We start from the raw sequence: 95,461 nt of genomic DNA on the forward strand, positions 1-95,461 counted from the left end.
AAACTGATGGCGATAGAACGCCATCTGTACGATAACTTCCACCTGTAATTTTCTGACGACCACATGGGGGCTGACAGTGCATTTTGCCCCCGTACGGGTTTCCCCTCTTTTGCCTCGCGCTCCACGCCACAAACAGCCACCCTTTTTATCGCTTATTCACCCGTTTGATTTCGCTTAAATCGCCTAAAGTGGCAGCATCATGAACCTTTTCTGCCTGCGCGCTGGCGCGGAGCAAAACACATAAAGGCTATTCAGGCGTGGCAAAATCATTTTTACGCAGTGGCAGTCTCAATGACATCCTTGCGCTGGGCGAAAACGGGCTACCGGTTTACGCATCAGCCCTGCAATTACGCGAAACCTTACGTCTGCGTAAACAACCGGTGATTGCCGATTGTCTGGCGATCCCGCAGCTTAATGAGGCCGGTGACCGCCTCGACTGGTATTCCCCCCGAGAAGGCAAAGTCGTTTCCTGGGCCGCTGCCACAGATGCCGCGCGCGCATCGGCTTTGCGCCAGCTCGAGAACTGTCTCGACACCGTGTCGCAAATCAGCAAAGCGGCAAAATCTTCTGAGAAACCCGCCACTCAGTTTTTTGGCTCGTTACTGGAAAAAGCCTTCCGTTTTCCGGATCAAAACCATGTGTATCTGGTCGGAGGGCAGCCTGTACTGACCTTCTGGGGCTTCCTGAGTCTCGACAGCGTCAGTAATCCTGATCCTTTCGCAGCGCTGCGCAATACGCTGACCGCCGATGAACCCCTGCCAGCGCTGTCGCTGGTAGCAGAAAAAATCAAAGCGCCGGAACCGGTCATTGAAAAGCCGGAACCTGTGCGGGTAATTAAAACCATTGAAGCCCGTGCGGCTGAACAGGAAGTTACGGCGCCGGAACCGGTTGCGACCCCGCGCCGTAAAAAATCTCCGCTGATCTGGGCACTGCCGGTCGCGGCGCTGGTCGTCGCCGGTTCTGCCGCAGGCTGGTTATATTCCCGTACGCCTGCGCCAAAAGTTGAAACCGCGAAGACCGAAGCGCCGAAACCTGCTGCGACAACGGAACCGGCGGTGATTGCCCCGCCACTGGTGGCTGAAGAAGTGAAATCCCCCGAAGTGAAAACGCCGGAACCGACACCGTTACCGGTCGCACCGGCCGCTGTGGTGGTGCCTTCTCCGGAGCCCGTCGCGGAAGTGGAAAAAACACCGGTCGCTGCTGTACCGGCTGTGCCTGTCAGCAAAAATGCCTTAGTGATGCCACCTGATGCGGTAAAAATCGGCTCGACCAAATTTCTCAACGGTAACTGGAATGTGGTGGTGGATATCAAAGATCCGGTTACCGGTAAACCGCCGGTGCTGCGTTATCAGTTTAAACAGGGTCAGGGTACGGTAAAAATTACCTACGGCGCGGGCGTGACCTGTCGCACGGTGGCAAATGCCGGTCTGATGCAATCAGGAAATCTGGTGATTAACAGCCGTTACCGGGCGAAATGCAGCGACGGCTCCCGTTATCAGATGCCGGAAATCAGTTGTACTCAGGGCGCGACTGGCGCTGCCGTGTGTCAGGGTCGTTATACCGGCGACACGGTTTACCCAATGACCATTAAGCGTGAAGGTAAATAACAGCATGCTGGCAACCCTTACAGATTTTAAACAAAAGATTACCCTGATCCGCGACAGCGGCATCCAGTTCCTCGACTTCGCGCTGAAGCCGGTGTGGGATGACGGACTGCCTGCCAAATTTGTGCGCAAGAGCGCCAACGGCCCGTTATTGCGCCTCGACTATAATCCGCAAAATGGTCGTCACTTTTTACCGGGAGTGGATGGCGGTGCGCCGGAAGTGGTGCGTCCTGAATTCAGTTTCCCGCTGGAACAGTCGCTGAAACTGCTCGATCAGATCTGGCTGCCGTTGCCGTTCCTGCGCTTTAATCCGCCGCGCACCTTTATGGCCGGTCCCGACAACTGGGCGCGGGTGCAAATCCGTGAACTGGATACCCCGGAAGCGGATGGCAGCACGCACCGCGTCGTGATTGCCTTTGATACCCGCGTAGTGGAAGGCGATGACGAACAAACCCAGCTCGCACCGACACCGGATGACGTCAAAAATGGCATCAGCTTTGCGCTGGCATGGCATAACGAAGAACTGCCCGATTTCCTCGATCAGACCTGGGTTGACGGCTGGTTACGTGAAGTATTCACCGAGCAGTCCGCTATCCGCGAGGAACGTGAAGCGCGCAATATTAAAGTCGCCCTGCGTGAATTCGAATATCAGGCACATTATCTGAATCTGCTGGAAATGCTCGGCAGCCAGCTCGGTATCCCTGAACTGAAAATTAATGGCGCGACGTTGCAGGAACCGGCGATTAACGTCGATCTGATTCTGGATGTGGGTAACTCGCACACCTGCGGCATTCTGGTGGAAGACCATGCAGGCGAAACCGATGGCCTGAAGCAAACCTGCGAACTGCAACTGCGCGACCTCTCTCAGCCGCATTTTCTCTATAACGAACTGTTCGAGAGCCGGGTGGAGTTCGCCCAGGCTCGCTTTGGTAAACCGAATTTCTCTGTCGAAAGCGGCCGTGATGACGCCTTTATCTGGCCGTCAATTTTACGCGCCGGTCGGGAAGCCAGTCGTCTGGCTCTGTTGCGCGAAGGAACGGAAGGATCGACCGGGATTTCCAGCCCGCGCCGTTATTTGTGGGATGAAGACAGTTATACGCCGGGCTGGCGTTTCAGCCAGGGCGGTCACGGTGCGATTACCGAACCGGTCGCTGCAGCCATGCCGCTGACGTTTCTGATCAATGATGACGGTCAGCCGCTGTCTGATCTGCCTGCGGAAGATCGCCTGCCGGTGTTCTCCGCCCATTACAGCCGCAGCTCGGTGATGACGCTGATGCTGTCGGAATTGCTGGCGCAGGCGCTGATGCAAATCAACAGCCCGGCGCAGCGCACCCGTATGCTGCGATCTTCCGCACCGCGCCAGTTACGCAATATTATTCTGACCCTGCCCTCGGCGATGCCGAAACCGGAGCGTGAAATTTTCCGCCGCCGTATGCAGGAAGCCATCGGGCTGGTGTGGAAATCCATGGGCTGGCATCCCTCTGACGACGCGTTTAAAAACCAGAACGACAAAGCCAAAAGCAGCGTGCCGGTGCCGGATGTGCAGATGGAATGGGACGAAGCAACCTGCGGCCAAATGGTGTATCTCTACAACGAAACGCAGGTGAATTTTGGCGGTCATACCGGCGAGTTTTTTGCCAGCATGGCGCGTCCTGACCGCGAACTGGCCGACGATGAACCGGTGGGCAAAACCCTCCGTATCGCCTCGATTGACATCGGCGGCGGGACGACCGATCTGGCCATCACGCAATACTGGCTCGATGACGGAATGGGGAATAATGTCAAAATCACCCCGCGTTTGCTGTTCCGCGAAGGCTTTAAAGTGGCGGGCGACGATATTCTGCTGGATGTCATTCAGCTCTATATTTTACCTGCGTTACATGCGGCGCTGAAGAAAGCCGGACTGGCTAACCCGGACAGCCTGATGACGCGCCTGTTTGGTAGCGAGGGTCGCATGGACGGGCATGCCACCTTGCGTCAGCAAAGTACGCTGCAAATTTTTATCCCGCTGGCGCGGTCAGTGCTGGAAGTTTACGAACGCTTTGATCCGCTGGATACCCACGCAGAAATCGATGCGCCATTCGGTGAATTGCTGGAACAGACACCAACGCTGAAAGTGCTGGATTATCTGCATACCGAAATCCAGCGCGTTCTGCCTGCCGGTTCGGCGGTATTTGATCTTCTTCAGGTACCGCTGGTACTGAAACTCAGCAAGCTGCACAGTGAGTTTTTATCCAACCGCATGAGCATTACGCAGAACCTGCGTTCGCTGTGTGAAGTGGTGTCGTTGCATGACTGCGATGTGTTGCTGCTGACCGGTCGCCCTTCGCGTTTCCCCGGCATTCAGGCGTTGTTCCGCCATCTGCAACCGCTGCCGATCAACCGTATGCTGTCACTCGATGGTTATCACACCAGCGGCTGGTATCCGTTTAACAAACTCGGGCGCATCGACAACCCGAAATCCACAGCAGCCGTCGGCGCAATGCTGTGTCTGCTGGCGCTGGATTTACGTCTGCCGGGCTTCTATTTCAAAGCCGGTGATTTCCAGCCGTATTCGACCGTGCGCTATCTCGGTATGCTCGACGGCAATCAGGTGCTGACTGAAGATAACGTTTGTTACGGTGATATCGATCTTGATGCCCATGATTACAAACTCGATAGTGCGGCCAGTTTCCGCATTCGCGGTGCCATTTGTCTGGGCTTCCGCCAGCTGGAAAATGACCGCTGGCCAGCCTCGCCGCTGTATACCCTGTCCATCGCGGAACCTGAACTGGCGCGTAAAGTGGCGGGTGACAGCGTGCTGCGGGTGAAGCTGGCGGTGAAAAAAGGGGAAGATCATCCGACGCCGGAATTTTTTGATATTGCCAGCGCGGTGCTGGATAACGGCACCAAAGTGCCTCCTCATCACCTGCGCCTGCGGCTAAATACACTGGGCGAGAGCCATTACTGGATCGACAGTGGGAGCGTATTCGTCTCATGACAACAAGCACGACAGAAACAAATGCCGGTCTGACCACCAATGTTTTGCAGCGTCAGTTTGCGGCGGTATCTGACACCATCGGCGAGGCGCTGGGCTGGGTCGACGCCACACGCGCTGAAGCTCCGCGTCTTGATCTGGAAGCCGACCGGCTGAATTTGCAGTTAACACGCTGTCGCGAGAAAGCACAGCGCCTGGCACAGGCCTGTGAACTGCCGCCAGCACTGGGTTTTTACGGGCATTCTCAGGCCGGGAAATCGTACCTGATTTGTTCGCTGGCGGCCGGTAATTACGGGCGGCTGGAGACTCGCCTCGGGGGAGTCACGCTCGATTATCTGACCCAGATTAATCCCGGTAATCGTGTGGCGCGTTTCGCCACCCGTTTTACCCGTCAGGCAGACGTCAGGGATCGCGCATTTCCGGTACGTGTGCTGCTGCTCAATGAAGCCGATCTTGCCCGCATCGTTATCCGCGCTTTCCAGCCGGACAGTCATTACCCCGTGGCGGACACACAGCAAATCACCGAGCACCTCAGCAAACTGATGATGCACCGTCAGCCGGAGCCGGTAGACGGCTTTACCAGCGAACAGATTATGGGATTATGGGATTCCATGATTCGCCTCGATCCCCGCCGTTTCCGCCATCTGAATGCACATTACTGGCCAGTGGCGGTGAAGCTCGCGCCTTATCTGAACATCGACGATCGCGCACGTCTGTTCTCTCTGTTATGGGGCAACGACCCTGCGCTGACTGCGGCGTATCGCCACTATGCCCACACGCTGCAACACCTCAGCGGTGCAGAAAGCCTGCTGGCACCGTTGAGCATTCTGGTTGATGACGCCATGCAACCGGCAGACGGTATTTTCAGTCAGTCGCCCGGCTGGGATATTCAGATCCCGGTTTGCCCGCAATGGGGAGATGAAAGCGGGCCATCTGTGACGTTGTCACTGGCTGAGCTGACCATGCTTGCCTCTGAAGTGCAAATACCCCTGCTTTCCCCACCACGCGAAGTCCTGTTCGAACAGATCGATTTACTGGATCTGCCGGGTTATGGCGCGCTGACTGATGAAAGCGGTGAGGATGAACATTCCGATCTGTTCCGCGCAAAAATTTCTTATCTGCCGGAGCGTTATACCGACCGGCATGAAATGAACATGCTGATGGTTTGCACGGCGGCTGACGTGCGTGATGACGTGGTTGCCGTGGGCCGCACGCTGGAATACTGGGTCAAAGAAATGCACGGCGAAAACACGCAGGTGCGTGACCGCCGCAAACCGGGACTGGTGTGGGTATTCACGCCGTTCGATCGCCGCGTGAGCGGATCGGCACATTTCGACGAGGCCGTTCAGCGTCATGTGGGCAATCCGGGTGATGCCTGGGGCGCGCTGCTGGCGATGGATGATCGCGGTCTGCAACGTATGGCAGATTATCTGGCGGCTGAAATTCGTCCGGAAATCAGGCTGAACCGTCTGAGCGAAATACGTGACGAGCTGCGCCGTGAACTGGCGGATAACCTGCTCGGACGCTGGTATCAGGCGGGCGACAAAGCCGATCCGGCACAAAAGCAACGTACGGTGCAGACCGTCATTAAAGCGCTGCAAACCCGCACGGGTGTTCACGGCGAGCTGCTGGAAAAACTGCTGCCGGGCCGCGACGAACTGCACCGTATTTATCACGAACATGCCGGTAAGCAGGCCGAAACGGGCGAGCAGGATGAATCTGGCGTGGAAAGTTTTGGTATTGGTATTGATATCGATTTATTCGCTGAGCAGCAGGACGTGCAGGTCTGGCAGGAAAAACCGGACGACGGCACGGCGTTTGCGCGCCAGGTACAGCGTTACTGGATTAACCATCTGCGCAGCCTGCCGGAAAACGAACCGCTGATCGCCCTGCTTGGCGTGGCTAAGCCAACAGTCGAGTTGCTGATGGAAGAGTTGATCACCGCCAGTTTCCGTCTGAACATGGGCGATGCGCTGGTACGTTCACTCAGTGGTACGTTATCTGCGGGGACGCGTGAACATGAGCATCATGCGGATCGTCAGGTTTCACGTGCCCTGACGGTGCTCGGTGATTTTGTTGCCTGGCTGGGCTTTGAGAAGCAAGCGGAAGCCGGACGCCCGGAAAGCCGTATCAATAAGGGCAATAAGATTTTCGCCAAGCCGAAGAAAAACATTGCAAGCTGGAAGTCATCCCGGCGCCTGACAAAACTTTCGGCCACGCCGACCAATTCCACGGCGTTTTACATTTACGACTGGCTGGTCGGTTTGCAGGAAAGCATCATGCGCAACGCCGGTTACGCGGCGGGCGGGGAAATCCCTGCGCAGCGGCGGGAAAGTCTGGAGCGATTACTCAATACACTGAAAGCCAACAACTAATATCAAAAACCGGAACCGCACAATGCTGTTCCGGTTTTTTTTTACAGTGAGTGTCTGCGCGTTGCTGACGTCAAACAGAGACATAACCGCAGCATGAGTCACACAAACCCGGCGTAATCCGTCTATACCTAGTGGGGTAAGAAAATATCATTCACCGCTTTGTGCCCCGCACAGAGCAGAAACGGAGTCCATTATGACTGATATCACTAAGTTGTTAGGCAAAGAAGCCGATTCACTTCTTCAGCATCAATGTTCCACCATCACCTCAGACCAGCTATACCTGCCGGGCGCCGATTTTGTTGACCGTGTGATGATCGACAATAACCGTTCGCCGCGCGTACTGGCTGCGATGCAAAACTTGTATAACACCGGACGGTTAGCCGGTACCGGTTATCTGTCGATTCTGCCGGTCGATCAGGGTGTTGAACACTCTGCGGGCGCCTCGTTTGCCGCGAACCCGTTGTATTTCGATCCTAAAAATATTGTTGAACTGGCGATCGAGGCAGGCTGTAACTGCGTAGCGTCAACTTACGGCGTACTGGCTTCCGTTTCACGCCGCTACGCCCATAAAATTCCGTTCCTGGTCAAACTCAATCACAACGAAACCCTGAGTTATCCGACACAATATGACCAGACACTGTATGCCAGTGTGGAACAGGCGTTTAATCTCGGTGCGCAGGCTGTGGGCGCGACCATTTATTTTGGCTCAGAAGAGTCACGTCGCCAGATAGAAGAAATTTCAGCCGCTTTCGAGCGGGCGCATGAACTGGGCATGGTGACCGTGTTGTGGGCATATTTGCGTAATCCGGCGTTTGTGAAAGACGGCAAAGATTACCATTCCAGCGCCGACTTAACCGGCCAGGCAAACCACCTTGCAGCGACCATCGGCGCAGACATTGTGAAACAGAAAATGGCAGAAAATAATGGTGGCTACAAAGCGGTTAAATTCGGTTATACCGATGAACGCGTCTATTCTAAACTGACGACCGATCACCCGATTGATCTGGTGCGTTATCAGCTGGCGAACTGTTACATGGGGCGGGCCGGATTGATTAATTCCGGCGGTGCCGCAGGTGAAAATGATATTCAGGAATCCGTGCGTACAGCGGTCATCAATAAACGCGCTGGCGGGATGGGACTGATTCTGGGGCGTAAAGCCTTCAAGAAATCAATGAAAGAAGGCGTGGGCTTGATTAATGCCGTTCAGGATGTGTATCTGGATACGAAAGTGACGATTGCCTGATCCTGATTTTGTCTGATAAAAATGGCCGGAAGATTGCCCTTCCGGCCATGTTTACTTGTTTCGATTATTTGCTCAGTTGCTGAACTAACAATTCTGCCGCTTCTGCGGAAGAACCCGGATTCTGCCCGGTGATCAGCAGACCATCCTGCACTACGTAAGAACCCCAGTCAGCGCCTTTCGAATACACACCACCCAGTGCTTTCAGTTCATCTTCCACCAGGAAAGGCACTACGTCGGTCAGCTCAACCGCCGCTTCTTCGCTGTTGGTGAAACCGGTGACTTTTTTGCCCTGTACCAGCGGATTGCCCTGTGCATCTTTCACATGACGCAGCACGCCAGGCGCATGACACACCAGCGCAACGTGTTTACCCGCTGCATGGAATGACTGGATCAGCTCAATGGAGGTTGTATCTTCCGCCAGATCCCACAACGGGCCATGACCGCCCGGATAAAAGACTGCATCAAAATCAGCCTGAGAAATGCTGTCCAGACGCACGGTGGAGGCCAGTTGTGCCCTCGCCTGTTCATCGGCTTCAAAGCGGTGGGTTTGCTGCGTCTGGAAATCCGGTTCGTTACTTTTCGGATCCAGCGGTGGCTGGCCGCCAGCCGGAGATGCCAGCACAATTTCTGCGCCTGCATCTTTAAAAGCGTAATACGGTGCTGCCAGCTCTTCCAGCCAGAAACCCGTTTTACGGCCCGTGTTGCCCAGTTTGTCGTGCGAAGTCAGAACCATCAGAATTTTCATGTTGTTTATCCAGGTTGTTGATGCTGTTGAAATGTTTGTATAGTAGACCAGTCGTCTTGTAATCACTTTCAAAAAAACACCTCAACGTGAGGTGTCATTTGTTACGCATCAGCTTACTGCGGCTGATGGATAATCTGTTGTGTCATCGTCATGGCGGCGTCAAAAGGTTGCGTATTACGCAAAATTTTCACCATCACACTTGACCCGAGCCACAACTGATACAGCCCTTGTGCGGCAATCAGCGGCTCATCATTGACGGACATTGATCCTTCTTTAATTCCCGCTTCAATCGCCCGGGCAATGCGGCTGATAATGCCGGAAGTGCCATCATTCAGCGCCTGACGCATCGGTTCAGAAAGATCCGCCACTTCGGCGCCCAGTTTCACGGCGAGGCATTTACCCTGACAGTCGTAAAATGACTGACTCTCCTGCCATTGCTGCCAGTAATTCATCAGACGCTGCGCCATCGTCAGCCCCGGCTGGGCCAGGGTAACATCCATCGCAGACAGGTAATCCTGAAAATAGCTTTTCAGCAGTTCCTCACCAAATGCATCTTTCGACGTGAAGTAGTAATAAAACGACCCCTTCGGTACGGACGCGGTGGTCAGAATTTCATTCAGGCCCACTGCCGAGAAACCTTTCTTCGCCATGAGGGACTGCCCCACAGCAAGAATGTGTTTACGGTGGTCAGTTTTGCCTGTGTCAGATGCTTTTATCGTGTTCATGGGCTGACAATACATTGAATTAGACCAGTCGTCTAGTGGTTAAGAAAAAAATTGATGTCCACTGTTCCTCAGTGCCGGTAAATGTCGGTTTTTCGTCAGGAATTAAATCCGGCAATCTACAAAATCTCCTCAACTTTCTGTAAATTTGGCCGATGAAAGTTCTTTCGGTTATATACAGTTTACGCTTCTGGGGTGATACGGATGTTGATAGGAATAGATTTAGGCACTTCAAACTGCGCAGTTGCCATCTGGCAAGACGGTCAGTCCGTTCTGGTTCCTAACGTCTATGGAAAAAATCTGACACCCTCAGTGATCGGTCTCGATGATAACGGTCATGTCCTGGTCGGCGCGCCTGCACAGGCGCGGTTATTTACCCACCCTGACCTCACCCTTTCCAGTTTTAAACGTTTCATGGGCACGGAACATCAGTTCCGGCTTGGACATCAAAACTTTCGTGCGGAAGAGCTCTCCGCCCTTCTGCTGCGCAGCCTGAAAGCGGATGTTGAGCAACATTGTGGCGGTGAGGTGAAACGCGCCATTATCACCGTTCCTGCTTATTTTAATGATATTCAGCGCAAGGCCGTGAAGGCTGCCGGTGAGCTGGCGGGACTGCATGTTGAACGTCTGCTCAATGAACCGACGGCGGCGTCACTGGCCTACGGGCTGGTGAATCAGCAGGAGCAGAAATTCCTGGTGTTCGATCTGGGGGGCGGCACGTTTGACGTTTCAATCATCGATATGTTCGAAGGCGTGATTGAAGTGCGGGCCAGCAGCGGCGACGTGTTCCTCGGTGGCGATGATTTTACCCGCAGTCTTGCCGGCTGGATGCTGGCGCAGTATCCGGAGCTGGATAAAGACGATAACGCCCTTTTCGGTCAGTTGATTACGCTGGCGGAAAAAGCGAAATGCCAGCTGACCACGCAAGACAGCACGCCACTCAGATACCAGTGGAATGACAGGTCGCTGAACTGGACGCTGACCACTGAAATTCTGGCGCAATGCTGTGAAAGTACGCTGGAGCGGATGAAAAAACCGGTGATTCAGGCGCTGCGCGATGCCAGGTTCTCCGCCGATGAAGTGGATCATGTGGTGCTGGTGGGCGGTGCAACGCGAATGCCACTGGTGCGTCAGGCGGTGGCCCGTCTGTTCGGGCGCTTCCCACGCAGTGAGTTACAACCGGACGAAGCCGTGGCGCTCGGTGCCGGTATTCAGGCCGGACTGGTCTTGCAGGATCAGGCGCTCGATGACATCGTGCTGACCGATGTGATGCCGTTTACGCTCGGCATCGGAATTTCCCGCCCTAAAGGCGACGGCTACGAAGACGGTCATTTTCTGCCGCTGATTGAGCGAAACAGCTTTGTACCGGTGAGTCGCGTAGAAACGATTGTCACGATCTCCGATCAGCAAAAGTACCTGAATCTGTCCATTTATCAGGGTGAAGCACGGCGGGTCGCCGACAACATTCTGCTCGGATCGCTGGCCGTTGATGTGCCTCCCCGCCCGGCAGGTGAAATGAGCGCCGACGTGCGTTTCACTTACACGCTCGACGGCATTCTGGAAGTGGAATGTAAAATCACCAGCACCGGACAGGTGGAAAAACTGGTGATTGAGAAAGCGCCGGGCAGCCTGACACCTGCGCAAATTACCGCAAGTCTGCTGAAACTGGAAAACATCAAACAGCATCCCCGTGAGCAACTGGTAAACCGCCAGCTGGTGGCAGAAGCCAATGCGTATTATGAACAAAGCCTTGGCGACCAGCGGCAGTTTATCGCCGATCAGCTGTATCGCTTTGAACATGTGCTCGACACGCAGGATGCCCGGCAGATTGCGGCAGCGCGTAAGGAATTTGAGGCGCTGCTGGTGCATCTGCGCAGTGAGTGGGAATAGCCCGATGGCGATCTGGTCAGTTTTGGGGATCGAAGCCACGCAGGACATCAGCGCGATCAAGCGGGCCTATGCGCGGCAGCTCAAAAACACGCGACCCGATCAGGATCCCGAAGCGTATCAGCGCCTGCGGGAAGCGTTTGAATCAGCCCGGCGCGGCGATTATGTGTGGAATACCAGTGACTCTGTCACTTATTCATCTCCCCTTGTGCCGATGACTGATGACGCATTAGTCCGCCGGACGCAGGTCCACCATCTGGTATCCGATACCGTCAGCCTGCTGCTTGAAAATGAACAGGCTGGCGTGGCGTTGCTGAAAGTTTGTCTGTCAGAAGAATTGCTGCAAAATCTTCAGTTGCGCGAAATGTTTAGTCAGCAGCTGGCGTGGGATCTGGCGGAGCGTGAAGGACTGACCCGTCCGGTGCTGGTGAACGTTGCCGCGCTGATGGGATGGGAAATTGACCATTATCAGCCTGTCGGGATTTCGCTTTGTCAGCTTGATGCATTGCATCAGCAAATTGAAAATACTGCCGGAAGTCGTTGCCGGGATGATTCCGGTACACGATGGGGTGAAGACTGATGTTTCTTTTGAATTCAGGATTAATGACGTGGGCGATGGAATGAGCAGCCAGGGAATTTGGTCAGTTTTAGGCATTGAGCCTACTCAGGATCTCAGCGTGATTAAACGGGCTTATGCCCGACAACTGAAAAATACCCGTCCGGACCAGGACCCTGAAGGGTATCAACGTCTGCGTGAAGCCTTTGATGCGGCGAAAAATCAGGGGAATGACGCGACAATCAGTGACGTTGTCACAATACATGAGCCATCTGCTGAGGTTGTCCCACAGACCTTTTTGCAAAAACCTGCTCCGTTTAACCCCGTCAATGAGATCAGGCAGGAAACCTATCGTGATACTGCGCTACGGCGAAAAATCATTTCACAGGCAACTGAAATTACTGATGAAATGATGGACGATGAAACTGCCGGCCTTAAGCGTCTGGATGTTTTTCTCAAGAGCAATGTGCTGCCAAACCTTGAACTGCATGAATTGTTCAGTCAGGAACTGGCAGCGCAATTAAGTGATCGTGAAGGGTTATATTCCGCACTTCTGATCAAGGTCTCCGACATTATGGGCTGGGATGTCGACCATTATCAGCCCGGTGGCATCTCACCTTACAGGCTGGCGGCCCTGCAACGTCAGGTTGAGATGACTGGTGCGAAACGTTACTGGTCGGTGATGGTACGTGCATATCAGGATTCAACACTGAATCGGTTGCGCTTGCGGTTACTCACGGTTGAAGGTACCACCGTGCCCTGGTGGGCAAAGCTGGTGCCCGATTTTATGACATCACTGAGCAATAAACTCAGAGAGATCAGAATGTATCATCCTGCGTTATTACCCTATTTAAATTCTGTGCTGCTGAAAACCCTGTCTGAAACCCGGGTAGCGCTAAGTTGGGGAACTGTTTTCCTGAACGGCTTCTGGCTTTTGCTGATCATGCTGGCGACGCGTGAACATCCAGAGCCGTGGCGCTCGCGTATCTTACTCATCGCGATTATCGGGTTGTATATTCACGGTTACCGTTACCTGGAGCGAAAGTTGCGTTATCGCCCGCGTATGTTGTGCGCGACAGAATGTGTGTTGTCGGTGCTCTCGACCGCGATTATGGTGAAAATAATGCTGGGCTTCTTCACGATGTTTAAGCCTGACGCAGGAAATATGGTTATGGCATTCACCAATTATGGTGTACTCAGTGCCAGCAGTTTTTGCGTGCTCTGGATGATGGCACCAAAACACTGGAAATGGTACGGCGTGCCGTTAAACGCGATTATCATACTGGCGATGCTGCCGTGGCAGTTGATGAGAAAAAGTGCCGGAATCGTCAGAGCTGTAGCGTTTATCGCATTACTGGGGGGGTATTCCCTGCTGATTGCTTTCGGCTTCCGTTAAGGTTGCGGGTGGTTAATCCACCCGCTGTTGTTTTACTCTGCCAGAGTCCAGACACTGACGCTTCCGGCAGCGCAGTAAAATTGCGCGCTGCCTTGCTCGTCGGTTGTAATGATATCCTCGCGGTTTTCCAGCACGTCACGCCATTTTTTACCGGCGAAATTGTCGCCCAGATCAATCGTTTTCTCACCTGCTTCGCCGTTGGACATCACCACCACGCAGCCCGGGTGTTCCGCGGTGCCGCTGCGTGAAAACGCAATGCAGTTCGGGTGATCGAAATAATCGGTTTGTGCCCCCCATGCGTAGCGCTGACGGGCTCTGATCAGCGCTTCCAGTGGCACAATCGCAGGCAGTTCAATCGTGTAATTGTTACCGTCGTCCCCTTCATCCTCGTAACTTGCGCCGAACAAATCCGGATAAAATACGATCGGCACGCCCTGTTCCCGCAACAGGATTAACGCGTAGGCCAGCGGTTTGAACCACGGCTCAACCGGTGCTTCAAGAGACTGTAACGGCTGCGTGTCGTGATTGGCCACCAGGGTCACGGCATGCTCCGCATCGGCGGCAACCAGGGTGTTATCAAAAATGGTGGTCAGGTCAAAATCCGCTCCCTGCTTCGAAGCATGGTGGAAATTCAGCTGCAACGGCGCATCGAACAGCATGGTTTTGCCCTCCACCTGATGGATGTAATTTTGCAGCGTCTGGACATCGAATGACCAGTATTCCGCGACCAGATACATCGGCTGTTCGGCTTCCGCCTGAATATGGTCAATCCATTCTTTATAGAACCAGGCCGGAATATGTTTCACTGCATCAAGACGGAAACCGGTACAGTTCGTTTGTTCCATGATCCAGCGGCCCCAGTATTTGAGTTCCTCGCTGACCGCGTTATTGCGAAAATCGACGTTGGCTCCCATCAGATAATCGTAATTGCCAAACTCATCGTCCACCTGATCGTTCCAGCCGCCGCCGGTGTAGTCGTTAACGATTTTGAAAATGCCCTGTTCATCCGGGTTTTCAATATGGTCGACACCGCTGAAGCAGTGAAAATCCCAGATAAATTTCGAATACCGGCCCTCGCGGGCGGCAAAAATGAAACGTGTCCACGCTTCCGCTTCAATGATGTCATCACTGATTTCTTCACGGTTATCAATGTTAACGCGGTTAACCTGCACGCGTTCTTTCTCATCCGCCCCCATTTTATGATTGAGCACCACGTCAAGAATGACACCCAGCTTATGCTGTTTCAGCGCGCCGATGGCCGCAAGTAATCCCTCTTTGTCGCCATATTTGGTGGCACGGGAGCCTTTCTGTTGAAACTCGCCCAGATCAAACAAATCATAAGTGTCATAGCCAACCGAATATCCCCCGGATTCGCCTTTATAGGCGGGCGGGAGCCAGGCAGCGGTAATGCCAATCTCAGCCAGCCAGGCCGCTTTTTCGGCCACCTCCGGCCAGAGCTTCCCCCCATCCGGGTAATACCAGTGAAAGAACTGAAACAACGTAGGATTCTGCATACAGACTTTCCATTCAGATGACCAGGAAATGAAGTATGGAGCAGGAACGAAAAAAATGCGGTAAAAGGCAAAAAAAAGCCGGTCAGCTAAGTGACCGGCTATGGGCATGTTGGAAAACGGAATCAGTTGATATCAGGATGCTGAGCAATCAGATTTTTTCTTTTTGCTTCAAGTTCAACAATCTGCGCATCAATATCTTCAATTTTCTGTTCGATGTTATCGTGATGTTCCTGGAGGATTTCACGCGCTTCCGCACGGTCTGAGGCCGCCGGTGTGGCGCCTTTCAGCGGACGGTTGGCGGTTTCTTTCATAAAGATACCGGTCACCAGACCAATCATCGCCACCACCATCAGGTAATACGCGGGCATGTACAGGTTATTGGTTGTTTCTACCAGCCACGCCGCGATCGTGGGCGTCAGACCCGCAATCAGCACTGAAATGTTGAAAGCAATCGCCAGCGCGCTGTAACGGATATGCGTCGGGAACATTGCCGGTAACGTTGACGCCATCACACCGATGAAGCAGTTCAGCAATACCGCGAGGATCAGCAGACCTAAGAAAATCAGACCTATCACATCACTGTTAATCAGAATGAAGCACGGGATAGCCAGAATGAACAGGCCGATACTGCCGATGATCACGAAAGGCTTACGGCCAAAGCGGTCGCTCAGCATCCCCATGAATGGCTGTACAAACAGCATACCGACCATGATGGCGATGATGATCAGCACACCGTGATCTTCAGAGTAATGCAGGCTGTGGGACAGATAGCTCGGCATGTAGGTCAGCAGCATGTAGTAGGTGACGTTTGTGGCAATCACCATGCCGACACAGATAATCAGAGGCCGCCATTGCTTGGTCAGGATTTCACGGAACGAGACTCTTGGCGGTTCAGCGATGTCTTTGCGTGCATCACTGTCGATTTTATCCACGTGCTGCTGGAATGTCGGGGTTTCTTCCAGCGCATGACGCAGATAAATACCGATCAGGCCCAGCGGCGCAGCGATGAAGAACGGAATACGCCAGCCCCATTCGAGGAAGTTCGCCTCACCCACAATGCTGGAAATCAATACCACGACGCCCGCACCGAGAATAAAACCGGCGATGGAACCGAAATCCAGCCAGCTACCGAGGAAGCCGCGTTTCCTGTCAGGAGAATATTCCGCAACGAAAATCGCTGCACCGGTATATTCGCCACCCACCGAGAAACCCTGCGCTAATTTTGCCAGTAACAGCAAAATGGGCGCCCAGATACCGATGGAGTTATAACCGGGTATCAGCCCGATACAGAAGGTGCTGACGGACATGATGATGATGGTGACGGAAAGGACTTTCTGGCGGCCAAATTTGTCGCCAAGCGCGCCGAAGAACAGGCCGCCCAGAGGCCTGACAAGGAACGGTACGGAAAAGGTTGCCAGGGCGGCAATCATTTGAATACCCGGGTCTGCACCCGGGAAAAACACCTGCCCTAAAGCAAAGGCCACAAATCCATACACACCGAAATCAAACCACTCCATCGCATTGCCCAGTGCTGCGGCGGTAATGGCTTTTTTCAGTTTGGTGTCGTCAATGATAGTAATGTCATTGATTTGCATAGGTTTCACACGTTTTTTTCTTAATCTCATCTTTTACATCCCTTTTCTAAAATACTCCACCGTGTAAGCGTGAGATATTTTGTTCGTACTCTTTAATCATCCAGAGTATCAATAGCATTTGAGTAAGCTATATCATTATAGGATGGTTTTACGCTGTGGCAAAAGCCAACCGTTTTGTGATCAGCTTTGCACTTTTGTTTTCACCCGACGCCGTTTTATCTCACTAAGTGGTAATGTGTTTTCAAATTAATGAAACTGCATTTTAATTAATGAAAGGGAAGCCAGAACACCGGCTGATTTCAAACTACTTGTGGGGTGAATCATGGCAAAAGGTTCTCAGATTCAATTTAATTTCCATACCGTTCAGGACCCTCAGACCGGTGCGCGGGTAACCCGTTTAACGCCGCCCGATGTGTTGTGTCATCGCAATTATTTCTATCAGAAATGCTTTACCCGTGATGGCAATAAACTGTTGTTTGCCGGTGAGTTTGACGGCAACCGCAACTATTACCTGCTGGATTTGAAAACACAGAAAGCGGTGCAACTGACGGAAGGCAAAGGCGATAATACTTTTGGCGGTTTCCTCTCTCCGGACGATCAGTATCTTTACTACGTCAAAAATGAACGTAGCCTGCAGCGCGTAAAACTGGCTGATTTTAGTGAGCACACCGTGTATCAGGTGCCGGAAGAATGGGTTGGCTACGGCACCTGGGTGGCCAACAGCGAATGCACCCGTCTGGTGGGTATCGAGATCAGTCGTGAGGACTGGACGCCCCTGTCAGACTGGAAAATCTTCCAGGCGTTTTATCACAGCAATCCGCACTGCCGTCTGTTGCGCGTCGATTTACTCAGCGGGAAATCCCGTGTGATCCACGAGAAAAACGAATGGCTCGGACACCCGATTTATCGCCCGTTTGATGACAACACTGTCGCTTTCTGCCACGAAGGCCCTCACGATCTGGTTGATGCACGCATGTGGCTGGTGAATGAAGACGGCAGCAATGTGCGTAAAGTGAAAGAGCATGCGCCAGGCGAAAGCTGCACACATGAATTCTGGGTACCGGACGGTTCTGCGCTGATGTATGTGTCTTATCTGAAAGGCCAGCATGACCGCCACATCCGCCGTTTCGATCCGCAAACTGGTGAAGATGTCTGTCTGATGACTATGCCGGCCTGTTCGCATCTGATGAGCAACGAGAATGGCACGCTGCTGGTCGGTGACGGTTCCGGTACGCCGGTAGATGTGAAAGACACTGCCAGCCATACGATTGAAAACGATCCGTGGTTGTATATTTTCGATGCCAAAACCCGTCAGCATGCTCCTCTGGCCGCGCATAACAGTTCATGGCAAGTGCTTGATGGCGACCGGCAGGTGACGCATCCGCACCCATCTTTCTCGCCCGATGACCGTCACGTGCTTTTCACCACCGATTACGAAGGCTTACCGGCGCTGTATCTGGCGGAAATCCCGGATGCCCTCCTCAGTTCATTACGCAAGGACTAACCGATGTTTACGTTTAAAAAAGATATTCCCTTACAGGATCTGGGTGACGGTGTGAGCCGTCGCGTTCTGGCGCATGACGGCACCATGATGGCCGTTGAAGTGTATTTTGAAGAAGGCGCCATTGGACCGATGCATAACCACGTGCATGAACAACTGACATATGTGTTGTCCGGTCGCTTTAAATTCACGATCGGTGAAGAAACCCGTGAAGTAAGCGCAGGCGATACGCTGTATAAAAAACCGTACATCATGCACGGCTGCGTCTGTCTGGAAAAAGGTGTGTTGCTCGACACGTTCACGCCGCAACGACAAGATTTTTTATAATTCTTTCTGATCATAAAAAAACCGGTGCCATGAGCACCGGTTTTTTTGACACCACAGAAAACAAAATCTTATGCGAGGATTTCACGCACAAAGGTTTCGATCTCTTTGTTCTGGCAGTTTTCAAAGAAACATTTCTGGAAACGTTCGCCGGTGACAGCGGTTTTTACCAGTTCAGGATCGATAGCACGCAGCGTATCCAGATAGTTTTCTTTTACCACTGCGGCTTTCACCTGATTCAGAATACCGGCGTTGCGCACCTGAGGTTCTTTGCGGTCAGCCGGATAGCCTTCTCCTTTCACACCGGTAAAGGCCTTTTCAAAGATGAAACGCACGTTCAGCTCAGCGCCCCAGCCGAAGCCTTTAGCGAATGGCAGTGATAAGGCGTTGCCGTTGTTGATTTGCGCGAACAGGAAGGCATCCGCCGGATCAATACAATAACCGCAGTTAACGCCCGGGTGAATATTCAGAGACATCAGTGCGCCCTGACCGGTGCCGCAGCCTGCAACGACAAAATCCACAGCTTTAGAATTGAGCAGAATACTGGCCATGATGCCCAGATGGATGTATGTCAGGTGGTGATCCTGTTCGTCAGACATGCCCACGTTGTAGACCGGATACTCTTTTTCCGATGCCACGGCGTTGAGTTCTTTCAGGATGATCGCGTTTTTAGCGGCCTGACTGTTTTCCATCATCAATGCAATTTTCATGAGATTTCCTCTTTGGGCAGCGGTGTGACCCGCTGCTGTCGGTGAATATTTGTCAATAATTAGCGTGATTAACGCGCCAGCCAGCCGCCGTCAACGGCAATCGTGTAGCCATTGATATAGTCGGAAGCCGGTGAAGACAGGAACACAACCGGCCCCATCAGATCAGATGGCAAGCCCCAGCGGCCAGCAGGAATACGCCCCAGAATCTCTTCGCTGCGTGCTTCATCGGCACGAAGTTGCTGGGTGTTGTTGGTCGCCATATAACCCGGTGCAATCGCGTTCACGTTGATGTTGTGTTTCGCCCATTCATTGGCCAGCAGACGAGTCACACCCATGACGGCGCTTTTCGATGCGGTATAAGAAGGCACGCGGATACCGCCCTGATAAGAAAGCATCGACGCGATATTAATGATTTTGCCGCCGGTGCCCTGAGCAATAAATTGCTTCGCGACAGCCTGTGACATGAAGAACACGGATTTGATGTTCAGGTTCATCACATCATCCCAGTTCTTTTCGCTGAACTCGATGGCATCTTCACGGCGGATGATCCCGGCGTTATTGACCAGAATATCCAGATGTCCCATTTCTGCGACAGCGCGTTCGAGCAGCGCCGGAATGACTTTCGTGTCGCTCAGATCAGCCGTCAGGCTCAGGAAACGGCGGCCTGTTGCGCCAACGCGTTCGATAGTTTCTGTGGGCTCGACAATGTTGATCCCAACAATGTCACAACCGGCTTCGGCGAGGCCGATTGCCATACCCTGACCTAAGCCGGTATCGCAACCGGTCACTACCGCGACTTTTCCCTGAAGCGAGAAATTATCCAGAATCATGATGGTTCCTTTATGCATAAAACGGAGGCGAATACGCTTTTCCGCAGGACTATTGGTTGTCGGGCTGTGCCCGGCGCCGAAATGATAAAAGGAGTTTAGCGATAAAACTCCCGCAACTCAAGAAATTGAAACGTCATTTCAATTTATGTGAACTTTGATGTCGTTTTTTGTTGGGTTGATCACGTCCTGACGCAGGGGGTCGTGCAAATGCCAGAAACTGAACGCTGTAAACAGGAAAAATGCGCAGCAAAGCGCCTGAAGAAATTAATCATCCGGAGGAATTCTGGAGAGGAAAGGGAAGTTTATGAGGGAGAGAAAAATTCACTGCCCGGCAGGGAAGCCGGGCCAGCGGTACACGCTCACCAGGTAAGCGGAGAGCTTCAGCAGAGGCAACCGTTAGTGCAGGCAGCCCTGACATTCCGTTGCCAGATTCAGACCACGACGCCAGTCGCCCGGAGTCTGACCAAACTGGCGTTTGAAACTGCGGGTGAAAGATTGCTGTGAGTCGAAGCCCAGAGAAATCGCAACGCTGACAATAGGTTCGCCACTACTGGCCAGCATATCGGCAGATTTCTTCAGTTTTTTCTCACGAATGTATTCACCCATCGGCAAGCCGGTGTGCTCTTTAAACATACGCTGCAGATACCAGCGGGAATACCCTGCCCGTTTGGCAACAGTTTTAATATCCAGACGTTCTTCCAGATTGTGATCGATCCACTCGATCAGGTCGTGAATGAAATCCTCGGTTCTCATGGCAAGTCTCCTGCTTCTTTTTTGTTTGCGCCCCCCGAGGGCGACTCGTCTTTTAATACGTTGACCCAGTTTTCGATTAAATGCAAGTTTTACTATTGCATTTAATTGGCCGTTACCGGATAGTCTCTTTCCCGAAGTAAACGTTCTGTAAAATAGCACAGAAAGTGTAACAGTAATTCTTGCACTTTAGTAAGCGCATCCCTACAATCCCCTCGAATCAATTGTATCAGTATTTGATACATTATTGTGCTGATGAACGGCGCAAGTCCCAAAAAAGTCAGATCAGGCAAAGGACGTTACCCGGCGGACAGGCCGGTGTATTGCCTGGCAGTACTTACTCACTGGAAATAAAAATAATGATGAACCTGCAAAAATCACAGGTTGTTGTACGCGGCCGCTCCGGCGGTACGCCTTTGACGTTGCGCCTTTCAGGGGTCGCGCTGATGGTTGCCCTGCTCGCCGGGTGTGACAACAGCGTGGCGCAAAATGCTGCACCACCTGCTCCGCAAGTCAGCGCGGCAGATGTGTTAATCAAACCAATCAGCCAGTGGGATGCGTTTAACGGACGTGTGGAAGCGGTACAAAGTGTTCAGTTGCGCCCCCGCGTGTCCGGCTATATCGATAAAGTGAATTATCAGGAAGGTCAGGAAGTGAAAAAGGGTCAGGTGCTGTTCACCATCGACGACCGCACTTACCGCGCTGCGCAGGAACAGGCGCAGGCTGAACTGGTGCGTGCGCGCAATCAGGCCAGTCTGGCCAGAAGTGAATCCGCCCGTACGGAAGCGCTGATCGGTTCGCTGGCTGTGTCGAAAGAAGCTGCGGAGCAACGTCGTTCGGCCGCTTCGCAGGCACAGTCAGATGTGCTGGCAGCTCAGGCACAGCTGGACATGGCACAGTTGAATCTTGATTTCACCCGTGTCATCTCCCCGATTGATGGTCGCGCCAGCCGTGCGATGATCACGACCGGCAATCTGGTAACAGCGGGCGACAGTGCCAGTGTACTGACCACGGTGGTGTCACTCGACACGGTCTACGTGTATTTCGATGTCGATGAAGGGACGTTCCTGCGCTATCAGGCGCAGGCCCGCGAAGGGAAATTCAATGACAGCCCGCAAAGTCGCTTACCGGTTCATGTCGGGCTGGTGGGTGAAAACGGCTACCCGCATCAGGGCGTCGTCGATTTTACTGACAATCAGCTGAACTCCGGCACAGGCACGATCCGCATGCGTGCTCTGCTGGATAACCGTGACCGCACATTTACGCCGGGATTGTTTGCCCGCGTTCAAATGCCAGGCAGCGCACAGTTCAACGCCCTGCTGGTGGACGATAAAGCCATCCTTACCGATCAGGATCGTAAATTCGTTTATGTGGTGGATAAAGACGGCAAGGCGCAGCGACGTGATGTTGAAATTGGCCGCATATATGGCGGCTTACGCATCGTGCAGAAAGGCCTTGAAGCAGGCGATCGCGTCATCATCGATGGTGTACAGAAAGTGTTTATGCCGGGCATGCCGGTCAATGCCAAAACCGTCAGCATGGCGGCTAATACTGTCACGCCAGCCGCTCCTGCCGTTCAATAAAAGAGAATCCTGACTCATGGACTTTTCCCGCTTTTTCATCGACAGGCCGATTTTTGCGGCCGTCTTGTCGATTCTGATTTTAGTCACCGGGGCGATTGCCATTCCCCTGCTGCCGGTCAGCGAATACCCGAACGTGGTACCGCCAAGCGTGCAGGTTCGCGCTGAATATCCGGGTGCTAACCCGAAAGTGATTGCTGAAACCGTGGCGACGCCGCTGGAAGAAGCGATCAACGGTGTTGAAAACATGGTGTACATGAAATCCGTGGCCGGTTCTGACGGCGTGCTGGTGACGACAGTCACTTTCCGTCCGGGTACCGATCCGGATCAGGCACAGGTTCAGGTGCAAAACCGTGTGGCCCAGGCCGAAGCGCGTCTGCCGGAAGATGTCCGCCGTCAGGGCGTGACCACGCAGAAACAATCGCCAACGTTGACGCTGGTGGTGCATCTGGTGTCACCTTCGGGTAAGTATGATTCGCTGTATCTGAGCAACTACGCCACGCTGAAGGTGAAAGACGAGCTGGCACGTTTGCCGGGTGTCGGGCAGATCCAGATTTTCGGTGCAGGCGAATATGCCATGCGCGTGTGGCTGGATCCGAACAAAGTCGCGGCGCGGGGTCTGACGGCTTCTGACATTGTGAAGGCAATGCAGGAACAGAACGTACAGGTGTCTGCCGGTCAGCTGGGCGCAGAACCGATGCCGAAAGACAGTGATTATCTGCTTTCCATCAATGCCCAGGGTCGTCTGAAAGATGAAGATGAGTTCGGCAAAATCATCCTGAAAAGCGGTGATAATGGCGAAATTGTCCGTCTTCGTGATGTGGCGCGTATCGAAATGGGGTCCGGCAGTTATGCCCTGCGCGCGCAACTTAATAATAAAGATGCAGTCGGGATCGGTATCTTCCAGTCGCCTGGCGCGAATGCGATCGATTTGTCAGACGCGGTGCGAGCCAAAATGGATGAACTGGCAACCCGGTTCCCGGAAGGCATGACCTGGCGTGCGCCGTACGACCCGACGGTGTTTGTCCGTGATTCCATCAGTGCGGTAGTTCACACATTGCTGGAAGCCGTCGTGCTGGTCGTGCTGGTGGTTATTCTGTTCCTGCAAACCTGGCGCGCATCAATCATTCCTTTGCTGGCGGTACCGATATCTGTGATCGGGACATTCAGCATTCTGTATTTGCTCGGATTTTCGCTTAATACACTCAGTCTGTTCGGGCTGGTGCTGGCGATAGGGATAGTGGTCGATGATGCCATTGTGGTGGTGGAAAACGTCGAGCGAAACATCGAGGAGGGACTCGCGCCAAGGGACGCTGCGCACCAGGCGATGCGGGAAGTTTCAGGGCCGATAGTGGCTATCGCGCTGGTGCTGTGTGCGGTGTTCGTGCCGATGGCGTTTTTGTCGGGCGTGACGGGTCAGTTCTATAAGCAGTTTGCGGTGACCATCGCCATTTCAACCGTGATCTCGGCCATCAACTCACTGACGTTGTCCCCTGCTCTTGCGGCATTGCTGCTGAAATCGCACGGTGCACCGAAAGACATGCCGTCGCGGCTTATCGACCGCCTGTTCGGCTGGATTTTCCGACCGTTCAACCGGTTCTTTAATGCCAGTTCACATCGTTATCAGAATGCAGTGTCTAAAACACTTGGGCGTCGTGGCGCGGTATTTGTGGTTTACATTCTGCTGTTGTGTGCGGCGGCCTTTATGTTCAAAGCCGTGCCGGGGGGCTTTATCCCGACGCAGGATAAACTGTATCTGATCGCAGGCGTGAAAATGCCGGAAGGCGCGTCCTTATCCCGCACTGATGCGGTGATCCGCAAAATTAGCGCAATGGGGTTAAGTACTGATGGCGTAATTGATGCGGTGGCGTTCCCCGGGTTGAACGCATTGCAGTTCACCAATACGCCGAATACCGGTACGGTGTTCTTCGCATTGAAACCACTGAGCGAACGTACCCGTACAGCGGCGGAGATTAATGCGGAAATCAACGCCAAGATTTCGCAGATCCAGGAAGGGTTCGCCTTCTCCATTATGCCGCCGCCGATCCTCGGATTGGGTCAGGGATCAGGTTATTCTCTGTATATACAGGATCGTGCAGGGCTGGGTTACGGTGCATTGCAAACCGCAATTAACACCATGTCCGGCGCTATCATGCAGACGCCGGGAATGGGGTATCCGATTTCCTCATATCAGGCTAACGTGCCGCAGTTGGACGCGCATATTGACCGTGATAAAGCCAAGGCGCAGGGCGTATCGCTGGACGAACTGTTCAGTACGCTGCAGGTGTATCTCGGCTCGTCCTATATCAATGATTTCAACCGGTTCGGACGTACCTGGAAAGTAATGGCACAGGCCGATGGCCAGTTCCGTGACACCGTGGAAGACATAGCCAATCTGCGTACCCGTAACGATAAAGGTGAAATGGTGCCAATCGGCAGTATGCTGAATATCACCACCACTTACGGTCCCGATCCGGTGATCCGCTATAACGGCTATCCGGCAGCAGATTTAATCGGTGATGCTGATCCCCGCGTGCTTTCTTCGACGCAGGCAATGACCGAGCTGACTGCAATGTCGAAAAACCTGTTACCGAACGGCATGAATATCGAATGGACCGACCTGAGCTATCAGCAATCCACACAAGGCAATGCTGCACTGATTGTGTTCCCGATGTCCGTGTTACTGGCGTTTCTGGTGCTGGCCGCCCTGTATGAGAGCTGGACGCTGCCGCTGGCGGTAATCCTGATTGTGCCAATGACCATGCTATCGGCCCTGTTTGGCGTGTGGCTGACCGGTGGCGACAACAACGTGTTTGTACAGGTCGGACTGGTGGTGCTGATGGGACTGGCATGTAAGAACGCGATTCTGATTGTTGAGTTCGCCCGCGAGCTTGAACTGCAAGGTAAAGGGATTATCGAATCTGCGCTTGAGGCATGCCGTCTGCGTCTGCGCCCTATCGTCATGACCTCGATTGCGTTTATCGCCGGGACTATCCCGTTGATTCTGGGTCACGGCGCGGGTGCGGAAGTGCGCGGTGTCACTGGTATTACCGTATTCTCCGGTATGCTGGGTGTGACGTTGTTCGGGTTGTTCCTGACGCCTGTTTTCTACGTCGCACTGCGCAAGCTGGTGACGCGTAAGAAAGTCATTTTAGAAACGCAAACGGTGTAAACCGTTAAGATCAACAGAATGCAAAAAGCCGGGAGAATGATCTCCCGGCTTTTTTTTATATGCTTTATTAAGAGCGGTGCGCAGCGTCTTGCGTATCAGCGCTCTATTTCAAACAGAGCGAATCTTCCGGGTTTTGCGCCGCTAAATCTTTGGTACATTTGTATTTGCCACCGCGTTCAAACTCAGCCAGGGCATCCGCAACGGTATGACGGGCTAACACCTGAAACGACGCTTCTTCAGCTTCGCTGACAATGTTTTTGAAATAGGTGCAGGCATTGGCGCTGACCACACAGCGGGCGGGCACGTCCGGGCGAGCTGCCCACAGACGTTTATCTTCAATCACCGCGCAATAAATATCACGAAGTGTGATTTCTTCCGCCGGACGGCCAAGTGTAATTGAGCCGGTGCGACCAAGTGTGGAGACGATAATGCCATGCTGAGTCAGTGGCACCATCAGTTTGCGGATAAAACTGGAGTTGGCTTCCAGACCCGTTGCTAAAATCGCACTGGTGCAGCGCTGGCCAGCCTTTTGGGACTGAGCGATACAAAACACCATCTGCATAGCTGTCGGAAAGCGATAATCTAACATGTCATTGTCCTGAGAAACCAAGTCTTAGGTGAAGCACCGTATCACAGAGGAAATCCCCTATACGTGATCTGGTCAATAATATAACAAACACTGTTGCATTATTGAAGGCAGACACCTCTTAAACGCACAGAAAGCCACGATTTAGGGCACAAAAAAACCCATCCGGAGATGGGTTTTGGTACTCAGATTCTTTTATGAGAAGTTTCGGAGATTAGAACTGATATTGTAAGCCTACGCCCACGATATCATCGGTAGAGATTTTGTTGGTTTCGTAGAAATTATCATCGTTGTCCAGCAGGTTAATTTTGTAATCAACGTAGGTGGACATATTTTTGTTGAAGTAATAACTCGCGCCAACAGAAACATATTTAACCAGATCTTTATCGTTGTTATCAGAAGTATTACTGCCGTCTGCAGTCAAATCCTTACCTTTAGATTGCAGGTAAGACACTTCAGGACGTAATCCAAAATCAAACTGATATTGTGCGGTTACTTCGAAGTTCTGCGTTTTGTTTGCAACACCACTCTCACCAAACATTGTCATATTACGCGTTTCGGAATACATCGTAGCGAGATAGACATTGTTTGCGTCATATTTTGTACCCACAGTCCAGACATCAGCTTTATCCCCTCCTGCAAAATTCTCGCCTGCAGAAGTCGTCTGATCGTTTGTACGGTCAGATGAGGCATACGCGGCACCCGCAGTAATACCCATACCGAAGTCGTATGCCCGCGAGGCTAACTTACTACATTGATTATTAGATGAATTTATGATTTCTAAAGCGTTTCTTGAATGTTAAATGTCCCTTTCTAACATCCTGAAATAGCTGAAATTTAAACTAGTTTTGCAGAAGAGATTTTTCTCAATTATCTACTATTCTAATATTAGCTGGCAAAAGATCAGCAAGTCTGCCAAGGCCATGAATACCTACCTAGTGATAGCCCGCCGTTAACGCGGGTTTTTTTTCACAGCTAGGTTCAAGAAGATAGTCGAAAACGCGTACGGCAGCCCCATCCAGAACTTTAAGTTCGATATCATTGTTGACATCTAAAACACCCAAAATTATATTTTCCCTGTCATGACCACAACTGGTCAGAGGCTTCGCGGTTGAATGCACTGGCCGGTTTGCTCACTTCTGATATTACTCGATAAATCTCCAGTATTTATGTTCTAAAAATTTAAGCCTATGATAGCTTGAGAATATTCCCAAAGTGCCTGCGTTGTTACGCTACGTTCTTATCCAAGGTGTGCATGCTGAATTACCTGATGGTTCCATCATTGCTTTGCATTATGGTAATTATCATCGTTCTTGCGTGGGTTATGGATGGCACCTATCCAAGCTGGTAACCGGTAAAAATTTAATAGAGAAACCTTGATGAACCTGAAATTTATTCCCCCGGTTATCGTGCTAGTCGGTGCAGTTGGATTCATGGTGTGGTTCTTCGCGAGTGGCGCAGCTATGCCAGGTGGTTGAATGATGTGCATGCAGCGTCAGATATTGAGAAGATTCGTGTTGTTGGTGTGATGGTCGAGCATAGGAAGTACAGGCAGGCATCGAAGCGATAAGTTGTTATCTGAAGTAGATTCGGTTAAGTGATTACCGTCATTTGATTGTGTAGAGGTAGCTCTTTGTGCCATGTGGCTTGACAATATAAAGTTAACATATATATTAACTTCCGAGGTGAAGATTGGATCCCGACCAGCATATCCCAAAATGCCCAGATGAAATAAAGGGCTCCCTAATAAGAGTGGTCCACTGTCTGGAAGCTTGGGCCACCTTTAACCAGTCTTTACAAAGCGTGCCAGTGTCTAAACGGGATTCAGTTAAATATCAAATGGATATGTTGGTGAATAGGCTCGCTAATGGACATAGATTATCTAAAGACAGTTTTCCTCCGGAAGGCCTTCTTCCGAGCTTGCATGGTAGGCCAGCGAAGCAATTTTATGCCTTTAAGAAAATTCCAATACGTGCTTACGGTTGGTATTCACAAACAAAAGAGAAAACTTTCTTTATCAGTCATTACATATTCAAAAATAAAGATAAATTATCCAAATCAGATACAACCACGGTCCAAAGGAACTGGACTCGAATCGAGGTAAACGGCGATGAAAAATGAAAGTCTATTTTTTACTGAGCATGAGCGAAACACCGAAGAACATAGCAGAATCTATGCAAGTGAAGAACTTACCTTCAACGTTACAGAAGATCTCCTAATCATCATGGAAGATAAAGATATTTCAAAAACTGACTTAGCTGTAAAACTCGGTAAAACAAAAGCATACATCTCGCAGCTGTTGAGTGGTTCAAAGAATATGACACTCAAAACCATGTCTGATGTCTGCTTTGCCCTTGGCATAAAACCTTCAGTTGATTTTAAAGACATTGAAGACTCTGTTGTGTCAGATAGCACTGTAAAGAAATTCGTCCATATTAATTGGGAGACTTACTGCGTAGAAGAAGATAAGCAGTCTTTAGAAGAAAGCGAGCAAACTATCGTAACAAAATCCAACATAGTTTATAGGCCAGAGAAGCACCTCTGGCAAAAGGCTGCAGCTTAATGAACAAAGATTTAAAAAAAGCCCAAGAACTTCTTAATATCACTGAAGTTCATGCTAGGGAAATGGCTTTTAAAATAGCTGAAGATGAAAGTTTTTTGTCGATTAGAAAAATGAAAAAATCTGCTCAATCATATAGTTATATGGTTGAAATTGAAGAGATTGCTTTTTCTAACGAAGATGAATCAAAAAAACGCTTTCATTATATTTTCACTTATGCGGTTGGCATTAGACTGGTTAAGGTTGAAGAAAAGGATAATGAGGACGCATCTTCCTTAGTTACTGTAGAGGCAAAATTTGATGCATGCTATCTATCCAATCAGGAAGTATCCAAGGATCAACTAGATGCCTTTTCCCAAAACAATGCTGGTTATCACATTTGGCCGTATTGGAGGGAGTTTGTACAATCATCTTGTACAAGGGCTGGAATTAGCCCAATTCGTATTCCTTTCTTCCAGTTTTCGAAGGAACCTCAGTACAAGCTAAAAGAAGATTCTGAATAGAACCAACCCGGCCATCGAGCCGGGTTTTTTTGCCTAACTCAAACCCGTATCAATGACTTAGCAATGGTGTGCAAATGAAATATCGCTGGTGGTTCTTGATTGCCCTTTTCTTTGCTGCAGGTAAATATAACGATTACATTGTCTCAAAAGCTGCAAAGCAGATCGTTGTCGTTAGAAACTCCTGCTTCATAAGTCCGGGCTGTCAGAAGATGTAAAATTTGTGCCTGTAACTTGGCAATTAAAGCTCACTAGACTATTCTCAAATCCGTTGACACAAGATCAGCAAGCCTGACAAGGCAAGTAGTATATCTATCCTTGAATAGCCCACCTTATCCGTGGATTCTGCTTTCCTGAAAATTACCACTTTTTTAGACATTGTATTGCAAGTTGCAATACGTCATTTTGTTTACTGTTCGAATCAACAGCCTCTTCCTGGACTCGCTCAAGCCACGTAACAATTCGGTATCGGCTAACGCCCTCATCACCCTCTGACAGCATCAGGTAACATTCACCAATCATCCTGCATGCCTCGTTATAGGCAGAATCAACACCGTGCATAGAAACTCCGACTAACCAAAAAAGTGATATTGATCATGTTATCCGGAGATTTCGCTTAAAGTATCTAGCTTTTATAAAATTTCTTCAAAAATCATCTAAACTAAGAATAGCTGACACAAGAGCAGCACGCCTGCCAAGGCGCTATGAGTACCTATCTTCTGATAACCCGCCGTTAACGCGGGTTTTTTTTAACTATAAACTATATTTACTTAAGCAAAATTTATTTCATGAGCTTTCACTTAACGAAGTGACCTGTTCCCCGTCGATTAGTACAACCCGATGGTAGTAATTTAAAGCAACTGGACTATTCTGATATCAGCTGACACAAGATCAGCAAGCCTGCCAAGGCCATGACATGGCCTACTGATGGCCCGCTACTAACGCGGGCTTTTTTTGTTACTTTACGTTACTATATATTTGGCATGTTAAGGTTTCTTGGGGAGTAAGCCTCCCACCATGTAACTAAATTTTAGTGGTAATTCACTGGCCTTCGTTCGCGAGGGCTTTTTTGCGCGCCAATATAGACCATGCAACGAACACAGCTATTTATGGTTATCTATTCTTTTGATTGGTAAATTATTACTCAGCTATTCTTAGCTCGTTCTACCCAAACATATTTCAAATGCAAAAACTGATGTTTATTGCCCGCCTGTCGCGGGCTCTTTTTCGCGATTATCCAATTTCCGTCAGGACCATAGGATTTATTTCCAATAAAAAACCCTCCTAAGAGGGTAGTTTGGATTTCTTTTTGCGATTAATCAGCCCATCCGGACTTGGTATCGATTGCTGACTCAGCCATCGTATACTTTTGAACCTTATCCCCATCAAATAGGATCGTCAGTTCTTTCTTCGTACCTGTCGTACCATTGTGGAACAATCCGTAGAAAGGAATGAAAGACTTGCCGCTGACTTTTACTTTAGCAAAACTGTATTTCCAAACCTCCTTGCCACCATCGGTGAAGTTAACCGAATCTGGCGATCCGAACATTCCTTTTACTTCCGTTTTAGTTGTTTTCCCTTCCTGGATTTTAGTTTGAACACTAGTCTCAGTTTCTTTCTGCAAATGTTTGTTGCCTGAAGAGGCACATCCACTAACAACTAAAACTGACAAAGCCACCAATGCTATTGACCACTTCTTATTCATATCCCTATCCCCCAAAGTAACAAGTGTTACATGGTAACAGAGCTTTGCGGCAAGGAAAGAAAGTTATGAGGCAGGTTCGTTGTTAATCCCAAGCGTTGTTTCGATCGTTTTCAAACGTTCAGATAAAGCCGCGATAAGTTCTGCCTGGTCTTCATTGCGTTTCTTTAATGCTTTTATCGCAGCGCCGGAATATGCAGCTGATACCCCTAGTGTGTTGAGCGATAGCGTATCCTCTTTCGCGAAGAGCTCCCCTTCCTCGTCGATATAAAGCTGCGGGTTTTGAGTCAATGTGACTGCATCAGGACAATCTTTTTGGACGTCCTGCGCAATGAAACCAAAACCTTTAGCGCCCTTTGTTACCGAAATTACTTTTCCGGCTTCGTCATATTCACTCGGCACTGAGCAATAATCCCATGAACAAGTTCTCCATGAGGTCAACGCGGTTAAAGCTTCCTCGGGGTCTATCTCCTCGACATGCATTTTTACATCAATATCAGACACTGCGGTCCATCCTGCGGACGAAGTGCCTTGCCCATTGTCTAACATTGTGAAGTCAGTGATTACGGCGGTGTTGTTACTATTTACGACACGGAAGCGGAAACCACCACTCCCCTGACCACGGTTACATACAAAGTCAGCTCCACCAACAATGCCCGTACCGTTCCACCCCATATATGCCCCCTGTATAGCGGGGTTGTTTAATCCTTGAGTATAAAACCCCGCAGGACCTGCTGAAACTTGTGCTCCGACTGTGAAATTGCCTGATATGGACCCATTCCCGGAAAATGCTGGTGATACTTTGGGCGCGAAGGGAGCTGCTGCGACAGTGGTTACACCTGTACCGCCATTTGCCACAGGAATGGTGCTCTTGCCTGTGAAAATGGGCCACCAGTCGGACCAGTTCGGTGCAGCCGAATTGAAATTACCCGTAAGTCCACGAACAAAAGCCTCACCCTGAAAAGTGATATACATCTGCTGGCAACCATACGCTGACTTGGTCACAAATAATGTCCCAGCTTTCGCTATTGGATACCGCCCCCATCAACCAGGCCTCCGCCCGCATAGCCACGCATCAAACGATAGAGATTTGCAACGCCCAGACGGCTGGTCGCTTCCTTGGTGAATACAAACTCCCCGCCGTGAACAATGCCTTTGGGTTCATACTTTCCGCCGTGCCCGGTGTAGCCCCCCGCGTCATATTCGCGGATGTAACCACCGTTATAAGCAAGCGGAAGGTTACTATAGCTGCCGCCGGTGATTGCCGTCCCTGCATTACCGCCACCAGAAACGCTTCCCGTTGCCCATCCCATGGCTGACTGAATCGCGTAGGCCACCAGCAGACGGTCGATCACATTAACAATCATTTTAAGAATGGATGAGGTGAAGTCTTTGAAACTGGCCTTGCCGGTAGTGACCAGACTATTCAACTGGTCTGTAAGCCCGTTAAATCCGGACTGAGCCACCTGCTGCACGGACGTGAAAACATCCGTTGCAGATTCAGCGTATTCCGCCCAGCCCTGTTTCGCACCCGCGACCCAGTTTGACCGCAGGGCGTCTTCTGCATCATATGTTTTCTGTTGTTCCTGCAGGACGCGCTGCTGGGCAGAGGGGTTAAACGCATAGGCTTCCTGCAGACGCTGCAGGGTGGCAGCCCGATCTGCCTGACGCGAGGATATCCACTCCACTGATTTTTGTGTTGCCAGGTTCCCGTCTATGGTGGCTTTTGTGAGGTCCCCCCTTAACTGCTTCGCCTGCTCAAGAACGCCAACAATGGGATCAATAGCACCCCCCAATGCCACACTTTGCTTGCCTAAATTCACCCCCGAATAATAGTTTCTGACTGCCTCTTCCGCATCCGTCCACGCATCAGGAATACCGAGAACCTTAAGCCGGTGCGCTTCGATCTGGACATTGAGGTTGGTAAAATCAGATGAACCTTTGTATTCACTGACCTTGGCTTTGGCATCCAGATAGCTGAAGCCGACCGCAATCATTTTCTGCGTGGCTTCGTCAGCACCATCTTTTGTGGTGATGAAGAGATCGGCAACGCTTTTAATCGACGCGCCAGAAGAATCGGCAATAGCCCGGATATTTTGCGCCAGCTTTTCCGCTGCACTACCACTTAAACCCAGGGACTCCTGAATAATCTTGCTGGCTTCGGCAATCTCCTGACGGCTTTTATAAACCGCCAGGCCCAGGCTGCCAAAAACGACAGCAGCGACGCCGATAGCCGCATTGAGCGGCGTAATGTATGTCAGCAGTATTTTGGCAACGTTCCCGACCCCGCCAAACGAATCTTTAATCTGGCCGCCCTGCTGAAGGAGGATCAGCCAGGGGCTTTGCCCGCCTGCCAGCTGGGTGGCAATATCGGTGAACTGAGCAGGCAACATCCGCATTGCCGCTTTATATTGCCCGATGGAAATACCCGCACGCTGTGCCGCAAGCTCCTGTTTAGAGAATGCCTGCTGAACCTGCGTCCCGGCTTTCGTCGAGTCCGCCCCTAAGCCGGTAAATTGCTTGCGGACATAACTGACCTGTTCATTAAATTTTGCGGCATCAACATCAAGGCTGACGACCAAATCACCCACTGGCTGGGACATAGCGGACTCCTCCTAACGGTATCTTCACGACCTCAATCGGGTACCGGCTTTTCCCGGAACGCTGGAGCACATGCCAACGCATCAAAGGCGTTAGCCATTGATTTTCACTTCAACGACGGTGCTGCCCGCAGCGGCAGCTTCCCAGGCAATGCCAGCGGCCACGGCATCCGCAGACGCCAGCTGGATTTCACCGTCCGCGATATACACTTTTGTGCCAGCGGGGATCGCATCGGCGGAGACTTTCGGCAGCAGGAATACCCCTTCAGCCATGCCCGTACCGGTTTCATTCGGGGCAATATCCACCAGAGAGACAACCAGCAGGGAACCCAGTACCACGGGGTCGCCGCTCTCGATCACGTCAGCGCCGGTGTTGGTAATGGAAATCGTCTGACCTTCCTGTACAAAATTCTTAGCCATTGAAAAACTCCAGACGCCCCGGAAGGGGGCGAATTTTAGGTATAAAAAAAGCCCTTACGGGCATTCGGGCAACGCGGGAGGAGGATTACTGGCCGGAAGATTTCACCAGACCGCGGTAATCGAGCGGCGCAACACCGGCATCAATGCGCACTTTCGTCGCAATACCGTCAGAACTGAACCCCTCCTGCTGATCGATGTAAGGCAGCTCGACACCGTTGAGATAAGCCACCTCGATGGTGTCCATACCCTGTGCAGCGGCCAGGTACCAGGACTTGGCACTGTTATCGTCCAGACGCGGTTCACCGATCACCGTCGCAAAGTTCTGGATCGGGTTGATGATACCGGCGTTAACGTCGGCGCCTTTCACGCTGGCAGATTTGATGGTCTGGTTTGCCACGGTTTCGAGGGCGGTTGGCACCAGCAGGAACGCCGGGCGGATATTCAGGGTACGGCCGGTGGATGGCTCTTTCTGAACGCGCATCAGCTGTCGGCCCGCGTCCAGATTAGTGACGTCAATGGCACCGGTTGCCAGGTTTTTATGATCGCTGCTGAACAACGCCTTACCGTCTGACAATTTCGGGTTGCCTTTCACCGTGCCGGCGATTGGTGTATTAGCATCGAGCAGCCGCTTTCTTACCGTTCCACGGTTCAACCCAAAAGCCTCAGCAATCTTCGCTACGCTCCAGTTGTAGGCGTCCCCCAGATTGCTGATATTGGACATTGACACCTCACGCTGTCAGGTGAAGTCACGATTTATTTCGTTAACTCAGAGGGTTATAAACTGGTCAGATGACAGGGGAATTGAACTTTTGTCACCTGAATTTCATTTTTTATTATATATAACAAGGAGATAATAGACGTGCTGCTGACAGCATAGAAATACGAAAACTAGCCGTTTTCCGCGAGTCCGCCGCCCCGTGGCAAGGCCCCCTGCCGGGAGTACCTTTCATTACTAATCATTTCATTTGAAACTATATTGTAAGTGGCCGATTCCATTCTGGGTCACAATTCAACTCGAATTGCACACAGGCGCATACGGGACACCATCAATAGTGGCCTGTATAAAAGCTCCAATAAAAAACCGCCCGTAGGCGGTTGGTCTCAACAACTGTTAGAGCTACCAGTAGTCTATCGGTCCCAGTTACGAACCACTCCGTTTTTATCAAACCAGATCATGAGAGAATTAGTGTCTTGTTTATTCTGACTATTAGCGACACTTGCTGCTGAGGACGCTCCTGATATAGGGATCACGGATGCTGCTGCTCCCATCAAATCGAAACCTTTATCTACCGCGTAGTACCAACTTTCCTCTCCATTAGATTTGATACTAATTCGACCTGACTCTGGCTCACCAAAGTCGCGTCTGACATCTGCTTTAGTAGTCTTTCCTACGATAAGGTGTTGAGTTACATACTCTCGGCTGAGTTTGTCAGTATTTCCGCCAAGTGACATCCCTCCGGATGAGCAACCTGCTAAGAGAGATACAATCAATATTAACCCGTATGTAGCTTTCATGACATTCCTCAACTAGTTGAACGTCTAGTTAATGTATTTGAATGTAGCATTTATGTAAATGATATTTCTATTCATTGTAAATGACGACAAAACACTTCGTTATAAACGGTTATACCTTACTGAAATCAATGCCATTTAGTTCTGCATAAAAACTCTTTTTCACAATTTGTATTGGGAGATTAAGATCAGCATTCATCCTTATACAACATCATCTCAGACACTCAGTGAATGCCTGCTGTAATGCCTTGACTATTTGCGGTGAAGAATGCCGCCTGGTTGCAAAGCTCTGCGTATGATTTCCTCAACAACTTCAGTGATTGCAGCTTTCATGTCAGGGCTCAATGTTACTTTTGTTGAAAGTGCGCTTGTCGAGATAACAGCGTTTTTGATTAATACTTCTTTTTCCCATTCGTATTTTTCCATTTATCAACACCTATTGAATTCCGCATCGCTTCTGGGCTTCAGCGGCATAGCCCTGAAGGTATTGGATCACTTCGTCGTCTCTGCTGGTTGACTCTCTGAGACTGAGAACAGCTGATCCACCTGCTGGCGTGAGGTCGATTTGTACTGCATCGCCCAGGCTGCCGCTGCCGGAAGTGCTGTTCCCGACGAGTTGGCAGGTGGCAAGGTTTGCTGCGGCGATTCGCACCCGGCGAGTACCAGCAGCAATATCAGCACGCAACTTCTCATTCTTAGCCAGTTCATCTGCCATTTCCTTCGTGTGCTTCGCATCCAGCGCCTGAAATGCTATCAGGGCCGCTTCGGTGCGCTTCTTCTGGTTGGTCAGGTCAATCACGGCCTGATCGCTTTGTTTCTTCAGCTCTGCGGTGTGGGCTTCGTTCAGTCTGGAAACATCAGCATCCCAGCGTAGCCCTTCAGCCCACCACATGAGAGCAATTCCAGCCACGAAGGCCAGTGCAATCGGCAAACTGTTATTCATCCAGCCCCCAGCAAGTCAGCTCGCTTTCCTGATCACGCCTGATGACCTGGCCAGCGCAGTTGTTCGCCCGAATTCGGCAATCTTTCCCGCCATCCCATATCCAGCGCTTAATTTCGGCGCATGCACCAAGTCGGTCGCCAGCATTAATTTTGCGATAGAAGGTCGACGAGAAGCATTTACCGGGACCGATATTCCACGGGCAGAACGAGGCGATCCCGACCTTCTGCGGCGGCGTCAGTGGTACATGAATATTTTTATCAACCCAGGCCAGCGCTTTGGCCTGCTCTGCTCTATCGATGGCATCACACTGCGTACGCGTCAATTTCATATCTTTAAATACAGGCTTCCCGTTCACATAAGCCACGCCGCCGCAGATAGTCCAGACGCCGCCCTGATCCTGATAAGCAATCAGGCTGGTGCCTTCTTTCTCTTTTTGGAACTGTTCCATCAGCACTGGTGCGCTTGCTCCAGCAGCAATCAGCGCCAGCATGGCGGCACTGAGTTTCGTTTTAAGGTTTGCCACTTCAGACCTCGCTGGTTTTCTGCGCGAGCTCATTAACAACCTGGGCGGTTGCAGATGGATTTTTTGCATCCACCTTGTCGGCGATTTCTTGAAGAATCCGGGTGCGCTTCATCTGTTCGCGACGATTCAGGAAGTACGTCAAAGCAGTAAAGAGCGCCCCGATCAGCACGCCAGCGATAAAGCCCCAATCCTGAAGGGATAAGCTTGCAAAGAAGGCCGTAATTCCAGCACCACCATAGGTAGCGTTACTGTATTTTTCGTCCATTTTCATAGTCTCCCCTCCGGCCAGCCGGTTGGGTGCGCAGTCGTGATAAATAAGGAATTAGCAGCTCAGTCACTTTGCGAAAGTGAAATGGTTAGCTGACTGACTGACCACTAAATGCAGAAAGGGCTACCAATTGGCAGCCCTTAATTTTAATTAAAAAATATTTAAAAATTACACACTAACGTTGTACTGTTTTTACTTCCCTGGTGTTGGCCGAAGATTGGCTACCTCACCTACTGTTATGAACAGAGGTGAGGTTTTTTTTGCCACGTATTAGCCAAAAGATGATGAAATTTTATAGCTATCCTTCATTCGGGATATTTCCCTCAATGTCTGTCTATACCACTAATCATCAAGTTACACGCCAAGCGCGAAACGGCCCAGCTTGATTGCTTCTTTTATCGTGGAACCTGAGCCATGAACGAAGATCCAAAACCATATCCCAGAAACGCAAAAAACCTCATACGGCGGGTTTGTTTAACATTCGGCTGAGCGCTGACACAGTGCGATGATAACGCGATGAGTGTGAATCCCAGCGCTCATGCGAATGTGCTTTCCAGTCACTCCGGGTTATCCCATCATCACTGACTGAAAAGCATTGTTTGGTTGTTGCAGTGCTGGGTGCCTCCCAGTGAACCTTCGGCCAGCCAACCTTGATTCGCTTTGTGACGTGAACTAAAGGCTGATTAGCCCCACCGCTTAGATGAGATTCACCACAACGACATAAAAATAGCATACAGCACAAAAAGAGAAAACTACGCTGACTTTAGGTTGGAGTTCTTTGCCACTTCTCGCTGTGTCCGCGTTTGCCAATCGATAACCCCCTATCGCCGTACGTGTCCTTACAACCGAATTGAGGGCATAAAAAAGGCCGCCCAGAGACAGCCCATTGGAATAATGTATTTATCTAACTAACAATCCCGAACAGCTTTGCCCACTCTTCTATCTGGGATCGATATATGAATTGAACCGACTGCAGGGAGTAACCACCCTCGCCTTCTACAATTTGTGCAAGGCAAGGGAATTCTTTGGGTACCTGACGCAGAATTTCTCTTTCAAGCTCGTCAGGTTCGAAAACCGAAGGAAACTCCTCATCCAAATGAAGGTAGCCTTTTACTATCCATTCTCTGTATTCAAATTCGTTAGCTAGTAGCTTCATACCGATGGTCTCATGTGATGTTTTACATAAGATAGCAGGCATCCAGCAAACGAACGATGGTGATGGCTATTTTTTACTTCCCCACGAGATTTACTAAAGCAAGATTCAAGCGTACATTTTCATTTGCAGATATATCAAGAGTTCTCCTAAAGGAAAACCTTGCTTTATTCTATTGAATTCAAATCATTTTAAAGAGGATGATTCAATGCATATTGAGACTGTTCTGGAGAAGTTTGTCTGCTCCATTTGCCGATGCGAATTTCTCATTTACCCAAATGACTTTAATCTGGAAGCTAACTTCGCTGACGTTAACTGTGCATCATGCGGCCGTGAAGTCACCAAAAGCGAACTTATCGAGCTATTGCAAACTGGTGATTCTAAACAGCCTAAGAAACTCATTACGACTATGTTGAAGTAGTATCACCCAAATTATTGCTTTAGGTGTCCTCACAATCTAATTGGGGGGGTATAAAAAAGGCCGCCAATCGGCAGCTTCTAGGAAGTGTTTTATAGTGACGGCACTACTTAATAAGGACATGTATATGAAAAATAAAATCTTCGTCGTCTTAATGCTCACCGGCATGCTCACCAGCTTTTCAGGACTTGCGGAACTCTTGCAGTGCAGTATCAACGTCGGCAATCTCTCCGATTGCCAGCCATATCCATCAACGAAAAATGCCCCTCTACTCAGAAGCGATGGAAAGGTTTCTTTATGCGAGATTAATAGCGGAGAGGTTGGCTCATGCTCATCAAATTATGACGGTGAAATAGTCATCAAGAGAGGTAGTGGTTACTCTGAATGCAATGTTGAGTATGGCGAACTGAAAGGCTGCACTCCTCCTGTTTATTCTGGCTCAGCGATTATTGATACTAGCCAGAAATAAGGTTAAAGCTTTTCGGTAAGGGCATTAACCCCTTGACTGGCCGGAAATGTCCCAGCTTACCAAGCCGATGCTCTTACCTGATGTGCAGAAACGAAAAAGCCCCGCATTTCTGCAGGGCTCTCAAAGCTTTTCTAGGCGCTCATCTACACAAACGCCCATGATTGAGATAAGTTACGCCAAGTTCGGACAAAATGCAAGAGTTGGGGCTGAAATTGCGTAAATAGAACAAATCTTAGTTTAAGAAGACGTTATTCATATTTCTATGTTCGTGCTGCTTATCAGCGGACACCTTTGCCACCAGGGCGAGAGTCCTCTGATCTTCCACCGCAACGTGAACCATCTGATGCTGTATCGTTATCATGCTGACAGCTGCCAGCAAAAGCCTGAACGGAAGTGCCGAGAGAAAGGGTTACCAGAAGCATTGCGAATATTTTTTTCATGTAATACCTGTGTGTAGTTAAGGCCACAAATGTGGCTCATCAAAAGTATTCTCTTAAGTTAAATTTTACCAGTGAATAATCATCTTAAGCTGGATGTCACAGACACAAAAAAGCCCGCATTGCGGGCTTAAATCTTCTCTTCTAACCCTGCCTGTTTCAGTATCCCATTGGCTGTATTTCTTGAAACCACTGTGACCGGCACGGAAAAGGTTTTGTTCGTAATGGGGCTATACCAAATTTCATGACTTCCTTTTCCCTGCCTGACAAATTTGCATTTGTGTCGATGGAGGATTAAGGCTATGTTCGTATAGAACCCTCTGCCCATATGTTAGAGCATCATAGGTAAGGTTTGTTCATGCACAAAGTCCAGACGCATTTCATCCGGATGAACATCACAGTTTAGTTGACATAATTCAGGTGCGATATCACGGACACGCAAGGTTAACTGCTCAAACGATTTGGCCTCAGTTACCAAACCCAGCTCATCGCAGATCCCCGTCCACATGTGGTCTTCGTGTGTAACGTTGATAGTGAATAGTTGGCTTTTGTTCATGATGAAACCCCTTACTGCTGACTAAATCGGCGATACCTTAATATGGTAACATTACGCAAGATTGGACAATTTGCAAACAAAAAAGTTTTCTCAGAGAATAATATGTAGGCGCTGGGATCCCGGCGCTTGGTCAGTTTACTGAATCTTCTTAGCCTGCTCATTTGCTGGTGATTCTTTGGAATACAGCATCAGCGTGATTCTCTTCCTGCTCACATTTGGTCACCAGCGACTCATATAGCGGTCGCCAATTTCGATTCCATGTTCTTTCCTGCAGGTCAGGCAGCAGTGCTACAATCGCTTTGTAGGCCGTTGTGCCTGGTGTCCTTTTGAATCCCCTGCCCGCGCACCGATCACAAGTCTTATCGACCGGAACGCCGAGAAGGTTTGATTTCTCCAGGTCACGCACGCGGCCGGTGCCATTACAGCGGCAACGATTTGAGATGGTCCCCTTCCCCTTGCACGGCTGGCAAATGACATCAACTATCTCTTCACCTTCCGTTTTGGACTTCATTTCATTGCGGTAAAGCAGGCCTAAATTGCCCGGTAGCGCATCAAGATATTCCCGGCGGTCGATTGCCAAATGATTTCTGAAGGTTCTCTTCTCTCTCAAAAAACCGGTGCCAGAGCAGCACGGACAATCATAAGTGGCCGCCGCCGACCGCGCATAATCTTCAAACGCCATTTTTGCCATAATGTGTAGGCATTCAGCCATGCGCCTCCCTGCGACTTTGCCGATATGCTTCGGTGCGTGCTGTTTGGCGTACTGCGTCAGCATGCCGACCGCTATCGTTCTATCTTGCTGGCTAATACCGGCTTTTGCCAGGAACAGGCGCAGGCCGAATTCCGCGTCACTTTGTGTCATCCCCAGCGCCGCCATAATATCGGTGATGTTAAATGCGTCGCTGGCCGTCGCGCGGGAACTGTCGCTGATGGATAAGCCTTTCGGGGAAAAATGCTTCAAAATCGTTTCAAGGTTCATGCTGACTCCACACTTATTTTTGCTTGCCGGTAGCGATAACACCCATCGCCAGCGCGCGGTCTAATGTCTTCAACACCAGAAATTCCTGTGTGCCGTGTTCTTCTTCCCAAGCCGGGGTATCCGCATGAAGTGAGTCGTGACATCGTCTGCACAGCGGGATCACAAACAAGTCATGCGCTTTTGTTGCCATACCGCCAAAGCCATTGCCGGTGATGTGGTGCGGATCATCTGACCCGTTACCACAGCCGCAGCATGGCTGGCGCTTTACCCATTGGGTGTATTTGGTGTTTTCGTACCGGCGGCGCTTCGGGCGAAGCATGAAAGATTCTGGAGTTTCCGGATCAACGGCCAGCGCCAGCACCGGTTTGATGTTGCTCGCCATCACTTCCCGAGGCTCTTGTTCGCTGGGGTTAATGTCGGATTCTTTCAACTGCGTGCCTGGAGGCTGGTATTTCATGCCAAGCGCTTCGCATATGATTTCCTCCGGCAGTTGCGCCGCCAGCCCCTTACTCGTTGCCCACCAGCAAAGTTCCGGCAGGGTCAGTTGATGTCCAACGGACAATCGGGAACGCTCGCGGATAGCCTCGGTCACAAATTCAGTAGTATTCGACAGGGCTGCAGCATCGAGTTTTACCGATTCTTTCCCGTGATATTCGTTGTCATGGGTCCAACACAGAGACACAACGCCACGCGCACGGCGAGACTGCACCAGTTCATGGTGATGATATTGACCGCCAAAATTAGTGCACTGGCAGCCTCGGTTACGCTTAACCCACAATGTTAGCGCAACCTCTTCTGTCCATCCCCCGTTGGCCAAGGGTAGTCCGCTGGTGAGTTATAGTCACCGCGCCTTGCGCTATAGCGGTTAAATTCATCCATCACATCATCCACTGACGGCAGGCCAGCCGTTCTTTTCGTACAAATTGTTGTTGAACTGCGTTTCAGTCATGCCCAGAGCGCCAGCCATAGCAGACCGACCGCCGGGATAGGCTTTGCACATCGTTTTAACTACTGATTTCAGGTCTACCATGTTGTTTTCCCTTTGGTAGTTATGGTTGTTCGCCACTGGTGATAGCCTTTTTGTAAAGTGTTGGGTCGTATTTCAGTTCACCTTTGGTTCTATATGCAGCCTCGGCAGCTCGGCCTTTTGGGATCAGTTGGCCAGGGCGCTTTCTCCACAAATAAAATGCTTCAGGGGATATCCCAAAAAACTCAGCGACTTTACCGGGTTCGCCAAAATATTTTTCAAGGTCACTCGTCGTCATAACACCTCCGGTTTCTAAATTAATTTAGATAGTATTATTTAATTTTATTTTGATCAATAAAAACTAAAATAACTTAGGTTCATTAAGAGGATGGAAAATGCTTACCCAAGGGCAGCGGATAAAAAACCTTCGTAAAGACAGGAAACTGACTCAAGCTCAGGTCGCAAAGGCGTTAGGTGTTAGTGATGTGACTATTGGCTACTGGGAACGTGACCTGAATGAACCGGGTGGGAAGTCTTTGAGTAATTTGGCGGCTTTTTTCGGTGTTTCTGAGGCTTTCATCCTTTACGGTAAAGAAGAAATTTCTAACATCATTCCCGCATCATTTGGGACACGCCAGATCCCCATTATCAGTTACGTTCAGGCTGGTATCTGGACATCCGCGTCGGACGCAAGCAACCTTGAAGGTAATATTGACTACATCCTAACTGACATAGGACTATCACCCCGTTCTTTTGCCTTAAAAATCAAAGGAAAGTCAATGGAGCCAGAGTTTACTGAAGGTGATCTAATTATCGTTGATCCGGACATAGGTCCGCTGCCTGGTGATTACGTTGTAGCGAAGAATGGTGAACATGAAGCAACATTCAAAAAATACAGAGCACGTGGCAGAGATGCTGGGGGTAATGAGATTTTTTCCCTTGTGCCTCTAAATCAAGATTTCCCAACAAAACATTCTGACCAAGAACCCATATCAATAATTGGCGTAATGGTAGAGCACCGAAAATTCAGACGGCGTTGATCCCCCCTTCCTACTAGCCCTACTTCATTCAAAACACCTTTCAGTTAAAAATCTAAATATTTTTAGTTTTAACTGTTGCATTAAAAACTAAATTATTTTAGATTTACACCATCAGCAGTGATCAACGTGGATGCCCACGCAGTAGTTGCAGGTGGCAAAGAAGCATCGAATGATTCTCTCAGGTATCAGCAGCACGACGGCAAGAACGCCGCAGCTTAATGAGGTATCAGGATGGATAAGCAAGAACCGAAAATTATTGGTTTGGGATCTTCGAATGAAGAGTTAATTGAAGAAACTGTTTCTGAAATCTTGCAAAAGCATGGACACCAAGTAGCCGCCTTTTTGGAAGGCGGCGAGATTACCAAAATTAATCTCTTATTTTCGGATTGAAAGCTTCAATTCGGTTAATAAGCAACTTGGTTGCAGAGGCAACGGCAGGATCCTTACCTTTATAAGCTTGAGCATGACGATTTAGATTTTCAATGACGTCGCTCTTTACTGTGGGTAAGGCAGTTGAAACGGAATGAAGCGCTACCGTGAATGCGTTCTCAAGAGCTTCAATCCTACGGGCTAAAGTGACTAAATTAGTCGAAGCGTTTTCCACCTTCATTTCCTTCTTGGCTGTGTGAGAACTACCAAGATAACACCGCCGCCTGAGGTGGAGAAGTGACCAGGCACACAACGGCAAGAACACTGGGGGGTTGATGAACTCACTTACCATAAACCCAGTATGACCACAGTCCCAGTGTTCTTCCCGTTGTGCAAAGCATTCTGGTGATGGTCGGGTTCCCTACCCGATTGCGGGTTCGACTCCCGCCGCCCAATCAGATCGACGTTGAACCTCGATAATTGCTGTGTGTAGCTGTATTCGGCGGTGGCATGACTCTTCAACCATCCAACATCAGGGGGAGCGAAGATAATGTTCTGATCATTACCACCGCCAATTTTTTCGCAGGCATAGACAAGGGTTCGCTGGCCCCACCCAGCACGCCCTGTGCATTACCGGCTGCCCTTGTCTATGTGTGTGAGTAATTTCCCGCGGTGTGCGCCGCGATAATGAGGGCATGAAAATGGCTGAAAGTCGTATGACCAACGTCCCGGAGTTTCTCTCCGAATTGGACGCCGGTATTTTCGAAAACAAAATCGCCGCCGCGCTGAATACTGCCGCTCTGGGTGTTCTGAATAACGGTGGTAAAGGCAAAGTGTCCATCGAGATTGATGTTTCCCGAATCAGTAATTCGATGGAAGAAAAACGCGTGATGCTGGCTCACAAATTGAAGTTCTCAGCACCTACGCCTCGCGGAAAAACGTCGGAAGAAGACACTACCGAAACCCCTATGTACGTGGGCAAAGGCGGCAAGCTGACCATCATGCAGGAAGATCAGGGCCAGTTGTTCACCATCGCCGGAGATCCTGACGGCAAACTCCGTGACGCGCGATAAGCATCGTTTAACCATCCGATAAAAGGAGATTGTTATGTCTCAAGTTTTAGACGCATCAGCAATCAAAGAAGTCCGGGATATGTCCCTTTCTAATCTGCTGGAAGAACGCCTGTCTTCAGCAGACTGCCCTGCTGTTGCTTTGCCTGAATCTGTCCGTATTCATTCGCTTGAAAACCTGCAAGATGGCCGGTTCCGCTTCCGCGGGAAAATGGAAACCGCCAGCATTCAGGATTTCTCCCGCTACTGCAAAGATTACGCAGGCGAAGGCGTCCGCAGCTTCATTAATGCTGACAACATGGCAGCGGTGACTGTGTTTAACCTTGGCACTCTGACTGCACCAGGTCACGCAGATAACATCGCAGTTTTGAAACTGAAACGCACTGCGCCATTCCAGGCTTTGCTGAACATCAATGGCGATAAAAACTCACAGAAGGATCTGGCCGAGTGGCTCGAAGACTGGTCTGAATTCCTGATGGCTTTCACCGCTGACGGAGAAGTGCTGGACATCAAGAAAGCGATCGGCGGCGTCCGTAAAATTACCATCGAAGCATCCAGTTCTGCGGATCATGAAGATAGTGATTTCGGCGCCAAGCGCTCAGTGATGGAAAGCGTTGAGGCAAAAAGCAAAGAAGTCATGCCTGCGGCATTCGAATTTAAGTGCGTGCCATATGAAGGGCTGGGAGAACGCCGATTCCGCCTGCGCTACAGCGTACTGACCGGCGGCAATGCTCCGGTGCTGGTTCTGCGCATCGTGCAGTTGGAAACGGCTGAAGAACTGATGGCGACCGAGTTCCGCGAGCTGCTCGAAACCAATTTCACCGACGTTGAAGTAGAAACATTCATCGGAGAGTTCAAAGCCTGATAGCGCGGCCTTAAATGCCCTGGTCCACTGGGGCATTTAGTGAATCGTTATTACTGAAATTTAATTGCCAATGCTGGCAAGGGATTCGCTCACGCCGAAATCTGGAAATCACTTATTTAGGAATGCAGCCATGAAACTTATTCAACCGGTCACACCAGAACGCAATGCCGATAACTTGGGATATTGGACTCACCCTGATTTCTTCGAACCGGCCAACGGTAACGAATACCCAGCGCCAGGCGAATTTGAAGCGTGGGCAAAAGCTCAGGGTGTCGAGGTTTATACCCTGTCACTTGATGCCGATCCAGCAGCTGACGATATTCAGGCCGCCTATGAAGTAGGCGAAGCTGATGTTTCTGCGTGGAACCCTACTCCGCCAATCGGTGAAGGCTGGTTCCTTGCCTCAATTCACGATACCGAGGACGGCCCTTATAGCGTTTGGTTCCGCCGCAATACTGAAGAACAAGCCGAAATTGCACGCCTTAAAACCGACTTTTTGGAAAAGCACCAGGTGGCGATCACCGCCGCTTATGAATATTTCAAAGCCTGCCCTGTGGGTAATGAACGCACTATCGCACACCAGATTTATCAGGTACTGCGCACGGCTACGAGGGTGGGCTGAAATGAAAGTTTATATCGCCGGGCCAATGACAGGCCTGCCACATTTCAACCGCCCTGCTTTCAAACGGGCAGCTATAAACCTGTCATTTGAAAAGCATGTGCCACTGAATCCGGCAATCATGCCTGATGGCCTAACAAAAGCTGATTACATGGCTATCGGCCTGACGATGCTGCAACGCGCCGAAGCGATTTACCTGCTTACCGGTTGGCAGTTCAGCGCAGGCGCCAGAGCTGAACATGCGCTGGCCTTAAAGTTGGGTTTGGAAGTAATCGAACAGAGGGAAAGAAGCCATGGCTGAGACAACCCGTTCACATTTCGTCAGGCGGTTTTGCGTGAAAAGAATGCTGAATCTGTGGTTTGTTCCGGTTGAGTTTGCGCCAGCAGTGCCGCCAGGTATGAAAATGCTATGGTGGCGAGCTGGAAAATATTACGGTCGATTTCGGGTCAGTCAGTAAACCGGTGTGCAGCTGGCTATAATTAAACGTGTGGAGTGATATATGACGAGAACATTAACGCTTGATGAATGGGCTCTCGAAGAGTTTTCCGCGCCAATACCTAGCAGACCAACGCTGATGAGGTATGCGAAAAATGGAATGATATACCCCCTGCCCTTTAAAGCTGGGCGGTGCTGGCGTGTTGAAGCATCAGCGCGTTTCATTGGGATAGCTGAGAAGCCTGTGATCAACAAGGATATAGATCCACGTTTAATGAGGATTCTCGAAGATGGCACGTCCACGTAAATATAACGTGAATATTCCCGGGCTGTCGTGCTACTTGGACGCCAGAACCAATAAGGTTTACTGGCGTTACAAGCATCCAGCCACAGGTAAGTTCCACGGTTTGGGGGACAACGAAGAGGAGGCAAAAGCAATCGCAATAGATGCGAATATGCAACTCAATCAGAGGAAAATGGCAAATCTTCTGAGAGTAAGAAATGAAATTAGCCGTGAAGTGAATAAAGGTATCACTACCAATGCATGGGTTGATAAATATAGAGCGATTCAGCTAGAAAGGGTTAAGGCTGGCGAAATAAAGCCCGATACTGCGAAACTGCGGGAACCTTCTTTACGAGCATTAATTTCTCATTGCGGGATAAAACCATTGTCGGAAGTAGGTGCCAGAGATATTGCTGGGATCCTCGATGTTTACATTGAAAAAGGTCAGGGAAGGATGGCGCAGATGGTGCGTTCGAATCTAAGTGATGTATTTAAAGAAGCTCAGCATGCTGGTGAAGTTCCGGCTGGTTATAACCCTGCGAAGGCAACAAAACAACCTCGGGCAAAAGTTTCACGACAGAGACTTTCATTTGATGAATGGAAAGCCATTTATTCGGCTGCATTAACGTTACCAGTGCATATTCCCAGGGCAATGCTATTGGCCTTAATTACAGGCCAACGGATAGGAGATATATCAAAGTTGAAATTTACTGATATCTGGGATGATAAACTTCATATAGTTCAGCAAAAAACCGGGGCTAAAATAGCTATACCGCTTTCTTTGAAATGTGAGGTGTTGGGGCTGTCTCTTCAGGATGTGATAACAGAATGCCGAGATTCCGTTTTGAGTCAGTGGATCTTGCATCATCACCGTTCACGAAGAAACTGTACCCGTGGTGGGCAGATAACTAAAAGCACACTCTCAAAAGGATTTGCTGAAGCCCGAGATAAAAGTGGTCTGCTGTGGGAGGGAGAGAATCCTCCAACATTCCATGAACAGAGGTCATTGTCGGAACGCTTGTTCAGAGAGCAAGGAATAAACACGCAAGTTTTACTTGGACATAAAAATAGTCAAATGACGGAGAAGTATAACGACGACCGGGGGAAAGACTGGAAGGAAGTTGTTGTTTAATTAAGGTGCCGTTTTGCAGAAGAATTTTGCAGGAGTTTTGCAGGGATGAACATTTACTCTTAAATAATAGTCAGTTAGCAGTTGATACCCATACCGAAGTCATAAGTGGTAGAAAGAGCATAGCCATCACCATTCTGATGACGAACGTCGCGGCCATTATTCGTGCCTTCACCTGCTGGTGTATAGTTAATGTCTTCGCTGTTGTTATCGCCATCATTCGCACCCTGATATTGCAGCGCAAAGTTCCAGCCTTTTACTTCACCAAAGAAGTCTGTATTACGGTAAGTCGCAACGCCATTAGTACGACCAACCATAAAGTTATCAGAAGAGGTGTAGGTATCGCCGCCGAACACTGGCAGCATATCGGTCCAGGCTTCAATGTCATACACAACGCCGTAGTTACGGCCGTAATCGAATGAACCGAAGTCAGCGAATTTCAGACCCGCAAAGCCCAGACGGGTGGCGTTGCCTGATGTACCTGTACTTTCAGAATTATTAGCCTGGACGTTGTATTCCCACTGGCCGTAACCGGTCAGTTGATCGGTAATTTGGGTTTCACCTTTAAAGCCTACACGAACATACGTTACGTCGCCGTCCTGACCTGCATCATCTGAAAATTGGTGACGTGCATCAACTTTGCCATACAGGTCCAGTTTATTGCCGTCTTTAATATATATTTCTGCGGAATGAGCTGCGCCTGCAACCAGTAATGCCGGGATAATAAGTGCCAATGCTTTTAATTTCATGATGTATTCCTTTATCATTTAATTGGATATTTGAATTTATTATATATGTATTTTCAATGAGTCAGACTCGTATTAATATTACCTACAGAGTTCCGTGGTTCTGTAGATAAATTATCGGTTTTAATTTTATTATTTATTACTAATTATTTCTGTCGGTATTATCAATATTTCGAATGAATGTTATAGTTAATTTCATATAAAATATGTATTTATAATTATGTATTTTTCTGTGGTACTTTATTTCCGGGTTGTGGAATCATCACTGCAATCCTATTTACCCTTCCTTGGTTTTACTTATATTCTTTTTTAGTCGCCGTTTTACCCCTGTTAACGGCGTTAGTATGTCGCCCCGCCTGACTGCGGGGCTTTTTTTTGCATAAAAAAACCCATAACCGGCGAAAGTTATGGGCTCAACAAATGAGAGAGAACTAAAATTTCTACGACGAGGTCAGAGAGACTTTCCACAACAACCTGCATAACAGATATCACGGTTGCGTTATCCGCAGCGGAAACACCGGCTATTCAGGGTACAGCACATAATTTCAGGAGAAGGTTTCTCTCATGGCACAGCTCGTTCCAGTAACTGAACCGCAATAAACGGATATAACGATCAGGAGCGGCGAAACCAGGCCGGATCACTGTTCCCCACATCAATACCGTAAAGACAGCCTGTGGCGAGAAAGCTTTCCAGCAGACGGGATGTATCCTGCGCCCTCTCCGCTGGTGGATGACTGACCTTGCGGTGCGTGATACGTTGCCATAGCGAACGGCGTTCAGCAGTGTGTACAGTGATTGACATACAGGCCTCCGGTTAATCGCAGCTTCAAAATCAAAGCTTTCTTTAACGCTGGTTTCAAAATCGTGGCAAACGATGCCTGCCGCGGGAATGAACGTAGTAAACCTTTTATGAACGGCAAACTGAACCAACCATTTTTGCTTTCTTTATGAAGTTTTGAACTATAACTCCCGCAGCCAAACGCCTTCGCAGAACAGTTTTGCACAGGCCAGACTTTGCTGATGACGTAATGCCGGATCAGCGGGATCTTGCGCGAATTGTACCAGCATGCCGGTAAAACATTGCGCGAGCATGACGGCAGAAATTTCTTTGCGGAAAAGTTTGCTTTGCTGATTTTGCACGAGGTTTTCTGCCATCAGGTTGATCAGCAAACGCTGTGTTTCTTGCGCCAGAGGTGGCAGCAAAAACACCTGCTGCGTCAGTTCATTGTTTTCAGCGAAAAAATTCAGCAACTTGCGAAAGCAGAGCGCCATCCGGTCCAGTACCTGATTTTCGGCAACGTCAGGCGCAATCTGTAATGAACGCACCAGTGCAGTCAGGCGTTCACGGAAAAGAACAATATTATTGCCGGTCATTTCTGCATCCTTACTCTCTTACACGTATGCCATTCTAAACGACTTGCTGGCAGGAACAGCCATTTGCGTTTGACCAAATCAGAAAAAGTTAATGACCGTGCTTAACAATTGCACATTGGGAGCGGCAGGCGTAAACCAGTGGATAGCTCACGCAACGGCACCGGGTCGGGTAGACCGTGTCTTGCGCGCAGCACCTGAAGAAGATACCGAATACATAGAGGATAGTCGTATGTCTAAAAATGGAAAAGTGGCTTTAGTGACAGGTGGTGGTCAGGGGATCGGCCGCGCGATTGCACTGCGTCTGGCGAAGGATGGTTTTGCTGTGGCCGTGGTGGATTTTAATGGGGAAACAGCGAAAAAAGTTGCCGAAGAAATTAATCATGCCGGTGGTAAAGCCATTGCTCAGTTGGCGGACGTTTCAGACCGGGAGCAAGTTTTTGCTGCCGTAGAAGCGGCCACCAGGCAACTCGGTGGTTTTGACGTCATCGTTAATAATGCCGGGATTGCGCCGACGACACTGATTGAAGACATCACCCCGGAAATCGTCGATAAAGTTTATAATATCAACGTGAAAGGTGTCATTTGGGGCATTCAGGCGGCGGTCAAAGCGTTCAAGTCACAAGGGCATGGCGGCAAAATTATTAATGCGTCATCACAGGCCGGGCATGTGGGTAACCCTGAACTGGCGATCTACAGTTCGAGTAAATTTGCGGTGCGCGGGCTGACACAAACTGCAGCGCGTGACCTGGCCTCGCTGGGTATTACTGTCAATGCCTACTGTCCTGGGATTGTGAAAACGCCGATGTGGGAAGAAATAGACCGTCAGGTGTCAGCGGCAGCCGGAAAACCGGCGGGCTATGGTACACAAGAATTCGCCAAGAATATTACGCTGAAACGCCTTTCTGAGCCGGAAGATGTCGCGGCTTGCGTTTCTTATCTGGCCGGGCCGGATTCTGATTACATGACGGGTCAGGCTTTGCTGATCGACGGCGGTATGGTGTTCAACTGATCCCCTTTCCCGCCCGTCAGGCCTCTCATAATGAGGGGCTTTTTTCTACCTGATCACTGTGTGGCCAGCGGAATATAGTATTCGCAGGTCACGCCTTTGAGCGCAGATTCACGCGAGTACTTCTCAAGGTCCGGTTGCATAATAAATTCAAGACCCAGCGTAGGCAAAAACACAGAATACAGATAAAGAATAAAATCGTTCAACCGGCTAAGATCGTACGGATAGTTGATCTTCAGATAACGGCTGGCCGGAACCAGGATGTTGTGGCTATCGCTGGTGTGTACCTGATGCGCCACGGTGTAATCCATCTGCAACGCATTCGCCACTTCATCATTCGTATCAGGCCGGCAGTCCGACAATCCCCAGACCGGTGCTCGCAGAGATTCCGGTGTTTCCAGATAACGCAGCAACTCCGCGCGGTGAACGTGATTCTTACTGTTGAATAAGGCTTCAATGGGGTAAGAATGCGAGATCGTCTCCCCTTCAAACGCCATCACCGGTAACTCGACGATTTCATATTCCGGCTGCGGAAACTCATCGACGGTAAGCGGCGCGGTGATACCGTTCATGGTCCATGATGCATTGCGGCGATACGTACCGGGAGTTTCGGCGAAATTCTTCTTGAACGATCGGGTGAACGTTTGCTGCGAATCGTACGAGTAGTACAACGAAATATCGAGGATAGGCATATTGGTCAGACGCAACGCGATAGCGGCCATCGTGAGACGGCGGTCACGAATGTATTTACCTAGTGCGTAACCCGTTTTACTTTTAAACAAACGCTGAAGATACCATGGTGAATAGCCGGTTTTTTTTGAGGCTTTTTCCATGGTCAGACGATCACTTAAGTTGACTTCGATCCAGTAGAGTAACTCTTTGATCAAATCATCATGAAAATCAGGTTTTTGTTCGCTTTGCAAAATGAACTCCCTGTGCTGCAATAAAGTCGCGTGATTAGGACGCGACAGATTTTGAAATCATATGCACTACAATGGCATCCGCGCTCTGGCTAACGTTTTTTAGACATCAGAGGTTTCCTCACATACCGTTCGGCAGGCGTAAAGCTCATTTTCGATGGCGCGGTTAAGATTGTATTCTGCACAGTCTGCGCTCAGCCCGAGCGTTTCCAGGCGTGACATGGCATCCATGCTGCTTTACACAGATAAGCCACAGGAGTAACCGAAGAAAAGTAGATAGCTGAGGATAATGCCAAGACTTGAACGGATGTTCAAGTTATTTGAGAACGCTCATTCACCTGTGAATTTATATAGGTAAATGACTTGCAATCTCCTGTAAAAGCATACCCGCCGAGGCAGGCAGAAAAGTGAATATGAGAAATATTATCTGGCGGAACAGGTAAAACTGGAGGCCATTTTTGTGTCACCCTGTCCGTTGTATCGTGGGAATAACGGATAATCACACAACGGCATTTCGCGCCCGGCAGTTGCTTTGTTTGTATCAATCATCACTTGCTGACCCGGATCTATCCCATGAACAACCCATTTATCCAGGACTCCTAATGAATCCCAACTCACCCGATATGTCCCGCTGCTGTGCGTGAAACCCGGTGCCAGGTAGAAACGGGCAAACTGATGAAGTTCTTGCTCACCAAATTCAGCTTTCAGCTTCTCGTAATACGCTACGGTGTTTCCTGGCGGAACAGCCATATCCGCCGTGCCATGCATCAGTAAAAGTTTGCCTCCATGCTGCACAAAAGTGTGAATATCAGCACTATCATTATCGATTTGTGCCGCCAGTTCTTTCAGCCTCGTCTCATGGGCTGCGGGATTAAACTGAAGAGAGTCGTAATTTGCATCTCGCATCACTTCGTAGCGGACAGCTTGATCGCCCATCATGTAAGGGAATGAAATAATGATATTACTGGCTTCTGGTTTTGGCTTGTTTGCACCTGAACCAAAAACACTGACCAACGCAGAAGCGTCTGCACCACGTAAAATTGGCCATGGGGCAAAGTGATCGCCAGTTAGCAGGTTGACACCCAGAGGCACTGGTTTATTAAGCATCTGGACCAGCGCGATTTGCGTATCTGAAAGGCAGTTGGCGCCCATATCTTTCCCATCCGGGCAGCGCAGATGAGCCAGTTTAAATGTCGAACTGCAGGCATCCGGATTGGCGACTACACCATCAGCCAGACCATCCAGTTTGTCACAGGCACCAGTAACGGCATTGGCAATCAGTGCGGCTTTGGCCGGCGAAATCCACGCGCCCGGCGTGTTGTAGATTGCCTTCCCGATGCTGATCCCGGCCATGTGCAGTTCAACGACGTTATACACCGGATGAATGGCAATCGCGCCGTCATAGTCAAGCGGGAAGCGCTGGATCGCCGCAAGCGCTTCGTGGCCACCTTGCGAATTACCCTGAAAATACATGTGAGCAGGTTTTCGACCATAAGCCTGTTGGATCAAGGCAACGGCCACATCGTGTGTTTTCTTGATTTGCGCACCGGCAAAGTTATCCCAGGCTTCCCCGTTAAGGGTAAAGGAAGCATCGGATACTCCGCCCTGATGGCCTGAATCACTGCCAAACGTGGCATAACCTTGCTTTATTGCGCCAGGTGTTGCTGCCGGCGCCAGACGTGCTGTATCAGCGTCTTTAATCGCGCCGTCAAAACCACTGCCACCCAGTTGCAGGGCTTTACCATTCCACTCAAGCGGCAGGTAAAGCTGAAAATTAATATCGGGCGCATTGAGATCGACCGGCCTGATCTGCCCTTCAATCTTGCAATGTTGATTACCCGGATGGCCCGCCATTGCCACTGTGGTGACCCGCGCCCCCCTTGTCGGAAGCCCGATTGCGTCTGCATTGATATGCACATTTTTTAAGGCGACGCACTGTGCTTCGGTGAGGCCTTTTTCAGGGGCAGCTAAAACAGTAGCGGTGAACAGCACAAGCGAGCAGAGGCAGAAGGGAGCTTTCATCAGACAACGTTCATTCCGGCGGCTAAGTAGCGGCAGTTTGTCATTAAATGACCTGTGAAAGAAGACTTTTGACTATTGAGTGTTTAAAAAAATGGTCACATTATGCATTAATTATATATCTGATGAATATTAATCTCTCGGAAAATTACCGACATCATTAAGTTTATAAACATATTAATAATGAATATCTTAAAATAAAGCAAGGCAGGCCAATATTAAAAATGCGCAGTGATGGGTATTTATTTGCCTGTTATTGATGTTAAGCGTATATTCGCGTTTGCCTGAATTTAAAATGACGGCCTATATACATAATCATCTATTTTAAAAAGGAATTTATATGAAAAACTTATTTAAGTTAGCTCTCCTCGCTTCGGTAGTTACGACACTTTCAGGCTGTACCGGTAGCGTTTTTAATAAAGAGAAAAATTGTGACTATACTTATTTGCTGCACCCTGCGATTTCAATTTCTAAAATGATCGGGGGTTGTGGTCCGGCAGAGAAATAAGTAGCGGGTTTTGTCATGCCGGACCTTTGTGTCCGGCATTTGCTATTCTGCAACGCCTGAATTCATAATTTTTACCGTTCCCCCCCTTTTTTCATTACCGAGCCATAAGATCATACGAACCCAACTTTAGTTACAACATACATATGCCAGATAAATCAAAAACACCAAAAACTTAACCAAAAGTGTCTTCTGTATTTCTTCAGGACGAACGTGTCTTAGATTTATTGACCAGCCTCCATCCGCACGGATAAAAAAATGGCCGCATAAGCGACCATTAGCCTCTTTCAGAAATAGAGAATTTACCGCTTACGCCACAGTGTAACTTCCGCTACGGTATGCTGGAATTTCCTCGCCGTTTCACGGATCACAAACGGAACATCTGTCGGTTTCCTAACCTCTTCAAATTCATTCGCCAGCAAACGTTTCAACGCCTGATGCGTCGTAACAGCTTCACCATTTTCCCGGAACCCGCCCAGCCAGTGCTCTTTCGGTGTAAACTCTTCGAGCCAGGTGTAAGGTGAAGAAAGCATGAGTAAGCCGCCAGAACGAATCATTGGCGTAATATCTGTCAGAAAACGTGCAGGTTCACGCAGTCGATCCAGCAAATTAGCAGCCAGGACCAGATCATATAATTCCGCCTGCGGCTTCAGGTTACAGGCATCACCCTGCACAAAATTCACCCGCACTGTCTGCTCTGCTGAGATATTGACATCAGCGAGCGAAGCCTGGCAATAATCCACCAGTTCGCCCTCCTCCGGGATTACATACCGACAGGCTTCACCGCGTGCCAGAGCCAGAGCGACATCAATAAATCGCGCGGAATAATCCATTCCAACCACGGAGTCGAAATGACGCGCAAGTTCAAAACTGGCACGCCCCGTAGCACACCCGATATCCAGTGCCCTGCCACGATTAACTGTATTTTCAACTGCAATATCAACCAGTTGAACCGCATAATTCGTTACGTCGAAATGACGCGGACCGTACTGGAAATCAAGATACTGCGCCACCAGCCCGTCAGTTTCATAAGGATTCACTTTCACCACTTCCTGATGGCTGGAAATCACATAGCGGAAACCGGCATGCTGGAAAAAGTGGCGACGGAAAGCATAACGCGAAGATTTTAGCGCTTCATTGCCCGTTGAAATCCAGCTTCCGCCTTTGATCATGGAATGTTTACCATCGAATGTTGGCGTCGAAAAATCATCATATAAAGGATGAACACGAAAGCCGTCAAATCCACTGATCGGCGTAGACGCCCATTGCCAGACATTCCCCACAACATCATAAAAATCACCTTGTTCGAAATGATCAACCGGACAGGATGATGCCCACCATGCGAGGTTGATATTTCCCGGTGCTGTTTCCCAGTCTGGCTGATCACCCTGCACCTGATTACGCAGAATCATCCATTCAGCTTCGGTCGGCAACTGTACTGATTCACCGGTCTGCGCCGCTTTCCAGCGACAGAATGCTGCCGCTTCCAGTTGATTAACTTCAGCAGGCCAGTCCCATGGCATCGGTACTTCTTCAGTCATCAGGCGAAGTTTCAGCCGTTCAGGTTCGCGGGGCGAACCCACCCAGAAAGTGGGCATTTCAGCCCGCGCAAAATCCCGCCAGCCAAGCCCTTCCTCATCCCACCACTGGGCATCGTGATAGCCGTCCGCCTGTATAAAAGTATAAAATTCAGCGTTACTGACCAGCATCTTACTGGCACTAAATGCCTGAATTTTCTGTTGAGATGTGCCGTATTCGTTATCCCAGCCGTAGGTATCATCCTGCTTACCCAACGTGACAATGTCACCTTTCACCGCCAGCATAGTGTTATCAGGTACGCTGTTGCGGTCATGACAGGCGATTCCACACACCGGCCAGTGAGATTGTGGCTTAACCCATTCCACCGGCAACTGACGGATCAATACACTGGATGTTTCCAGATGAATGCGCTCATGTTCAATGCCCATCAGAATCACCCAGGCAGGGCTGTCCCATCCGATGGGTAAACTCAGCGCCATGGTGTCAATAATACCGAGCACTTCTTCACGTACTTTGTCGCGGTATTGACGCAAGTTAACAACAGATGGCCAGTTATAGTTCTGATCGTCGAGATCATCCCAGCTCATTTCATCCACACCGATCGCCAGCATCGCTTCGATGTGTGAATCAACACGTTGAGGAATCAGCCCTGCAGCCATCAGCTTATTAATATAAAAAGTGGCGGTATGACCGAAATAAAAAATCAGCGGGTGGCGAAGCGAAATTGCCTTATTGAAATAGGCTCTTTCATCAGCGAGACAATCAAACAGGCTCTCGTACAGCTCCCAGGTTTGAATGAAATAATCGCGAATTTCCTGACGTTTTTCTTCCGCTGTTCCGGTGCTTAGCAAAATGGTCTGCGTCGGTTCTGGCAACCCGATAGCCTTGTTTTGTGTTGAAAGCATTATTAGTCCTCTGTCTTCTTGCGTTGCCAAATCAATACACAATTGTAGCAGGTCACATCTTTGGCTTATTCCCGGTCTGGTTTTTACCGGCTTTATATTCTCAATCGTGAGACATTAACATAACCTTAAAATCGGGCCTATGCTCGCTATCTCTCCATAAACAACAGCGAACTTTCACGAACATGCAGAGATTCGCCCTCAAAATGATGACGTAAATCGTAGTAATCTGGTGCATCAATGATGCCCTGAATATTGTCAGAAAATGCTTCCAGCGCCTGTTTCATCTGCGGCAGATAATCGTGAGTGTCATAAACACGGTCGATCCCCTCAAGCGAATGATTCATAATTTTACGCGCAACATCGTTCGGCACATTCAGGGAGGATAACTTGGAACGCGCCGTACGGCGTAAATCGCGGGTGGTAAAAGCATCAATCCCCGGCCCCCGTTCCGCACGTAGCAGGCGCCGTATAACCTGTGTCACCGCACCGCGTGATAACGGTCTTTGTGCATCGAGCGGTGAAGGCACCAGCCAGGGACTGTGTTTCGGACTGGCTGATAGAAGAGCATTGATGCAGGTGATCATTAATGGCGTCAGCGGCAGGCTGTGATCACGAGCCGATTTATTGCGCGTACCCTGTCGCCAGATGCCGATCTGCAAATGGAACTCATCTTTTCTGGCGCGCACCACTTCATCTGGTCGTCGTGCAGTCAGCAGGCACAACCGCAATGCCCAGCGACATTGTTCAGAAATATCGCATAAATCAAGGCTATGCCAGAAAACCCAGATTTCAGCATCGGTTAACGTTCGTTCGCGTGGCGGGGTATTCCGGCCGCCGACGTCGCGGCGCTTCATGGTACTTAGTGGCGAATGTGCCAGATATCCCTGGGTTTCTGCCCAGCCAAAAAATTGCTTACAAAGCGCGAATACCCGTTTTGCTTCTGAAACTTTCCCGTCCGCCAGCAGTACATTAAACAAACGGTTCAGTCGTAAACGGGTGATTTTATTCAGAGGCACTTCGCCGATCACTGGCAACACATGTTTCATCAGGGATGAAACAGCAATTTCTGGCCGGCGTCGTGTCAGGATCAGTGAAAGCCGGATCCAGATATTGATCACCTGCCCGACCGTCGCATTGCCCTCCTCATCAAAATCATCCAGTTTGGCAAGCGGTGTCATTTTCACATTCTGCAGATAAGCCAAAACATGCTGACCAACATTTCCGGCAGCAAAATCTCCTTCGACTATTGTTACGGATCCGATCTTACTCATCTGCCCAATTCACCTCAAAAATCACAGGCCGGAGTTATAACAAGCCTGAGGATCTTAGGCAAAAGGTTTATGACTCCAGACCTATTAAGTCTGGAGTCACACAGATCATTAATAACGGAAAATAGAGCGATTATGAAGGGGATTTATGGTGAGCCAGCCGTTGTGTGTTGTTCATAAAATCAACAGACATAATGATATAACGCATATTTTTTACTCATATCTTCGTTATACGTTATGGATTGGCGAAAAAACCGACGTTTTCATCCGTATGCATTCGCCCTAATAACGGTTGTCGTCATAAATAACGTCATGTTTCTCTAAAGAAAATTTTGCTTATGCCGAAATGTTAATAGTTAAGGATCCTTAATCTCACTTAAACCGCAGTCTGGCCATGGAAATGTCACTATGCGCAATAATCAGCCAATATCACAACGGGAATATCAATACCCTGACGACGCAACATTGATGTCAACGACAGATGCCGAAAGCCGTATTACCTACGCCAACGATGCATTTATAGAAGTTAGCGGTTTTGCCAGTGAAGATATTATCGGGCAGCCTCACAATGTTGTGCGCCATCCCGATATGCCTCCTTCGGCATTCAAAGATATGTGGGCTACATTACAACAGGGTTTCCCCTGGACAGCACTGGTGAAAAACCGCCGTAGCAATGGCGATCATTATTGGGTTCGTGCCAACGTCGTACCGATCATTCGTGGCGGTAAAACCAAAGGTTACCTTTCTGTCCGCACCAAACCGACTACTGCAGAGATTAATGCAACCCAGGCGCTTTATGACAAAATGAATCGCGGCGCACTGAACAACCGCCGCTTGCATCGGGGGTTGTTGATCCGTACCGGCATTACCCGCAGTTTTTCTATTTTAAAAACACTTTCTGTGCGCTGGCGGATCCGCAGCGGTTTGCTGGTTTTACTCGTCCTTAACTCACTCGTCATTTCTGCGCTGACTACCCTGCCCGTGATACAGATGAATACCGCATTGGCACTCAATGCATTTTTCATTCTGTTGCTGAATTTCTGGATGGAATGGCAGATTACCCGCCCGATCGAACAGCTTTGCAGTCAGACCTTGCGTGTTGCCAGCGGCGCGAGTCATACGATCACGCCAATGGAGCGGGTCGATGAAATTGGTATGACGTTACGATCTGTTGGCCAGCTCGGATTGATTTGCCGTTGGATGGTGGATGATGTCAACGACCAGGCGCACAAAGTCCGCACGGCCAGTGAGTCACTGGCGAATGGTAATGAAGCCCTGAGTCAACGTACTGAACAAACTGCCGCTAACGTTGGACAAACTGCTGCAGCAATGAATGAGATGAGCACGACAGTTGAAAGCAACACACAGACGGCAGCCGAAGCCGACAAACTTTCACTGATAGCAAGTGCGGCGGCAGAAAAAGGCAGCAATGCTATGCAGGAAGTTGTCGGCACTATGCAGGAAATCACCGGCAGTTCACGACAAATTGCCACCATCACCAATGTTATTGATGGCATCGCTTTCCAGACGAACATTCTGGCGCTCAATGCCGCAGTTGAAGCGGCTCGCGCGGGTGAACAAGGCAAAGGCTTCGCCGTGGTTGCCGGAGAAGTGCGCAGCCTGGCGCAACGAAGTGCCAGCGCAGCCAGCGAAATTAAACGCCTGATCGACAGCAGTGTGGAAACGGTAGTGTCGGGATCGAAGCAGGTTGATCAGGCAGGGAAAACGATGGCCGACATCGTCTCTCAGGTGCGAAATGTGACGTCACTGATCGGGCAAATCCGAAGCGCCACTGGCGAACAAAATCAGGGATTACTGGATATTGCCAAAGCCATTGAAGAACTGGACCGCATCACACATCAAAATTCAATTCAGGTTCAGGAAGGTGCCAATGCTTCTTCAGGTCTGAAGCAACAGGCCGACCGTCTGGTTGAAGCCGTGGGGGTGTTCCGGTAACGTTATTGAGTAAAATAGAGGCGGCTAATCACCGCATCTATTTCAATAAGCTATGTCATTACAACGATCTGATTACACTGTTGCCAATCTGAACGCTGATACTGAGCGGGTCAGATGAAGAACCTGTTCTTCCAGCGAGGCCGCTGCGGCAGCTGATTCCTGAACCAGCGCTGCGTTTTGTTGCGTCACGCCATCAATTTCTGTCACCGCCTGTTCAATCTGGCTAATCCCGCGGCTTTGTTCATCAGAGGCTATCGAGATATGTTCCATTAATATATTAATCTGAGTGACAGAGGAAATGATCGCTGAAATGGAATCGCCGGTGCGCGAGACCTCATCCGACCCTTCGCGAATATTCGCCACCGATTCAGAAATCAGACTTTCGATTTCTTTTGCTGCCATGGCGCTGCGCTGCGCCAGACTGCGCACTTCACTGGCCACCACTGCAAATCCACGCCCCTGCTCACCCGCGCGTGCCGCTTCAACAGCGGCATTGAGCGCCAGAATGTTTGTCTGGAAAGCGATACTATTGATCACACCTGTAATATCTTCGATTTTTTTCGAACTGCTGTTAATACGCCCCATCGTACCAATCACGTCCTGAGCGACTTTCTCGCCTGCGCGCGCGTTTTGGACAGCTTCACGTGTCAGACTGCTTGCCCGGGAGACATTTTCGGTATTTTGTTTTACCGTCGCACCAAGTTCTTCCATGCTGGCGGCGGTTTGTGTCAGCGCTGCGGCCTGTTGTTCAGTGCGGGAAGCCAGATCAATATTACCTGCGGAGATTTCCTGCGATGCATGCGCCACTGTATGGCTGGTGTCGCGTACCTGCCTTATAATTCTGGTCAGCGACTGGCGCATATGTTCTATCGACTGCATCAACTCTTCAATCTCACTGCGGGATTTGGCTTTCACCGGTACTGGCGTATCGAGATAACCTTCAGCAATCTGACGGCAGTGATCGCGAGAACTCAGCAGCGGCATCAGAACAAAGCGCTTCATTAACACCAGAACACTGATAATGATGATCAGAAATAACAAACCAAAACCGACCGTCAACCCGATACCAAATTTGAAATGACTTTGTGCAACATTATTAAGATTTTTTGCGTACTGTTCATGGAGGGCCAACACTTTATCCAACACGATTTCATACTGACGATCGAGTTTCACCACCGCAGGGATCCGGGCTTTGAACGCTGCCTGATCACCGGACTTTGCAGCGTCAATCAAGGGCTGGATACCGTTCTGGCGATAGTCCTGGTATGTATTGCGGTATTCATCGGCCAGTTCACTTTCACCAGGCAATTTCGGCACATCAAGATACGTCTGAAACGCTGCATCGGCTTTACCGATGACCTCAGTGACTCCGTCCAGAGCAGATTTTGACTGCTGACCGTCGCCATTTTCAATTTCTTTCATATATTCCATCACGCGAACACGCGAGGTTCGGCTGTGGTTAATGGGGTCGATAATAGAAAGCACCACACGGATTTCCTTGTTCACATCATCCAGTGAATGATTACTCCGGGTGAGCAGCCAAACATTCGAAAGCATACTGGTGAAAAAGAGTGCGAAAAGAATAACAAGAACAAGCAAAGACGACTTTTTAAGCGACATCGGGAGATTCTCAAAATAAAGCGGGAATCTGTTTATCGGCATTCCTGTTCAAATGTTTAATATTTCCAGCGCACTATCTGCAATTTGTGGCACGTTGATCGATCGTAGGAGAAATTTCCGAACATGTTTAAAGACGTTTACTGCAGTCAAAACACCTGTGAGTAATCTGAGTGTTTCCCAAAAAAATTATTGCTAACACTTATATTAAAGATATGAATATGACCTCATGCAGGATACTTACCCCCTGCTTATCGTTATTAATACAACTAACCCCACTAAAAATGAAAAATTTTCATGGAACTATTTTTGAAAATTAATTGTAAACATTACCACCGTGAATACTATTATTGTTTTTATAGAGAAATGATTATGAATTAAATACGATACTGAGTTAAGTTGAATGGTTTTAATGAAGCAATTTAAAAGAATAGTTAATTTATTTTTTGTCACTTTTCACTTGAATCTGCATACCCTCATAAAATTTTACTTAAGTCACACCCGCATTCTATAAGGCCTGCTGAAAGTTTGGATAAAACTCCTATATATCAATGAACATAAGCGAATGTGTCACGCCGCACCAATAGAAATGTTTTGTTACACCATTTAAATGTCAATGCTGCGTAATATTTACCTAAAATGTCACCACAGGTATTTACCTGCAATATTATTTTCAGAAAAATTCAAAACACACTGCGAAATGTTTCTCATAAATATTTTGAATCGCTTGTGACCCTGAATTATTCCGACGTTTTCCTCGGAAAAGGATGTAGTTTTGGCAGGGTTGCCAATATCATATTTTAAGAATCATTGGCAGCGTTTATCACTCTATAAGTAAGGGATAAGCATGTCTAATAGCTTCCAGAATGAAATTCCGAAAGCGCGCGTTAACATAAAACTTGATCTACACACTGGCGGCGCACAGAAGAAAGTCGAATTACCGTTAAAATTGATGGTAATGGGTGATTACAGTAATGGAAAAGAGAACCGTCCGTTATCTGAACGCGAAAAAGTTAACATTAATAAGAATAACTTTAACAGCGTACTGGCTGAATTCAGCCCTTCACTGAACCTGACTGTGGAAAATACGCTAACAGGTGATCGCAGCGAAGAAAATATCTCTCTCAATTTCAATGAAATGAAAGATTTTGAGCCAGAACAGGTTGCCCGTCAGATCCCCCAACTGCGCGCGATGCTGGCAATGCGTAACTTATTACGTGACCTCAAATCCAATCTGCTCGACAACGTCACCTTCCGTAAAGAGCTCGAAGCCATTCTAAAAGATCCTGCGCTGAGCAATGAACTGCGCACTGAACTTAATGCCCTGGCGCCAAAGGCGTAATTGCCTCCACTTAATGGATTAATGCGAGATAATGCTCATGTCAGTCAACACTGAAAACTCTTCTTCCAGCCAGACAACGGTTCTGGATCGCCCTGAAGCCGGTACGGTATACGCTTCCCTGTTTGATAAAATCAACCTGACGCCTGTGTCCTCACTGGGTGATCTGAACGATTTTCAGGATACGTCTGCGCTGGCAGATGTTACCGCTGATCAGCGTGTCACTGCCGCTGTACAGGTCTTCCTTGAGCGCCTGAAGTTGTCAGGCCAAACCGTTGAACGGCTGGACAAAACCTTGCTCGATCATCATATCGCCGAACTCGACAGCCAGATCAGCCGTCAGTTGGATGTGGTCATGCATCACCCGGAATTTCAGCGTATTGAATCCGGCTGGCGTGGTCTGAAGTTCCTGGTTGATCGTACTGATTTCCGCCAGAACGTAAAAATCGAACTGCTGGATGTATCTAAAGACGACCTCCGTCAGGACTTCGAAGATTGTCCTGAGATCATCCAGAGCGGCCTGTACCGTCATACCTACATTCAGGAATATGACACACCGGGCGGCGAGCCAATCGGTTCTGTGATTTCCAACTACGAGTTTGACGCGTCGGCGCAAGATGTCGCCCTGCTGCGTAACATTTCTAAAGTATCTGCCGCTGCGCATATGCCATTCGTCGGTGCGGTCGGCCCTAAATTCTTCCTGAAAGATTCCATGGAAGAAGTGGCGGCGATTAAAGATATCGGCAACTACTTTGACCGTGCGGAATACATCAAGTGGAAATCCTTCCGCGATTCTGACGATTCCCGCTATATCGGTCTGACCATGCCGCGCGTACTCGGTCGCCTGCCGTATGGTCCGGATACCGTTCCTGTTCGCAGCTTCAACTACGTTGAAGAAGTGAAAGGTCCGGATCACGAGAAATATCTGTGGACAAACGCGGCGTTCGCCTTTGCGGCCAACATGGTGAAAAGCTTCATCAAAAATGGCTGGTGTGTGCAAATCCGTGGCCCACAGGCGGGCGGTGCAGTGACTGATCTGCCAATTCACCTGTATGATCTGGGTACCGGCAATCAGGTGAAAATCCCGTCAGAAGTGATGATCCCGGAAACCCGCGAGTTCGAGTTTGCCAATCTGGGCTTCATCCCGTTGTCTTACTACAAAAACCGCGATTACTCCTGCTTTTTCTCCGCAAACTCTGCGCAGAAACCGGCGCTGTACGATACTGCCAATGCCACCGCAAACAGCCGCATCAATGCGCGCCTGCCGTACATCTTTCTGCTTTCACGCATCGCACACTACCTGAAGCTGATTCAGCGGGAAAACATCGGCACCACCAAAGACCGTCGTCTGCTGGAACTGGAGCTGAACACCTGGATCCGCACGCTGGTAACCGAAATGACCGACCCGGGCGATGACCTGCAGGCCTCTCACCCGCTGCGTGATGCCAAAGTGACCGTTGAAGATATCGAAGACAACCCGGGCTTCTTCCGTGTGAAACTCTACGCCGTGCCGCACTTCCAGGTGGAAGGTATGGACGTGAATCTTTCACTGGTTTCTCAGATGCCTAAAGCGAAAGCGTAAGAGGCCGGAGTGGTAATGAAAATTTATCGACCACTATGGAGTGAGGGGGCATTGCTGTCCCCTCAGCAGTTCCAGCAGCAGGCTTTGTGGGAAGCACATAATAATCAATGTGTTGCTCACCTGTCGGTTGTTAATCCCTGGGGTGTAGCCACAGCTGAATTTGATGAAGGCTTGCTGAGTGTCAGACGTCTGCAAGCACTTCAACTGACCGTGCGTCTGCCTGACGGATCTCTGATAGATACCGGGAGCAGCGATCTTCTTCCCCCTGCCCGGGATTTATCTCAGGATATTCCGGCACAAATCAATGAGCTTACGGTGATGCTGGCGATGCCGTTATTGCAGGCAAACAGCAGCAACGTACAACTCACTGACAATGCGGGGGATCGCCCGCTCCGTTATCGTCAGGAATGGGTAAATGTTCAGGATGCATTCGGTCAGGAAGAAGAGTCTATGGCTGTGGCCCGTTATGCTTTGTCTCTGCGTTTTGACACAGAACAAAACGAGGAATACCTGATCTGTCCTGTATTACGTCTGGTTCGCGACGGTCAAGGCGGCTGGAGAAATGACAGTACATTTATTCCTCCGTTGCTGGCAATGTCCGCTCATCACGGGCTGGTCCTGGACATGGAGCAAATTCTCACACAATTGCAGGCTAAACGCCGCCGCCTGATGGGGATGCGTCGTGAGAGCAATCAGCGTATGGCCGATTTCGCCGTCGCAGATGTGTCATTGTTCTGGCTGCTTAATGCCCTCAATACGCATGTTTCAGCATTATCTGAACTGGTTAAAAATCCGGCGCGACACCCTGAACAAGTCTGGTTTGAATTATCGAAACTGGCGGGGAGCCTGCTGACGTTTTCCCTGGAACATGATATCGAAGCGATACCGGCTTACGACCATGCGTCCCCAGAGACCGTTTTCCCGCCTTTACTTGACCTGATCGGGGAGCTACTGGAAGCCAGCCTTCCTTCACGCGTTATCTCGCTGGAAATGCACAAGATCAATGGCCAGCAGTGGAAAGCGCCTCTTAATGACAGTCGCCTGCGTGAAGACGCGGACTTCTACCTGTCAGTGCGCTCAACACTGCCCGCTTATCAGCTTATTTCCCAGTTCCCTGCCTTGTGTAAAGTCGGGGCACCGGACGATGTCAATAATATCGTCAATATCGCACTTAATGGTGTGCCGCTGATCGCGTTAAGCCATGTCCCTGCGGCAATCCCTCTTCGGCTGGAAAATCAATATTTCGCCCTGGATCTCAAACATCCCTCTGCGCAGGCCATGCTGGATTCGGGTACGTGCATGTTCTATGTACCGGAACTTCTCGGTGAACTGCAACTGGAACTCTATGCGGTGCTTCGGTCATGAGAAATGAAATAGATATTGATGAGTTGCTGGCCGATACCTGGCTGTCCGTTGTGCAGTTACGTAATGGAGTGGTTGCAGAAGAAGGCGAGGCTTTATACGAGCGCTGCCGCGCACAGGTAGAGCGAGTTCAGGACCAATTACAGCTGGCCGGTTACGATAGCGAAAGCGTTGAACATATCACTTATGCCCAATGTGCATTGCTGGATGAAACCGCACTCGGTCGACAGGGTGAGGACAAGGCGCCAGATAACGGACATATTGCCTGGCAGCGGGCACCGTTACAGGCGCGTTTCTTTGGCTCTCTTCAGGCAGGTGAAGCGTTATATGAACGGATCCGCTCTGTGCTGCGTCAACCGGCTCCCGATATCACCGTGCTGACCTGTTTTCATCGGATCTTATTGCTGGGTTTTCAGGGGCAATATAGCGCTCAAACCATCAACCCTCATCAACGTGAGCAAACCCTCGCCGCACTTGCCGGGCGGGTCACTCCCTTCAACGTGATGCTCCCGGGGGCATTGCTGAGTAAAACAGGACGGGTACGTGGCGGGGCAATATTACGCTCACTCTGGTTCTGGGTTCTGGTTGCTATTGTGGTCGTGTCCGGTGTCTGGTGGGGTGGGCATGTCTGGCTGCAACATCTGATTCATCAGCAATTGCCGGGGCAGTTCTGATATGCGCATCGGTTCTCGTTTATCAGTTTACTGCCTGACCGGGATGACGGGGTGTCTGGCACTTCTGTTGTGCTGGGGATTCAGCCCATTTGGCGCCTCCACAAAATCAGTCATTACCCTCATCACAGTGACCTTAATGGCTGGACTGATGCTGTGGGGAAGGCGCCATGATGTGTTCATCGATGAGACGACACGACTGGAAAACCTGCCGGAGATATCGTTTTCGCAGCCGGTCGTTCTTGTTTGCGGGGACAAGCTGGATGCGCTGTTTGGTGAAACTACGGTACGGATTACCCCACTTGCCTGTTATGTCAAGACAGACATCGCAAAACCGTTATCCATTTTCGTTGATGCGGTGCTATCACAACGTCCCGGCTGGATCCGCCAGATGGCCGTACTGTACAGCGTTTCGCCGGAAATTCATGCCGATGAAGCTGTCTGCCGTGCCGCGATTAAAAGCTGGCGTCAGCAGTTTTATCGTTTGCAAAAGCGCATCGGATGCCGCATTCCCGTGCTGGTCAGTTGCTGGCTGAACGGAACGGCATCGCCCTGGTTTGTGGGCGCTGCCGACGGAAAAATGATCGTCAGGGACGACGATGAAGGCGCAACACGGCTGAGTGACTGGTTGAGTTCGTCAGACATCAATATGCAGCCCGCTCGCCAGTCTCAGGCTATCTGTCTTGAGGCAGCCTGTTCATGGCTTCGGGACGTTGTGCTTGATGAAATGCAGCATCCTGAAACCCTGAGTACGCCGGTTCGTCCCGTGGCCGTGGGTGTCAGGTTTGACGCCGTGTCGGGTGTGCCCGATAACCTTTGGTCTGCAGCATTGACGCGGCGTACCACACTGAATGCCCTGACGCCATTGCAATCAGAGACAGTGGCAACTCTGCCTTTTCCCGATCCTTTGTTACCGCTGCTTTCCGGCACTACCCGCCATATCAGGGCAGGGCTGGCACCGGTAATAGCTGTCATTCTCATGATGTGTTTTGCGGTAACGGCCATTGGTTTTGTTGTTAACAACAACCACAGGCTCATTACGCGTATCGGTATGGATCTGAAGCGCTATCTGATCATTCCTATGAACAATTACGTTCCGAAAGCACAAGCCGTTGCCGCGTTGAAACTGGATGCTCAGTTGCTTGAGCGTTATCACCGCCAGGGCGAGCCTTTACGTCTGGGTTTAGGACTTTATCAGGGTGAACGACTCTGGCTGGCTCTGCAGCAGGAAATTGATCGTTACATTCCTCCCCCTCCGCCGCCGCCACCGGCTGAGAAACACATAGCTAAAACCGTGCGTCTCGACGCCTTGTCACTATTTGACACGGGCCAATACGAGCTTAAACCGGGCTCGCTCAAAATGCTGGTGAATGCGCTTGTGGATATTAAGGCTAGGCCAGGCTGGCTGATTGTGGTGGCCGGACACACGGACATTACCGGTGACGCGAAAGCCAACCAGACATTGTCGCTCAAACGTGCGGGATCATTGCGTGACTGGATGCTCTCAACCAGCGATGTCTCCCCGACATGCTTTGCCGTACAGGGCTACGGCGCAACACGCCCGATTGCAACAAACGATACCCCGGAAGGCCGTGCGGCTAACCGTCGTGTCGAAATCAGTCTGGTGCCACAGGCAGATGCCTGCAAAGCATCAGCAACCCCAAGTTCATCAAATGATTGATGAATGTTTACCTTAGAAATGGAGAACTACCCATGGCAATTCCTGTTTATCTGTGGCTGAAAGACGACGGCGGTGCGGACATTAAAGGCTCCGTAGACGTTAAAGATCGCGAAGGCAGCATCGAAGTGGTTGCACAGGATCACAACCTGTATATCCCGACCGATAACAACACCGGCAAACTGACGGGTACTCGTATTCACACCCCGTTCCTGTTTACCAAAGAAATCGATTCCTCCAGCCCGTACCTGTACAAAGCGGTGACCACTGGCCAGACCCTGAAATCTGCTGAGTTCAAATGGTATCGCATCAATGACGCGGGCCAGGAAGTGGAGTATTTCAACACTAAACTGGAAAACGTCAAGCTGGTAAAAGTCGCGCCAAAAATGCACGACATCAAAGATCCGGCTAAAGAGAAACACAACCACCTCGAAGCTATCGAGTTGCGTTACGAAAAAATCACCTGGACCTACAAAGACGGCAACATCATTCATTCCGATTCCTGGAACGAACGTACTACCGCGTAAGACCTTATCAGCAGACGGTTCGCCGTCTGCTGTTTTTGTTTCCTGAGCCGCTGCCTGGCGGTTGAGCAAACAAAAACACAACCGGACATCGACCTTATGGGCCTGCGTTTCCTGCAACGGAAAAGGCTAAGGGCGGTAGCGTACCTAAAAAAGGAATTTAGCATGGAACATCAGTCAGCTGTCTTACTTCGCCGCTTAAATCCGTACTGCGCGAAAGCGCTGGAAGCCGCCGCGACGCTCTGCCAGACCCGCGCCCACAATGAAATTACCGTCGAGCATTGGCTGCTCAAACTGCTGGAACTGGGCGAAGGCGACATCACCGTGCTGGCCCGCCGCTACGAATGGGATATGGATGCGCTGTGGCAAAGCCTGCTGGCACATCTCGATGCCCTGCCGCGTTCAGTACATTCGCGTCCTCAACTTTCTCAGGATTTACAATCGCTGATGAAAGCGGGCTGGCTGGCGGCATCACTGCAGGATGACAACCAGAGCATCCGCAGTGTCAATTTGCTCGAAGCGCTGATGGCGCAACCGCGTCTGCTGCGCTGCGAAGGGTTATGGCCGCTGTTCAGCCTGAGCGAAGAACATATCCGTCGCCTCAAGCCCGTGCTGGATGCCTTGTCCGAAGAGCGCCCGGAGTTGCAACAACAAGAAAGCCTGAACCGCACCCCTTCGTCGCTTTCCGATGAGGGTGCCAGTCCAAAATCTGATGCAGGCATAAACGGCCAGTCATTAAGTGAAGCCCTGCAGGCCGCGCTGGATAAATTCACGCTGGACGTCACAGCCAAAGCCAAGGCCGGACAAATTGATCCGGTGTTTGGTCGCGATAACGAGATCCGTCAGATGGTGGATATTCTGTCCCGTCGTCGCAAAAACAACCCGATTCTGGTCGGTGAACCGGGCGTCGGTAAAACCGCGCTGGTGGAAGGCCTTGCACTGCGCATCAGTGAAGGCAATGTGCCGGACAGCCTGAAAACCGTCAGCCTGCGCACGCTGGATTTAGGTCTGCTACAGGCCGGTGCAGGCGTTAAAGGCGAGTTCGAGCAACGCCTGAAAAACGTCATTGACGCCGTGCAAAAATCACCCACGCCGGTTCTGCTGTTTATCGATGAAGCGCACACTATTATTGGCGCAGGGAATCAGGCCGGTGGCGCAGATGCTGCCAACCTGCTCAAACCCGCGCTCGCCCGTGGCGAACTGCGCACTATTGCTGCTACCACATGGTCTGAGTACAAACAGTATTTTGAACGTGATGCCGCCCTTGAACGACGCTTCCAGATTGTCAAAGTCGATGAGCCGGACGATGAAATGGCCTGCCTGATGCTGCGCGGCCTGAAGTCCCGCTACGCCCAGCACCACGGCGTGCACATCACCGACGAAGCCGTCAAAGCCGCCGTCAGCCTTTCGCGCCGCTATATCACCGGTCGTCAGCTGCCGGACAAAGCCGTTGACCTGCTCGATACCGCGTCCGCCCGTGTACGCATGAGCCTCGATACCCTGCCGGAAGAACTGACCCGCCTTAAGGCGCAGATAGCCGCACTGGGAATGGAGGAGCAGGCATTGCTGGAAGATATCGCGCTCGGCAGCCAGAGCCACTGCGAACGTCTGGAGAAAATTGGCGAACTTGACCGCGAACTCAATGCCCAGCTTTCCGCTCTCGAAGCGCAGTACGAAGCCGAAAAAGCCCTGACGCATAAGCTGCTGGAAATCCGTCAGGACATCAGCCGTCAGGAAGATATTCACGCGCTGCAGCAAGAACTGGCCCAGTTGCAGGGCAGCGCCCCGCTGCTGTCTCTTGACGTGGACGTCCGCACCGTTGCGACAGTCATTGCCGACTGGACCGGCGTGCCGCTGACCAGCCTGCTGAAAGATGAGCAGACCGATTTACTGCAACTGGAAAATCACCTGAACAAACGGGTCGTCGGACAGGATCATGCCCTGACCGACATGGCACAACGTCTGCGCGCCGCCAAAACCGGACTGACGTCTGAGAATGGCCCGCTGGGCGTCTTCCTGCTGGTCGGCCCGAGCGGCGTCGGTAAAACCGAGACCGCCCTTTCCCTTGCCGACTGCCTGTTCGGCGGCGAGAAATCCCTCATTACCATCAACCTCAGCGAGTATCAGGAGGCGCATACCGTCTCTCAACTGAAAGGTTCACCTCCGGGCTACGTCGGTTACGGTCAGGGCGGTATTCTGACGGAAGCCGTGCGTAAACGGCCGTACAGCGTCGTTTTGCTTGATGAAGTGGAAAAAGCCCACCGGGATGTCATCAACCTGTTCTATCAGGTGTTCGACCGCGGCTTTATGCGAGACGGTGAAGGACGTGAAATCGACTTCCGCAATACCGTGATCCTGATGACTGCTAACCTCGGCAGTGACCCTTTGATGCAGTTGCTGGATGAACAGCCGGAAGCCACCGACGGCGATTTACAGGAACTGCTGCGCCCGATCTTGCGCGATCATTTCCAGCCCGCCCTGCTCGCCCGTTTCCAGACATTGATTTATCGTCCGCTGAACGCCGTTGCCCTGCGCACTATCGTTGAGATGAAACTGGTACAAGTCGCCAAACGCCTGAACAAGCACTACGGCCTGACCTGCTCCATCGAAGAAAGTCTGTACGACACGCTGGTCGCTGCCTGCCTGCTGCCGGATACCGGTGCGCGAAACATCGACAGCCTGCTCAATCAGCAGATCCTGCCGGTGCTGAGCCAGCAACTGTTGCAACGCATGGCCGGGCAACAACGCACCACGGCGCTGGCGCTGGGCTGGGATGAAGAAGAAGGGATCACGCTGGAATTTGACGGAGAAGACAAATGAGCACCTCCGATGTTATCAACAGATTGCTAAACCAGTCCCGCTATCGTCTGGACGTTTTGCAAAGTCCGGCCTTTCTCGACGTGTTGCGCTTCGATGGGGAAGAGCAACTTAGCAAACCCTTTGAATATATTATTCATGTCACCAGCACGGCCACCGATTTAACCGCTGAACAACTGGTTCTCAAACCGGCTACCTTTACCATGCAGGCTCCCGTGTTTGATATTGCAGGGGTTGCGGAGCCGGTCCGGGCTGTACACGGTGTGATTCAACATTTTTCACGTATCTCTACCTCTGCGGATCAGACGATTTACCGGCTGGTTTTGGTTCCGCGCGTAGCCTTACTGGACCACACTGCAAAGTGCGCACTTTATCTAAATCAGTCAGTGCAGGAAGTGGTTGAAAAGGTTCTTCGGGCACACGGTCTGGAAGGCCCGGACTTCGAATTCCAGCTTTCCAGATCATACCCGGCACGTGAGCTTATCACCCAGTGGCGGGAAACAGATTTAGCTTTCATCCAGCGTTTACTGGCTGAAGTCGGGATCTACTGGCATCTCGAGATGGACACCCGCCTTGAGCATGACGTCATCATATTTGCCGACAGTCAGCAACAATATAAATTTGGAGTCCGTTTACCCTTACGCAACCAAGCGGGCATGAGCGACAGCGGTACCGAAAGCGTCTGGGGGCTGAGCACGCAGCATCAGGTCGTCACGCAACAGGTTTCCACCCGCGATTACAACTACCGGGAAGCATTAAGTCCGATGGACACCACTGCCAGTGCGGCAGGAAGTGATGAAACCACCACTGGCGAAGTCTATCAGTACGCGGAGCCTTTTCTGCAATCCGGATCAGAAGACGGGGTAGAAACCGGTGCATTTTATGCCCGCCTGCGTCATGAGCGCATATTGAATGCTCAGAAGACCGTCACCGGCCACAGCAGTTGCCCTCATCTGGCACCGGGTCAGGTGCTGGAAGTCGATGGCACACTTCCTTCTGTTTTAAATGAAGGCATCCTGCTGACGGGGATAAAAACCTACGGTTCACGCAAGAGTCGTTTCACCGCACAATTGACCGGTCAGCCTTACAGTGAAACCCTCTGCTTCCGCCCTGTTCTGACAGAACGCCCGGTAATCGCCGGTACCCTTCCAGCCCGGGTTGAAAGCACCACCAAAGGCGATATCTATTCCTGGCTGGATAATCAGGGCAGATACCGCGTGAAGCTCGATTTTGACCGCGACGAACAGGAACAGGGTTACGCCTATCTGTGGCTGCGTATGGCAAAACCTTACGCCGGTGATACCTACGGCTGGCACGCACCTTTACTCGATGGTACTGAAGTTGCCATCGCTTTCGATTCCGGCGACTGTGACCGACCGTATATCGCGTATGCCCTGCATGATTCAGCACACAGTGACCATGTCACCGACGACAACCACACCCGCAATGTCCTGCGTACTCCGTCTTTCAACAAGTTGCGGATGGAAGACAAACGCTCAGAGGAACACATCAAACTCGCCACCGAGTTTGGCAAAACGCAGCTGAACATGGGGCATCTGGTGGATGCGGAACGCGCACAGCGCGGTGCCGGCTTTGAAATCAGGACGGATGAACACGGCGTGATGCGCGCGGGCAAAGGGATATTTGTCAGTGCAGAAGAACAACTCAAGGCACAGGGAAAAGTGCTGGATATGGATCCGGCCCTCGGTCAAATCCATCAGGCCAACAATGAGATGCAGGCTCTTAGTGATGCCGCCACGCAGGCTACCGCGCTGGCATCAGATATTAAAAAGCAGCTCAGCTTTGTCGATAACCGCCTGACGCAGTTGCAGTCTGCGGCCATTTTAGCCAGCGCCCCGATGGGCGTGGCGCTTACCAGCGGTGAGCATTTACAGCTGGCAGCCCGACAGAACCTGATGGTTAACGCCGGTAACAATGCCGACGTTGGCGTCATGAAAAACTTGTTCATCGGCGCAGGTGAAGCGTTAAGCATGTTTGTACATAAGCAGGATGCCACGCTGATTGCCAATCAGGGACAGGTCACTATCCAGGCACAAAACAACGCCATGTCCCTGACCGCAAGACAAACCCTGACCATCACCAGCTCGGACGATGAAATCATCATTACCACTCCGAAAAAACTGACCCTCAACGGCGGCGGCTCTTATCTGACGCTGGAAGCCAGTAAAATCGAGCACGGGTCTTCCGGGGATATGACGATTAAGTGCACGAACTACCTGGTGCCGATGGTGGGGGCTTCAAAACCCAGCGATACACCTAAATTTCCTATTGTCACGATGGAAAACTTGACTGAAGAGGATGGGAAGGATTTTTCTGCTTAATTCATCTAAATTTTTTAGTTCAGTAATAACGCTAAGTATTTAATCATAAAACTAAATATAGGTTAGAATATGTTTACAAAATCAATATGCTGCGGTTTTTTTTTGTTTCTGTTAACTTTCAATGTTAATGCATCAGTTGCTAAAACTTTGCCACCTGATGAAGTCACAACTAATTTCTACCATTCATATCTTGTAGCATCAGATTTTGAGTTAGCTGAGAGTATAAAGCAATCTGATGCTGCTGTTGATCTATATACAACCAAGCATCTACAAAAATTAAAAAGTTTGGATGAGTCAGGTTCCGATTACTTTACATATTCCCAAGACTTCTGTCCTGATTGGGCATCTAATATCAAATCATCCCAACCTATATATAAAGGTAATACTTCCTATGTCATAGTGACTCTTGGGTTAGATAGTAACCAATCTAAGTTTAGAGTCGATTTAGTAAAAGATGGGGAAGTCTGGAAGATGCAATCTGTTAATTTTATTAGTAGACAATCGCCATATTGTAATTAATATCACATTGGAATGAAAATGCTTAATATTCAAAAAGCAATTGAAACTTTGCGTGCTAATGCGGCGATTATAGCAACCGATAATGCTGAAAGATTGAGCCAGGGGCTTGATCATCACCTAAGATATGGTCGTTCTCAATGTGCACATTATGTAAAATTAGCAATTTCATCGCCTAATGGTGGGGGGCTAAAACTAGAAAATTCCGGAATAAATTCTGCAAAAGACTATGGCCCTTGTCTTATTTCCAATGGATTCATCGCCGTATCGGGTGCGACTACATCTTTGGTAGGAGGTATTTATAATATAACGGGTCAGCAACCTGGTGATGTAGTTGTAGTTCAAAATGCTCCAAACCACCCTCATGGACATATGGCCATGTTCGATGGAACTAATTGGGTCTCAGACTATGTACAGGTAAAAGGGTTTTATCCAGCGCAGGTATATCGAACAAATAACATAAGTTATGTCTTGTATCGCTACTCTGGTGATTCAGAAAATAACGCTCCCGAAGATAGTAGCAATGCTGACAACAAAGACCTCCACATCTGCTACCCCATTACGAAAAACCCAAAGGGCAATGAATTCGGCAACGCTGAAGAGATCCTTGCGCATCTCAGCCGAGAACCCGCAGGGTTTTATCTGGTTGGACGCAACGGTATGTGGCACGGCGGCATTCATATCAGTTCTGTCACCACCCCATGGAGCGCATTAAGTGGTAATGGTACTTCTGAGTCTGTCGATTTTCCTGTTCCCTACAAAGGTGAGCAGCCTCTGCGCTGTATGGCAGATGGCGAAGTCGTTGCTTATCGGGTATGTAAAGATTATCTCGAGGCTCCCTGGACTTCTGGAATACTAAGTTACTCAGGTTCATTCGTCCTGATACGACATTATCTGCAACCCGGGGATGATAAAAAAAGCAGCCTTACCTTTTATACTCTTTATATGCATCTTGCTCCCTGGTTAGCTTATCAGGCTGGTAAAGGAGAGAAAACATGGAAAGTAAACGAAAGAAAAGGTCTGTCTGCTTACGAGGATGCCGACCGGAGTGTACGTAAAGGTACACTTCCTAATGGGACAAAAGTGCGCTGGGATGAGACGGATGAAGGATTTAAGACTCAAACAGACAAAGGACGAATATATGGCAATGTTACCCTTGAGGAGGATGTGATCGTCAAGGCGCGAGGAAATACCCCTGAGAAAAAACTGTTTAGTCAGGGCGATCAAGTATGGGTAGTTGCTGACAGAACTAATCTGAAAACAACGGAGCCCGTCGTCATTCCTCCAGCCTGGTGGGCGCACTTCCAGCCACAAACCGAAGAGAAACTCGAATTTGAACAGGTCACATGCCCTGTCCCATTCCGCATAAACGCAAAAGATCCCGTCGGGCATCTTGGCTATTACCAGAACCCGGTTGCAATGGGCTACGTACCGCGTTATCAGTCGCATATTGAATGTTTTAGCATAGATGAAAATCTCCCCACGTTCCTGACTAACCCGGAAAAGCTTGAACAAGAGGATCGGCCGTTATTTTTGAAATATACACCGGGTCTGCCGCGATATAATAAAAACTTGACTACTGGTAAGTTTGTCAAGGAGGCTGAGGCAACACGTTCTGCAGGTATTGCCACCTTAAGGAAAGTGAAGTCAGTAAATGAGAAAGCTGCAGATGATAAATCAGCGGAAACGTATTTTCAGATCTATCCCGAAACTGCGTGGTTGGCAAAAAAAGATGTTAAGTTGTTATCGCGGTATGATCTTGCTGAACTTGGTTTTACGCTCACAGATGATTCGCCGGGCAATTTTGATAAGCTCGATGGCAAAACACCGCCTGAAACACTTATCAGAAAAATACTGGATATCTTACATAACGCGGCGAAACAGGACACTCGGGTAGATTACGCACTTTTACCAAAAAATTATCAGCGTCTGATTGACATGATTAGCACAAATTCAGACGGCTATTACTCACCTGATGAATACCGGCAGGCAATCCATAATCCAGTTTTAAGGGATACACTATTTAGAATTATAGCAAAGCACCCCAGTGAATGGTATTACAAACCAACCGACTCATTATGGAAATCGTATCTGGACAACCTGACACAAGATGCACCAGAGTGGAAAAAATATAATGAGTCTGTAATTAATAAACTGGTGTGGATACAGAATCTTGAAAAAGATAAAGTTGTTCTTGAACCGTCTTTATACCATATGCATCCCGTAATGTTTCTAGACTGTCTCACTAGTCAAAATGTTGATATTAAGATTGCAAGAATAAGAGCTTTTATGTCGCTTATTAGATTCTGTGAAGGAACGCTGGATGAAGTTGGTTATGAAACCGTTTTCGGAGGGGAGTCATTCATAGAGAAATATCACAAGAACTTTAGTACTCATCCCCAAATAATTATTACTAAAGGCGGGTATTCTTCATCTGCAACTGGGGCATACCAAGTGCTAGGGTGGGTATGGGATGATGCACCAACTGTGCGTTGGAGAAGTAAATATAATATCGAAGATTTTACTCCAGAGTCTCAAGATAAGTTATGCGTTGCATTTCTTAAAAATAAAACAAAGGAGAGGATAGAATTTTTAGACGAAAATGGAAAGAAAAAAACTCAAATCCATGAGGATGTTAATGCATTTGATTTAGTATCAAACAATGAGATCTCAAGAGCAATAACTAATTGCTGTTCTTACGAATGGGCAAGTATGCCTCCCGGTCGTCATGGTCAACCTAAAAAGAGCCTTGAATTATGTCTAAAAATCTATAATGAGTTCTTAAATAATGAGCTAAGATGTGACACAGTGCTACATATCTCTAACGATTTCATTAAGGAACAATGTAATGGGTAAATTTAAGTTTATATTAATTTCAATAGCATTTGGATTTTGTTTCTGCACCTTTGCCTTCTCGAACGATCTGATAAAAGGAAGATGGCAACCTGATTGTGGTAACTCCGACCCTTTCATAAATATTCAAACGGCTAAATCAGTGAATATAGAAGTAAACACCAATTTATTATATATCTCTGCTGAGATTAAAAAAAAACAAACAGGGGAATTTGAAATACTCTTGAATGATGTTATTGAAAATACAATTGCAGATATTAATTGGAAACACATAAATAAATCTAAACCCATAGCGGTTTTAGATATTTCAGGTGAGAGTGCTAATATGGAATGGCTGGGTTTTTATGATAAAACAAAGTCACATTATACATGGGAAAAAGACTCCGAGTTTAGTGAGTTTTCAAATAAGCATGGAATGATAACTTTACATCGTTGTGTACTAAGTGATTGAAATAAATCTCATGTGAATAAATGACTTAAATAAATATTTCCAAAAGCAGCTCAGCTTTGTCGATAACCGCCTAACGCAGTTGCAGTCCGCGGCCATTTTAGCCAGCGCCCCGATGGGCGTGGCGCTTACCAGCGGTGAGCATTTACAGCTGGCAGCCCGACAGAACCTGATGGTGAACGCCGGTAACAATGCCGACGTTGGCGTCATGAAAAACCTGTTCATCGGCGCAGGTGAAGCGTTAAGCATGTTTGTACATAAGCAGGATGCCACGCTGATTGCCAATCAGGGACAGGTCACTATCCAGGCGCAAAACAACGCCATGTCCCTGACCGCAAGACAAACCCTGACCATCACCAGCTCGGACGATGAAATCATCATTACCACTCCGAAAAAACTGACACTCAACGGCGGCGGCTCTTACCTGACGCTGGAGGCAAGTAAAATCGAGCACGGGTCTTCAGGGGATATGACGATTAAGTGCACGAACTACCTGGTGCCGATGGTGGGGGCTTCAAAACCAAGCGATACACCTAAATTTCCTATTGTCACGATGGAAAACTTGACTGAAGAGAATGGGAAGGATTTTTCTGGATAAGGCTAAACTGCTCGAGAGATGTCACAATTTGACTTGCTGTGTAAAAAGAATCGGTAAAAGCATGTTGACTAGAAATAACATGAAAATAAGTTGAACATACTTCGTGAGGTATAAATGAAAAACAAAACACTTTGGAAATCATTCTTATATTTACCAATGCTAATTCTCTTGCTATTCGGCGGTAACGCATCTGCTAATATAAAAGAAGATCCTGTGAAAATAACACAATATTTTTATGCGCAATATATGCAGTTGTATTTCAAAATTGTCCCACCTGATGCCCCTGCATTTAAAAAATTAATGCAGCATAATATAACGCCAAGTTTTTTGAAAAAAATAAAAAGTGCAAAAATTTGCCAGGAAGGAAAAGACCCCGTTTGCACAATCGAAGAGGTTAGGCCAAAAGATGGGTATGTTTATATTATAAGGGCTCAAGATGCATACGATGACTGGACACATGTCATTGTAGAACCAATAAAAATCAGTTCAGGCTTATCGGTTGTAAAGGTTTCACTAGGGGGACTCCATCAGAAGGCCCATGTCCTGACGGTCTCGCTTAAAAAAATCAATACGCACTGGAAAATAGACTCTGTATCCGATCTTAGTCCTGCTAAATATCGCTTTCAATAACTGAGTAATATCTACTATGTTGAATGTAGAATCAGCACTAGCCCATCTAAATAGTAATGCATCCGAAAAAAGTCATGGTAACTGTGCCAAATTTGTGAGGCTTGCAATTAAGGCCGGGGGAGTTAATATTATTTCTCCACCACTTCGTCCAAACTATGACTATCCTGCAGCGGCAGATTATGGTGCCTCATTGTTGGCTAAAGGATTCACCATCGTATTTACCCATAATACTGGCGGGTCAGAACTGACAGATACAACCACCATACCTGGCCAGCAAGCTGGCGATGTTGTCGTAGTTCAAGATATTCCGGGTCATCGGTATGGTCATATGGCCATGTTTAATGGAACTCAATGGGTCTCTGATTTTAGACAACCAATGGGGTTCTACCCGGCAAGGGCTTATAGTTCATTAAAATCTGCGTTCAAGATGTATCGCTATGGAGAAACGGAAAAAAATACGCCCTCTGACCAAAGCAACGCTGACAACAAAGACCTCCACATCTGCTACCCCATTACGAAAAACCCAAAGGGCAATGAATTCGGCAACGCTGAAGAGATCCTTGCGCATCTCAGCGGAGAACCCGCAGGGTTTTATCTGGTTGGACGCAACGGTATGTGGCACGGCGGCATTCATATCAGTTCTGTCACCACCCCATGGAGCGCATTAAGCGGTAAAGGTCCTTCTGAGTCTGTCGATTTTCCTGTTCCCTACAAAGGTGAGCAGCCTCTGCGCTGTATGGCAGATGGTGAAATCGTTGCCTATCGGGTATGTAAAAATTATCTGGAGGCGCCATGGACTTCTGGCTCGCTAAGTTACTCAGGCTCATTCGTCCTGATACGGCATTATCTGCAACCCGGGGATGATAAAAAAAGCAGCCTGACCTTTTATACTCTCTACATGCACCTCGCCCCCTGGTCAGCTTATCAGGCTGGTAAAGGAGAGAAAATATGGAAAGTAAACGAAAGAAAAGGCCTGTCTGCCTACGAGGATGCCGACCGGACTGTGCGTAAAGGTACACTTCCTAATGGGACAAAAGTGCGCTGGGATGAAATGGATGAAGGATTTAAGACTCAGACTGACAAGGGACGGATATATGGCAATGTTACCCTTGCTGAGGATGTGATCGTCAAAGCGCGTGGAAATATCCCTGAGAAAAAACAGTTCAGCCAGGGCGATCAGGTGTGGATACTTGCTGACAGAGCTAATCTGAAAACAACGGAGCCCGTCGTTATTCCTCCAGCCTGGTGGGCACACTTCCAGCCCCCGACTGAAGAGAAACTCGTATTCGAACAGGTCACCTGCCCCGTCCCATTCCGCATAAACGCAAAAGATCCCGTCGGGCATCTTGGCTATTACCAGAACCCGGTTGCAATGGGCTACGTACCGCGTTATCAGTCGCATATTGAATGTTTTAGCATAGATGAAAATCTCCCCACGTTCCTGACTAACCCGGAAAAGCTTGAACAAGAGGATCGGCCATTATTTTTAAAATATACACCGGGTCTGCCGCGATATAATAAAAACTTGTCTACCGGTAAGTTTGTCAAGGAGGCTGAGGCGACCCGTTCTACAGGTATTGCCACCTTAAAGAAAGTGAAGTCAATAAATGAGCAAGCTGCAGGTGATAAATCAGCGGAAACGTATTTTCAGATATATCCTGAGACTGCCTGGTTGGCAAAAAAAGATGTTAAGTTGTTATCGCGATATGATCTTGCTGAACTTGGTTTTACGCTTACAGATGATTCGCCGGGTAATTTTGATAAGCTCGATGGCAAAACACCGCCTGAAACACTGATCAGGAAAATACTGGATATCTTACATAACGCGGCGAAACAGGACACTCGGGTAGATTACGCACTGATACCCCAAAATTATCAGCGTCTGATTGACATGATTAGCACAAATTCAGACGGCTATTACTCACCTGATGAATACCGACAGGCAATCCATAATCCCGTACTGAGGGATACATTGTTTAGGATAATTGCGAAACATCCCAGTGAATGGTTTTACAAACCAACCGACTCATTATGGATTTCGTATCTGGAAAAACTGACACAAGATGCACCAGAGTGGAAAAAATATAATGAATCGGTGATTGAGAAATTAGTGTGGATGCAGGATATGGATAATAGTAAGTTTTTACTGGGCTCAGCATTATATCATATGCATCCAATTGTATTTTTAGATACCTTCTGCCAAGAAGTTGACATTCGAGAAGCGAGAGTCCGAGCTATTATGAGAATGTTACGAGTTGGAGAGGGTACTGTAGGTGATAAAGGGTATGAGCTCTTATTTGGTGGCGAATCTTTTATTATTAACTACAACAAGGATTTTTCTACCCATCCTCAGATACCCATAACCAGAGGTGATCTAACTTCAACTGCTGCAGGGGCATATCAAGTAATGGGATATAATTGGACTGATAAAGAAATGGTTAAGGCTCGTATAGAGTACTCCATTACCGATTTTACCCCTTTGTCTCAAGATAAGTACTGTGTCATTCTATTGAAAATAAAAAGAAAAAAAGCCTGGAGTAAGATTTTATCAGGCGACATTGAAGGGGCTATTAATATAATAAGTTACGAATGGGCGAGTTTACCTCCAGGAAGATATGGACAACCAGCCAAATCAATGAGTGAAGCCCTTTATCTCTACGAGAATTATCTCAAAGAAGAGTTGTCTGGTTCCACCGACTTATACTTACCTAATGGGTATATAAATGATATTATTAGGAGCGAGAATGCATAAGATTATTTTTTATTTACTCATGGCGATATCATTTAGTTCTATGGCAAGCTCTGATGTTACAGGAAGGTGGAGTCCCTCATGTGATGATGAGGAAGGAATTACATTGACGAATGATAATAGTCCAGTATTTTTTATTGTAAATCACAACCAAATAGTTATTTCTATGCTAACAAAAACCACTCAGGAGTCTATCGACTTTTTTTTGGTTAAGCCCGTCGATCTGGGTTCGGGTGGAATGAAGCTAAGTTGGAGTAATTTTTCAAAAAAATCAAAAATAGCCACATTGAAATTGCATGAGCAGAGTGCAAATTTTGAATGGTATGGTTTTTATGATGAAATAAAAAAAGTACATTCTTGGGTGAATGACCCAGATATTATAATAAATAATGAGATTATTGGTGGAGGTGTTGTTTTTTATAGATGCATAAAATAATGGCAAGGCATCGGCTAAAGATGGGGATGAAAATAACTCCCAACATTAAATTCGTATTTAAATTCTGCTCAGTTTTGGAGTTCGTTTGCCCAACCATCCCCTGGGAAAAAGGGACGCTTTATCTTTCTGGCTCTTTTGTTCTGGTGCGCCATTATGTTCAGCCGGGCACCACAGCAGACAGCGGCCTGACGTTTTATACGCTGTATATGCATCTTGCCCCCTACTCTGCCTATGCGTCGCAGACCGACCCGCGGCAGCGAACCACCAAAGGCGGCGTTAAGTTTTATCTCACAAAAGAAGATGTTGCCTCAAATAAGGTCGCCGGAAAATTTTCCGCCGGGAACGCCGTGACACTGTGTGATGAAACGATGGTCAGGAACAGTGATAACCATCAGTTCAGCCAGGTCAAAATGCAGGATGGCAGGCTGGTATGGACCGTTTCCGACGGCTGTTTTCTGAAAATGGCCGAAAGTAACGGTGCCAGCGCCCCGCCCTGGTGGAGCCAGTGTTCACCGGCTTATAGCGTGACGCCTCCCACGGCGGCGGTATACAAAAACAAAACAGCCCTGAATTACTACCGCTGCAGTGAAGATGTGGTGTTCGAAACCGTCGTCAGCGGACAGAACAAAAAATGGGGAAAACCGGCCGGTAAGCTGCTGCCTGTCAACACGCAGATGACCATGGAAACCGATAATGCCGCGCAGACAGTGACCCGACCGGATAACCGGGTATTCAAACTGATGACCATGACCGCTGACGTCGCAGGCACGCCTCTCAAACACGGTGAGCGCGTCTGGGTCGTTGCCGACTGCGGGACCCTTGAGGCCGTTGCCGCGCAGACGGGCTCATCACCAAAATTTGACGAGGTGATAACTGACCAGACAATCCCGGTTAAGGCCGGCGCGGCGCTCGGTCACCTGGGGGTCTTTCAGATACCCACCGAGACCAGCTTCCGTTCGCGGTATATGGTGCATATTGAATGCCTGACGAGCGACAGCAAAGTAGCCAGTTTCCTCACCAATCCACAAGCCGCCGGTCGCGAGAGTCCTGCCTTCCTGAAATATCCGGCAGGCGCTAAGCTTTTCAGTAAGGATGCAAAAGGTGCCATGGCAGAAAGCTCGCGAAAAACAAGAGCACCGGGAATACTGACATTGTCTAAAGTACCGGCCGTGTCTGCAGACGGAATACCAACACATTATCAGATACGCCCGGAAGGCGGCTTCCTGGCCGCGGACTCTGTCGAAAAGTTGTCACAGTTTGACCTCGGCAAACTGGGTTTTTCTATCATCAAAGACGACCCCGAAAGTTTTCAGTTGCTGGATGCCGAGAATCAGCCGCAGAACGTGGTGAAAGGGATTTTTGAAAAACTCAAAGCCGCGGCAGAGGATGACCCGGCGTTCAGCAACGCGCTGGCCAGCCACAAATACAAACAGCTGCTCGATGTCATCGACCAGAACCACGACGGGTATTACTCCGTCGACGAATACCGCAATGCCGTGCATAACCCGGCCTATCGCGACCCGCTTTATCAGCTGATAGTGCAGCACCCGAGCGAATGGTATTACGAGAAAACGGATGCGAAGTGGACGAAATATCTGGAAAAATTAGAACCCGACGCCTCGAAGTGGAAGAAATACACCGAGGCCTTTCTGGATAAGATGATCTGGATGAAGAAAGTCGCGGGCATGGGCCCAGCACCCTGGCATATGCATCCGGTGATGTTTATGGGGGCTTTAGTTGGTAAGCAAGAATTAATTCGAGTTGATGAATTTATGGCGGAATATGAAAGGTTACATTCCTCATTCTCCCCTAATACTCCCCCATTAAAATCAGTCTCTAAAGAAAATCTGAGGAAAATAGTAAAACGATTAAATTCCTTTTATGCCGAACAACTTGAGTATAAACCTAACTTATATAAGCTGGCATACATGCTAGCCACAACCAGGCATGAAACATACCACTTTACAGACCAGGAATACTTTAGTGAGCAACCAGAGGTTGGTAATGAAGAATATTTTAACAAATATGACCCTGTAAGAGCTGATACACAAGTCAGAAAGGATGCAGCGAAGGCAAATGAGAATACAGTAGAGGGAGATGGCTTTAAATATCGGGGGCGGGGCTGTGTACACTTAACGTGGAAGATAAATTACCGAAAAGCGATGGTTAAATACGGAGTTAATTTCGTTGCAACTCCGGATCTTGCAGGAGATTTTAACTATGCTGTCCCAGTAATGATTTGGGGTATGGAAAATGGTGTATTTACAGGAAGGAAACTTTCAAATTACATGAATGAAGCTACTATTGATTATCTGAATGCTAGGAAAATAATCAATGGAAATGATCAAAAAACACTAATAGCTTCATACGCCGAAAAATTTCAACTTATATTAGAAGAAACATCTTCTGCTCCACAAGGGTTTTAGTATGCTCAAAATAATCATTAGTTCAATTTTTATTATGTTTTTTCAATTTTCCTATGCTGCGAAATCTACTGTCTCCTATGGTTATGATAAAGATAATAAACAAATTTATGCAAAAATCGGAAACGATAAAAAAACGCTGTACTTTGAAGAAAACTATACTGGTAATCCAATAGTTATGTTTAGCTTCTTCAATGGCAGTCCGTCAATCGTTCTCTCTGGTCGTTCGATAGATGATTATACAGCATACGCAACACTGAATTACATTAACGACACATTTAGCATCGATTGCATTTATATTGACATAAAGAGTAAAGAAAATGGGATCTCATCGAAAAAAGGCACCTGCGGTCTGAATAAAAAAATAACAGGTAACTATCAAGATTTTATTGAAGGTTTCGTTGAAGATAATAAAAATAATATAAATACTAATTATATTTTAGATGGTAAAGTAAAAACCTTACCTATTTTAATTTCTAGAGTTAATGATGTTTATTTATATCAACTGTATAAAAGTAAAACTGATCTTCTAAATGACAAGTATTCGATCATGTCACTTTCGAATAAATCTGGGTGTCAGTCTTATGAAGGAGTAATTTGGACTGTAGATAATACTCTGAATAAAGGTCCGACAACGGTTTTGAAAGAAATCATAAAAAATGGGGTTGTATTTTTAGAGGATGCCATCGCAAACTCGGATGAATCCTCTGAGAGCGATAGTTGCCAATTATTCCGGATGGTTAGCGTTAAAACTGAAAAGTCATTTTTTTACGACGATAAGAATAAAATCACAAAATCATACTTAGTAAATGGTGATCTTGTTACTTTGCTGAATATGAGTCAAGGCGATAAGTGGTGTGGGATAAGTTATCTCAATCAGGCTAATAAAAAAATCGGCGGTAATGTTTTATGTACAACATTAAAGTTCTAAATTAACAGCATTATTTACACATCTCGATGTGGTGACACCCTCCCATCTATTCATCCATTATGCGGGTTTTAAGGCAATTAATTATTAAGAAAGATAGATGAGAACATACCAGAGCAGAATGGGGATGCGGAGGCTCCGGTTGCTATATGATTCATTTATTAATAAGCGTACCGGTCGTGCGCTTCATGAATCCTTTACAGCCTATGGCACAGAGTTAGAGGGCTCTAAACCCGTCGGCGAAGAGATACTCTACATCAATAAATCCAGCAAACCTCTTGTAACCTATGAAATAAATGAATACTCAAGAAAACATTTCTACAATTATTATGTATTACAAAATGAAAGCCTCAATCTTATTAAAAAAATTCCCAACAACAATTCGCAGTAGTTATTCAACGTCAGACTCTCTGTAATAAATATAAAACATTATTTTCTAAAAGGACTTAATCATGCTTCCTATTATTCGTATCGGCGATAAAACAACACACGGCGGTGCAGTAGTGACCGGTTCCGGTACCATGAGTTTTGGTAATATTCCCGTTGCCCGTAAAGGGGATAAAGTCTCTTGCCCTGTTCCCTTTCACGGTCCGACCTTCATTACCGAAGGCAATCCCAATTACCTGGACAACGGTATTCCTGTCGCTTTTCACGGACATAAATGTGCCTGCGGCTGCACGCTGATTAGTTCTCTTGCAACGGCACAAGTAGGATAATTATGCCGGTGAATCTTGATGTTATTCCCGACAAAGCGCCCGGCATTGTTCGCCCCCGTACCCGCCGCTGGCTTCTTTTCTTGCCATTTATGCTGCTGGCAGGGGCGACCTCCACGCTTTGGTTTTGGAAAAATGAGCATACAGGGATTGCATTCTGGTTTACCGCCATTGGCTTACCCGCAGCAACCTGGGGCATCCTTTTCAGCCTGCGACGTATCGGCTACAAATGCGATCAGATTTGGGCCACTTCATGGAACAGAGAACGCGATCACTTAATAGAAGAGGAAACCCAACGTGGGCAGCGCTATCTCTGTTGGCACGGCGGCGTTTCCTTTACCACTGTTGGCAAAAGTACAGAAAAACTCCTCAACGCTGTTTTGAAAAATACTCCGCTGATGTCATCTGTTATCCCCAGAACCGGTGGCTTCGTAGTCCGACATACACGGCTTGGTAGTACAACAAATACAATACCCGGTGTGCTGCAGGAGTGGCATGGCCACCTTAAACAGCGAATATCAGCCCTACTCGATACCCTCCCCGCCGGAATGCCCTGTTACGTTCTGCTGGATGTTTACATTGATCAGGATCCGCAAGTTAACGCAAAGCACGCACAGGAAGTCATGGCGATGTTTTCCCGTCCGCTGCGGCAAATTAATGGTGCGGGGTTTGCGGCGTTAGACCAATGGATTGATATGACCTGGGGTATTCCTTCTGCCTTACTGGTGATCGGTACTCAGATAAATAATCGACCTGAGGTCAACAGCGGTGAAGCTGCAACGGCCATGCTGTTAACCAATTGTCCGATGCCTGATGAGCGTAAAACAGTGCGCATCCATCGCCCCGAGTGCGGAACAAACGCCGCGCTCACCAAAACACTTTCACGCGCGCTGCTATGGGCTAACGTTCAGCCAGCGTCCGTTGGACAAGCCTGGCTCACCGGCGGTGCATTGCTCACTGACAGCGAATGGAGTACGGCCTGTGAGAAAAACGCACTCGGGCTGGATATTCAAAAGCAGTGCAGTGTCATCGATAACATCACGGGTTTTACAGGATGCACAGCACCGTGGCTGGCATTACTCATAGCGGCCACACAATGCCGTGAAGATGGCATCACACAGGCTGTTGCGGTCCAAACCGCCACGGACAAGATTTGGGTAGGTTGCGTTTCTGCACCTGCCTCAGACATTAAGGACAATCAGGACACTTCACTGTGACAATCAGATCCCTAATAGGCAGCGCCTTTCTGTTTTTGATTTTTATCGTCATCGTTGTGGGAGGGATCCTCACCTTCTATCCACAATGGGTAGCTTCCACCTTCAGCATCGGCCCGTTATCACCTTCCGGTATCTGGACGCTTTGTCTGAGTATTGCCGCCGGGCTGGGCGCGATTTTCTGGCTGATCGAGCGTATGTTCGATCGTCTAGGAAAGGCAGGCGTTCGTATCCAATGGCGTAAACGAAGAAATCAGCAGACAGAGGCATCCGCGGCCTCAGATACCGTGAGTCCATCACCTTCGTTTTTCACCGGTCTGGACGAGCAGATGCGTTTTCGCTATGGCCGGTTTTGGCGCAGGAAAGTGCAGATCCTCTGGCTGACCGGAGAAACTGAACTGGTTGAAAAGATTGTGCCGGGGCTGACAGAGCAAAACTGGCAGGAAGGTGACGATACCTTGCTTTTGTGGGGCGGCTTACCGGATGTGCCTGTTGATCCTGACCGTGCGATGGCCGCACGACTCTTGCGTCCGCGTCGTCCGTTAGACGGAATTGTTCATGTACTGGAGGGTAATCAGTTACCAGGCCCCACCTCACTGGATGAAACTCTGCGTCAGCGCCAAAAAACCGATGCACTGCTTGGCTGGCAGGCACCGGTGTATTTTTGGGTGCTCGACACGTGTAAATGGTCGCAGGAAGGCCGGGAAACACAACCCGTTGGCTGCTTGTTATCAGGAAAAATTTCAGCAGAATCTGTAATTACCGCACTGGATGCGCTCATCCCTGCGCTACGTGAGCAAGGGATGTCCCAGCTTGCCCAGGACACCCGATATGACTTTTTATTGCGTCTTACTGAAAGATTGCGCAAAGAATGGCGTGCGGGCCTGAGTAATGTGCTGACCACGGTTTCCCGGGGTTCCTCTCCGATGATGTTGCGCGGGCTGATATTCAGTCTGCCGTCCGGCGCAGATAAGGGGTCTTCACATAGCTGGGGGGCTCTGCCTGAGTGGCAGGGCATTCTTCAGGATTGCCGGAATGCGCAAGGGAAACGAACAGGATGGCCTTGGGAAAAAATATTGCAATGCGCCCTTCTGACCCTGACTGTAGTTTGGGGAACGGGTGTTTTGCTTTCGCTTTTTATCAATCAGCATCAGATTGCTGACTCTCATGAACAGGCCACTATCGCAGCCGATACGACTCAGCCTCTGGCCTCACGCCTGAATAATCAGCTGGCACTTCAACAGGAAATTGCGAAATTACAGTACCGGGAAACCGCCGGTTCTCCCTGGTATACCCGCTTTGGCCTGAATCAGAATGCCTCACAGCTGGCGGCACTTTGGCCGTTGTATCAGGCCAACAATAATGTGTTAATCCGGGATGCTTCTGCCACGAAAATTAAGGCAAAATTAACAGACTTTATCCGGTTGCCACCGGGCAGCCCGCAGCGTGATGCCCTGACACAGCAAACCTATGCTGAGCTTAAAGCCTACCTGATGATGTCGCGCCCGGATAAAGCCGATGCAACGTTTTTAAGCCGGACACTGATGACCCTCTGGCCAAAACGCACCGGTGTTCCGGACGGGCAATGGCAACATGTAGCACCCAAACTGATCGCCTTCTGGGGACAGAACCTGCCCGCGCATCCGGAATGGAAAATAGCGCAGGATAAAAACCTTGTCACCGCTGTCCGGCAGATCCTGCTTAAGCAAATTGGCCAGCGCAATGCGGAAGCATCGCTGTATCAGGCCATGCTGAAGAAAGTGGCAAATAATTATCCGGATATGACCCTGACAGACATGGTGGGTGATACCGACGCTTCTTATCTGTTCAACACAGACGAGGTCGTGCCGGGAATGTTCACCCGTCAGGCGTGGGAAGAGCAGGTTCAGGATGCTATCGATCAGGTCGTTACTACCCGACGCAATGAAATTGACTGGGTTCTGACCAGTAAATCCCAACCCGCTTCTGAAGACATCTCCCCGGAGGCGCTAAAGGCAAGACTCACCGAACGTTATTTCACTGATTTTAGCAATGCCTGGCTGAATATGGTTAACAGCCTGCGCTGGCAGGAGCCAGGATCTCTTTCGGGGGCTATTTCCCAGCTCACGCTGATGGCAGATGTACGTCAGTCTCCGATGGTGGCATTCATGAATACGCTGGCCTGGCAGGGGAAAACGGGGCAGAAAAACGAAGCTCTGGCCGATACGCTGGTGAATTCAGCGAAAGTTCTGGTGGGTAAAAAACAGCAACCTGTTATTAAGCAAACAGGCGGACCACAAGGCCCGCTCGACGCCGCCTTCGGCCCCTTGTTGACCATCATGGATGGCAAAAGTAATGGTGTAAATAATGGCAATCTCAGCTTTCAGGCCTATTTAACCCGAGTGACACAGGTCCGCCTGAAACTGCAGCAGGTCACTACCGCACCGGATCCGCAGGCGATGACCCAGATGCTGGCTCAAACTGTCTTTCAGGGTAAAGCCGTCGATTTAACCGACACCCGTGATTACGGCAGTCTGGTTGCAGCCAGTCTGGGTCAGGAATGGAGCGGCTTCGGGAAAGCGATGTTTGTGGAACCTATGGAGCTTGCCTGGCGTCAGGTATTGCAACCCGCCGCCGGCAGTCTGAATGCGCAATGGCAAAGTACCGTGGTCAACCAGTGGGATACTTCATTCGCCGGACGCTATCCGTTCGCCAGCACCGGCAGCGATGCATCCTTACCTGTCGTCGCGCAATATCTCCGTTCCGACTCTGGACGTATCTCACAATTCCTGAAAACTCAACTCGGTGGCATTTTACACCAGGAAGGTAACCGCTGGGTGCCGGATGCCATTACCAGTCAGGGACTGACCTTTAATCCGGCATTCCTTGATGCCATCAACCAGTTGGGCCAGTTATCTGACATCGTATTTGCTGAGGGTGATGCAGGATTACGTTTTGAATTAATGGCCCGCCCGTCAAAAAATATCGTCCGCACGAAACTCGCTGTCGACGGGCAAAATCTGGATTATTTCAATCAGATGGAAAGCTGGCAGAGCTTTAAATGGCCGGGAAATTCCTACTATCCCGGCGTACAGCTCAGCTGGCGCAGTGTCAGTTCCGGTATGCAACTGTTTGGCGACTTTTCTGGAAACTGGGGATTGATACGCCTGCTGGAAAAAGCCCAGGTTACCCAACTCGACAGCAGCCGTTATCAGCTGGTCTGGAAAACCCCTGATGGTCTGCCATTGAAATACATACTGAGAACAGAAATGGGCAATGGTCCGCTGGCATTGCTGGCTTTACGTAACTTCTCTCTGCCCAAAAAAGTATTTTTAGATGATGCACCTGTCTCTTCTGTCGTTGCCGCCGATCCGGGCCCCGTACTGACAGACGATCAGGATATCCCCGCAGGAACGGGCTCTGCCGGAGATGAGTAATACCCTCCCCTTGTGGTGTCAGTGTGTGAACACAGGCATCACGCTTTCGTTATTTTTTTATTTTCAACACCACTGAAATTTTCAGTCAGGAATCTGTTTATGGATGATTTGACCCTGCGCTATTACGAAGCTGAGATGCGTTACCTGCGCGAGGCCGGGCGCGAATTTGCCCATGCCCATCCCGACCGGGCCGCGATGCTCAACCTGGATAAGTCCGGGGCGCGCGATCCGTACGTTGAACGTTTATTTGAAGGTTTCGCATTTCTGATGGGGCGTCTGCGGGAGAAGCTGGACGATGACCTGCCGGAACTCACCGAGGGACTGGTCAGCCTCTTGTGGCCACACTATATGCGGACAATCCCTTCACTGGCCATTGTTGAGTTGAAACCTGATTATCGGCAACTCAAGCAGGTGGAGATCGTGTCCCGGGGCTTCTCTGTCCTGTCACAGCCTGTCGGGCAAAAACACACCTGCTGCCAGTATCAGGTGACGCGGGATATGCCGCTTATGCCGATCAATATTTCACAGGCGAAGTTGCATACTGAAACAGACGGGCGTTCAACCGTACGCCTGCGTTTTGACTGCGGTCCGCTGGCGGACTGGCGAAAGATCGATTTAAGTCACGTGCCAATCTATCTCGATGCCGACAGTCCGGTGAGCGGTGCTTTGCATCTGGCCCTGACCCGCAAAGTGCAGACCATGTATGTCCGCCAGCCGGAGTTGGGTCAGGATCGCCGTGCGATAGACGGCTGGTTCAAGCCCATGGGATTTGAAGAAAATGAACGCCTGTGGCCTAAAGGGAGCTCGGCGTTCAGTGGCTATCAGTTGTTACTGGAATACTTTACCTTCCGCCCAAAATTTATGTTCGTTGAGCTGAATGGACTGCAAAATGTCCATCTGGTACCGGGAACGACATGGTTCGAACTCGATATTGTTTTGAGTGATCTGTGGCCTTATGACCTGCCGTTTGATACCGATACCTTCCGGTTACACTGCGTTCCGGTCATTAACCTGTTTTCTCTGGAAGCCGACCCGCTGCAAATCGATCCACTGGCGAATGAATATCTTTTACGGCCACTGCGTATGCAGGATGGTCACGTAGAAATCTATAGTGTTGATCAGGTACACGGTTCCGTTAAAAACGGCAAACACGACTACGTGCCCTTCACCAGTTTCCGTCACCGCGGGGGCATGATGCGTCATGATGCCCCCGAACGCTATTTCCACACACGTGTTAAGCGCGGGCCTTCCGGCTTGCATGACACATGGTTAATTCTCGGCGGTAAATCCTTTGAAGCAGAACAGCTTGCTGAACAGCGTGAAGCACTTTCACTGCGTATTACCGGCACCAACGGCCAGCTTCCACGTAAGGCGCTGGAAAGTACCCTGCTCAACCGGGTTGTGAAAGCCGGCAAAGTCCCGGTACAGGTTCGCAACCTCACCACGCCTACCATGCCGGTATATCCGCCTGCCAATGATCGCTTCCACTGGCGGGTGATGAGTCACCTGGGTTCAAGCTTCCTCAGCATGATGGATAACCCAGAAGTGCTGCGGGGCACGCTGGCGCTGTATGACTGGACCGATGATGAAATGAACTGCCGCAGGCTCGAGGCGATTGTTGCTGTCGAACACCACCTGATCCAGCGATTTGAAAAAGGGTTCATGCTGCGCGGTGTCGATATTGAAATTACCCTGAATACAGACAACTTCGCGGGCGAAGGGGACGTCAATCTCTTTGGTGAAATGCTGCACCGCTTCTTTGCCTTGTACGCCGATATTCACCTTTTCAATCAGCTGACGCTGGTGTTGCAACCGACAGGAAAACGCCTGAGATGGAACGAGAATCACAGCCAACACGTACCGGGCTGATCGATGCCCTGAGTCCGCAGGCGCCCTATCTGAATTTTTACCGGTTTTGTCAGCTTCTGGAACAGGCTGGCGGGGATGCTCCGCTGCTCGGTACAACCAGCACCCCCGCAACAGATCCGGTACGTTTTCGCCCGCATCCGGGCATGGGTTTTCCGGTCAGTGAAATACGCGTCATTGAAGCCGACCGGGAACATGTCCACGCCACCCCCACTGTTCGAACTACCTTTATGGGGCTCTATGGGGTAGATGCCCCCTTACCCACAGGGTATCTCGACGATATCAGCCAGCGGCGGGAAGGATACGAAAGCGTTGAGCATTTTCTGGATATTTTCAACCATCGGCTGATGACGCAGTTCTATCGCATCTGGCGTAAATACGCCTACCCCGCTAGTTTCCAGGCTGGCGGAACGGATGAGACATCACAGTGCCTGCTCGGTCTGATTGGTCTGGGGATACCCGGCACGGCCAAACATATCGCGACGCCGATTTCCCGATTTCTTGCGCTTTTAAGCACTATGCGTTTGCCGACACGAACGGCAGAAGGGATCCGTGCACTGGTGAATCTGCTGGCCCCCCTGACGCAGGCTTATATTCAGGGGCATGACCCGGTGTCAGTGGAAATGCGTAGTCGCAGCGGGTTTTGCGCTGAAAACCGTATTGCGCTGGCACAGCGTAGCGTACTGGGTCGCAAAGGAAAGGACGGTAATAGCCGGGTACTGGTGAGTCTGATGACCTCCGATCCTGAAGAAGCTGAAGGATGGTTACCCGGCGGCCATTTGCATACCGATTTACTCGTGCTGATGCGGGTATATCTCGGCTACCGGTGCAATGCCCGTCTGCAACTCACCGTCCCTACCCGCTTGCTGCCGGAACCCCGGCTCGGTGGGTCCCGACGGATACAGCTCGGGCGTACCGGTGTGCTGGGTTTACAGGAAAGCAAACGTGACAGCCTGCCGCAAAGTATGACCGTCAGCCTCGGCACCTATCAGGGTGTACATGAAGAACCCTTGCTACCCGCTGAGTCGGGAGAATACCGGTTCCGTTAACCCTGCAATCAAGACATTGCAGGGACACAGTATTTTTTGCGAATGAAGAAAAAGGATGCCCTGATGGCAAAAATAATTTCCTCACCTACAAGATGGCAGTATTTCAGCCTGTTTCTGCTCGCGGTTCTGCTTAGCGGATGTGGCCTGACTCAGAAAGTGGTCGATGGCACCAAAGGCGTGACCAAAGCGATTTTCTATAAGCAAATTAAAACACTGCATCTCGATTTTTCCCCGCGCACTTCTATGAACACAGATGAAGGCGATCAGTCATCGCTCGCCACCATGGTGCGTGTTTATCAGCTTAAAGATCGCAAAGCCTTTGACGCCGCAGATTATGAAAAGCTTCTGCTTCAGGCCGACAACCTGTTAAAAGCCGATGCCCTGGCCTCTAAGGAAGTGCTGGTGATGCCGGGCGGTGATGTATCACTGGATATGCCCATGGAACCCGATACTCAGTTTGTCGCGGTGGTGGCGTTGTTTCGCAACCCGGACAGACAACATGATACCTGGCGGGTGGTCCTGAAACGGGAAGAGCTTGATCCCGACAAGCCCCGCACGCTGGAACTCAGTAACGGGCAGCTTACGTTGTTACCACTCAAAGATTAAATGGAGGTTTCTGTGGTTGATATCCTGAAAAATCTTCTCCCTGATGCGACAGGTTTGTCCCGCTACTCACTTGATATCTGGAACAGCCCTTACAGTCTGGACGTGCTGAACTTTCGCGGCGAGGAACAGCTCAGCGAGACTTTTTCCTACACCGTTGACGTCACCTGCCCCGAACCGGATATCGGTGCCGCGCAGATGCTGCGCCAGTTCGCCAGCTTCACGATGGGCACGCCTTTCCAGCCGGAACGCGCCGTGTACGGCGTTATCCGTGACTTTCAGCGCCTGTCGACCTCCGCCGACGAAACCCTGTACCGCCTCGAGCTGGTGCCGCGCCTGCGGCTGCTGGAAAACAGCACCAACAGCTTTATTTTTCAGAACCAGTCGGTGCCCGAAGTGGCGGAGTTTATCCTGCGCAAACACGGGCTCGAGGGGCAGGATTTTGAGTTTCGCCTCAGCCACACCTACCCCGACCGCGAGCTCATCACCCAGTGGGGCGAGACCGACCTGCAGTTTATAAAACGCATTCTGGCCGAGGTCGGTATCTGGTTCCGCTTTGAGGCGGACACCCGCCTGACGTGTGAAAAAGTGCTGTTCGGCGACGGGCCGGAGCAGTACCAGTTTGGCGTCACCCTGCCGTACTGCGAGCCGTCGGGGATGCGCGACGGCCACGCCGAAAGCGTCTGGGGGCTGAAAATCCACTGGAACGCCGTCACCGGCAAAATCTTTAAACGCGATTACAGCTACCGCGAGGCGACCACGCCGCTGGACGTCAGCGCGCAGGTGCGCAGCGCCGCGCCGGTGACCGGCGAAAGCTACCTGTACGCCCGGCCCTATCGCGAGGCCGGTGAGGACGTGGACGCCGCCGCCGAAACCGGCGCGTTTTATGCCCGCATCCGCCATGAACGTCAGCTGAATCATCAGTGCCGGATATTCGCCCGCACCACCGGCAGCGGGCTGGCGC

General features: G+C 49.5%; 86 protein-coding genes and 4 pseudogenes (1 of these 90 cut by a window edge). 52 read left to right on the plus strand and 38 right to left on the minus strand.

All coding sequences use genetic code 11. From position 1 onward, the window contains the following. The 5 genes from AACU55_RS08400 to fbaB form a co-directional block, all read left to right on the plus strand. Nucleotides 1-48: the final stretch of a hypothetical protein gene (locus AACU55_RS08400; RefSeq protein ID WP_013577740.1), read on the plus strand. It extends 360 nt beyond the left edge of the window; 48 of the gene's 408 nt are visible here — the last part of the coding sequence; its start codon lies off the left edge, out of view; it ends in the stop codon at nucleotides 46-48. Nucleotides 49-257: 209 nt separating this feature from the next. Further along, nucleotides 258-1,607 carry an SrfA family protein gene (locus AACU55_RS08405; protein ID WP_037032968.1) on the plus strand — a complete coding sequence of 450 codons (1,350 nt, stop codon included), beginning with the start codon at nucleotides 258-260 and terminating at the stop codon, nucleotides 1,605-1,607. Between the two features lie 4 nt (nucleotides 1,608-1,611). After that, entirely contained in the window at nucleotides 1,612-4,584 is a 2,973-nt protein-coding gene (locus tag AACU55_RS08410; protein ID WP_013577742.1) for a virulence factor SrfB, read from the plus strand. Further along, nucleotides 4,581-6,956: a virulence factor SrfC family protein gene (locus AACU55_RS08415; protein WP_134705410.1), complete on the plus strand. Its 2,376-nt coding sequence runs from the start codon at nucleotides 4,581-4,583 to the stop codon at nucleotides 6,954-6,956. Before AACU55_RS08410 ends, AACU55_RS08415 begins: the two co-directional genes overlap by 4 nt. Before the next feature lie 193 nt (nucleotides 6,957-7,149). Then, nucleotides 7,150-8,199 carry a class I fructose-bisphosphate aldolase gene (fbaB, locus tag AACU55_RS08420; protein ID WP_013577744.1) on the plus strand — a complete coding sequence of 350 codons (1,050 nt, stop codon included), beginning with the start codon at nucleotides 7,150-7,152 and terminating at the stop codon, nucleotides 8,197-8,199. A 64-nt stretch (nucleotides 8,200-8,263) separates the two neighbouring features. On the opposite strand, the gene AACU55_RS08425 is transcribed toward fbaB, so the two are convergent. Beyond that, nucleotides 8,264-8,944 carry a type 1 glutamine amidotransferase domain-containing protein gene (locus tag AACU55_RS08425; RefSeq protein WP_037032971.1) on the minus strand — a complete coding sequence of 227 codons (681 nt, stop codon included), beginning with the start codon at nucleotides 8,942-8,944 and terminating at the stop codon, nucleotides 8,264-8,266. Nucleotides 8,945-9,057: 113 nt separating this feature from the next. Next, nucleotides 9,058-9,669: a TetR/AcrR family transcriptional regulator gene (locus AACU55_RS08430; protein WP_134705411.1), complete on the minus strand. Its 612-nt coding sequence runs from the start codon at nucleotides 9,667-9,669 to the stop codon at nucleotides 9,058-9,060. A gap of 201 nt (nucleotides 9,670-9,870) precedes the next feature. On the opposite strand from AACU55_RS08430, the gene AACU55_RS08435 reads away from it, so the two are divergent. Genes AACU55_RS08435 through AACU55_RS08445 form a run of 3 tightly spaced genes read left to right on the plus strand, consistent with a single transcriptional unit; the run spans nucleotide 9,871 to nucleotide 13,505 of the window. Further along, the gene (locus AACU55_RS08435) at nucleotides 9,871-11,556 is read left to right on the plus strand and encodes an Hsp70 family protein (RefSeq protein WP_134705412.1); all 1,686 of its coding nucleotides are present in this window, start codon (nucleotides 9,871-9,873) and stop codon (nucleotides 11,554-11,556) included. Nucleotides 11,557-11,560: 4 nt separating this feature from the next. Further along, nucleotides 11,561-12,133: a J domain-containing protein gene (locus tag AACU55_RS08440; RefSeq protein ID WP_134705413.1), complete on the plus strand. Its 573-nt coding sequence runs from the start codon at nucleotides 11,561-11,563 to the stop codon at nucleotides 12,131-12,133. A gap of 28 nt (nucleotides 12,134-12,161) precedes the next feature. Beyond that, nucleotides 12,162-13,505, plus strand: coding sequence for a hypothetical protein (locus AACU55_RS08445; RefSeq protein WP_234300469.1), 1,344 nt, complete (start codon nucleotides 12,162-12,164; stop codon nucleotides 13,503-13,505). 32 nt (nucleotides 13,506-13,537) lie between these two features. Here AACU55_RS08445 and amyA read toward each other — a convergent pair whose 3' ends face one another. Both amyA and proP read right to left on the minus strand, forming a co-directional pair. After that, nucleotides 13,538-15,019, minus strand: coding sequence for an alpha-amylase (gene amyA, locus AACU55_RS08450; RefSeq protein ID WP_134705415.1), 1,482 nt, complete (start codon nucleotides 15,017-15,019; stop codon nucleotides 13,538-13,540). A gap of 122 nt (nucleotides 15,020-15,141) precedes the next feature. Continuing rightward, nucleotides 15,142-16,644 (minus strand): glycine betaine/L-proline transporter ProP, encoded by a 1,503-nt coding sequence (proP, locus tag AACU55_RS08455; protein ID WP_013577751.1) that lies wholly within the window; start codon nucleotides 16,642-16,644, stop codon nucleotides 15,142-15,144. A 292-nt stretch (nucleotides 16,645-16,936) separates the two neighbouring features. Here proP and AACU55_RS08460 point away from each other — a divergent pair, with 292 nt between their 5' ends. Then, entirely contained in the window at nucleotides 16,937-18,118 is a 1,182-nt protein-coding gene (locus tag AACU55_RS08460; RefSeq protein WP_112151357.1) for an oligogalacturonate lyase family protein, read from the plus strand. Between the two features lie 3 nt (nucleotides 18,119-18,121). Continuing rightward, nucleotides 18,122-18,442, plus strand: coding sequence for a cupin domain-containing protein (locus AACU55_RS08465; protein ID WP_013577753.1), 321 nt, complete (start codon nucleotides 18,122-18,124; stop codon nucleotides 18,440-18,442). Between the two features lie 68 nt (nucleotides 18,443-18,510). On the opposite strand, the gene AACU55_RS08470 is transcribed toward AACU55_RS08465, so the two are convergent. The 3 genes from AACU55_RS08470 to AACU55_RS08480 form a co-directional block, all read right to left on the minus strand. Further along, complete coding sequence (locus AACU55_RS08470; protein ID WP_013577754.1) at nucleotides 18,511-19,149, minus strand: RpiB/LacA/LacB family sugar-phosphate isomerase; 639 nt, start codon at nucleotides 19,147-19,149, stop codon at nucleotides 18,511-18,513. A gap of 68 nt (nucleotides 19,150-19,217) precedes the next feature. Then, nucleotides 19,218-19,979, minus strand: coding sequence for a 2-dehydro-3-deoxy-D-gluconate 5-dehydrogenase KduD (gene kduD / locus AACU55_RS08475; protein ID WP_013577755.1), 762 nt, complete (start codon nucleotides 19,977-19,979; stop codon nucleotides 19,218-19,220). A gap of 396 nt (nucleotides 19,980-20,375) precedes the next feature. Continuing rightward, nucleotides 20,376-20,732: a helix-turn-helix domain-containing protein gene (locus tag AACU55_RS08480; protein ID WP_013577757.1), complete on the minus strand. Its 357-nt coding sequence runs from the start codon at nucleotides 20,730-20,732 to the stop codon at nucleotides 20,376-20,378. Between the two features lie 443 nt (nucleotides 20,733-21,175). On the opposite strand from AACU55_RS08480, the gene AACU55_RS08485 reads away from it, so the two are divergent. Then, on the plus strand, nucleotides 21,176-22,312 hold the full coding sequence (locus AACU55_RS08485; RefSeq protein WP_223509661.1) for an efflux RND transporter periplasmic adaptor subunit: 1,137 nt from the start codon (nucleotides 21,176-21,178) through the stop codon (nucleotides 22,310-22,312). A gap of 16 nt (nucleotides 22,313-22,328) precedes the next feature. Then, nucleotides 22,329-25,481 (plus strand): efflux RND transporter permease subunit, encoded by a 3,153-nt coding sequence (locus tag AACU55_RS08490; RefSeq protein ID WP_037032977.1) that lies wholly within the window; start codon nucleotides 22,329-22,331, stop codon nucleotides 25,479-25,481. 103 nt (nucleotides 25,482-25,584) lie between these two features. On the opposite strand, the gene AACU55_RS08495 is transcribed toward AACU55_RS08490, so the two are convergent. Beyond that, complete coding sequence (locus tag AACU55_RS08495; RefSeq protein ID WP_013577760.1) at nucleotides 25,585-26,070, minus strand: RrF2 family transcriptional regulator; 486 nt, start codon at nucleotides 26,068-26,070, stop codon at nucleotides 25,585-25,587. 211 nt (nucleotides 26,071-26,281) lie between these two features. Then, nucleotides 26,282-26,806 (minus strand): annotated as a pseudogene (locus AACU55_RS08500) (porin); the annotation flags it as partial. Nucleotides 26,807-27,446: 640 nt separating this feature from the next. Here AACU55_RS08500 and AACU55_RS25740 point away from each other — a divergent pair. The 3 genes from AACU55_RS25740 (at nucleotide 27,447) to AACU55_RS08510 (ending at nucleotide 29,130) form a co-directional block, all read left to right on the plus strand. Then, nucleotides 27,447-27,545: a YoaK family small membrane protein gene (locus AACU55_RS25740; protein WP_167686129.1), complete on the plus strand. Its 99-nt coding sequence runs from the start codon at nucleotides 27,447-27,449 to the stop codon at nucleotides 27,543-27,545. Between the two features lie 632 nt (nucleotides 27,546-28,177). Beyond that, nucleotides 28,178-28,630: a helix-turn-helix domain-containing protein gene (locus AACU55_RS08505; RefSeq protein ID WP_134705417.1), complete on the plus strand. Its 453-nt coding sequence runs from the start codon at nucleotides 28,178-28,180 to the stop codon at nucleotides 28,628-28,630. Next, nucleotides 28,630-29,130, plus strand: coding sequence for a protein-export chaperone SecB (locus AACU55_RS08510; RefSeq protein ID WP_134705418.1), 501 nt, complete (start codon nucleotides 28,630-28,632; stop codon nucleotides 29,128-29,130). Before AACU55_RS08505 ends, AACU55_RS08510 begins: the two co-directional genes overlap by 1 nt. A 1,312-nt stretch (nucleotides 29,131-30,442) precedes the next feature. On the opposite strand, the gene AACU55_RS08515 is transcribed toward AACU55_RS08510, so the two are convergent. The 12 genes and pseudogenes from AACU55_RS08515 to AACU55_RS08570 form a co-directional block, all read right to left on the minus strand. Next, nucleotides 30,443-30,832, minus strand: coding sequence for a hypothetical protein (locus AACU55_RS08515; protein WP_015689750.1), 390 nt, complete (start codon nucleotides 30,830-30,832; stop codon nucleotides 30,443-30,445). A gap of 63 nt (nucleotides 30,833-30,895) precedes the next feature. Beyond that, on the minus strand, nucleotides 30,896-31,834 hold the full coding sequence (locus AACU55_RS08520) for a tail fiber domain-containing protein (RefSeq protein WP_134705420.1): 939 nt from the start codon (nucleotides 31,832-31,834) through the stop codon (nucleotides 30,896-30,898). A gap of 41 nt (nucleotides 31,835-31,875) precedes the next feature. Further along, nucleotides 31,876-33,432: pseudogene (locus AACU55_RS08525) on the minus strand (phage tail tape measure protein); the annotation flags it as partial. Then, nucleotides 33,413-33,514: a phage tail protein gene (locus AACU55_RS08530; RefSeq protein ID WP_240785629.1), complete on the minus strand. Its 102-nt coding sequence runs from the start codon at nucleotides 33,512-33,514 to the stop codon at nucleotides 33,413-33,415. The gene AACU55_RS08530 and the pseudogene AACU55_RS08525, both read right to left, overlap by 20 nt. 8 nt (nucleotides 33,515-33,522) lie before the next feature. Further along, complete coding sequence (locus AACU55_RS08535; RefSeq protein WP_134705421.1) at nucleotides 33,523-33,849, minus strand: DUF2190 family protein; 327 nt, start codon at nucleotides 33,847-33,849, stop codon at nucleotides 33,523-33,525. Nucleotides 33,850-33,934: 85 nt separating this feature from the next. Then, nucleotides 33,935-34,570 carry a phage major capsid protein gene (locus tag AACU55_RS08540; RefSeq protein ID WP_445261085.1) on the minus strand — a complete coding sequence of 212 codons (636 nt, stop codon included), beginning with the start codon at nucleotides 34,568-34,570 and terminating at the stop codon, nucleotides 33,935-33,937. A gap of 407 nt (nucleotides 34,571-34,977) precedes the next feature. Beyond that, nucleotides 34,978-35,364, minus strand: a complete 387-nt coding sequence (locus tag AACU55_RS08545) for a hypothetical protein (protein ID WP_134705422.1) — start codon at nucleotides 35,362-35,364, stop codon at nucleotides 34,978-34,980. A 249-nt stretch (nucleotides 35,365-35,613) separates the two neighbouring features. Then, the gene (locus AACU55_RS08550; RefSeq protein WP_167686130.1) at nucleotides 35,614-35,787 is read right to left on the minus strand and encodes a hypothetical protein; all 174 of its coding nucleotides are present in this window, start codon (nucleotides 35,785-35,787) and stop codon (nucleotides 35,614-35,616) included. A 10-nt stretch (nucleotides 35,788-35,797) separates the two neighbouring features. Then, nucleotides 35,798-36,304, minus strand: coding sequence for a lysis system i-spanin subunit Rz (locus AACU55_RS08555; RefSeq protein WP_134705423.1), 507 nt, complete (start codon nucleotides 36,302-36,304; stop codon nucleotides 35,798-35,800). Next, complete coding sequence (locus AACU55_RS08560; protein ID WP_371687416.1) at nucleotides 36,297-36,860, minus strand: lysozyme; 564 nt, start codon at nucleotides 36,858-36,860, stop codon at nucleotides 36,297-36,299. Before AACU55_RS08560 ends, AACU55_RS08555 begins: the two co-directional genes overlap by 8 nt. Further along, nucleotides 36,829-37,098, minus strand: coding sequence for an HP1 family phage holin (locus AACU55_RS08565; RefSeq protein ID WP_013575116.1), 270 nt, complete (start codon nucleotides 37,096-37,098; stop codon nucleotides 36,829-36,831). Before AACU55_RS08565 ends, AACU55_RS08560 begins: the two co-directional genes overlap by 32 nt. 901 nt (nucleotides 37,099-37,999) lie before the next feature. Beyond that, entirely contained in the window at nucleotides 38,000-38,251 is a 252-nt protein-coding gene (locus AACU55_RS08570; RefSeq protein ID WP_134705425.1) for a hypothetical protein, read from the minus strand. A 205-nt stretch (nucleotides 38,252-38,456) separates the two neighbouring features. Here AACU55_RS08570 and AACU55_RS25745 point away from each other — a divergent pair, with 205 nt between their 5' ends. Together AACU55_RS25745 and AACU55_RS08575 are read left to right on the plus strand one after the other, a co-directional pair. Continuing rightward, nucleotides 38,457-38,669: an ECs_2282 family putative zinc-binding protein gene (locus tag AACU55_RS25745; protein WP_134705426.1), complete on the plus strand. Its 213-nt coding sequence runs from the start codon at nucleotides 38,457-38,459 to the stop codon at nucleotides 38,667-38,669. Nucleotides 38,670-38,793: 124 nt separating this feature from the next. Then, complete coding sequence (locus tag AACU55_RS08575; RefSeq protein WP_134705427.1) at nucleotides 38,794-39,135, plus strand: hypothetical protein; 342 nt, start codon at nucleotides 38,794-38,796, stop codon at nucleotides 39,133-39,135. Nucleotides 39,136-39,413: 278 nt separating this feature from the next. On the opposite strand, the gene AACU55_RS08580 is transcribed toward AACU55_RS08575, so the two are convergent. The 8 genes and pseudogenes from AACU55_RS08580 to AACU55_RS08615 form a co-directional block, all read right to left on the minus strand. After that, nucleotides 39,414-39,575 carry a transmembrane anchored protein gene (locus tag AACU55_RS08580; RefSeq protein WP_071882958.1) on the minus strand — a complete coding sequence of 54 codons (162 nt, stop codon included), beginning with the start codon at nucleotides 39,573-39,575 and terminating at the stop codon, nucleotides 39,414-39,416. A 127-nt stretch (nucleotides 39,576-39,702) separates the two neighbouring features. Next, nucleotides 39,703-39,900, minus strand: coding sequence for a type II toxin-antitoxin system HicA family toxin (locus AACU55_RS08585; RefSeq protein ID WP_134705428.1), 198 nt, complete (start codon nucleotides 39,898-39,900; stop codon nucleotides 39,703-39,705). Nucleotides 39,901-39,903: 3 nt separating this feature from the next. Further along, entirely contained in the window at nucleotides 39,904-40,128 is a 225-nt protein-coding gene (locus AACU55_RS08590) for a DUF1902 domain-containing protein (RefSeq protein ID WP_134705429.1), read from the minus strand. 157 nt (nucleotides 40,129-40,285) lie between these two features. After that, nucleotides 40,286-41,107, minus strand: coding sequence for an antitermination protein (locus tag AACU55_RS08595; RefSeq protein WP_134705430.1), 822 nt, complete (start codon nucleotides 41,105-41,107; stop codon nucleotides 40,286-40,288). Nucleotides 41,108-41,120: 13 nt separating this feature from the next. Further along, on the minus strand, nucleotides 41,121-41,816 hold the full coding sequence (locus AACU55_RS08600) for a DUF968 domain-containing protein (RefSeq protein ID WP_240785621.1): 696 nt from the start codon (nucleotides 41,814-41,816) through the stop codon (nucleotides 41,121-41,123). Between the two features lie 71 nt (nucleotides 41,817-41,887). Next, a complete protein-coding gene (locus AACU55_RS08605; protein ID WP_240785622.1) occupies nucleotides 41,888-41,986 on the minus strand; it encodes a hypothetical protein in 99 nt (32 codons plus the stop codon). 25 nt (nucleotides 41,987-42,011) lie between these two features. Further along, nucleotides 42,012-42,137 (minus strand): annotated as a pseudogene (locus AACU55_RS08610) (YmfL family putative regulatory protein); the annotation flags it as partial. Between the two features lie 19 nt (nucleotides 42,138-42,156). After that, nucleotides 42,157-42,372 (minus strand): Cro/CI family transcriptional regulator, encoded by a 216-nt coding sequence (locus AACU55_RS08615; protein WP_112198719.1) that lies wholly within the window; start codon nucleotides 42,370-42,372, stop codon nucleotides 42,157-42,159. 97 nt (nucleotides 42,373-42,469) lie between these two features. Here AACU55_RS08615 and AACU55_RS08620 point away from each other — a divergent pair, with 97 nt between their 5' ends. Together AACU55_RS08620 and AACU55_RS08625 are read left to right on the plus strand one after the other, a co-directional pair. Beyond that, nucleotides 42,470-43,114, plus strand: coding sequence for a LexA family protein (locus tag AACU55_RS08620; RefSeq protein ID WP_112198718.1), 645 nt, complete (start codon nucleotides 42,470-42,472; stop codon nucleotides 43,112-43,114). Between the two features lie 231 nt (nucleotides 43,115-43,345). Beyond that, the gene (locus AACU55_RS08625; protein WP_167686131.1) at nucleotides 43,346-43,504 is read left to right on the plus strand and encodes a hypothetical protein; all 159 of its coding nucleotides are present in this window, start codon (nucleotides 43,346-43,348) and stop codon (nucleotides 43,502-43,504) included. On the opposite strand, the gene AACU55_RS08630 is transcribed toward AACU55_RS08625, so the two are convergent. Continuing rightward, the gene (locus AACU55_RS08630) at nucleotides 43,482-43,718 is read right to left on the minus strand and encodes a hypothetical protein (RefSeq protein WP_132964301.1); all 237 of its coding nucleotides are present in this window, start codon (nucleotides 43,716-43,718) and stop codon (nucleotides 43,482-43,484) included. The genes AACU55_RS08625 and AACU55_RS08630 overlap by 23 nt on opposite strands. Before the next feature lie 466 nt (nucleotides 43,719-44,184). Here AACU55_RS08630 and AACU55_RS08635 point away from each other — a divergent pair, with 466 nt between their 5' ends. The 6 genes from AACU55_RS08635 to AACU55_RS08660 all read left to right on the plus strand — a co-directional run bounded on the left by AACU55_RS08635 (nucleotide 44,185) and on the right by AACU55_RS08660 (nucleotide 47,888). Then, nucleotides 44,185-44,556 carry a hypothetical protein gene (locus AACU55_RS08635; RefSeq protein WP_112198717.1) on the plus strand — a complete coding sequence of 124 codons (372 nt, stop codon included), beginning with the start codon at nucleotides 44,185-44,187 and terminating at the stop codon, nucleotides 44,554-44,556. 34 nt (nucleotides 44,557-44,590) lie between these two features. Then, entirely contained in the window at nucleotides 44,591-45,418 is an 828-nt protein-coding gene (locus AACU55_RS08640) for a YfdQ family protein (protein ID WP_112198716.1), read from the plus strand. Between the two features lie 130 nt (nucleotides 45,419-45,548). Next, entirely contained in the window at nucleotides 45,549-46,040 is a 492-nt protein-coding gene (locus AACU55_RS08645; RefSeq protein WP_013577811.1) for a hypothetical protein, read from the plus strand. A gap of 1 nt (nucleotide 46,041) precedes the next feature. After that, a complete protein-coding gene (locus AACU55_RS08650; protein WP_013577812.1) occupies nucleotides 46,042-46,338 on the plus strand; it encodes a DUF4406 domain-containing protein in 297 nt (98 codons plus the stop codon). A 199-nt stretch (nucleotides 46,339-46,537) separates the two neighbouring features. After that, the gene (locus AACU55_RS08655; protein ID WP_013577813.1) at nucleotides 46,538-46,780 is read left to right on the plus strand and encodes an excisionase; all 243 of its coding nucleotides are present in this window, start codon (nucleotides 46,538-46,540) and stop codon (nucleotides 46,778-46,780) included. Beyond that, a complete protein-coding gene (locus AACU55_RS08660; protein WP_121019974.1) occupies nucleotides 46,764-47,888 on the plus strand; it encodes a site-specific integrase in 1,125 nt (374 codons plus the stop codon). The genes AACU55_RS08655 and AACU55_RS08660 overlap by 17 nt, the downstream gene beginning before the upstream one ends. An 80-nt stretch (nucleotides 47,889-47,968) precedes the next feature. Here the strand turns inward: AACU55_RS08660 and AACU55_RS08665 are convergent. From AACU55_RS08665 to AACU55_RS08675, 3 genes and pseudogenes are all read right to left on the minus strand, one after another. After that, nucleotides 47,969-48,634, minus strand: a pseudogene (locus tag AACU55_RS08665) (porin); the annotation flags it as partial. A 610-nt stretch (nucleotides 48,635-49,244) separates the two neighbouring features. Next, entirely contained in the window at nucleotides 49,245-49,433 is a 189-nt protein-coding gene (locus tag AACU55_RS08670; protein ID WP_037033048.1) for a hypothetical protein, read from the minus strand. A gap of 158 nt (nucleotides 49,434-49,591) precedes the next feature. Then, nucleotides 49,592-50,005 (minus strand): hypothetical protein, encoded by a 414-nt coding sequence (locus tag AACU55_RS08675; RefSeq protein ID WP_119262438.1) that lies wholly within the window; start codon nucleotides 50,003-50,005, stop codon nucleotides 49,592-49,594. Between the two features lie 229 nt (nucleotides 50,006-50,234). Here AACU55_RS08675 and AACU55_RS08680 point away from each other — a divergent pair, with 229 nt between their 5' ends. Continuing rightward, nucleotides 50,235-51,014 (plus strand): (S)-acetoin forming diacetyl reductase, encoded by a 780-nt coding sequence (locus AACU55_RS08680; protein ID WP_013577817.1) that lies wholly within the window; start codon nucleotides 50,235-50,237, stop codon nucleotides 51,012-51,014. A gap of 53 nt (nucleotides 51,015-51,067) precedes the next feature. On the opposite strand, the gene AACU55_RS08685 is transcribed toward AACU55_RS08680, so the two are convergent. After that, nucleotides 51,068-51,934 (minus strand): helix-turn-helix domain-containing protein, encoded by an 867-nt coding sequence (locus AACU55_RS08685; protein ID WP_037033050.1) that lies wholly within the window; start codon nucleotides 51,932-51,934, stop codon nucleotides 51,068-51,070. Between the two features lie 420 nt (nucleotides 51,935-52,354). After that, on the minus strand, nucleotides 52,355-53,953 hold the full coding sequence (locus AACU55_RS08690) for a tannase/feruloyl esterase family alpha/beta hydrolase (RefSeq protein ID WP_037033051.1): 1,599 nt from the start codon (nucleotides 53,951-53,953) through the stop codon (nucleotides 52,355-52,357). 337 nt (nucleotides 53,954-54,290) lie between these two features. Here AACU55_RS08690 and AACU55_RS08695 point away from each other — a divergent pair, with 337 nt between their 5' ends. Then, nucleotides 54,291-54,458, plus strand: coding sequence for a YhfL family protein (locus AACU55_RS08695; RefSeq protein WP_072012252.1), 168 nt, complete (start codon nucleotides 54,291-54,293; stop codon nucleotides 54,456-54,458). Between the two features lie 299 nt (nucleotides 54,459-54,757). On the opposite strand, the gene ovoA is transcribed toward AACU55_RS08695, so the two are convergent. Both ovoA and AACU55_RS08705 read right to left on the minus strand, forming a co-directional pair. Further along, nucleotides 54,758-56,899 carry a 5-histidylcysteine sulfoxide synthase gene (gene ovoA / locus AACU55_RS08700; protein WP_134705432.1) on the minus strand — a complete coding sequence of 714 codons (2,142 nt, stop codon included), beginning with the start codon at nucleotides 56,897-56,899 and terminating at the stop codon, nucleotides 54,758-54,760. Between the two features lie 146 nt (nucleotides 56,900-57,045). Continuing rightward, nucleotides 57,046-58,170, minus strand: a complete 1,125-nt coding sequence (locus AACU55_RS08705) for a tyrosine-type recombinase/integrase (RefSeq protein WP_134705433.1) — start codon at nucleotides 58,168-58,170, stop codon at nucleotides 57,046-57,048. 405 nt (nucleotides 58,171-58,575) lie between these two features. Between AACU55_RS08705 and AACU55_RS08710 the strand changes: the two genes are divergently transcribed. Further along, on the plus strand, nucleotides 58,576-60,123 hold the full coding sequence (locus AACU55_RS08710; RefSeq protein WP_134705434.1) for a methyl-accepting chemotaxis protein: 1,548 nt from the start codon (nucleotides 58,576-58,578) through the stop codon (nucleotides 60,121-60,123). A 72-nt stretch (nucleotides 60,124-60,195) separates the two neighbouring features. Here AACU55_RS08710 and AACU55_RS08715 read toward each other — a convergent pair whose 3' ends face one another. Further along, nucleotides 60,196-61,743, minus strand: coding sequence for a methyl-accepting chemotaxis protein (locus AACU55_RS08715; RefSeq protein WP_037033054.1), 1,548 nt, complete (start codon nucleotides 61,741-61,743; stop codon nucleotides 60,196-60,198). An 844-nt stretch (nucleotides 61,744-62,587) separates the two neighbouring features. On the opposite strand from AACU55_RS08715, the gene tssB reads away from it, so the two are divergent. The 24 genes from tssB to AACU55_RS08835 form a co-directional block, all read left to right on the plus strand. Further along, nucleotides 62,588-63,082 (plus strand): type VI secretion system contractile sheath small subunit, encoded by a 495-nt coding sequence (gene tssB, locus AACU55_RS08720; protein WP_013577825.1) that lies wholly within the window; start codon nucleotides 62,588-62,590, stop codon nucleotides 63,080-63,082. Between the two features lie 31 nt (nucleotides 63,083-63,113). Beyond that, nucleotides 63,114-64,661: a type VI secretion system contractile sheath large subunit gene (gene tssC, locus AACU55_RS08725; protein ID WP_134705435.1), complete on the plus strand. Its 1,548-nt coding sequence runs from the start codon at nucleotides 63,114-63,116 to the stop codon at nucleotides 64,659-64,661. Nucleotides 64,662-64,676: 15 nt separating this feature from the next. Beyond that, the gene (gene tssK / locus AACU55_RS08730; protein ID WP_134705436.1) at nucleotides 64,677-66,026 is read left to right on the plus strand and encodes a type VI secretion system baseplate subunit TssK; all 1,350 of its coding nucleotides are present in this window, start codon (nucleotides 64,677-64,679) and stop codon (nucleotides 66,024-66,026) included. After that, entirely contained in the window at nucleotides 66,023-66,697 is a 675-nt protein-coding gene (tssL, locus tag AACU55_RS08735) for a type VI secretion system protein TssL, short form (protein ID WP_134705437.1), read from the plus strand. Before tssK ends, tssL begins: the two co-directional genes overlap by 4 nt. A 136-nt stretch (nucleotides 66,698-66,833) precedes the next feature. Further along, entirely contained in the window at nucleotides 66,834-68,375 is a 1,542-nt protein-coding gene (locus AACU55_RS08740) for an OmpA family protein (RefSeq protein ID WP_339382228.1), read from the plus strand. Nucleotides 68,376-68,407: 32 nt separating this feature from the next. Beyond that, nucleotides 68,408-68,899 carry a type VI secretion system effector Hcp gene (gene hcp, locus AACU55_RS08745; RefSeq protein WP_013577830.1) on the plus strand — a complete coding sequence of 164 codons (492 nt, stop codon included), beginning with the start codon at nucleotides 68,408-68,410 and terminating at the stop codon, nucleotides 68,897-68,899. A 162-nt stretch (nucleotides 68,900-69,061) separates the two neighbouring features. Beyond that, nucleotides 69,062-71,716, plus strand: a complete 2,655-nt coding sequence (gene tssH / locus AACU55_RS08750) for a type VI secretion system ATPase TssH (protein WP_134705439.1) — start codon at nucleotides 69,062-69,064, stop codon at nucleotides 71,714-71,716. Further along, a complete protein-coding gene (locus tag AACU55_RS08755) occupies nucleotides 71,713-74,055 on the plus strand; it encodes a type VI secretion system Vgr family protein (protein ID WP_134705440.1) in 2,343 nt (780 codons plus the stop codon). The genes tssH and AACU55_RS08755 overlap by 4 nt, the downstream gene beginning before the upstream one ends. Nucleotides 74,056-74,124: 69 nt before the next feature. Further along, nucleotides 74,125-74,574, plus strand: a complete 450-nt coding sequence (locus tag AACU55_RS08760) for a DUF3828 domain-containing protein (protein ID WP_134705441.1) — start codon at nucleotides 74,125-74,127, stop codon at nucleotides 74,572-74,574. A gap of 18 nt (nucleotides 74,575-74,592) precedes the next feature. Further along, nucleotides 74,593-77,427, plus strand: coding sequence for a glycoside hydrolase family 24 protein (locus tag AACU55_RS08765; protein ID WP_240785623.1), 2,835 nt, complete (start codon nucleotides 74,593-74,595; stop codon nucleotides 77,425-77,427). Next, complete coding sequence (locus AACU55_RS08770; protein ID WP_134705442.1) at nucleotides 77,420-77,875, plus strand: hypothetical protein; 456 nt, start codon at nucleotides 77,420-77,422, stop codon at nucleotides 77,873-77,875. Before AACU55_RS08765 ends, AACU55_RS08770 begins: the two co-directional genes overlap by 8 nt. Nucleotides 77,876-77,891: 16 nt before the next feature. Next, a complete protein-coding gene (locus AACU55_RS08775) occupies nucleotides 77,892-78,470 on the plus strand; it encodes a DUF2345 domain-containing protein (protein ID WP_256369589.1) in 579 nt (192 codons plus the stop codon). Between the two features lie 114 nt (nucleotides 78,471-78,584). Further along, nucleotides 78,585-79,100, plus strand: a complete 516-nt coding sequence (locus AACU55_RS08780) for a YbjP/YqhG family protein (RefSeq protein WP_134705443.1) — start codon at nucleotides 78,585-78,587, stop codon at nucleotides 79,098-79,100. A gap of 16 nt (nucleotides 79,101-79,116) precedes the next feature. Further along, nucleotides 79,117-81,852, plus strand: a complete 2,736-nt coding sequence (locus tag AACU55_RS08785; protein ID WP_134705444.1) for a glycoside hydrolase family 24 protein — start codon at nucleotides 79,117-79,119, stop codon at nucleotides 81,850-81,852. Further along, nucleotides 81,845-82,285: a hypothetical protein gene (locus AACU55_RS08790; protein WP_134705445.1), complete on the plus strand. Its 441-nt coding sequence runs from the start codon at nucleotides 81,845-81,847 to the stop codon at nucleotides 82,283-82,285. Before AACU55_RS08785 ends, AACU55_RS08790 begins: the two co-directional genes overlap by 8 nt. Before the next feature lie 20 nt (nucleotides 82,286-82,305). Then, complete coding sequence (locus AACU55_RS08795; protein ID WP_134705446.1) at nucleotides 82,306-84,711, plus strand: hypothetical protein; 2,406 nt, start codon at nucleotides 82,306-82,308, stop codon at nucleotides 84,709-84,711. 1 nt (nucleotide 84,712) lies between these two features. Continuing rightward, a complete protein-coding gene (locus tag AACU55_RS08800) occupies nucleotides 84,713-85,639 on the plus strand; it encodes a hypothetical protein (protein WP_134705447.1) in 927 nt (308 codons plus the stop codon). Nucleotides 85,640-86,088: 449 nt separating this feature from the next. Continuing rightward, the gene (locus AACU55_RS08805; RefSeq protein WP_013577838.1) at nucleotides 86,089-86,352 is read left to right on the plus strand and encodes a PAAR domain-containing protein; all 264 of its coding nucleotides are present in this window, start codon (nucleotides 86,089-86,091) and stop codon (nucleotides 86,350-86,352) included. Nucleotides 86,353-86,354: 2 nt separating this feature from the next. Then, a complete protein-coding gene (locus AACU55_RS08810) occupies nucleotides 86,355-87,566 on the plus strand; it encodes a hypothetical protein (protein ID WP_134705448.1) in 1,212 nt (403 codons plus the stop codon). Further along, nucleotides 87,563-90,979 (plus strand): ImcF-related family protein, encoded by a 3,417-nt coding sequence (locus AACU55_RS08815; RefSeq protein ID WP_134705449.1) that lies wholly within the window; start codon nucleotides 87,563-87,565, stop codon nucleotides 90,977-90,979. Before AACU55_RS08810 ends, AACU55_RS08815 begins: the two co-directional genes overlap by 4 nt. A gap of 99 nt (nucleotides 90,980-91,078) precedes the next feature. Beyond that, nucleotides 91,079-92,848 (plus strand): type VI secretion system baseplate subunit TssF, encoded by a 1,770-nt coding sequence (gene tssF, locus AACU55_RS08820; RefSeq protein WP_134705450.1) that lies wholly within the window; start codon nucleotides 91,079-91,081, stop codon nucleotides 92,846-92,848. Beyond that, nucleotides 92,812-93,894, plus strand: a complete 1,083-nt coding sequence (gene tssG, locus AACU55_RS08825; RefSeq protein ID WP_134705451.1) for a type VI secretion system baseplate subunit TssG — start codon at nucleotides 92,812-92,814, stop codon at nucleotides 93,892-93,894. Before tssF ends, tssG begins: the two co-directional genes overlap by 37 nt. Nucleotides 93,895-93,957: 63 nt before the next feature. Further along, entirely contained in the window at nucleotides 93,958-94,500 is a 543-nt protein-coding gene (tssJ, locus tag AACU55_RS08830) for a type VI secretion system lipoprotein TssJ (protein WP_134705452.1), read from the plus strand. A gap of 12 nt (nucleotides 94,501-94,512) precedes the next feature. Beyond that, nucleotides 94,513-95,461, plus strand: a 949-nt coding sequence (locus AACU55_RS08835; RefSeq protein ID WP_240785625.1) for a type VI secretion system Vgr family protein, incomplete at its 3' end; no start/stop codon positions are given.

Source organism: Rahnella sp. CJA17(1/100), from assembly GCF_963881615.1.
In the GTDB taxonomy this organism is placed as follows: domain Bacteria; phylum Pseudomonadota; class Gammaproteobacteria; order Enterobacterales; family Enterobacteriaceae; genus Rahnella; species Rahnella aceris.

Excerpts from the sequence above, each read along its gene's own strand:
- AACU55_RS08465 (WP_013577753.1), top strand. The coding sequence starts at position 18,122 with ATGTTTACGTTTAAAAAAGATATTCCCTTACAGGATCTGGGTGACGGT.
- AACU55_RS08670 (WP_037033048.1), bottom strand. The coding sequence starts at position 49,433 with ATGTCAATCACTGTACACACTGCTGAACGCCGTTCGCTATGGCAACGT.
- AACU55_RS08460 (WP_112151357.1), top strand. The coding sequence starts at position 16,937 with ATGGCAAAAGGTTCTCAGATTCAATTTAATTTCCATACCGTTCAGGAC.
- AACU55_RS08760 (WP_134705441.1), top strand. The coding sequence starts at position 74,125 with ATGTTTACAAAATCAATATGCTGCGGTTTTTTTTTGTTTCTGTTAACT.
- AACU55_RS08710 (WP_134705434.1), top strand. The coding sequence starts at position 58,576 with ATGCGCAATAATCAGCCAATATCACAACGGGAATATCAATACCCTGAC.
- AACU55_RS08505 (WP_134705417.1), top strand. The coding sequence starts at position 28,178 with ATGAAAAATGAAAGTCTATTTTTTACTGAGCATGAGCGAAACACCGAA.
- AACU55_RS08515 (WP_015689750.1), bottom strand. The coding sequence starts at position 30,832 with ATGAATAAGAAGTGGTCAATAGCATTGGTGGCTTTGTCAGTTTTAGTT.
- AACU55_RS08510 (WP_134705418.1), top strand. The coding sequence starts at position 28,630 with ATGAACAAAGATTTAAAAAAAGCCCAAGAACTTCTTAATATCACTGAA.
- AACU55_RS08795 (WP_134705446.1), top strand. The coding sequence starts at position 82,306 with ATGGGGATGAAAATAACTCCCAACATTAAATTCGTATTTAAATTCTGC.
- AACU55_RS08425 (WP_037032971.1), bottom strand. The coding sequence starts at position 8,944 with ATGAAAATTCTGATGGTTCTGACTTCGCACGACAAACTGGGCAACACG.
- AACU55_RS08640 (WP_112198716.1), top strand. The coding sequence starts at position 44,591 with ATGTCTCAAGTTTTAGACGCATCAGCAATCAAAGAAGTCCGGGATATG.
- tssJ (WP_134705452.1), top strand. The coding sequence starts at position 93,958 with ATGGCAAAAATAATTTCCTCACCTACAAGATGGCAGTATTTCAGCCTG.
- AACU55_RS08485 (WP_223509661.1), top strand. The coding sequence starts at position 21,176 with ATGGTTGCCCTGCTCGCCGGGTGTGACAACAGCGTGGCGCAAAATGCT.
- AACU55_RS08715 (WP_037033054.1), bottom strand. The coding sequence starts at position 61,743 with ATGTCGCTTAAAAAGTCGTCTTTGCTTGTTCTTGTTATTCTTTTCGCA.
- AACU55_RS08790 (WP_134705445.1), top strand. The coding sequence starts at position 81,845 with ATGCATAAGATTATTTTTTATTTACTCATGGCGATATCATTTAGTTCT.
- AACU55_RS08650 (WP_013577812.1), top strand. The coding sequence starts at position 46,042 with ATGAAAGTTTATATCGCCGGGCCAATGACAGGCCTGCCACATTTCAAC.
- AACU55_RS08555 (WP_134705423.1), bottom strand. The coding sequence starts at position 36,304 with ATGAATAACAGTTTGCCGATTGCACTGGCCTTCGTGGCTGGAATTGCT.
- tssC (WP_134705435.1), top strand. The coding sequence starts at position 63,114 with ATGCTCATGTCAGTCAACACTGAAAACTCTTCTTCCAGCCAGACAACG.
- AACU55_RS08535 (WP_134705421.1), bottom strand. The coding sequence starts at position 33,849 with ATGGCTAAGAATTTTGTACAGGAAGGTCAGACGATTTCCATTACCAAC.
- AACU55_RS08580 (WP_071882958.1), bottom strand. The coding sequence starts at position 39,575 with ATGAAAAAAATATTCGCAATGCTTCTGGTAACCCTTTCTCTCGGCACT.
- AACU55_RS08780 (WP_134705443.1), top strand. The coding sequence starts at position 78,585 with ATGAAAAACAAAACACTTTGGAAATCATTCTTATATTTACCAATGCTA.
- kduD (WP_013577755.1), bottom strand. The coding sequence starts at position 19,979 with ATGATTCTGGATAATTTCTCGCTTCAGGGAAAAGTCGCGGTAGTGACC.
- amyA (WP_134705415.1), bottom strand. The coding sequence starts at position 15,019 with ATGCAGAATCCTACGTTGTTTCAGTTCTTTCACTGGTATTACCCGGAT.
- AACU55_RS08615 (WP_112198719.1), bottom strand. The coding sequence starts at position 42,372 with ATGACGACGAGTGACCTTGAAAAATATTTTGGCGAACCCGGTAAAGTC.
- AACU55_RS08785 (WP_134705444.1), top strand. The coding sequence starts at position 79,117 with ATGTTGAATGTAGAATCAGCACTAGCCCATCTAAATAGTAATGCATCC.
- AACU55_RS08545 (WP_134705422.1), bottom strand. The coding sequence starts at position 35,364 with ATGAAAGCTACATACGGGTTAATATTGATTGTATCTCTCTTAGCAGGT.
- AACU55_RS08435 (WP_134705412.1), top strand. The coding sequence starts at position 9,871 with ATGTTGATAGGAATAGATTTAGGCACTTCAAACTGCGCAGTTGCCATC.
- AACU55_RS08565 (WP_013575116.1), bottom strand. The coding sequence starts at position 37,098 with ATGAAAATGGACGAAAAATACAGTAACGCTACCTATGGTGGTGCTGGA.
- AACU55_RS08765 (WP_240785623.1), top strand. The coding sequence starts at position 74,593 with ATGCTTAATATTCAAAAAGCAATTGAAACTTTGCGTGCTAATGCGGCG.
- AACU55_RS08575 (WP_134705427.1), top strand. The coding sequence starts at position 38,794 with ATGAAAAATAAAATCTTCGTCGTCTTAATGCTCACCGGCATGCTCACC.
- AACU55_RS08495 (WP_013577760.1), bottom strand. The coding sequence starts at position 26,070 with ATGTTAGATTATCGCTTTCCGACAGCTATGCAGATGGTGTTTTGTATC.
- AACU55_RS08470 (WP_013577754.1), bottom strand. The coding sequence starts at position 19,149 with ATGAAAATTGCATTGATGATGGAAAACAGTCAGGCCGCTAAAAACGCG.
- AACU55_RS08770 (WP_134705442.1), top strand. The coding sequence starts at position 77,420 with ATGGGTAAATTTAAGTTTATATTAATTTCAATAGCATTTGGATTTTGT.
- AACU55_RS25740 (WP_167686129.1), top strand. The coding sequence starts at position 27,447 with ATGAACCTGAAATTTATTCCCCCGGTTATCGTGCTAGTCGGTGCAGTT.
- AACU55_RS08570 (WP_134705425.1), bottom strand. The coding sequence starts at position 38,251 with ATGAAGCTACTAGCTAACGAATTTGAATACAGAGAATGGATAGTAAAA.
- AACU55_RS08740 (WP_339382228.1), top strand. The coding sequence starts at position 66,834 with ATGGCTGGACTGATGCTGTGGGGAAGGCGCCATGATGTGTTCATCGAT.
- AACU55_RS08480 (WP_013577757.1), bottom strand. The coding sequence starts at position 20,732 with ATGAGAACCGAGGATTTCATTCACGACCTGATCGAGTGGATCGATCAC.
- AACU55_RS08590 (WP_134705429.1), bottom strand. The coding sequence starts at position 40,128 with ATGAACAAAAGCCAACTATTCACTATCAACGTTACACACGAAGACCAC.
- tssK (WP_134705436.1), top strand. The coding sequence starts at position 64,677 with ATGAAAATTTATCGACCACTATGGAGTGAGGGGGCATTGCTGTCCCCT.
- ovoA (WP_134705432.1), bottom strand. The coding sequence starts at position 56,899 with ATGCTTTCAACACAAAACAAGGCTATCGGGTTGCCAGAACCGACGCAG.
- AACU55_RS08440 (WP_134705413.1), top strand. The coding sequence starts at position 11,561 with ATGGCGATCTGGTCAGTTTTGGGGATCGAAGCCACGCAGGACATCAGC.
- AACU55_RS08550 (WP_167686130.1), bottom strand. The coding sequence starts at position 35,787 with ATGGAAAAATACGAATGGGAAAAAGAAGTATTAATCAAAAACGCTGTT.
- AACU55_RS08410 (WP_013577742.1), top strand. The coding sequence starts at position 1,612 with ATGCTGGCAACCCTTACAGATTTTAAACAAAAGATTACCCTGATCCGC.
- AACU55_RS08680 (WP_013577817.1), top strand. The coding sequence starts at position 50,235 with ATGTCTAAAAATGGAAAAGTGGCTTTAGTGACAGGTGGTGGTCAGGGG.
- tssG (WP_134705451.1), top strand. The coding sequence starts at position 92,812 with ATGGAACGAGAATCACAGCCAACACGTACCGGGCTGATCGATGCCCTG.
- tssF (WP_134705450.1), top strand. The coding sequence starts at position 91,079 with ATGGATGATTTGACCCTGCGCTATTACGAAGCTGAGATGCGTTACCTG.
- AACU55_RS08595 (WP_134705430.1), bottom strand. The coding sequence starts at position 41,107 with ATGAACCTTGAAACGATTTTGAAGCATTTTTCCCCGAAAGGCTTATCC.
- proP (WP_013577751.1), bottom strand. The coding sequence starts at position 16,644 with ATGAGATTAAGAAAAAAACGTGTGAAACCTATGCAAATCAATGACATT.
- hcp (WP_013577830.1), top strand. The coding sequence starts at position 68,408 with ATGGCAATTCCTGTTTATCTGTGGCTGAAAGACGACGGCGGTGCGGAC.
- fbaB (WP_013577744.1), top strand. The coding sequence starts at position 7,150 with ATGACTGATATCACTAAGTTGTTAGGCAAAGAAGCCGATTCACTTCTT.
- AACU55_RS08690 (WP_037033051.1), bottom strand. The coding sequence starts at position 53,953 with ATGAAAGCTCCCTTCTGCCTCTGCTCGCTTGTGCTGTTCACCGCTACT.
- tssB (WP_013577825.1), top strand. The coding sequence starts at position 62,588 with ATGTCTAATAGCTTCCAGAATGAAATTCCGAAAGCGCGCGTTAACATA.
- AACU55_RS08695 (WP_072012252.1), top strand. The coding sequence starts at position 54,291 with ATGAAAAACTTATTTAAGTTAGCTCTCCTCGCTTCGGTAGTTACGACA.
- tssL (WP_134705437.1), top strand. The coding sequence starts at position 66,023 with ATGAGAAATGAAATAGATATTGATGAGTTGCTGGCCGATACCTGGCTG.
- AACU55_RS08625 (WP_167686131.1), top strand. The coding sequence starts at position 43,346 with ATGGATAAGCAAGAACCGAAAATTATTGGTTTGGGATCTTCGAATGAA.
- AACU55_RS08805 (WP_013577838.1), top strand. The coding sequence starts at position 86,089 with ATGCTTCCTATTATTCGTATCGGCGATAAAACAACACACGGCGGTGCA.
- AACU55_RS08490 (WP_037032977.1), top strand. The coding sequence starts at position 22,329 with ATGGACTTTTCCCGCTTTTTCATCGACAGGCCGATTTTTGCGGCCGTC.
- AACU55_RS08675 (WP_119262438.1), bottom strand. The coding sequence starts at position 50,005 with ATGACCGGCAATAATATTGTTCTTTTCCGTGAACGCCTGACTGCACTG.
- AACU55_RS08810 (WP_134705448.1), top strand. The coding sequence starts at position 86,355 with ATGCCGGTGAATCTTGATGTTATTCCCGACAAAGCGCCCGGCATTGTT.
- AACU55_RS08800 (WP_134705447.1), top strand. The coding sequence starts at position 84,713 with ATGCTCAAAATAATCATTAGTTCAATTTTTATTATGTTTTTTCAATTT.
- AACU55_RS08635 (WP_112198717.1), top strand. The coding sequence starts at position 44,185 with ATGGCTGAAAGTCGTATGACCAACGTCCCGGAGTTTCTCTCCGAATTG.
- AACU55_RS25745 (WP_134705426.1), top strand. The coding sequence starts at position 38,457 with ATGCATATTGAGACTGTTCTGGAGAAGTTTGTCTGCTCCATTTGCCGA.
- AACU55_RS08755 (WP_134705440.1), top strand. The coding sequence starts at position 71,713 with ATGAGCACCTCCGATGTTATCAACAGATTGCTAAACCAGTCCCGCTAT.
- AACU55_RS08620 (WP_112198718.1), top strand. The coding sequence starts at position 42,470 with ATGCTTACCCAAGGGCAGCGGATAAAAAACCTTCGTAAAGACAGGAAA.
- AACU55_RS08705 (WP_134705433.1), bottom strand. The coding sequence starts at position 58,170 with ATGAGTAAGATCGGATCCGTAACAATAGTCGAAGGAGATTTTGCTGCC.
- AACU55_RS08605 (WP_240785622.1), bottom strand. The coding sequence starts at position 41,986 with ATGGATGAATTTAACCGCTATAGCGCAAGGCGCGGTGACTATAACTCA.
- AACU55_RS08645 (WP_013577811.1), top strand. The coding sequence starts at position 45,549 with ATGAAACTTATTCAACCGGTCACACCAGAACGCAATGCCGATAACTTG.
- tssH (WP_134705439.1), top strand. The coding sequence starts at position 69,062 with ATGGAACATCAGTCAGCTGTCTTACTTCGCCGCTTAAATCCGTACTGC.
- AACU55_RS08655 (WP_013577813.1), top strand. The coding sequence starts at position 46,538 with ATGACGAGAACATTAACGCTTGATGAATGGGCTCTCGAAGAGTTTTCC.
- AACU55_RS08560 (WP_371687416.1), bottom strand. The coding sequence starts at position 36,860 with ATGAGCTCGCGCAGAAAACCAGCGAGGTCTGAAGTGGCAAACCTTAAA.
- AACU55_RS08430 (WP_134705411.1), bottom strand. The coding sequence starts at position 9,669 with ATGAACACGATAAAAGCATCTGACACAGGCAAAACTGACCACCGTAAA.
- AACU55_RS08415 (WP_134705410.1), top strand. The coding sequence starts at position 4,581 with ATGACAACAAGCACGACAGAAACAAATGCCGGTCTGACCACCAATGTT.
- AACU55_RS08585 (WP_134705428.1), bottom strand. The coding sequence starts at position 39,900 with ATGGGCAGAGGGTTCTATACGAACATAGCCTTAATCCTCCATCGACAC.
- AACU55_RS08540 (WP_445261085.1), bottom strand. The coding sequence starts at position 34,570 with ATGTCCAATATCAGCAATCTGGGGGACGCCTACAACTGGAGCGTAGCG.
- AACU55_RS08530 (WP_240785629.1), bottom strand. The coding sequence starts at position 33,514 with ATGCGTTGGCATGTGCTCCAGCGTTCCGGGAAAAGCCGGTACCCGATT.
- AACU55_RS08660 (WP_121019974.1), top strand. The coding sequence starts at position 46,764 with ATGGCACGTCCACGTAAATATAACGTGAATATTCCCGGGCTGTCGTGC.